Here is a 113,075-nt window from a genome sequence, read left to right as displayed (position 1 = left end):
CGTCGAGACCCCAGGCGAACCCGCCGAGGGTGCCATCCGATCGCAGCACACGGTGGCACGGCACGAACAGCGCGGGGGCGTTGCGGGCGCAGATCGATGCCGCGGCGCGCACCGCACGGGGGTTGCCGAGCCGCGCTGCGAACGAGGTGTAGGTCAGCGGCTCCCCCGGCTCGATCGACCTCAGCGCCGACCATCCGGTGAGCTGGAGCGCCGTGCCCGTCTGCTTCACGGCGACCGCGTCGATCGCCGAGAGGTCCCCGGCATAGAACGAGAGCGCAGCGGCAGCCGCATCCGTCTCGCCCTCGCGCACCTCCGTCGGCCGCACCGGGACGGCGAGCCGTGCGAGGATCGTCGCCTGGTCGGCCGTCCATCCAGAGGCGAGCACCCGCTGACGGTCGTCGGCGAGGATGGTGAACGGTCCGTCGAGCGTCTCGACGGTCTGGATGATGGCGTTCATGAGGTCTCCTTCACAAGGGCGGTGGTCTGTCTCGCGCTCGGCCGTCGAACCGGACGTGCGGGCGCTGCTCGCCAGAGGTGAGCACTGAGATAACTGCGCCACGGGGCAGCCCGCTCGGCCCACGCGACCAGCGGCAGCGGATCCGCCGGCAGTCCGGACGCGGCGGCCCCCGCACGAAGTGCTACGTCGCCGGGGAGCAGCACGTCGGGGTCGCCCAGCACCCGCATCCGCACGTAGTCGGCCGTCCAGGGGCCGATGCCGGGCATCGCGAGCAGGGCAGCGCGCTGCTCGACTCCGTCGTCGCCGACCGTGAGAGCGAGGCTGCCGTCGGCGAGGGCCGTGGCTGCGCCGACGATCGCCCTGATGCGGGCGGCCGGTCCGCGCAGCACCGAGGCCCCGTGCTCGGCGATCGCCGCCATCGTCGGGAAGAGCAGCCCCTGCTCCGTGCGCTCCCCCAGCGCGTCGGCGAGCGCGGTGAGGGCAGTGCGCGCGGCGACGACGGTGATCTGCTGACCGACCATGGCACGGATCAGCATCTCGTGCGGATCCGCCGAGCCCGGCACGCGGATGCCCGGAGTGCGCGCGACCAGCGGAGCGATCTCGGGGTGGGCGCTCAGCGCCTCGTCGACCGCGAGAGGGTCGGCGTCGAGGTCGAAGATCCGTCGCACGGTCGACACCAGCGGAGCGAGGTCGCCGAGCTGAGCGACGCGCGCCCGAAGGTGCAGTCGCTGCGTCGAGTCCTGATGCACTTCGAACCACGCGGGCCCGCCCGCCATACGCAGGTGCCGAGAGAAAGATGTCGTCGCGGCCTCTTCGACCCCCGATACCGCACGCGCAGCCATCCACTGGAAGATTCCGGACGCATCGAGCGGCCCGCGGTACGGGAGGACGAGGTCGATCGCACCGGGAGCCGCGGACGCCGGGGTCTTCCGTCGAGCCCGGAGCTCGCCCGGAGTCAGAGTGAACACCTCGCGGATCGTGTCGTTGCACTGCCGAATGCTCGCGAAACCGGCCGAGAAAGCCACATCCGAGATCTGCATGTCCGTGCCCACCAACAGCATGCGCGCCGTGTGCGCGCGATGCGCCCGCGCGAGGGCGAGCGGACCTGCCCCCAGCTCGGTCGAGAGCAGTCGGGTCAGGTGCCGTGTCGAATAGCCGAGACGCACGGCGAGGCCCGACACTCCCTCGCGCTCGACGACGCCCGAGGCGATGAGACGCATCGCCCGCGCCGCGACGTCACTGCGCAGGTCCCACGCAGGCGAGCCCGGGGCAGCTTCGGGCAGACAGCGCTTGCACGCCCGGAAGCCCGCCTCGTGCGCCGCTGCGCTGGTGGGATAGAAGGTGACGTTCTGCGGCTTGGGCGTGCGCGCGGGGCAGCTCGGACGGCAGTAGATCCCGGTAGAGCGCACGGCGGTCACGAACTGCCCGTCGAAGCGGGTGTCGCGCGCGCTGATCGCACGGTATCGCTCATCGAAGTCGGTCACGGGGAAGCTCATGCCTCCACTCTGCCACCGCCCTCCGACATCGACTGGCGGAAATCGGACATCACGGTGGACATCGGGATCGGCCGCATCATCCGACGACGAGACCCCTCGCACCTGCATCGGCGCGAGGGGTCTCGGATGTGCCTGGGCCTCAGGGCCGCCGCACTCAGTGGAAGAAGTGACGCTCCCCGGTGAAGAACATCGTGACGCCGGCCTTGCGTGCGGCGTCGACGACCTCTTCATCGCGCACCGAGCCACCGGGCTGCACGATCGCGGTGACGCCCGCGTCGATGAGCACCTGTGCACCGTCGGCGAACGGGAAGAAGGCATCGGAGGCAGCGACAGAACCGGCTGCACGATCACCGGCTCGCTCGACCGCGAGGCGGCACGAGTCGACACGGTTGACCTGACCCATGCCGACGCCGACCGTGGCGTTGTCCTTCGCGAGCACGATCGCGTTCGACTTGACGGCGCGGCACGCCTTCCACGCGAAGATGAGGTTCTCCATCTCCTCGTCGCTGGGGCGCTCGCCCGAGACGAGCTCCCAGTTCTTGGCGACCGAGACGATGTCGTCGGGGAAGCGATCGGCATCCTGCAGCAGAAGTCCGCCCGAGACGAGGCGCACATCCATGCGCTCCTGCTGCCAGTCCTCCGGCAGCTGCAGCAGACGCAGGTTCTTCTTCGCCTTGAACACCTCGAGGGCTGCGGGTTCGAACGACGGCGCGACGATGACCTCGGTGAAGATGTCCTTCAGATTCTCGGCCATCTTGAGGGTGACGGTGCCGTTCGCGGCGATCACTCCCCCGTACGCCGACACCGGATCGCACTCGTGGGCGCGGATGTGCGCGCTCGCGATCGGGTCGAGGGCGTTCGGGGCGGTCGTGGCGATGCCGCACGGGTTCGCGTGCTTGATGATCGCGACGGCCGGCTTCACCATGTCGTAGGCGGCGCGCAGCGCGGCATCCGCGTCGACGTAGTTGTTGTACGACATCTCCTTGCCCTGCAGCTGCGTCGCCTGGGCGATGCCGTGGCCGCCGACACGGGTGTAGATCGCGCCGCGCTGGTGCGAGTTCTCGCCGTAGCGCAGCGTCGCCAGCAGCTCGGCCTGGATCGTGAGGTGCGTCGGCAGGTCCTCGCCCTCGCCGAGCGTGCCCTCCGCGAACCATGAGGCCACCGCGGTGTCGTAGGCGGCGGTGTGGGCGAAGGCGCGGGCCGCGAGCTCGCGGCGCTGGGTCAGCGTGGTGCCGCCGTTCTCGATGGCGCTGATGATGCCCGGGTACGACTGCGGCGAGACGACGATCGCGACGTTCGCGTGGTTCTTGGCCGCGGCGCGCACCATGGCGGGGCCGCCGATGTCGATCTGCTCGACCACGTCGTCGCCCTCAGCACCGGAGGCGACCGTCTCGACGAAGGGATACAGGTTCACGACGACGAGCTCGAACGGCGCGATGTCGAGATCCGCGAGCTGACGTTCGTGATCCTCGAGGCGCAGGTCCGCGAGCAGACCGCCGTGGATCTTCGGGTGCAGCGTCTTCACGCGGCCGTCGAGCATCTCGGCGACTCCCGTGACGGCGGCGACGTCGGTGACCTCGAAGCCCGCCTCGCGGATCGTGGAGGCCGTCGAGCCGGTCGAGACGATCTGCACGCCCGCGCCGGCGAGAGCGGCGGCGAGATCGAGCAGACCGGACTTGTCGCTCACCGAGACGAGTGCGCGGCGAACCGGGACGGTGTCGCGATCGCGGTACAGCGAGTGGTCGTGGCGGGGGCCGGCCATGATGGGCTCCTTCGTGCGAGGGGGGCGTGCGTGGATCGGTTCAGGATGCTGAGGTCAGCGAGAGCTCACCGGTCGCGATGCGGCGCACCACGTCGATGAGAAGTCGGCGCTCGACGGGCTTGATGCGCTCGTGGAGGCTGTGCTCGGTGTCACCGGCGACGACCGGCACGCGCTCCTGCGCGAGGATCGGGCCGGTGTCGACGCCGTCGTCGACGACGATCACGCTCGCGCCGGTCTCCGAGACGCCCGCGGCGAGCGCGTCGCGCACTCCGTGTGCGCCGGGGAACTCGGGCAGGTATGCGGGATGCGTGTTGATCAGTCGTGGCGAGAGGTCGGCGACGAGGGCGGCAGGAAGCAGACGCATCAGGCCGCTGAGCACGACGAGATCTGCGTTCCAGACGGCGAGCTGGCGGCCGAGCTCCTCGCCCCAGGCTTCGCGCGATTCGTGCTCGTGCCACGGAACCGTGAAGCTCGGGATGCCGAACTCCTCGGCGTGGGCCAGGCCATCGGCTTCGCGGTCGGCGCCGACGACCACCACCCGCGCAGGGAAATCGGGGTGGCGAGCAGCCTCGAGGAGGGCGCGAAGGTTCGAGCCGGTGCCCGAGATGAGAACGGCGACCGTGAGCACGCGCCCAGTCTACCGGGGCCGATGGGAGGCCCCGAGCCGCATGTCAGCCGACGGGATCGCGCGGATCGCGCCGCGGGAGCCGGAATCCGCCCGCGTCATCCAGCGGCGCCGTGTCATAGGTCGACGGTCCGTCCGGCCAGCCGACCGTTCCGTCGCTGGGATCCGTGCGTGCGTTCGACACCGCATCGGATGCCGTCATCTCGGCGACCCAGCGGTCGGTGCGCTCTTCCGCGAGCTCATCGCGATTGCGGGGCGACAGGAGCAGGATCGCTGCGCCGAGCAGGACCTCTCCTCCCAGCGCGAGAGCGAACGGCAGCGGGGCAGGGCCGGCTTCGGAGAGCCGCCCCGGCCCCATCGACCCTCCGGCGAACAGGGCGGCGATCGCGGCGACAGCGGCGGTCAGCACGCCGATCCCGATGGCGATCGTCGCACGGGGGGCGAGGCCGAGCGGCGTGCCCTCCCAGACGAGGCGGGACCGGACCGCCCAGCCGGCGAAGGCACCGGCGCCGATCGGGAGGATGATGACGATGAGCATCCAGATCGACGTGCTCTCGGGAAGCAGCCCCAGCACGGGGATTCCGGGGACCACGCCGAGCTGGGTGCCCGCCGGGGACACCGCTGTGCCGACCCCCACGGCGAATCCGGGTCCGGCGAGCCAAGACGCCGCCCAGACGAGGATGGTGGGCAGATAGGCGAGATGCCCGAGAGTGATGACTCCGGCGCCGAGCGCATCGACCCGCGCCGCCTGGAAGAGAGCCACCATCTCGCCGCCTCGTGCCGCCGTGAGCACGGCGACAGCCACTGCGGAGACCGCGGTGGTCCCCACGACGGCGAAGGCCGCTCCGCGCACGGCCGCACTCGGAACCGGCCCCCAATCGCCCCACGAGTCGACGACGTCGTGGATCCGGTCGAGGAAGCCGCCGTCACCGTCCTCCCAGGCGATGCGGACGGCACCGCACACGGCGCCCACGAGATAGACGGCTGTCGGAAGCAGGATCGCCTCGACGACGGGCGTCTCGACGGCTCCGAGATGGGCGGTCAGTGCGACTCCGGTCGCGATCGCCGCGAACGTGAGGGAGCCGGAGAGCGAGCCGAGGAGCCAGGCCCCCGCGCGCGCGGCGCGGGTGCCGGAGCGGGCTGCGAAGAGCAGCGTGAAGATCAGGAACGCGAGCGGTGTCACCGAGAGCGTGAAGGCGGCGGCCGCCGGTGCGATGCCCGTCGTGCGGAGCACCTCGGTCGATACGTCGATGCTCAGCGGCACGCCGTGGCCGAACTGCCACAGGGTGCCGGTGAGCGGCCAGAGCGCTCCCCAGTCGGCCGTGACGCCGAACGAGAGCGTCCAGAGCAGGGTGAGCGGCGCCAGCAGGACCACGAGACCGACCGCCGCAGCGATTGCGGCATCGAAGGCGGCGAGGAGCGCGACGAGGAGGCGTTGCATATCGAATCGAGACTACGACGAGAACCCTGTCGTCGCCTGTGGGCGCGCGCGACTCGGGCGACACGATATCGTCTCCAGCGGAGGTTTCCCGATGACAACTGCCCCGTCCCCCACCCGCTCAGAGGCCCAACCCAAGAACGCCCTCGACCGCTTCTTCGAGATCAGCAAGCGCGGATCCACGATCGGCACCGAGATCCGAGGGGGCCTGGTGACCTTCGTCACGATGGCCTACATCGTGATCCTCAACCCGATCATCCTGTCCGGCTCGGCCGACGTCGCCGGCGACACGCTCGATTTCAGCGCCGTCGGCGCCGCCACCGCGTTGACCGCCGGCATCATGACGATCCTGTTCGGTCTCATCACCCGCCTGCCGTTCGGCTTCGCCGCCGGCCTCGGCATCAACGCCTTCGTGGCGTTCTCGGTCGTCGGTCAGGTCACCTGGCCCGAGGCGATGGCTCTCGTGATGATCAACGGTCTCGTCATCGTGCTTCTCGCGGCGACCGGCCTGCGCAAGATGATCTTCGACGCGGTCCCGTTCCAGCTGAAGATCGCGATCACGGTCGGAATCGGCCTGTTCATCGCCTTCATCGGGTTCGTGAACTCCGGCTTCGTCACCGCGACCGGCAGCGCATCTCCGCCGGTCGGTCTCGGCGTCGGCGGATCGGTCGCGACCGTGCCCACCGTGCTGTTCATCGTCACGCTCATCGTCACCGGCATCCTGGTCGCGCGCAAGGTCAAGGGCGGGCTGCTCATCGGCCTCGTCACCGGCACCGTCCTCGCGGTGATCGTCGAGGCGATCTGGCATCTCGGAGCCGCATCCGACGACAACGCGGGCGGCTGGGGGCTCACGGTTCCGACTCTCACGGGATCGCCGTTCGGTCTGCCCGACCTGAGCCTGGTCGGCGCGGTCGACTTCAGCTTCGACTTCAGCAAGGTGAGCCTCGTCGCGATCGTGATGATCGTCTTCACCCTCGTCTTCTCGAACTTCTTCGACGCCATGGGCACCATGACCGGTCTCGCCAAGGAGGCCGACCTCGCGAACGAGAACGGCGACTTCCCGCGCATCAAGTCGGCGCTGGTCGTCGAAGGTGTCGGCGCGATCGTCGGTGGTGGTACGTCCTCGTCGTCGAGCACCGTGTTCATCGAGTCCGGAGCGGGTATCGGCGAGGGTGCGCGCACCGGATTCGCCAACCTGATCACGGGTGGCATGTTCCTGCTCGCGATGTTCCTCACGCCGCTCACCTCGATCGTCCCGACCGAGATCGCGGCCGCCGCGCTCGTGATCGTCGGCGCGATGATGATGGCGCAGATCAAGTACATCGACCTCACGGAGTTCGACGTGCTGCTGCCCGTGTTCCTGACCGTGACCGTGATGCCGCTGACCTACTCGATCGCCAACGGAATCGGCGCCGGCTTCGTCAGTTGGGTGCTCATCCAGGCGTTCTCCGGCAAGGCCCGCAAGATCAGCCCGCTGCTGTGGATCGTCGCCGTCGGCTTCGTGATCTTCTTCGCCCGAGGTCCCATCGAGGCGCTCTTCGGCGTCGCCTGAGCGACGACGAACAACACGAAGGGCGGATGCTGCGGCATCCGCCCTTCGTCGTCCCTACGCACCTGGCGTGTCGAAAGCGTCCGGGCATAGAAGAAGGCCCCGGAGTGGAGTCCAGGGCCTTCTCCTACAGTCTAGCGCTTAGAGCGACTCGACGATCTCACGCATGAGTGCGGCCGTCTCGGACGGCGTCTTGCCGACCTTGACCCCGGCGGCCTCGAGGGCCTCCTTCTTCGCCTGGGCGGTACCCGCGGAGCCCGACACGATCGCGCCGGCGTGGCCCATGGTCTTGCCCTCGGGAGCCGTGAAGCCCGCGACGTAGCCGACGACCGGCTTGGTGACGTGCGCCTTGATGTAGTCGGCCGCGCGCTCTTCGGCGTCGCCGCCGATCTCGCCGATCATCACGATCGCCTTGGTCTCGGGGTCGGCCTCGAACGCGGCGAGCGCGTCGATGTGCGTCGTGCCGATGACGGGGTCGCCGCCGATGCCGATGGCCGTCGAGAAGCCCAGGTCGCGCAGCTCGAACATCATCTGGTACGTCAGGGTGCCCGACTTCGACACGAGCCCGATCGGTCCCTTTCCGGTGATGTTCGCCGGCGTGATGCCGACGAGCGCCTCACCGGGGGTGATGATCCCGGGGCAGTTCGGTCCGATGATGCGAGTCGTGTTGCCCTTGCTCTGGGCGTACGCCCAGGCCTCTGCCGAGTCGCCGACGGGGACACCCTCGGTGATCACGACGAGCAGCGGGATCTCGGCATCGATGGCCTCGATCATCGCGTCCTTGGTGAAGGCGCCGGGCACGAAGGCGATCGACACATCTGCGCCGGTCTCCTTCATGGCCTCGGCGACCGAGCCGAAGACGGGGAGCTCGACGGCGTTGCCGTCCTTGTCGGTGTGCGCGACCGTGGTGCCGGCCTTGCGTGCGTTCACGCCGCCGACGACCTGGGTGCCGGCCTTCAGCATGAGCGCCGTGTGCTTGGTGCCCTCGCCGCCGGTGATGCCCTGGACGATGACCTTGGAATCCTTGTTGAGGTAGATCGACATTTCTCTAGTCCTTGTGTCTCTCTGCGATCAGGCGTTGGCGAGTTCGGCGGCCTTGTCGGCGCCTTCGTCCATGGTGCTGGCGAGCGTGACGAGCGGGTGCGCGTACTCGGCGAGGATCGCACGACCCTCGTCGACGCGGTTGCCGTCGAGGCGCACGACCAGCGGCTTGGACGCCGTGGAGCCGAGCGTCTCGAGTGCGCCCTTGATGCCGTTGGCGACGGCGTCGCACGCCGTGATGCCGCCGAAGACATTGACGAACACGCTCTTGACCTGCGGGTCGCCCAGGATGACGTCGAGGCCTGCGGCCATGACCTCTGCCGAGGCGCCGCCGCCGATGTCGAGGAAGTTCGCGGGCTTGACGCCGTTGTGGTTCTCGCCGGCGTAGGCGACCACGTCGAGCGTCGACATGACGAGACCTGCGCCGTTGCCGATGATGCCGACCTCGCCGTCGAGCTTGACGTAGTTCAGACCGCTCTTCTTGGCCTTCGCCTCGAGCGGGTCCGCTGCGTCCTTGTCCTCGAGCGCCTCGTGCTCGGGGTGGCGGATCTCGGAGGCGTTGTCGTCGAGCGTGACCTTGCCGTCGAGGGCGATGATGTCGCCCTCTTCGGTGCGGACCAGCGGGTTGACCTCGACGAGAGTCGCGTCCTCGCCCTTGTAGACGTCGAAGAGCTTGACGAACACGTCGGAGACCTTCTCGATGAGGTCCTCCGGGAAGTTGGCGGCGCGAGCGATCTCGACGGCCTTCTCCTTGTCGATGCCGGTCAGCGGGTTGACCTCGACGCGCGCGAGCGCCTCGGGACGCTCGACCGCGAGCTCCTCGATCTCCATGCCGCCCTCGACCGAGCAGAGGCTCAGGTACGAGCGGTTGGCACGGTCGAGCAGCACGGAGAAGTAGAACTCCTCAGCGATGCGGGCACCCTGCGCGACCATGACGCGCTTGACGATGTGGCCCTTGATGTCGAGACCGAGGATGGCCTTGGCCGCCTCGTACGCCTCGTCGGGGGTCTTGGCGACCTTGACGCCGCCGGCCTTGCCACGACCACCGGTCTTGACCTGGGCCTTGACGACGACGACGCCGCCGATCTTCTCAGCGGCTGCCTTCACCTCCTCAGGGGTGTCGGCGACGATGCCGGCGAGGACCGGCACTCCGTACTTCTCGAAAACGTCTCGTGCCTGGTACTCGTACAGATCCACTGTGCTTCCTTCACTGGGCTGCGGCCTGGAATTCTCTCGATGTCGAGACATCGATCAATCCCCCAGCCTACTACCGCCGCCTGAGCGCCCCTACGTCCGCAGAGCGCGGGCGACGAGCCGATGTCGTCCGGTAGCATTCTTGTGCGTTGAATCAGGGGGAGACAATGACGGACACGTTCGACTGGTCGGATCCGATCGCCACACGGGCCCGCATCGAGCAGCAGGTCAGAGACGCAGAGCGCCGCGCGGCACAGGCCGAGCAGGTGCGCGACGACATCGCTGCCGTGCGTGAGCGGGCGACGTCGCCTGGCCGTGATGTCGCGGTCACGGTGGATTCCTCCGGTCGGCTCGCCGAGGTCACGCTCACGGATGCCGCATACGACCGATCCCCCGCAGCCCTGGGCGCTCTGATCGTCTCCCTCGCCGGAGATGCGCAGCGTGCGGCCGGCGCGAAGGCCGTCGAGATCGCCGCCGAGGCGTTCGGCGCGGACGACGCAGCCGTCGAGCACCTGCGTGAAGAGATCGCTCAGCTCCCCGACCCGAGTCAGGACGGCCAGCCACGGATCGAGTACCGCTGATGGCGGAGCTGATCGCGGTAGACACCGAGACGGTGCGCAGGCACGCGCAGCGCGTCGGCCAGATCGCGTCGGATGTCAGGCTCGCCGAGAACGCCGCCGGGTCGATGAACGTCGGCGGCGGGGCGTTCGGGGTGATGTGCGCATTCCTGGTTCCGCCTGCGCAACTCGTCTCGTCGATCGCCATCGGCGCGATCTCCGCCGCGGCGACCATGCTCGAGCAGTCCGAGGAACAGCTCAAAGGTCTCGCCGATGACTTCGATGAGGGCGAGCAGCGACAGCTCGACACGATCAGCGGTCTGATGGCATCGGTCGAGGGCGGCGTCCGATGACGCCGCCGAACCCGCTGGTGGCCGGACCGATCGATCCGACGACGCCGTTCAGCGGCGCAGGGCTGCTCGAGGACGGCTATGAGCTCGTCAACGCCATCGAGAGCGGAGACTGGGTGGCCGGAGGCCTCGCATCGTTCTCCGCCCTGGCGAACACCGTCGCGACGGCGATGGATCCGCTCGGATCGCTGATCGCGGCGGGTCTGGGCTGGCTCATGGACCATCTCGAGCCGCTCAAAGGCTGGCTCAACGACCTGACCGGCGACGCAGGTGAAGTCGCCGGATTCGCCGCGACGTGGGGCAACATCGCCCAGCATCTGCAGCAGGCGGGCGAGACCCTCGATTCCCGACTCGCCGACGTGAGCTCGATGTCGGGCGAGGCGATCGCCGCGTACCTCCGACTCCAGGCGGACGTCGCCGCTCATATCTCCGCCGCGGGCGCGTGGGCGGGCGGCATGAAGACCGGCATGGAAGCGGCATCCATGCTCGTCCAGGTCGTCCATGAGCTCGTGCGCGACACGCTCTCGCAGCTCGTGGGCTCGCTGATCTCCTATGCGAGCACGCTGGTGATCTCACTCGGCACTGCAACCCCGTACGTCATCGCGCAGGCGACGAGCCGGGTCTCGGCGATGACCGCCCGGATCTCCGGCACGGTGCTCAAGCTCGTCGACGCCGTCACGGCTCTCGCCAAGCACCTGGACGAACTCAAGGCGCTCTTCCAGCGCCTCGGAGACCTCTTCTCGCGCGGACCGGGCGGCGGAAACGCTCCCTCCGGCCCCGGAGCACCGCACAGCCCGAACGGCACGCCTCCCCACACCCCGCCCGACGGCACGACGCCGGACGGGCCCACCTCGCCCGGTCCCAGCGTGCGCGACCAGAGCATGCTCACCGACGAGCAGCTCCAGACATATCTCGAGCGCAACTACCCGCAGTACGCCGACGACTTCGCGGACACCGGCACGCTCCCCCCCGACGTGCAGATCCCCAAGGGGCCTGAGGTCCTTCAGCCGGATGGGAGCATCGACTGGAGCCAGGTGCCCGGCGGCGGGTACGTCCTGGATGCCAACGACAATCCGATCCGACAGCCGCACACGCCGCAGCCCGGTGACGTGCTCGACCGCTACGGTCCCCCCGACGGTCGATACACCTCACCGGTGCCGGATGACGGGCCGTACACGTACGACCAGCGTTCCCTGCCCTACGTCGAGAATCCCGCGCATTACCACCGCTACGAGGTCGTCGGCGATCTGTCCGATCTGCGTGGTGCGTTCGACAGCGCCCCTCAGCACGTCAAGGACGAACTCCTGGCGGGCGGTCTCAAGCCCGAATACCTCGGTTCACAGGGGTACCAGGGAGACATCGCGCCCGGATTCGGCTCGCCGGGTGGCGGCTCCCAGGTGCAGCTTCCGCTCACCGCCGAGCAGCTCATCGCGCTGGGCCTGCTTAAGGAGATCCCATGACGAACCTCACCGCCGCCGACGCACAGCGCATCATCCAGGACGAACAGCTCACCGCCACCGCGAACTGGTTCGGGCGAACCGGCCGTCGCGAACGGTCGGCATGGATCGATCGCGACGGCGATGAGTGGATCGTGTGGGACACCGACGAGCGCGGCGACCGGTTCTTCGGCCCGTCGCGCTTCTCCTCCGAAGCCGAGGCGCTCGACCAGTTCCTGCGGATGGCACGGTCGCACAAGGCAGCGGATTCCACCGCTGTGCGCCGGATCGGGGACTCCGCATGACCGAGCTCTGGATCGGCCCCGACGGCCGCGCCCTCACTCGCGAGCCCGTGCCGGCCGGCGCGGAGGTCTGGGACATGTACGGCCCCGTGAACACCCGCTACGTCTACCTCGTCGAGAACGGGCAGCCCGCTGCGTATCCTGAGCGCTCGCTCCCCTGGGTCGAGAATCCGTCGGCGTACCACCAGTTCATCGTCATCGGCGATTGCGTACACGTCCGTGCCGCATACGAGCGATCCGGCGATGCCGCGCTTCGCCGCGACCTGGATGATCTCGTGGACATCGGCTACTACCGCTGGGACGAGCCCATCTACAGCGGCAGGGTGGCTCCCGCATTCGGCGAACCCGGCGGCGCCACCCAGCTCGTGCTGCCCCTGCCGCTCTCGTTCTATCTGCGACTCGGACTCGTGCGCGAACTGAGCGTCCCTGGAGGACTGGCATGAACCGTGACACCGTGCTCGCCGACCTCCGCGCACGCGGCCATGCCGGGTACTCGCTCTTCGAGGACCCGCGCGGCAAGCCGAACGTCATCGTCCTGACCTTCGGCAGGAACGGTTTCCAGACCTGGATCCAAGACGAACGCGCACAACCCATCGCCGGTTCGCTCCGCGCCTTCGACGAGGAATCCGAAGCCCTCGCCGACTTCACCCACCGGGTGGAGATCTGGAACCGCGTCAGCGGCGTCCGTCCGACGGCATAGACGGCCACGCCTCCGTCCGGTCGCCACGGCCTCACGCCCTGTGGCGACCCCCATGATCGTCGACGACATCGACAGGTCTAGGCTCGTTCCATGCACGAATCCGCAGAACTGCGCACCGGCGTCGTGGCCGCTGCACTCGAGCTCTTCGCGTCACAGGGCTTCGACCAGACCTCCGTCGAGCAGATCGCGAAGGCCGCAGGCGTCTCACGCTCGACCTTCTTCCGCCAGTTCGGCGGCAAAGAGGATGTGGTCTTCGCGGACCATGAGGTGCTGCTCGACCAGTTGCGGGCCTTCCTCGCGGAAGGGCATGACGACCCCTGGCGTGCGGTCTGTGCGGCATCCGAGTCGGTCTTCGCCCACTTCGCGCACGATCCCGAACTCGCGCGTCGCCGCTATCAGATCGTCCGCCAGGTGCCGGTGCTCCGTGAGCGCGAGATCATCACGGTGTTCCGCTACGAGCGGCTGTTCGACGACTATCTGCGCAGCTCGCTCCCCGGGATCGATCCTCTCGATGCCGTCGGGTTCTCCGCCCTCGTCACCGCCGTGCACAACCATGTGCTGCGGCAGCTGCTGCGCGGCAAGAAGAAGGTGCCGCTCTCGACGCTGCAGACGGCGCTCGCCGACGTCCGCCGCCGCTACGGGGTGCCTTCCGACGCGGTCTCCGAGGCTCCGGATGACGTGGTCGTCGCCGTGTTCCCTCGCTCGATGCCGATCGCCGAGGTCACCCGGCGCCTGCGCTCTCAACTCGACTGAACCGAGACTCACTCCACCGGAGTCGTGAAACCGAGTTTCAGAGCGTACGATACTTGGTGTCACGAAGGAGTCACCATGAGCACCGCAGCCTCTCCCCTGCCCGGCGAGCGCGTCTCGTCGTACGACATCACCGGGCGACAGGACAGCGATTACTACGCCGTCTTCGCCGACATCCCCGACGCCGACCGGTCGGCCTGGGATCGCGCCAAGGCCTACATCGACGAGGTCGGGCCTCAGATGGCGGACGCCTGGGATCGCGCGGAGTATCCACTCGAGGCCGCGCGCCGAATGGGCGAGATGGATCTCGTCGTCGATGGCATCGAGCATCCTGCCCTCACCCGGCTCTCTCCCCTCGCTGCCGGGCTCGTGAACATGGAGATCTCGCGCGGCGACGGGTCGCTCGGCACCGTGCTCGCCGTCCAAGGCGGGCTCGCGCTGCGCACCCTGGCGCTCTTCGGATCCCCCGCTCAGCAGGAGAAGTGGCTCACGGCTCTGGCCGACGGCTCGGTCTTCGGATCCTTCGCCCTCACCGAGCCCGACCACGGGTCTGATTCGGTATCGCTGGAGACCGTGGCCCGCCGCGACGGCGACGAGTGGGTCATCCGCGGCGCGAAGAAGTGGATCGGCAACGGCGCCTCGGGCGGCATCACTTTCGTCTGGGCCCGCGTCGACGACGAGACGGCGCCCGAACACGGTGCGGTCCGGTGCTTCCTCGTCGAACAGGACACCCCCGGATACTCAGGGACGCCGATCCGCGGCAAGGCCTCGCTTCGGGCGATCCACCAGGCTCACATCGTGCTCGACGACGTCCGGGTGCCGCTCGACTCCGTGCTCCCTGGCACCAAGAGCTTCAAGGACGCGTCGGTCGTCCTCTACGCCACCCGCTCAGGGGTCGCGTGGTCGGCCCTCGGCCACGCGACGGCCTGCTACGAGGCGGCGCTGGCCTACTCGACCCAGCGCATCCAGTTCGGCAAGCCGCTCGCCAAGTTCCAGATGGTGCAGGAGCGCCTCACGCACATGCTCGAGGACCTCACGGCCATGCAGCTGTACTGCCGTCGCCTCGCAGACCTCGAGACCGCGGGTGAGCTTCGCCCCACGCAGGCCTCGCTGGCGAAGTTCCACAACACGCGAGCAGCTCGACGCGTGGCATCCGTCGCCCGTGACCTCCTCGGCGGCAACGGCATCCTGCTCGAGAACGGTGTGATGCAGCACATGGCCGACATCGAGGCGATCCACACCTATGAGGGCACCGAGAGCGTGCAGGCGCTGCTGCTCGGGCGCGACATCACGGGGATGAGCGCCTTCACCTGAGCGCTCACCACCGCGGTGCCGACGAGGACGTCAGTCGCAGCCGCAGCCGCCGGCCGGCGTCTTCACCATGAAGCAGACGTCGCACACGCCGTAGTCGCGCTCGTCCGTCTTGGTCGCGCGCTCGGCCTTCGGCGCAGCCGCGACACGAGGGGTCGTCGATCTCTTCGCCTTGACAGGCGCGATCGGGCGGAACTCGCTCGGGTGCGTCACGTAGAAGTACGGTGCGCGTCCCTCGCTCGGCTGCAGTCGCAGGGGCGTCGAGCCGATGACGATCGTCTCGTCCTCGGTGAAGCCGTTGGTGTAGGTCTTGCCGATGTGCAGCGGGGCGCCGTCGCCGCGGCGGATCGCCTCGATGTAGCGACCGCGGTCGATATAGGAGGAGATGCCGACGGCGTCGGTGATCGCGGAGATGAACTCGTGGTTCTCCTCGGCGATGCGATGCGCGCGGAGCGCCTCCGCGAGGGTTCGGTACGGACGGGAGTTGCCTGTGGGGGTCGGGCCCTGAACTTCATTCATTTCCTCAAGGATCTCACGCCCGGGCATGGAAGACTGGCCGAATGGCACGCGCGACGATCATCGGCTCCGGACCGAACGGCCTGGCGGCGGCTGTGTCCCTCGCGCGCGCCGGCTACGAGGTGCACGTGCTCGAAGCTGCCGACACGATCGGCGGCGGAGTCCGCACGACGGAATCGACCCTCTCGGGATTCCGGCACGACGTCTGCGCCGCCGTGCACCCGGCCGCGCTCTCCTCGTCGTTCTTCCAGGCGTTCGGCCTCGCCGAACGGGTGGACTGGATCCTCCCCGACATCTCGTACGCGCACCCGCTAGACGGCGGCAGAGCCGGAATCGCATGGCGCGACATCGAACGCACCGCGGCAGGGCTCGGCGTCGACGAGCGGGCCTGGCTGTCGCTCCTGCGCCCGCTCAGCACTCACGTCGAGGGTGTCGTCGACTTCACCGGCAATCAGATGCTCAGGGTGCCTCGCGAGCCGATCACGGCTCTCCGGTTCGCGCTGCGGATGCTCGACCAGGGCACGCCGCTCGCCCGGCGCAGCTTCCGCACCGAAGAGGCCGCCGCGCTGATGGCCGGTGTCCTGGCGCACGCGAACACCCCGCTCCCCTCGCTCGCCGGTGCCGCAGCCGGGCTGCTGCTCGCCGCGCAGGCGCACGCCGGCGGATGGATGTACCCGCGAGGCGGCGCGCAGCGCATCGCCGACAGCATGGTCGCCGATATCGAGGCTCATGGCGGATCCGTCGAATCGGGCATCCACGTCACCGACCTGGGATCGCTCGACTGGGGCGAACCCGCCCGTGGTGATCTGCTGATGCTGAACACATCGCCCCGCCTCACCCTCACCCATCCGGACATCCCCGCGGCCTACGCGCGGGCGATCCGCAACTACCGATACGGCCCCGCCGCTGCGAAGGTGGATTTCGCTCTCGACGGGCCGATTCCCTGGGCGAATCCTGACGTCGCCCAGTCGCCCACCGTCCACATCGGTGGATCGGCCGCGGAGACGTGGGCGAGTGAGAACGCTGTCGCCGGGGGACGGATCAGCGACCGACCGTACGTCCTGACGGTGCAGCCCTCGGTCTTCGACCCCAGCAGGGCGCCGGAGGGCAAGGCGGTGCTGTGGGCGTACATCCATGTTCCCCAGGACTCCGATCTCGACGCCACCGAACTCATCACGCGCCAGGTCGAGCGATTCGCACCGGGATTCCGGGACCTCATCCTCGCGCACCACTCGGTGCCGGCGTCGTCGCGCGAGGCGGTCAACCCGTCGGAGATCGGCGGCGACATCCTCGGCGGGGCGTTCACGATCCCGCAGGCGCTGCGGCGCCCGGTCCTCGGCATCGCGCCCTGGCGCACTCCGATGCACGGGGTGTACCTCGCGTCGGCGTCGACACCGCCCGGCCCGGGCGTCAACGGCATGGCGGGATGGCATGCCGCCCGCACGGCGCTCAAGGATGCCGGCATGCGCGTCTCCCTCGACGACCTCTTCTCCTGACGGGCGAAATCACCCTTCTGCCACGACGCGACCGACGCCAGGATGGATCCATGCGCTACGAGATCCCGTCCCCGATGCTGGCGAAGGCGGCAGCATCCGTCCCCGATCCCGCGAAGACCGCCGGAGGGCTGCTGTTCGAGCCCAAGTGGGACGGATTCCGCGGGCTGATCGCCTGGGACGGCGAGACCGTCGAGATCGGCTCCCGCGGCGCGAAACCGCTGACGAGATACTTCCCCGAGCTCGTCGAGGCGATCCCGCGACTGCTTCCGAGGCCGTGCCTGCTCGACGGAGAGATCGTCGTGGCCACGGGACACGAGGGGGCGCAGCGACTCGATTGGGAGGCGCTGAGTCAGCGCATCCATCCCGCGGCCTCACGAGTGGCGAAGCTCGCCGCGGAGACGCCTGCGATGTTCATCGCCTTCGATCTGCTGGCCGTCGACGACGAAGACCTCCTGAGCACTCCGTTCGCCGAACGCCGCGCGCGCCTGGAGACCCTGATGGAAGGGGTCGAGCATCCCCTGCACATCACGCGCACCACCCGCGATCGGGACGCCGCCGTGCGCTGGCTCGCCGAGTTCGAGGGCGCAGGGCTCGACGGGGTCGTCGCCAAGCCACTCGATCAGCCGTACGCGCCCGGAAAGCGCACCCTCATCAAGATCAAGCATGCCCGCACCGCTGACGTGGTCGCGCTCGGCTACCGCGTGCACAAGTCCGGGTCGGGCGTCGGGTCTCTGCTCGTCGGCCTCTACGACTCCGACGGCACCCTGCGGCAGGTCGGCGGCGTGGCCGCATGGAGTGATGTGCGCCGCCGGGAGCTCGTCGAGGAGCTCGCCCCGCTCGTGCAGCGCGACGACTCCGGCGAGGCCCTCACCGGCGAGGGTGAGCGTTCGCGCTTCAGCGGGTCCAAGGATGTCTCGTTCGTCCGGCTGCGCCCCGAGCTCGTGCTCGAGGTGCGCTACGACCAGCTCGAGGGTTCGCGGTTCCGCCATACGGTGCAGTTCGACCGCTGGCGTCCGGACCGGGATGCGCGGTCGTGCACCTACGACCAGCTCGACACCGTGGCCGGGTACGACCTGGCCGAGGTCATCGGCTGAGGCTCACTCCTCGACGGGATCACCGTTCGCATCCCAGTGGGCGTCGACCTTCTTGCTGGGCTGCACGCGTGGGGGCTCTCCGGGCATCTTGGGAAACTCGGGCGGGAACGACAACTCGCCGAGGCCCGCCGCCTTGTCCCGCTCCCACCACTCGAGAAGCGTGTCGATGCGCCCCGGCTCGTCCTGCTTGCCCGCCCAGGGATCACCGACCTCGGCGAGTCTCTTCGGGATGCTGCGGACGGTGAAGACCGCGGGGTCGAGACCGTCCAGCTCGTCCCAGTACACGGGCGTCGAGACCGTGGCCCCGGGAAGCGCGCGGGGGCTGTAGGCACCGGCCATCGTGCGGTCGCGGTTCGCCTGGTTGAAGTCGATGAAGACCCGCTGACCACGCTCCTCCTTCCACCAGCTCATCGTGACCTGCTCCGGCATCCGTCGCTCCAGCTCGCGGCCGGCTGCGATCACGGCGTGCCGCACATCGAGGAACTCATGAGTCGGTTCGATGGGCGCGAACACGTGCAGTCCACGGTTGCCGCTGGTCTTCACGAACGCGGTGAGACCGACCTCCTCGAGCACCTCTCTCAGCGCGTGCGCGGCGGGGATGGCATCCGCGAAACCCGTGCCGGGCTGCGGGTCGAGGTCGATCCGCAACTCGACGGGATTGTCCGGGTCGGTGGCGAGGGACGCCCAGGGGTGGAAGACGATCGTGTTCATCTGCGCCGCCCAGACGATCGCGCTCGGGCGATTCAGGACGATCTGCGGATGCCGACGCGCACTGTTGTAGGTCACGGTGACCGCGTCGACATAGTCGGGCGTTCCCTTGGGCGGGTTCTTCGAGAAGAACCCATCGCTTCCCACGCCGTCGCGGAAGCGCTCGAGCGAGACGGGACGATTCCCGTTCGCCTCGAGGAACGGCACGCTGACGAGCTGGAAGTACTCCGCGAGCTCGACCTTCGTGATGCCGTCCTTCGGCCAGACGACCCTGTTCGGGCTCGAGAGCGCGACCTCGCGCTCTCCATCGGGATCGATGACTTTCAGGGTCACGCGTTCTGAGGCCATGCTCCGACCCTAGAGGGCCGGTGCGACGCGGGGGAAGCCCGTCAGTCGTCGATGTCGATCGCGAGGATCAGCACCGAGGTGAGAGCGTCGCGCTCGACCACGATGCTGGGGCCGGCCGGATCGATGATGACCCCGGCCATATCGATGTGGCTGGAGAGGATCTTGGCCAGCTGCAGCGGCTCGAACGGCAGCGGTCGATCGCCCCGACCGAGCGCGAGCACCTCGAGCGGGTGCGAGAAGAGCTGGAGGAACCGCTTGCCGTCGGGAGTCTGCGCTTCGGCGATCCCGACCTGTCCGCCGGGATTTCCCTCGTTGACGGCGACCCACATGCGCTTCGTCGCGAGCGCCTCACCGACCTTCGATGCGGTGTCCTGCTCTCGCGGCGCGGCGATCAGCGACTTGACCGTCATGTCGACGTCTGCCTGCTCGAGCGCCTTCTGCAGGAGCTCGGACGGGAACACCACGCGGTGCGGTGCAGAGGCGTTGTCGACGATGAGGCCTGCGAAGTCACCCGAGACGACCTGCTGCAGAACGGACGTGACAGGCTGGGCGACGGCAGATGTCGCCGTCGGGTCCTTCTCGAGCTGCACGGAGTCTCGGACAGCGGCGGCCGAACTGAACGCGAGCATGAACTGACGATCGCCATCACGCACGACCGCGACAGCGAGAGGCTTGCCCTCACTGATCTGCGCGCGTGCATCACCGTTGACGCGGATGTACATGTGCCCCTGCAGCGCCTGGCGGAGCACTCCGAGCAGCTGCTCGTTCGTGGCGCCCTGCTCGACCTCTTTCAGGGATTCACGCAGCAGGACGTTGTCCTTCATGCCCGGGACGGTCTCGGTCTGCTCGGGCGGCATCGCGGGCGCCAGCGGCAGTCGACGCTCGGGCTCGGCCACGGGGGCGGGTGCCGGCGCAGCGGGAGCAGGGGCGGGTGCTGCCGCAGGCGCCGATGCTGCCGGCGCGTCAGGACCGGGCAGCTCGACCTCCGGTCCGGCTTGAGCACCGACCCCACGGAACGCCTGGACGGAGATACCGATGGTGGGCGTGGCCTCGGCGGCGTCCGCCGGCGCCTCCGCACCGTCCGGAGTCTCGTCGGCGGACTCCTCGGTCTCGGTGTCGAACTGGTCGGCGACGACGTCGTCGGCGGACTTCTTGCGGCGGGAGAACAGGGCCATATCAGCCAGCCTAACCCGCCAGAGGGCTAGATCTTCTCGATCGGCGCGACCTTGATCAGGAGCTTCTTCTGGCCGGCGGAATCGAAGCGCACGTGCGCGATGCGCTTGGCACCCTCGCCCGTCACCGCGTCGACCCGTCCGTCGCCGAAGTCCGTGTGGCGGATGCGATCCCCGGCGGCGAGTTCGAGGTCGCCGTTGTCACGCATCTTCGCCGTCACGCGGTTGGGGAACTTGTCCATCGCGGTCGAGAGCGGCTTGAGAGAGTCGCGCCCCGGCAGCTGCTTCACCGCGAAACGGTCGCCGGAACCGGAGCCGCCGGAGCCGCCGAATCCGCCTGCCCGGCGCGCATTGAGCGCACGGGACTGCATGCCTCCCCGGGAGTTGACGTCGCCGGGCGACTGGCGCCAGTCGATGAGTCCGGCGGGGATCTCCTGCAGGAAGCGGCTGGGCATCGCGACCGAGACCTCGCCGAACTGGGCCCTGGTCATCGCGAGCGACAGGTGCAGGCGCTTCCGCGCGCGCGTGATGCCGACGTAGAAGAGCCTCCGCTCTTCCTGAGGACCGCCCGGCTCCCCCGCCGAGATGCGGTGCGGGATCAGATCCTCTTCGACGCCGGTCACGAAGACCGCGTCGTACTCGAGCCCCTTCGCGGTGTGCATCGTCATCATCGACACCGACCCTGATTCGTCATCGAGGTCATCGGCATCCGAGACCAGGGCGACCTCTGTGAGGAAGTCCACGATCGTCCCGTCAGGATTGTTGCGCGCGAAGTCCCGCGCGACGGCGACGAACTCGTCGAGGTTCTCGACGCGCGCCTCATCCTGTGGGTCGCGGCTCGCCCGCAGGGCGTCGAGGTAGCCGCTCTTCGACAGCAGCACGCTGAGCCCGTCGGCGACGGTGGTCGGAGCGGGAACCTCGCCGGAGGCGGGGAGCATGATCTCCGTCGCCTCGGCCAGCACGGCATCGAGCTGGGCGATGCCGGCCTGGATCTTCGGACCGAAGCCCAGCTGCTCGGGCACGGACAGGGCCTGCCGGAACGTGATGTCGTGGTCTTCGGCGAACCGGGCGATCGCCGTCTCGGTCACATCGCCGATGCCGCGCCTGGGCTTGTTCAGGATGCGGCGGACAGCCATCTCGTCGGCCGGGTTCGCGACGGCGACCAGGTAGGCGAGGGCGTCCTTGATCTCGGCACGCTCGTAGAACTTCGTGCCGCCCATGATCTTGTAGGGCACGGCGGAGCGGATGAAGATCTCCTCCAGCGCACGCGATTGCGAGTTCGTGCGGTAGAAGACGGCCATCTCGGAGTACGGCATGCCGGCGCGGTGCAGCGCCTCGACCTCGTCGGCGACGAATTGGGCCTCATCGTGCTGGGAGTACCCGGTGAAGCCGACGATCATGTCGCCGTCGCCCTTGTCGCTCCAGAGCTTTTTGTCCTTGCGATCGAAGTTGTTGCCGATCACCGCGTTCGCCGCCGAGAGGATGTTCTGCGTCGAACGGTAGTTCTGCTCGAGCAGCACGACGCGAGCGCCGGGGAAGTCGCGCTCGAACTCGCTGATGTTGCGGATGTCGGCGCCGCGGAAGGCGTAGATCGACTGGTCGGAATCACCCACCACGGTGAGTGACGCGCCTTCGAGCTCCGGTGTGGTCTCCGGCTCGAAGATCATCATGCCGTCGGAGGCATACGGATCGGGCGAATCGCCCGAGACCGGACGCGTCAGCTCGTGGATGAGGGCGTACTGAGCGTGGTTCGTGTCCTGGTACTCGTCGACCAGCACATGACGGAACCTGCGCCGATAGGTGTCGGCGACCTGCGGGAAGGCGCGGAACAGATAGACGGTCTGGCCGATCAGGTCGTCGAAGTCGAACGCGTTCGCCTTCTGCAGCTGCCGCTGGTAGTCGGCGAAAAGCTCGACGAAGATCCGCTCGGCCGGGTCGTTCATGTTCGCCTGTCGCGCATACGCGTCGGCATCCGACAGCTCGTTCTTGAGCTTGGAGATGCGCGACTGCACGGCCCCGGGCGTGAGACCGTAGGCATCGGCCTCGTGCTGCTTGACCAGCCGCTTGATGAGCGCCCGCGAATCACCGGAGTCGTAGATCGTGAACGACTTGGTGAACCCGAACTGCTGAGCCTCACGCCGGAGGATCCGCACGCAGGCGGAGTGGAACGTCGAGATCCACATGCCCCGCGCCGCGTCGCCCACGATCGCCTCGACGCGCTCGCGCATCTCACCGGCGGCCTTGTTGGTGAAGGTGATCGCGAGGATCTGGCTGGGCCATGCCTCGCGTGACCTCAGCAGAGAGGCGATGCGCCGTGTCAGCACGCTGGTCTTGCCGGAGCCTGCACCCGCGACGATCAGCAGCGCGGGTCCGCGGTAGGTCACCGCTTCGAGCTGCTGCGGGTTGAGGCCGGCGAGGAGGTCGTCCTGTCCCTGCGCTCCGGTGGAGCGAGGGCCGACGGATCCGGGGACGATGAGGGGGGCTTCGGTCATGGCTCTACGAGTCTAGGCCGCGCCACCGACACTGCCGGCGGATGGGGCGGATGCACGGGATCCCGTGCATCCGCCCCATCCTCGTCGCGTCGCTCGTGTCAGCTGACGCGTCGGCGCCGACCGGCGACGAGCGCACCGCCGACGACGAGCATCAGGGCCAGAGCGATCAGGGCCACGGGCACCTCCGCGCCGGTCGCAGCGAGGTCGGCGGCACCGTCACGGTCGTCACCGGAAGGCGCGCCGCCGGGCTGGCTCGAGACCGGGCCTTCGCCAGGAGTCTGCCCCGGGTTCTCCCCGGGCCCTTCGCCGGGCGTCTCTCCGGTCACTCCGGGAAGGGTGCCGACTCGCAGCGCCTCGGCGGCGAAACCGTCGGCGAACCACCAGACCGGACGCTCACCGTCGACCGACAGCGAGGCCGGGGCGGTCGCGAATCCCTCGTTGTTGATGTCGGGCATGCCGGCAGGGCGGGCGAAGTGCGCGATGCCGGGCTGTTCGGTGCCGTTCAGTGTGATCTGGGCCGACTGCCCCTGGCAGCCGTCGTCGCAGACCGCCCACAGCACGTCGAGCACGCTGTCGTAGTCGAGCGCCATGACGCCGGGCAGACCGGGTGCGATCTCCGACACCAGCGTGGCCCGGCCGTCGGCGCCGAGCGCGAACGCGTAGACGTGACCGTTGTCCTCGACCGCGACGAAGAACAGGCCGCCGCCGTGTCCGGCGTAGTCTGCCGAGTCGTACGGGGCCGCGGTGTTGACGTCGAAGAGTGCGCCGTCAAGAGCGCTGTCCGGCACCCACTGCACCGCCTCCATGCCGAGGTTCGCTCCCACGGCGGGGAGCGACGAGGTCAGATCCCACTCCTGCTCGGAGACGAGGTCGTCGGCGGAGGCTTCAGGGTCGACCTTCAGGATGGTGTTCTGGTTCACGCCCTTGGCGCTGTTGTCACGCTCGGAGGCGACGTAGACCGATCCCTCGCCGTCGACGGTGATGCCCTCGGTGTCGGGGCCTGCGGCGTTCGGGTCGCCGGCATCCTTCTGGAATCGCACGCGCTTGCCCGACTCCCACCCGGCGATCTGCGAGAACGAGCCGTCGGCGTGGGCCTCGAGCTTCCAGATGCGCCCCTCGCCGTTGTCCACGGCCCAGAGGAACGATCCGTCCGACGTCTCCTGCACGTCGAGACCCGAGCTGTCCTCGAGGAACGTCGGCGCGGTGTCGAGCACCCGGACGTCGGCCGAACCCGGCCATGGCGAGACGGGGATCTCGCCGGCGCAGATGTTCGCCGCACCCTTCGTGCTCTCCGCGGTCGCCGCGAAGGTGCCGGCGATGTCCGGGCAGCGCCCCCACGTGGTGGCCGCGTGCCCTGCGCCCCACGTGGTGGAGTCGATGAGCAGATCTCCGTCGAAGACGCGAACGGAGTCGCCGTCACCCAGACCGAAGCCGAGGTCCGTGCCCTCGATGACGAGGTATCCGCCCGCGGCGATGGTGGTCGCGGCCGGAATGACGTAGGAGTGGGTGTCGTCGTCGTCCTTCACGACGACGCCGGCGACGTCGAGGGCGGATGCGGTCGGGTTGACGAGTTCGATCCAGTCACCGGGCGATCCGCCGTCGGACTCGACCTCGTTGATCCGCACCGGGTTGCCGCACGCGTTGCGCTGGCCCTTGGTCGAGACCGCGATGTCGGCGAACTCTCCAGCTCCGTCCGCGCATCGCGCGAGGACGCCCGCCGCATGCGCCGCGTAGACGTGCTCGTCGACGATGTTGAGGTTCGCGTCGCGCAGCGTGACGGTGTCGCCGTTGCCCAGACCGAACACGAAGTCCTTCGGCTGGTCGAAGACGAGGTACGCGCCGGGTTCGAGCACGGTGCCCGCGGGCAGCGGCGTCGTCTCCGCCGCGTGGCCGACCGGGTCGCCGTCCATGACGGTCCAGCCGGAGAGGTCGACCGGTGTGCTGCCCGAGTTGACGACCTCGGCCCAGTCGGTCGCGTCGCCGTCGGACTCGATCTCGTTGATCACGACGTCCGGCATGACGCACGTGTTCGTCGCCCCCGGGGTCGCATATGCGAGCACGAAGGCGCCCTCTCCGTCGGGGCAGCGAGCGAGGGTCGCGGCGATGGCGTCGCCGTCGATGGCGGCATGGCCGCTCCATGCCTGCGTGTCGTCGACCAGCACGCCAGCCGTGTCGAACAGGCGGATGCGGTCGGCGCTGCCGATTCCGATCGGATCGCGGAAGGCCGTCTCGACGCCACCGACGAGACCGATGGTCCCCTCCTCGACGACGAGGAACTCGCCCGCGGCGATCTCCGTGCCCGGCAGGAACTGCCAGCGGTGGTCGTCGGAGTTGTCGCGGATCTCGTAGCCCGAGATGTCGAGAGGGGCATCGCCCGCGTTGTGGAACTCCACCCAGTCCGCCGGCTGCGAGTCGACCTCATTGATCGCGATGGTGCCGCCCAGAGGTTCGTCGGATGCGAAGACGTTCGCCGCGCCCTTCGTGGACTCGGACGTCTCCGCCCATTCGACGATGCCGTCGACCTCCCGCGCTCCCCAGGACACTGCAGCGTGAGCCGCCCACGATGTCTCGTCCACGAGCACGGCGCTCGGGTCGAACAGTCGCACCTGGTCTTCTTTGCCGAGGCCGAAGGCGAAGTCGCCCGCTCCGGCATCGGCCTGGTCGAGAACGAGATGCGCGCCGGGCTCGATCACCGATCCGTCCGGGAACGTGTACGCCTCATCTTCGCCGTCGTCCTTGACGACGAAACCGCTCAGGTCGACCGCGACGGCCGACGTGTTGACGAACTCGATCCAGTCGCCGGGTGCTCCCCCGCTCGACTCGACTTCGTTGATGCGGACACCGGGTTCGGCTCCGGTGGCGGCGAGCGGCACGGCGAGCAGGGCGGCAGCGCTGAGTGCGCAGACCGTCGTGACCGCAGCCGCAGAGTGCAGGCGGGACATAGGGCTCCTGAGGGAATCAGTCGGGTAGGACTCCACATCAGCGATTCCGCATGGCCGAACGACGGCGTGCAGGTGCACGGATGGTGAACGACCGGTGGCGGTTCGCCATCGGCCCGGGAGGCCGCGAACAGGCGGATGCTCAGACGTCGATGCGAGAATCGGCCCGTGCGCACGATCCTCAACATCATCTGGCTGGTCTTCGCCGGACTCGCTCTCTTCCTCGGCTACATGCTGGCCGGCATCCTGCTGTGCATTCCGATCGTGACGATCCCCTGGGCCATCGCCTCGTTCCGCATCGCCCGCTACGCGATCTGGCCGTTCGGGCGTGAGATCGTCAGCAAGCCGACCTCCGGAGTCGGCTCGTTCCTCGGCAACGTGCTCTGGGTCATCCTCGCCGGCTGGTGGTTGGCGATCGGACACATCGTCTCCGGCCTCGCGCTCTGCATCACGATCATCGGCATCCCGATGGGCATCGCCGACTTCAAGATGGTGCCCGTCTCGCTGATGCCTCTCGGCAAGGAGATCGTGTCGCGCCGCGGCGCCTTCGACCGCACGCTCTGACCGCGGATGCCGGCTCTAGAATTGCCGGGATGGATGCCGATCGCCTGATCGCCTGGGACGCAGAGCTGCGCCGGGCGCACACGAGACTCCGCGCCGCCCTCGAGGCCACGAGGGAGGCGGTGCAGGACGGTTCGGATGCTCCGGATGCCGCGCGCGAGCTCGCGCTGTTCTGCATCGGCTTCTGCTCGGCCCTCGATGGGCATCATCTGAGCGAGGACCGCGCCCTGTTCCCCGCGCTGCGCGACCAGCACCCGGAACTCGGCGACGTGATCGCCAAGCTGATGCAGGATCACTCGATGCTGGCCCACCTGCTCGGAGGACTCCGCACGGCCGTCGAGAGCGGAGAGGGCAGCGAGACGCTGAAGCGCCACCTCGACGGCATCGGCGCGATCATGGAGTCGCACTTCCGCTTCGAGGAGCGCGAGATCCTCGAGCCGCTGCGAGCGCTCCACCTCGATCGCCCCGTTCCGGACGTGCTCGGCCCGTTCTGATCGAGGTCAGCCGCGAAAGAATCCGACCCCGAGGTCGGGGTGATCGACGAAGACCCCGTCGACTCCCGTGCGAGCGATGACGCCCCATTCGGCCTCGTAGTCCCCGTAGGCGCTCTTGCCTCCGTGGCCGCGGAACTCCGCCGAGAGGAAGGCGTTCTCCGGCCGACAGGTCCATGTGAAGACCGTGAGTCCGCGCGCGTGCGCATCGGGGACGATCGAGTTGCCTGCGGCGAGCAGCATGCGCTTGTCGACGCTGATTCCGTCGACCCGGCCGACGAGCGCATCGAGTCCCTGCGAGGTGACGGTGGCCGCATACGTGGGCGCCTGCGTGCCCTGAGCGACGACCAGATCGTACGCGCGTCCCGACGCCTCGATCAGATAGACGTACGACGCCGCGATGCCTCGGGCCCTCAGCTGTCCGAGGATCGTCGACTCGAAGGACTCCACGATCAGCGGCAGCTCGCCCTCGGCCCACCCCGCCGCACGCAGGTCGCGTTCGATCAGCGGCGCGAGGTCGAGGCCGATGCTCGCGAAGTATGTGGCGTGCTTGACCTCGAGCACCACGCCGATCTCGCGTCCGTACTCGACCGAGCCGGCCCGGACGATGTCGAGCACGTCGGTCAACCGCAGGATCGTCTGCGAACCGTCGAAGCTCGCGCTCGACACGCGCACCTTCGGAAGGCGCTCCCGGCTGCGCAACGTCGTGAGCTCATCCCAGGTGAAGTCCTCGGTGAACCAGCCGGTGAGGGCCTCGCCGTCGACGCGCTTGGTCGTCTTCCGGTCGGCGAACTCCCGGTGCTCGGCCACATCCGTGGTGCCGGAGATCTCGTTCTCGTGCCGCACGATGAGCACGCCGTCCTTCGTGGCGACGACGTCGGGTTCGACCGCATCGACTCCCATCGCGAGGGCGAGCTCGTATGACGAGCGACTGTGTTCCGGACGATAGCCGGGCGCACCGCGATGCCCGATCACGAGAGGCGATTTCCTGGGCACGCTCTCAGCGTAGAACACCCTGATGACCTGCCCTTCCGGGTATCGTGGAGGAAAGCGACCTACAACCCACTTTGGAGTGAGGCCCACATGAGCAACTTCGCCTTCAACAACCCGGCGTTCCAGCAGCAGGATCCGCGCAACGTCGCGACCTACCCGGGTGCCCCGCAGGGAGCGCAGGGGGCGCAAGCCGCGTCGTTCCAGCACGGCACCATGGACGCCGCGGCGAACGCACAGCTGGAGGGCATGTACGCGGCTCCCCCGGCCGGCGCGATCGAGACCGACCGCATGTCCGTCGAGGACACCGTCTGGAAGACCGCCGGACTCTTCGCCATCCTGCTCGTCACCGCCGCCGTCGGCTGGTTCCTGACTCTGGGCGGCGTCGCCGCTCCCGAGCTGAACCCTTACAACCGCTTCGAGCCGAACCTCATGCCGTGGATCGTCGGCGCGCTCGGCGGCTTCGTGCTCGCGATGGTCATCACGTTCACCTCGCGCAAGAAGGTCCGCCCCGCGCTGATCTTCGCCTACGCCGCATTCGAGGGCCTCTTCATCGGCGGCATCTCGGCGTTCTTCGAGGTCCTGTGGCCCGGCATCGTCATGCAGGCGACCCTGGCCACGGTCTCGGTCGTCGGCGTGACCCTCGCTCTCTTCGCCAGCGGCAAGGTCCGCGCGTCGAAGAAGGCCACCAAGATCTTCATGATCGCCATGGTCGGCTACCTCGTGTTCTCGCTGCTGAACCTCGTGCTCATGTGGACCGGCGTCCTCCCCCAGGGACAGGCGTTCGGCCTCTACAGCGCTGAGATCTTCGGCATCCCGCTCGGTCTGATCATCGGCGTCCTGGTCGTCATCATGGCGGCCTACTCGCTGGTCCTCGACTTCGACCAGATCCAGCAGGGCGTGCGCAACGGCGCTCCCCGCAAGTACGGCTGGCTCGGCGCCTTCGGCATCATGGTCACGGTCGTCTGGCTCTACGTCGAGATCCTGCGCATCATCGCGATCGTCCGCGGCAACAACTGACCGCGAACCGCCTCACTCAGAGGCCCGTCCCTTCGGGGGCGGGCCTCTTGGCATATCCGAGGCCTCCAGCGCAAGGGGTTGGCTGATAATCAGCTGAGAGGGCACAGTGGATCACACGAGCCCTGGCACCCCAGGGCTCACGAAACAAAGGAGCTGAACATGAGCTTTCTCGGATTCCTTCTTCTCGGCCTCATCGCCGGAGCCATCGCGAAGCTGATCCTTCCCGGCAAGCAGGGTGGCGGATGGTTCATCACCCTCCTGCTCGGCGTCGTCGGCGCCCTCCTCGGCGGCTGGCTCGGAAGCCTGATCCTGAACCGTCCTCTCACGGAGTTCTGGGACCTGGGCACGTGGCTCCTCGCCATCGGCGGCTCGATCATCGTGCTGCTGATCTACGGCCTGATCGTCAACCGCGGCAGCAAGGCCCGCAGCTGACCTCATAGCAACACAGAGAAACCGCCCTCTTCCCCAGCGACGCTGGTGAAGAGGGCGGTTTCTCTGTGTGCCGTCTGCGCTCAGCGCGCGTCGGCCTTGGCCTGCAGCAGCGCCCGCTCCCTGTCATTGCCTGCGAGCGCTGCGGCGACGGCGAACTCGCTGCGCGCCTCCTCCGCGCGACCGAGTCGCAGCAGCAGTTCCCCCCGCGTCGCGGGCAGCAGGTGGTAACCGGCCAGCGCACCCGAGGCGCCGAGCCGGTCGATGATCTGCAGAGCGGATGCCGGGCCCGTCGCCATCGCGACGGCAGCCGCCCGGTTGAGCTCCACGACCGGCGAGGGAGCGATCCGACCGAGCGCCTCGTACAGGAGCACGATCCGCTCCCAGTCGGTGTCGTCGACGGACGCGGCTGTCGCATGGCATTCCGCGATCCCCGCCTGAAGGCCGTAGGGGCCTCGACCCGAGCCGAGTGCGTCAGCGGCCGCAAGCGCAGCACGTCCCCGCGCGATGCGGCTGCGATCCCAGCGACGACGGTCCTGGTCGGACAGGAGCACCGGTTCGCCGTGGGCATCGATCCGGGCGGGGAACCGCGCGGCGGTGAGCTCCATCAGGGCCAGCAGGCTGTGCACGTCGCGCTCGCGCGGCATCAGCGCGGCCAGCACCCGCGTGAGTCTCATCGCCTCGATACTCAGCTCGGGGCGCATCCAGTCGGGACCGCTGCTCGCGGCGTGCCCCTCGTTGAAGATCAGGTAGAGCACGCCCAGGATCGCTCCCAGGCGCTCTGCGTGCTCCTCCCGTGGTGGCATCTCGAACGGGACCTGCGCCGCACCGAGAGTCTTCTTGGCCCGCACGATGCGCTGCTGCACGGTCGCCGTCGGCACGAGGAACGCCCGGGCGATCTCCTCGCTCGACAGGCCGCCCACCACGCGGAGGGTGAGCGCCACCTGCGCCTCGCGCGAGAGCACCGGGTGGCACGAGATGAAGATCAGCCTCAGCACGTCGTCGTCGACCGCATCCGGGTCCCAGGGCGGCGCGTCTGCGGCATCCGCCTGCTCTCGCTCGAGGTCGTGGGCGAGCACGGCCATCCGGTCGTCGAGACGTTCGCGGCGCCGCCAGCCGTCGATCGCCTTGCGCTTCGCGACCGCCGTGAGCCAGGCGGCGCCGTTGCGCGGCACGCCCTCGACCGGCCACTGCCGCAGGGCATCGAGCAGCGCCTCCTGCGCGAGGTCCTCGGCGAGGCCGAAGTCGCCGACCACACGCGTCAGGGTCGCGACGATCTTCGCCGACTCGATGCGCCACACGGCGGCGACGGCCCGCCGCACGCCCTCGTCGGGTGCGTGGCGGACCGTCTCGGGTCCGTGCACGTCCTTCATGCGTGGAAAGGTTCTAGGTGCACTAGACACCCGGCAATAGCTCAGGGCTCACATGAGCCTCCTTCTCGATTGCTGCACCAGACTGGTTGCGCACATCGCGATCTGTAGGCGCGAGACCCGTGCCCTACAGAACGACGGGAACCGGGGAGCGAAAGTTGACTTCCGCCGCGACAACATCGCCAGCTGCCTCAAGTGGCGTCGGCTTGACCGTGGAGGCGGGACCAACTCGCCAAACAGCCGGTCGGTGTTCCCGCTGTGAAGCGGCGACCAGCAGACAGACAAGCGTGAAAATCTTCGGCCCCGACGGAGCCAACACCAGCCGCCGACGTGGAGCCGCGGCAAACACGAGCGAATCGACTGCGAGGTAGGTTTCAGCCACTGAACGGATGTCATACATCAGCGTCCTCGTATGCGGATCGTCTAGTGTCAGCTGATTGACGCGGCGGGCGTCCTGCTGAAACCGCGTATCGTCGCTTGATGCAACGAAAGCCCAGACTTCATCAGGCTCAAGCAACTCCGTCAAACCCATGATCCGATGAGGTTCGAGCCCTAGACCGGCGACTAAACCGACCGGAACCGACGATGGTCGAAGATCTCCACGGAAAGCGTCGGATACCGGCCCCGCACTTAGCGTCAAATGGTCTGCGACGGCGCTTGCACTCGCCTCGTACGCCGCCGGAGAGTATACAAACTGGATGTCGCGCTCTCCCTGCGCGGACTGAAGCGCATCGACGACTGCGGCGATTGTAGACCTTCGCATGCTGCTGATGTCTACGCGTATTCGAGAGCCATCTGTCACGGCCAGCTGAATTAGCTCGAGTGCGTGTTCTTCCTCGTGCAGCTCCGCTTCGGTCGACTCGAGTACCGAACGGTTGTCGTCGTATGCCCCAATCCCAGCGGAACAGTAGTCGATAGCGACGTGTCGCGTTGCCTCGGCGCTTACCCTGGACACGTACTGCGACCGCTCTTCGTAGCCACAAACTGTGACCAAGAGGTCGAACGTTTCGGATCTCGAGAAAACAACGTCACGCACCTTCATAGTCGCTCCATTCCAGGGGAAGAGCTGTTCCCTGTTCATGAGGGCGAGAACGTAGTCGCGATCGCGGTACCTCAAGGACGCTAGTCAAGCGCACGTCCTTTCCGAGCCGCAACGGAAGTTCCTTCCCGTCTCTGACAGATAGCAGGTACGTCAGCCGAAATCGTTCATTCGTGAAGGACGATAGGACCGCCGGGCTGTTGCGACTGCGCAGATGCACGATCGCGCCTGCGTACAAGCACAGCAAGAGTGCTCGCCGTACTTCATCGGGGGTCCCGTGGTCTACGACGAAGCTGTTCGGAGCATCTGCTGTGAACGGCCCAAGGTTTCGATCCCGCAAATAGCGAGCAATGGTGTCTACCAATTGAAGCGGTGCCATAGCCTCGCCGTCGCCCTGCCTCGTGGGTAGGACTCTCAGCAATGCCTCGAAGCGGTCGGCCACGCTGGTCAGAGAGTCAAGTTGAAACCCGGCCGAAATACTTTGCGTCCTTGCGTCATACCTTTCAAGCATTTGCGCGAAGGCGCTCTTGATCCACCGGGGATTTCCTTCGAGGATCGTCGCGATAGCATTCGCACCGGTAAATGGCTCGAACGACTTCTTGCGGCTTCTCTTGACCGGCTGTCCGTCCCGGAAGTTTAGAAGGGCGTCGCGGTAAACAAGCAACGGCGTGATCTTCCGAATCGTTGCGGAGCGCTCGGAGTATGACATCGAACTCGCGTCACTCAGGTTCACCTGACGGCGTCGTAGCCACTGACGTAGTTCGGGGTCGCGGTTCGCCATCGACCGAACAAATCCCACTCCGCTGCGGTCGGCCGCGGGCCGGTCTCGGGGGGTCGGCGCCCGGTCGTCGAGAGCAGCTGAGAGTTCACGATGTTGAAGGCCTCGAGCTTTGAGGGCAGATCGCCACAGCCCGTTAGTGAAGGCCCTCAGCTCACGTACGGGGCGTCCGGACAGATAGATAGTGTCGAAATCGTTGCCCGGCGCTGGCAGCGCCTCCTCTCCATAGATCTGCATGAACCTATCGAAAGGACTCATCGAGATCTTGAGCGTCAGAATCGGAGGGCCGCCGCGGACGAATCTTGTCACCATCGCGTGAACCGCGGGCGGCGCGAGCTCCATCTCATCGAGCAGTAGCGCCCACCGGTGCCCACGCTGTTCCACCTCTCGGTTGAATGCCTCAAGTGCAGGCACCAGAAGTCTCAACGAGTCTGGCGCGGCGAGCGCGTGATCGCCGAGGTCCTGCCGAGGCAGCTCGAGAAGCAACAGCTCAAGACCAGCTTGCAAGCCCTTGAAGCCACCGAGCACCTCTCCAAGCCCCCACAGCCGGGCGAAGTGATTCGTCAGCGCGATCTCCGACGAGAGCGATAACGATGCGGGCAGATGCACACCCAAGTTTCCGGAGACCCGATAGGTCATGGCGTCAATCGCAGCCAGCAGAAGCTGGCCTGCGAATGCGACACGAATGTTACCCGATGAAGCTTGGCTTGCCCATAGTTCATCAGCAGGCACAAAGATCGAGGTGTAGTCGATCCGACGTCGTGCTGCTTCCGCTTCTGATCCCTCCCAGGCCCTGAGGGTCTCACCAGTGAGCATCCGCAACAAGGTCGTCTTGCCACTGCCGCGAGGACCGATCACGTAAACATGATCGTTGCCGCTCAGCCGATCGAACTCAGCTGGCACCACGAAACTGCCTGCGACTTGGTCTGCAGTCATTCGCTTGGCGTTGAATGCGTCAAGCCCGTTAGACATGGGGTTCCGCCTTCCGCCCGACTAGTTCCACTTGGTTGTCCGCTCCTCGCAGTGCTCGCAGCCCTCGCCCCGCAAGATGAAACTCAAGCGCTTCCTCGTCGGCGGGCATCAAATATGGGAGGTCCTCAAGCTCGCCAACGAGGTCGCAGTATGGCAAGAATGCGCCGGGCGAGTCTGGCACCAGAGCATCGACTCGCGCCGCAAGATGTGCAGGGTCCGCGTTGCTACCAAAACCTGCACGAGCAGGGAGGCCCGATCCTTTCCGCTCCGCACGGTACCAACCGACGCCTACTCCCCAGCTGAAGCTCTCGACCGCACCAATCAGAGTGGAACCGTGCTCAGGCGCTCGGTCTTCGAGTTCCAAGACGTGGAACTGGTTGCGCGCGACCGTGTCGACGGGATCCCAGATCTTCGCCCCTAGACTTCCAGCACAGAGGACTATCGGGCCGTTGGATGAGACTGACGTCGCTCGCACAAGTTGCGGAATGTGCTTGTGTCCGTGCAGAACGAGCCACCTCCCAGACGAGTGAGCGTTCGTGAACAGCTCAATCAACTCCCCGCCCCGCCGCATGGGGCCATAGCTGTCCTGCAGGTGTGAAGCCAATTGATGCTCGAGCGGGTGGTGGTGAATCATAGCCACGTTGATTTTCGGTTGAGCGCTGGCAAGAAAGGCTCGCACCTCGTCCTCCACGGTGGGGAGAAGGCCTCCCCTTTCGATGTAGCCGAAGTACTCGACACCTTCCGGGGAGAGCGGATCGGCGGGGTACGGTGGGAAGTCCGCGGTTGAGTTTAGAACCAGGATGCGATGGTCTGCTTGCTCAAGCACGCACCACCCGCGTGCCCAGTACTGCCGATCAAGTGCCGCGTCGCCGGTAGGGAATCCCGGAAGCAGGTCGCGTAGCATCTGCCAGCGATCCGTGGAGGGTGCATGCGTGATGACGTCGTGATTGCCAGCTGTTGCGATCAGCCGAGCACCAAGCAGCGACGCGATGCCGTGTGACTTCCGCCACCCGTACTGAAGGCCGTCAGCGTTAGCCTTGTTCGCCGTATCGCCCGGCAAAAGTAGATAGTCGGCCGTCAAGGACAGTTCTTGAATCAGGTGGTGGAGGTCCGCCATCGGATACTGCCCACGATGCGCATGGGCCGGTTCGAGATAGATCCGAGTATCGCTGTTCTCTTGCTCGTCAGCATGAATATCAGACATGATCGCGAATCGTAGCTTGGGCACAGTCACTCTCAATGATCGGGCCACGGTCACGGCCTCTCTGATGAGAACATAGTGGATAGCGATGGTTCTCGCCCGGAACCGAGGGCCATCGATGCCCAGCCGTAGTTCGACGAGAGGAGGCTCCTTGCCGGTTCGGTACATGGGCACCAAGCGCCACATGGTCGACGCTGTGCGCGAGACGGTCCTTTCCCTGCACCCCGAAGGGGCGGTCGTCGATCTCTTCGCTGGCATGGGTACCGTTGCGGCGAGTCTCGCCGCGGATGTTCCGATCGTTGCCAATGACGCTCTCGGATTCGTAGCGTGCATCGCGCGAGCCCGGTTCCTTGGCGCGGATCGGATGACGCCGTCGGACGCTGCTGCAAAGAGGTTATTGCCGGCGTTCGAGGCGCACGCGAGGTGGCTGTGCGAGTTCGATGCGGAGCGTCTCGACGCAGAACGAATAGCGCTCGACGCATCCGACCCCGAGCTCGCCACGCACATGAGACGGGCAGCACACGTTGCGAGTTCCGCTACAGCGCGACGAGCGGCTCAAGCAGCAAGCAGGTCCAGTAGTCGAGACTTCTACCGCATGTCCAGTCTTTATTTTTCGACCGGGTACTTCACTCACTCACAGGCCATCGCCCTCGACGCGTTGCGCGCCGCCATTGATGCTGACACCGTCGTAGACGAACGCGACTGGCTCTTAAGCGCATGGCTCGGGGCGGCTTCAGCGGTGATGAACGCACCGGGGCACACGGCTCAGTACTTGTTCCCCCGGTCCCATGCCGCGGCGGAGCGGGTTCGGCGCGCGGCGAGGCTCGATGTATGGGAATTGTTCGTCAGAGCGCTTTCTGAGAACGTACAAGTTGGCACCGGCAGCTGGAGAGCTCAAAACAAAGTAACCTCATCCGACGCTCTCACCCTGCTCAACTCGAATGCCGTAGCCGATGCCTCCGTGCTGTACGCGGATCCGCCATACACCCGCGATCAGTACTCCCGCTTTTACCACGTATACGAGACCCTGTACCGGTATGACTACCCGGATTCGCGGGGGCAGGGTCGGAATCGATCGGATGGCTTCATGACCGACTTCTCGAAAAAGTCCGGAGTAGAAGCCGCGTTTCGCGCGTTGCTTCGCGGGGCAAGGCGGATGCAGCTTCCTCTGGTTATCAGCTACCCGGAGAACGGGCTGCTCACCACTGCAGGGGCAACAGTTCTTGGCGTTGCGAACGAGTTCTACGCAAATGTGGAGGTTTTCACGGTCGCCGCTTCGCATTCGACGATGGGCGGATCGAAGGGCAGCCAACGAAAGTCTGCTTCTGAGCAACTGTTCGTCTTGACCAACTAGAGTCGCCGACCACACGCGTCAGGGTCGCGACGATCTTCGCCGACTCGATGCGCCACACGGCGGCGACGGCCCGCCGCACGCCCTCGTCGGGTGCGTGGCGGACCGTCTCGCGGTGTGCGGAGTCGGTCATCTCACTGCTGGGCGCGACGCGCCTCTTCCTCTTCGCGCCAGCCCTTCTCCTTCTCGATCCACTCGTTGTCGGCCGGGAAGTCGGACTCGTCGGTCACGCGCCGCACCTCGAGGAACGACCCCTTGCCGAGGGGAGCCCTGCTCGCCCACTCCGCCGCCTCTTCACGACTGGAGACCTCGAGGATCCAGAAGCCGTTGAACAGCTCCTTCGTCTCTCCGTAGGGGCCGTCGGTGATGAGAGGCTTCTCGGCGCTGAAGTCGACGACGAATCCCTCCGCCGCGTCGCTGAGGCCCTCGCCCGCAGCCAGCACGCCGGCCTTGATCATCGACTCGTTGTACTTGCCCATCGCCTCGATGACCTGCTCGAACGGCATCTCCTTGTACGCCTCGACCGCTTCGTCGTTCGAGCGCATGATCAGCATGTACTTCATGGTGTTCTCCTCGGTGGTGGGGCCGCCTGTCGACCCTCTCATTGAAGACGTCGAACGAAGATGCCGCAGATCGACATCTCCGCGAAAAACTCCGGGAATCTCCGGCCGCCGATCAGCCGAGCTCGTCGACCGCAGCCCGGATCGCGTCGGCCGAGGCCCGCATCAGTGCGAGTTCGTGCTCGCTCATGGGCGTCTCGGCCAACGGCACGGCCCCGGCAGCGCCCACCACCGAGGGCACCGACAGCGCGACACCGCGAAGCCCGTATTCGCCGTCGAGCACCGTCGCGACCGGAAGCACCGCCCGCTCGTCGTGCAGCACTGCCTCGGCGATGCGGGCGCAGCTGACGCCGATCGCGAGATTCGTGGCTCCCTTGCCGCGGATGACGGCATAGGCCGCATCGCGCACCTCGACGGCGATGCGGTCGAGCTCGTCGACGGTGAACGGCTCATCGGCGGGCCAGTCGAGAATCGGCACCGAGCCGATGGTCGCGTTCGACCAGAGCGGGAACTCCGTGTCGCCGTGCTCGCCCACGATGTCGGCGTGCACGCTCGCGGTGCTCACATTCGCGCGATGCGCGAGCCGCCAGCGCAGACGCGACGTGTCGAGCACGGTTCCGGATCCGAAGACGCGATGCGGCGGCAGGCCCGAGACACGCTGGGCGACGACCGTCATCACATCGGCCGGATTCGTGACGATGATGAAGACGGCGTTCGGCGCGCGCTCGACGAGCTGAGGCATGAGCTTCTCGAGCAGACGAGCGTTGATGCCCGAGAGCTCCATGCGGGTCTGTCCCGGCTGCTGCTTCGCTCCGGCGGTGACGACGATCACGTCGCTGCCCTCGACGACGGCGAGGTCGGAGCCGCCGCTCACGGCCGCGGAGGTGAACTGCGTCCCGTGCGCGAGATCGAGCACCTCGGCATCCACCTTGTCGGTGGCGATGTCGTAGAGCGCGACCTCGGCCGCACTCCCCCGGATCAGCGCCGCATACGCGACGCTGACGCCCACACTGCCTGCACCGATCACCGTGATCTTCGTCCGCGCCTTGGTCATACGCTCATCCTGCCCGAAATAACGCGAACGGGCACGGACCGTGATGGTCCGTGCCCGTTCGAGATCAGGTGAGCGAGACGCTCACTCCCATTCGATGGTCCCCGGCGGCTTCGACGTCACGTCGAGCACGACGCGGTTGACGTCGCGCACGCCGTTGGTGATCCGGTTGGAGATCTTGGCCAGCACGTCATAGGGCAGGCGTGTCCAGTCGGCGGTCATGGCGTCTTCACTCGACACCGGACGCAGCACGATCGGGTGGCCGTAGGTGCGTCCGTCGCCCTGCACGCCGACCGAGCGGACGTCGGCGAGGAGAACGACCGGGCACTGCCAGATGTCCTGGTCGAGTCCGGCCTTGGTGAGCTCCTCGCGAGCGATGGCATCGGCCTCGCGGAGGATCTCGAGGCGGTCCTGCGTGACCTCGCCGATGATACGGATTCCGAGGCCGGGGCCGGGGAAGGGCTGGCGCCCGACGATGGCCTCGGGGATGCCGAGCTCGCGGCCGATCGCACGGACCTCGTCCTTGAACAGCGCGCGCAGCGGCTCGATGAGCTCGAAGTCGAGGTCATCGGGCAGCCCGCCGACGTTGTGGTGCGACTTGATGTTCGCGGTGCCTGCACCGCCGCCCGACTCGACGACGTCGGGGTAGAGCGTGCCCTGCACGAGGAACTTGACCGGGGCGCCGCCCGAGGCCTTCGCCTCGGCGACGAGGTCGAGCTGCACCTTCTCGAAAGCGCGGATGAACTCGCGCCCGATGATCTTGCGCTTCTCCTCGGGGTCGGTGACGCCCTTGAGGTGACCGAGGAAGACATCAGCCGCGTCGACCGTGATCAGACGCACGCCGGTCGACTCGACGTAGTCCTTCTCGACCTGCTCGCGCTCGCCCTTGCGGAGAAGGCCGTGGTCGACGAACACCGCAGTCAGCTGGTCGCCGATCGCCTTGTGCACGAGCGCGGTCGAGACCGCCGAGTCGACACCGCCGGAGAGGGCGGAGATGACGCGGGCGTCACCGACCTGCTCGCGGATGCGCTCGACCTGCTCGGCGATCACGTTGTCGCTGTTCCAGTCGGAGGCGAGCCCGGCTCCCTTGTGCAGGAAGTTCTCGAGCACCTGCTGTCCGTGGTCGGAGTGCTTGACCTCGGGATGCCACTGCACACCGTAGAAGCCGCGCTCCTCGTTCGCGAACGCCGCGACCTTCGTCGCGTCGGTCGTGGCGAGCACGTCGAACCCCTCGGGCGCCTTGGCGACCTGGTCGCCGTGGCTCATCCAGACGTTCTGCGCTGCCGGCTGGCCACCGAGCAGCGTGCCGCCGTCGCCGGAGATGACGGCATCCGTCGCGCCGTACTCGCGAAGCCCGGTGTTCGCGACCTCGCCGCCGAGCGTCTGCGCCATGTACTGGAAGCCGTAGCAGATGCCCAGCGTGGGCACTCCGAGGTCGAACACGGCCGGGTCGAGGCGCGGTGCGCCCTCTTCGTAGACCGACGACGGACCACCCGAGAGGATGATGGCGACGGGGTTCTTCTCGGCGATCTCGGCGGCCGTGGCGGTGTGCGGCACGATCTCGCTGTAGACACCCGCCTCACGCACTCGGCGGGCGATCAGCTGCGCGTACTGCGCGCCGAAGTCGACGACGAGCGCGGGGCGCTGCTGGGTCTCGGACTGTTCGGTCACCGGACACCTTCCGTGGCAGGGGCGGGGGCCGCGGCGGCCTCCCGGGAAGCGAGGTAGGCCTTGACGTCGCGGGCGACGATGGCCTCCATGAAGAACGACAGCAGCGGGATGACGCCGCCGAGCGCGAGCAGGATGAAGCGCAGGAACGGCCAGCGCATCAGGCTCCACATCCGGAAGCACGCGAAGAGGTAGACGACGTAGAACCAGCCGTGCGCGACGAGGATCGACAGCGAGATGTTGAGTCCGTCGCCGGTCGATTCGAGGCCCTCGGGTCCCTCGACCACGGGTGCGAACCACAGCAGACCGCCGGATCCCCCTGCGAAGAGCTCGAGTCGGATCGGCGTGTACTTCAGCACCATCTCGGCGACCAGCAGGAGCAGCATGACTCCGGTGATGATCGACGCGATCTGGTAGAACTTCAGCGCACCACGGATCGCCGGAAAGCTGGCGACTTTCGGTTCGGGCATGGCTCCAGTCTAGCCGGGGAGAGTCCGCGTCGATTCCGAGTCAGGGCGCGGGCGGGCGGGCGACGAGAAGCTCGCCCGCGCCCGTCGCCTCGAGCACCCCGGCCGCGTCCGGCACGAGCAGCGAGGAACCGATGCGGAGTCTCCGTCCGTCGATCTCGATGTCACCGCCGCTCACGATCACGATCGAGAAGCCGCGACCGACGACGGTCGAGCCGTCGACGGGGATCCGCTCGAGTCGGAAGTACTCGTCCGCGGCGGCTGGGAAGACGGAACCGGAATCGGGGGCGGTTCCGATCAGCGCGTCCAGGTCTGCCGCCGAGCGCCCACGGGTGTTCACCGCGGCGAGCGCCAGCTCGAAGCCGAGACCGAGATGCCCGGCCTCCGCACCGTCGATCGCGAAGCCGTCCCACTCGAGAAGGATCGACAGATCCTCGGGCTGCTGGAGTTCGAGCAGCAGGATGCTGGCGCCGATCGCGTGCAGTTCGCCCGGCGGCACCCAGACGACGTCGCCCGCAACGACCTCCACCTCGTGCAGCAGACCGAGCAGTGCGTCCACGTCCTGCCGATCCACGAGGTCGGCGAGCGCCGCGGCATCGACGTCCTCCCGAAGTCCGACATGCACCGTGCCGCCCTGCAGCATGTACCACGCCTCTGCCTTGCCGTGTGCTCGACCGAGATGCGTCGCTGCGAAGTCGTCGTGCGGGTGCGCATGCACCGGCAGTCGCTGCCCCGCGTCCAACAGCTTCACGAGCAGTCGTGTGTCCGCACCCCACCGTGCGACGTGGGCATCGCCCAGCCAGGCCGTCGGATCGTGCTCGATCACGTCACGCAGCACGCGGCCGTCCGGGAGCGTGGTGAGCCCGAGCAGGGGCTCGCCGTTCACCGTGGTCGTCGAGCCGATCCAGTCCTCCGGCTCGCGGGGAGCGTCACTGGCTTCGCCGCGGAAGGCGCTGATGCGCGCACCGCCGCGGTAGAAGCGCTCGGCGGGCCGGTTGGACGACAGCAGGATCGGGTTCACACGTTCTCCTTCGATCGCACGGCTCCGGCGAGGAAGCCGCCGACGAACGTGTCGCCGAGTCCGACGGTCGTCGGTGTGGCGACGTCGAGCGAGAATGCGGCGACCCCGACGGAACCGGGCAGACCGGCCTCGACAGCGGCGACGAGCGCCTCCCCTCCCCCGTGGCGGGGCATCGCATCGGTGTCGTCGACGTCCGCGGCGGTCAGGCCGTCACCCACGCGGTAGCGGGTGGCGGCGACGCGGACGGCGGAGTCGAGGGCGGCACCGTGCCGAGCGGCATCCGGTCCGATGGCGATCGCCCAGTAGCGGGTGTGCACGACGAGTACCCGCGCGGGGATGATCGCGTGCACCGCGCGGAGGGCGCGGATGACGTCGTCGGTGTCGAGGAGGTTCACCGCGCGTCCGAGGTACTCCTGCAGCTCATCCTCGTTCATGCCGTAGACATGGATCTGCGGCAGCAGATGGCGGCGCACGGTGTCGGCGAAATCGCGCGTGTAGAAGCCCGCGTCCTCGTAGTAGACGAGCGCGTCGTCGGGGAGGCTGCGCATCGCGCCCTGCACCTCGGCGAGCCGGAGCTCCAGCAGGTCGTGATCCTGCATCGTGTTGAATCCCGAGACGAGGAAGACGCCCGCGTCGGCCAGCGTCGTCGGCAGATCGGTGGCGAGCAGCATCCTCCGGTTCGGCGGATCGTTCGCGAAGATCAGCCGATTGGGCGCGGGCGACAGGACGTCGCCGTCCGCGAGGCGCACGTGCGCGCCGACCGGATACTGCACGATCAGATGCGGGTCGAGGGTGTCCTCGGTCGCCGAGCAGATGTAGGAGATCGTGTCCGGCAGCAGACGACGGACGTTGTCGTCGATGCTGACGAGGTGCTGCACGCTCGGGATGCCGAGGGCGTCGAGCACGAGCCCCGCTCGCACACCGGTGCCCCCGAGCGTGATCGCGTGCTCGAAGTGCGACACGAAGTCCTCGATCACCTCGGACGAGGCGACGAAACGCTCCGCCCCTGTCCCCGAGGCGACGAACGCGAGCACCGCCACCAGCAACGACCGTTCGTCGGTGATCGGCGCCGCGGTGGTGAGCTCGTGCCGCCGCACTCCGTGCGCGTGCGCCAGCCTGTCGAACACCGACGAATCCCACTTCAGCTCGTAGTCGACGGTGCCGCCGAGTCCGAGTACGAGAGTTCTGCCCACGTCGCCGATCATCCTTCCGAGATCCGGGGTTCAGTACAGCGACGCCTTGCCGTCCGCACCGAACAGCTCGATCTTCTCAGCAGCGGTGGCTTTCATGGCCTCGAGCGCCGCCGGCTGGATCGCGTTCGGCTCGCGCAGACGCTGATCGGTGCCGAGGATCTCGCGCATGCGGTTGTGGTACGAGACCTTGATGTCGCTCGAGATGTTGATCTTGTTCACACCCAGCTCGACGGCGCGGCGGAGTTCCGCATCCGGGTTCGAGGATCCGCCATGCAGCACGAGCGGGATGCCGACCGCGGCCTTGATCTGCTCGAGCAGGTCGTGACGCAGCTCGGGGTTCTTGTCGCTCGGGTACAGGCCGTGCGACGTGCCGATCGCGATGGCGAGACTGTCGACGCCTGTCTCCTCGACGAAGCGCACCGCGTCTTCCGGGTTCGTGTAGATGATCTCGGCCGCTCCCGACTCGCCGTAGCTGTCGTTGGCGCCGATCGTGCCGAGTTCGCCCTCGACCTGGATGCCGACGGCATGCGCCGCATCGACCACCTTGCGCGTGAGCGCGACGTTCTCATCGAACGGCAGCAGCGATGCGTCGATCATGACCGAGGTGAAGCCGGCCTTGATGGCCGAGATGATCTCCTCGTAGCTTCCGCCGTGGTCCCAGTGGATCGCGACGGGAACGCTCGACCGGTGGGCGCGGGCGTGCATCGCGGGGATGAGGTCGGTGGTGATGTGCGACACCTCGTCGGGGTGGATCGCGATGATGACCGGAGCGGCCTTCTCCTCGCTGATGTCCATGATCCCGTTGAACATCGCCCAGTCGCTGATGTTGAACGCCGGAATGGCGAAGTTATTGGCATTGGCGACATCGAGGATGGATTTGCCGGTGTAGAGCACGTGATTTCTCCTGTTTCGTGGTGGTCGTGGATCCGTCGGGACGACGTCAGCTCTTCACGGACCCCGCCGTGAGACCGCTGATGAAGTACCGCTGGAAGATGAGGAAGAGGATGAGGACCGGGATCGAGCCGAGCACGCTCATCGCCATGATCTGGTTCCACTCGTACGAGTGCTGCCCCATGAGCAGCTGGATGCCGATGGGCACCGTGCGCATGTCGATCGTGCGGGTGAGGGTGAGAGCGAAGAGGTACTCGTTCCACGCGATCATGAACGTGTAGATGCCGACCGACACGATCCCGGGGATCGAGATCGGCACGAGGATGCGCCACAAGGCGGTCATGGATCCGGCGCCGTCGACGCGGACGGCCTCGTCGAGCTCCTTGGGGAGGGTGTTGAAGTAGCCGGTCATCATGATGATCGCGTAGGGCAGCGTGAACACCATGTAGGTGAGGATCAGCCCGAGGTACGAGTTGTACAGCCCGAGCGCCACCATCAGACCGAAGTACGGGATCAGCAGGGTGATGGGTGGCACGGCCTGCACGCTGACGATGACCACGTTGAGGATGCGCTTGCCCCGGAAGTCGAACCGGCTGAACGCGTACGCCGCCTGGATCGCGACGAGGAGGGTGAGGATCGTGACGGAGCCCGCGACGACGTAGCTGTTGAAGAAGAACCGCATCGTCTCGGGGTTCGTGAAGATCGCGATGTAGGCGTCGAACGAGAACGTGTCGGTGACCAGACGAGGAGGCAGTTCGAAGATCTGCGTGTTCGACTTGAACGAGCTCGACAGCATCCACAGCACGGGCCCTGCGGCGAACACTGCTCCGAGGATGAGGCCGATCATGACCCCGGTCTTGGCGACGCGGCGCTGGTTCTGCACGGTGAGAGCCATGGTCAGTCCCTCGCTTTCTGGTGACGGACGTAGAAGACGGCGAGCACCATCGACATGAGCAGGACCAGCACGGCGGAGGTCGCCGCGAGCGAGAAGTCGTACTTCGCGAAGGCGAGCTTGTAGGTGAAGGTGCTGAGCACCTCGGTCACGTCGATCGGTCCGCCACCCGTGGTCATCCAGATGAGCGCGAACTGCTGCGACGTCCAGATCAGGTCGAGCAGCACGAGGCTGACGATGATGGGACGCAGCTGCGGGATGGTGACGTTCCAGAAGCGCTGCACGGCACCCGCGCCATCGACGGTGGCAGCCTCGTTCAGCTCATTCGGGATGCCCTGGAGGCCGGCCAGCAGGCTCACCATGAAGAAGGGGTATCCCGCCCAGATGTTGATGAAGATGATGGTGCCGAGCGCGAGCTGCGGCGATGCGAGCCATTCGATGTCGGTGTTGAGCAGGAAGTTCACCACACCGTTCGGGGCGAGGAGCATCCGCCACAGCACGGCGATCACGGCGACCGTGAACAGCCACGGCAGCACGTACAGGGCCCGGAAGAAGGACCGTGAGAACCGACCGAGCAGCGGGCTGTTGAGCATCATCGCGAAGGCGAGACCGAGCACCAGGTGCGCCACCACGCTCGTCACCGTGAAGAGGATGGTGTTGCCCGTCGCCTTCCAGAAGCGCGGATCCGACAGGATCTCGACGTAGTTGCCGATGCCGACGAACTCGGGCGACTTGTTCAGGATCACGTTGTCCTGGAACGAATAGCCGATCACCATGACGATCGGCACGATCATCAGCACGAACAGCAGGATGATGGTCGGCGAGAGGAAGGCGTACGACTCGGTCGTCTTGCGCAGCTGCCGTCGGCGACGCGACAGCGCGACTCCGGTGACGATCACCTCGGTGTCGTCGGACGTTCTCAGGCTCATGGGAAGCGTGGCTCCTTGGTTGGTCGGGTGCCGCATCGCATCGGGAGCGATGCGGCACCCCGTTCAATGCGGGTCGTGGGAGATCAGAACTCCGCGACCCACGCGTCCTGCGCCTTCTTGAGCGCGTCGTCGATCGACTGCTGACCGTCGAAGGCCGACTGCAGCTGCTCGCCGAGCTGACGCATCAGCTCCTCCGCCACGGGGAGCCCGGTGAACTCGTTCGCCGGGTAGCCCGCCTGGTAGATCTCGAACGCCGTCTTGAACAGCTCATCGTCCTCGACGAATCCGGGGACCGACTTCGAGTTGCCGGGGAACGCGTTCGCCATCGTCGAGAGCTCCGAGTTGGTCTGCTCGCTCATGAGGAACTCGACCAGCTTGAATGCCGCCTCCTTGTGCTCCGAGTTCTCGGCGACGCCGATGCCCCAGGATGCGTAGGGGATGCCGCGCTCGCCGTCGTATCCGTCCTCGGCCGGCAGCGCCGAGATCGAGAACTTCAGATCGGGGTTCGTCTCGCGGATCAGGTTGATGTGCGCGAGCGAGTCGATCATCATGCCGACACGACCGTTGGTGAACTCCTCGACCTTGTCCTGCTCCTTCATCGTGAAGGAACCGGAGGCGATCGAGCCGTCATCCCACATGCCGCCGATGAAGTCGACCGCCGACGTCACGTCGTCGTTCGTCAGATCGGGCTGACCGTCTTCGAGCATCGAGCCTCCGGAGGCCCACACCCACGACATGACGTCGTTCTGCACGCCGTTCGGCGCTTCCAGGGAGAGCGGGAGCACCCAGCCCGACACGTCGCCGCCGAGCGCCGAGACTTTCGATGCCGCGTCGGCGAACTCCGTGCGCGTGGCCGGCGGGGCGGTGACGCCCGCATCTGCCAGCAGCGTGTCGTTGGTGAACATCGGGTAGACGAAGTTCACCACCGGGATCATGTATGTGCTGTCGTCGACCTGGATCTGGCTCGCCAGCTCGCTGTCGTCGTAGTCGTACTCCTCCATGAGTGCGGTGAGGTCCGCGATCACTCCCTGAGAGGCGAAGTCGTTGACCCACGCGCCGTCGAGGCCGACGACGTCCGGCATGGTGCCGGAGGCCGCTCCCGCGAACAGCTGCTCCTTGGTCGATGCGTACGGTCCGCTCACGAGCTTGACCGTGACGCCCGGGTTGGCGTCCTCGAATTCGTCGATGAGCGCCCGGAACTCACCGTCGGGGAGCTCGGGCTCCCACCACTGGGCGAACTCGATGGTGACGTCTCCGCCATCCCCTCCATCGGTTCCGCTGTCGCCTGCCGCGCACCCTGCCACGGCCAGGACTGTCACGGCTGCTGTCGCTGCGCCGGCGAGCTTCAGAATGCGTCGCCCTCGCCCCACTGTGATCATCACTTCTCCTCTTCGAGATCGTGCCGCATTCGCGCTTCAATGCTTGTTCATGCGGTTTTGAGCAATGTTATGCCGTAGTTTGCGAGATCGTCAAGCATTCTCTGCATCTATTTCGACTTGTAACTACAGATTTCACGACTGTACCCGCATTGTCACGGCGAAAACCAAGTTGGTCGCGTGGATACGTCGGATGCCGATCTCTGCCGAAGTCTGCGGGTTTATCTGCGCACCTGTGCTAGAGATGTCTGCATGGAAGCAACTCCGTCGCCCAAGCGTCGACTCCCCGCCGGCCGCAAAGCCGACCTCGCCGCCTACGTCGAACAGGTCGGCGAAGTGACCGTCGGAGGTCTCGCAGAGCACTTCCACGTCTCGATCGACACGATCCGTCGGGACCTCGATCAGCTCGACCGAGAGGGCGTCGTCATCCGCACCCACGGCGGAGCGGTCAGCGCCGAGGGGCAGCTCAAGGACCGGGCGCTCGACGTCCGTCTCCGGCTGCAGACGGAGGAGAAGGAGACGATTGCGCGTCTCGCGGCGGGACTCATCGACGACGGAGCGGTCGTGATGCTCAACGCCGGAACGACGACGCTGGCTCTCGCTCGGGCGCTTCGCAACCATCGCGACCTGACGATCGCCACGAACAACCTGCGGATCCCCGCGGAGATCTCGCCCTCCGCCTTCCGCGACCTCTACGTGTTCGGCGGGGCCGTGCGGGCGATCACCCAGGCCACCACCGGACCCGTCGCGTTCATGATGACCCCGGGCGGCCCGGAAGTGGACATCCGCTGCGATCTGGCACTGATCGCCGTGGGCGCCATCGACGAGGCCGGGTTCTCGACGTCGAACATGGGGGACGCGAACATGATGGCCGAGATGATCCAGCGGGCCGAGCGCACCGCGATCCTTGCCGACTCGTCGAAGTTCGGCCGACGACTGTTCGCTCAGGTCACCACGCTCGACCGAGCCGACTACCTGGTGACGGATTCGTCCCCGGCGCCGGCGTTCGCCGCCGCTCTCGCGCAGGCAGAGGTCGAGGTCATCAGCCCCTCAGCCTGACCGCTCTCGTCATCGGGAGGCGACCGGGCCACCGGGGGTGGGGGGAACAGCCACGATCAGGCGCGACCCGGTGATCGCGGCGGCGACGATCGCCGCCGTGCCGGCGACCGGCAGCAGGGCGAGCGCGAACGCCGCGCTCGGACCGAAGGCGAACGCGAAGACCAGGAACGCCGCCCAGGCGACCACGCCGACTCCGACCCACGTCCACTGCATCCTGGTCGTCGCTGTGCGAAGTGCCGTGGCCGTGATCGGTCGCCCGTGATGGATGACGTTCTCCGTCCATTGGCGACCGTCCCACCACCTCTGGGTGCGTCGATGGACGTCGTACCAGCCCGGTGCAACGGGTCCGCCGCCGCTCATGAGGCGAACGAGGGCTGGGGCCACGAGGGCAGGGCGGTGCACGAGAGAACCCCCGAGAGCACGGATGCGCGAGACTCCGAGTCGCCTCGTCCGATGACAGCGTCGATGCGGGCGGTCAGGTCGTCTGAGGGAGTCATGCGTCGAGACTGTAGGCATGGTCCGCTTGCCACTGGTCGTGCCGACTCTCGTAGGCGTCTGCGGCTTCGCCGTCCCAACCTGCGAGCATCACCTGCGAAGCGCTGTCGAGAGCGGCACCCTCGGCCCGCAGATCGGAAAGCGACCCGAGCAGGACATCGATCATGGTCTGGATCTGGTCGAAATCGACCTCGACTGCTACCCCCATGCCAGCACCATGACATCCCTCCTCCGCTCTGCAACGCGGCACCCTGACGAACCACGGGAACGACGAAGGCCGCCGGGATCACTCCCGACGGCCTTCGTGCGTGTCAGGCGGGCGTGCCGCCTGTCGAGGTCAGAACCAGCCGGAGATGAGATCCCACAGCCAGTCGATGATGCCGCCGATGATGCCGCCCGCGCGGTTGACGGTGACGGTGGCCGTCGCCTCATCGCCGTCGGCCTGAGCGACCGCGACCGTGTACTTGCCCGGCTGCGTGCTCTTCGGCACCGTGACGGTGGTCGAGAACGTGCCGTCGGCGGTGACCTGAACGGTGCCGACGTCGAGGGCCGCGCCCTTCTTCGGTCGCAGCTGCACGGTCACCGTCTCACCCGGCTGGTAGCCCTCGCCGGTGATCGTGAGCTTCTTGCCCGCTGCCACCTTCGACGAGCCGAGGTCGATCGATCCTGCGAACTCGACCGGCTCCTCCCCCGCGATCGAGAACGGCACCTGCACGGTGGTCCCGGTACCGGCGACGGCGACGGTGAGCAGCTGCTCACCGAAGACACCCGCCGGAACCGTGAAGCCGAGCGACGCGCGCCCTGCCTCATCGGTCGTGTCGACGATCGTGGGATCGACGGCGCTCGCAGCGAGCTGGGTGCCGCCGAGCGACAGGGTCACCTCGCCGGGCGCCTGCTCCCCCGCACTGAACGCCAGCGACGAGAGAGCGACCGTCACCTGGTCGCCGGCGCTGTAGCCGTCGGCATCCGGTGCACTGACCGAGACTCCCACCGCGCGCTGCGCGAGGTCGGGGGTCGCCGTCTTGTTCGCATCGAACCAGTCGACCATCGACTGCAGGTCGATCTTGCCGGTGTCACGCTTGCTCGAGCCCTCCTTGAAGGTGAAGAAGTTGTCTCCACCCCCGGCGAGGAACGAGTTCGCTGCGACCGTGTAGTTCGCCGCAGGGTCGATCGGCGTGCCGTTGAGCGTGATCGACGTGATCCTCGATCCCTGAGCCGCGGCCGGATCGTAGGTGTAGACGAGACCCTCCGATACGCCGAGCTTCAGGAACGGACGGGCCGAGCCTGCCGGCTGCCACTGCTCTTCGAGCACGCCCTTGAGCTGCACGCCGCTCAGCGACAGGGTCATCAGCGTGTTGGCGAACGGCTGCACCGTGGCCGCCTCGCGGTAGGTGACATTGCCGTTCGGGTCGTTGGCGTTCGACGAGGCGTACGTCAGGTTGGCGCGGATGCCTCCCGGGTTCATCAGCGCGATGTCCGCACCGGTGGACCACTTCTGCACGTCGGCGACGAAGTTGCCGATGGTGGACTCCCCACCGCGGTTCTCCGAGCCGTTCGTCTGACGAGCGCGGTTGAAGTCGGCGGTGATGTCTCCGACCTTGACCGCGCCGAGCACGTCGGCCTCAGCCTTCGCCTTCGCGACGATGTCGGCGACCTCCGGGACGGCCGGGTAGAGCGCCTTCCCTGCCGAGGTGAGGGGCTTGATCTCGTTGGTGATCGAGATCAGGTCCTTCGTCTTCGGGTCGACCTGGATGTTCATCAGTCCGAGGTTCTCGCCGTACTGCCCGGCCGAGATGACCGGACGCCCGTCGATCACGTGGTTGTAGGCGAGGTGCGTGTGTGCCGAGACGATCGCGTTCACGTCATCGTCCACGCCGTAGACGATCTCGTCCAGGGGCGAATCCGGCGTGATGCTCGACAGCTCGACGCTCGATGCTCCCTCGTGAACGAGAAGGATGACGACATCCGCTTCGCCGTTGGACGCGTCTCCGTCACGCAGGTCGTCGGCCACGGCGTTCACCGAATCGACGATGCTGCGCACCTCGAGATCCGCGATGCCCTCAGGCGACACGAGCGAGTCGAGGTCCTCGGTGACGGCGCCGACGAAGCCGACGCGCACGCCGTCGAGCTCCTTCACCCAGGCCGGTGCGAGCGCGGGCTCGCCCGTCTCGGTGACGAACACGTTCGACGAGATGTACTCCCAGTCCGCGCGGTCCTGCACGCGGTCGCGCAGGTCCTCCCAGCCCTGGTCGAACTCGTGGTTGCCCGCGGCACTGACGTCGAGGCCGGCGGCGTTGAGCGCGTCGATCGTCGGGTTGTCATCGTTGATGAAGGAGGTGAACGTCGATGCGCCGATCAGATCGCCGACACCGGCGAAGATCGTGTTCGGGTTCTCGGAACGGAACTGCTGCACGGCTCCGGCGACGACCGCCGCGCCTGCGGCAGCGCCGTCGGCCTCGATGCGACCGTGGAAGTCGTTCATGGTGACGACGTCGATGCTCACCGGCGGGACCTCGGAGGAGACGCCGACGATGATCGGGTCGTGGTCGCTGGAGCGGAACGGTGTTCCCGCCTCGGTGGCGCCGAACGCGTAGCCGCGGTCGCTCCACTCCGGAGAGTTGATGCTCCACACACCCGCGCCCGTGATGGATGCGGCGAGCGACGGCGACGCGAGCACGTGGTCGAGCGAGCCGAGCTCGCCGTCGAACGTGTACGTGTGCTGTTCCGGAGCCTTCTCGCGTGCGACGTCGCTCCACCCCTCGCTCGTGAAGACCTCGATCGGGTCCTCCTTCGCGTAGGCGTTGAAGTCACCGATCAGCAGGATGTCGCTGCTGCCTGTCGTCTCCTCGATCTCGGTGGTGAAGGTCTTGAGCGAGTTCGCCTGCTTCACGCGGTCGGCGTTGAAGAAGCCCTGGCCGTCTGCCGGCTCGGCGCCGCCGCCCTCGGGTGCCGACTTCGACTTGAAGTGGTTCGCCACCACCGTGACGACGCGTCCGTCGATGTCGAACGCCTGCGCGATCGGCTCGCGGGCGTTGCCCCAGACGCTCTCGTCCGTCACGGTCAGGCTGTCGCCGACCGTCTCGACCGCGTCCTTCTTGTAGATGATCGCGCTCGTGATGAAGTCGGTCGTCGCCGAGTCGTTCAGCTCATCGGGAGTGCGGACGTAGTCCCACTCCGCGCTGCCGAGTGCGTCGTTGAGCCCGTCCACCAGATCGGCCAGCGCCGCGTCGAGCGAGCCGCCGAGCTTGATCGAGTTCTCGATCTCCATCAGCGACACGATCTCGGCGTCGAGGCCGTTGATCGCCGCGACGATCTTCGACTTCTGGATCTCGAACTGGGCAGCATTCGCCGCGCCCCGTGCGTTCGAGTTCTCGCTCTTCAGCGTGGTGAAGTAGTTGAAGACGTTGAACGACGCCACCTGCACGTCGCCGCCGACCGTCGGGGCGGTGTCCGTGCGAGGGTTCGTGGGCTGGAAGCCGACCTTCAGGTCGGCGGACGACGTGCTGTCGATCGGCACGACCGGCTGAAGACGCCAGTCGTCGAAGCCGTACTGGAGCACGTACCCGTTCTCGCTGAAGTCGACCGTGTCGCCGTTGCGGACGACGAGGTCCTTCGTGAAGTACGGCTGGTCGTTGGGGTGCCCGCTGTTCGAGACCTGGATCGACCACCCGTCGTCGAGCAGGATCCGGTTGGCGCGGTTCGCCGCGGTGATCGCCGCCGCCTCGGCTCCCGGACGCACGAGCTCCGTGCTCTTGACGTTGAGATCCGCCCCGGCGTTCAGCCAGAGGGTTCCGAAGTTGAAGAGCTGGTGGCTGGAAGCCAGGCGATAGGTGCCCGCCGGGGCCACGTACATGTTCTCGTACTGCTCACGGTCGCCGCCGACGGCGGCGTCGGGAAGCGGGGTGACCTCGGGAACGCCCACCCCTGCCTGCAGGACCGAGATGCCGGTCAGCGCTGCCGGGTTGATCTGCGTCTGGCCGAAGTACTCGCTGACCGAGCCGGTGACCGAGACGCGATCGCCGATCGCGAGCGTGGGAGCGAGCGCGTTGAGGAAGACGAAGACGCCGTCCGATGCGCCGGGGGTCGCGTCGACCGCGCCGCCGGAGCCCTCCGTCTGGATCACGATGCCCTTGTAGCCGCCGGTCCGATAGTCGGCGGTGACGATGCCCTCGACCGTGACCGTCTGGCCGTTCAGCGGCGAGACATCGGTCGTTCCCTGGACGTCGGCGATCGACACGTCGGTCGGCTCGGGCTCAGGCTCAGGCTCGGGGTCGGGAACCGTGCCCGCATTCTGCGGCGTGATGGTGGCCGACAGGCTGAAGTCCGCCTTGTTGTCGTCGGTGTCCTTGCCGCCCGTGCGGTTGAGCGATTTGACGTCGGTGTTGCCCGTGGGAGGAGTCGCGGCGGCAGTCTCGAATGTGTTCGAGGTGCCGTAGCCGAGCACGTCGATGACGCCGTCGACACCCGTGACCGAGCCGGGGGTCAGTGTGACCGCCGCGGTGCCCTCGACCAGCGCGAGAGTGCCGTTCGTTCCGCTCGGGTTGAGGGTGCTGACGACGTCGGCCGTCGGCAGTGCTGCGCCGTTGGCTCCGTTGCTGCCCGCCTGCACGAGATAGTGGCCGCCGGCGGGGATGACGCCGGTCAGCGGCGCGACGCCGTTCGAACCGCCCGTTCCTGTCGCGGATCGATACTGCAGCGAGAGCCCGTCGAGGGTGACGGGTGCCGCCGTGGGGTTGTAGAGCTCGACGAACTTGTTGGTGAACGCCGCCCCGGCACTGCCCCCGGAGAGGTAGGCCTCGTTGATCACCACCCCCGTTCCCGAGACGTCTGCGGAGGCTGGCGCGGCGATCAGGGCGCTGGCGCCCAGTGCGGCGACGCAGGTGGCGGCGAGAACGCCGAGACGCCCCCGACTTCTGCGGTCTGACCCGGGAACCTGATGGTTCGCGGCGTCGGGAGCGGACATCATCTGTGTTGTCTCCTCGGGTGTGTTCTGGCGACGGCTCTCGTGAAACCGGGCGGTGCGGGCTCTCAGCCGACGCACATGTGAGCGAGCATACGGAGGCCCTCCGACAACCTCAACGGAGTTTTCCGATTGGTAACCAAGCCCTCACCGAACGTCCGGACCCGCCCCTGACGAAGGTGGAATATCGGACCGCGAACCGCTCACATGCGCGCGCAGCGCCGCGCGGATGCGGGTCGAGTCAGGCGGAATCAGACGGAGTCGCCGGCGGCGGTCGCTGCGTCCTCGAACTCCTCGACCTCACGCTCCCAGGCGTCCTTGGCGAGTCGATACCAGAGGTAGAAGGCGAACCCGGCGAAGATCGCCCACTCCGCGGCATAGAAGATGTTGAGCCAGTTCACCGGCGACTGCTCCTCGGGTGCAGGCGAGGAGATGTCCGTGAGACCTGCCGTCGCCGTGATCGAGGCGAGGTACGGCCGATACACGTCGAGCTCGTCGACGTCGTGCCAGTGGCTGAGCAGCGCAGCGGTCGACATGCGGTCCATGCGCTGGGGATCGTCCTTCGGCGGCACCGATGGCCCCTCGTCCGAGATCACCCGACCGACGAGGGATACGTCCTCTGCGCTCTCGTCGAGCTTCTCGACGGCCGCCTCGGCGACGGCACGGTCGGCGGTCCAGCCGATCGCGACCGCGATCGATGTGCGCTCCGCGACCCGCAGCTGACCGGTCACCCAGTAGCCCTCGACGCCGTCGTTGAACCGACTCGACACGATGAGGAAGTCATCGCGGATCCAGGTCCCCGACGTCTCGACCTTCTGCCCGACCAGCGGCTCGGGGAGGTACGCACCCGGCTCGACCACATCGGTCAGCGGTCGCACCTGCTCGGTCGCTCCTGCGGGCGGCGGATCGGTCTCGATCGCGCGCTCGAGCTGCCACTGCCCCAGCCACGCGAACACGCCGGCCACCACGAGGCACAGCACGAGCATCCCGATCCAGCGTCCCCGGAGCATGACCTCGCGGAGAGTCGGGGGGAACAGAGCAGCAGAAGTCACGGCGTGGTGCGGGCCTCAGGCCTCGTACGGTGCGAGGACGACCTCGACCCGCTGGAATTCCTTGAGGTCGGAGTATCCGGTGGTGGCCATCGACTTGCGCAGCGCCCCGATGAGGTTCGCCGTGCCGTCGACGACGGGCGCCGGACCGTAGAGGATCTCCTCGAGCGTGCCGATGCCGCCGACCTCGACGCGACGACCGCGCGGGAGCTTGGGGTGATGCGCCTCGGGACCCCAGTGGAAGCCACGACCCGGTGCATCGGTGGCGCGTGCGAGGGCGACGCCGAGCATGACCGCGTCAGCACCCATCGCGAGTGCCTTGACGATGTCACCGGACGTGCCGACGCCACCGTCTGCGATGACGTGCACGTAGCGTCCGCCGGACTCGTCGAGGTAGTCACGGCGGGCCGCGGCCACGTCCGAGACGGCCGTGGCCATCGGAGCGTGGATGCCGAGGGTCGCACGAGTGGTCGACGCCGCTCCCCCGCCGAAGCCGACGAGGACACCGGCCGCACCCGTGCGCATCAGATGCAGGGCCGCGGTGTAGGTGGCTGCGCCTCCGACGATGACGGGCACGTCGAGGTCGTAGATGAACTTCTTGAGATTCAGTGGCTCGTCGACGCTCGAGACGTGCTCGGCCGACACGGTGGTGCCGCGGATGACGAACAGGTCGACCCCTGCGGCGGCGACCGTGTCGTAGAACTCCTGCGTGCGCTGCGGCGTCAGCGATCCGGCGACGGTCACTCCGGCTTCACGGATCTCGGCGAGACGCTGCGTGATGAGCGCGGGCTTGATCGGCTCGGAGTAGAGCTGCTGCATGCGCGCGGTCGCCTCTCCCTCACCGAGGGATGCGATCTCCGCAAGAAGGGGCTCGGGGTTCTCGTAACGGGTCCACAGTCCTTCGAGGTCGAGGACGCCGAGTCCGCCGAGCTGCCCGAGCATGATCGCCGTCTGAGGGCTCACGACGGAGTCCATCGGTGCGCCGAGCACCGGGATCCCGAAGCCGAAGGCGTCGATCGTCCAGGCGGTCGACACGTCCTCCGGGTTGCGGGTGCGCCGCGAGGGCACCACCGCGATGTCGTCGAACGTGTACGCGCGACGCGCACGCTTGCCTCGGCCGAGCTCGATCTCCATGGTCACCACCCCAGACTACCGGGCGTACGCGATGACACCGACGGCTGGGAGACTGAGAGAGAGGTCGGGAGGCAATATGTCGGATTCGGTGGAGGTCGCCGTCGTCGGTGGCGGCGTGATGGGCCTTGCGACCGCGTGGGAGCTCACCCGACGGGGGATGAAGCCCGTCGTCTTCGAGCGCTTCGCCCGTGGCCACCACCAGGGCGCCTCGCACGGCGCCACGCGCAACTTCAACAACGCCTACGACGAGGACCACTATCTCGACCTGCTCGTCCGCGCACGCGCCGGATGGGACGCCCTCGGGCAGGTGGGCGGCGAGCCGCTGCTGCGTCTGCACGGCCTGGTCACCCACGGAGATGTCGACGTCGCCGCGATCGAACGGCGGCTGACCGAGCGCGGCATCCACGCCGAGATGCTGACGGCGCACGAGGCATCGTCGCGATGGTCGGGCATGCGCTTCGGCGACGATGTGCTCTTCTCCCGCGACGCGGGCGTCGCCCGCGCATCCGCCGCGCTGGGCGAGTTCGAGCGACGGATCGTCGCCGCGGGAGGCGAGGTGCGCTGGGAGACCCCCGTGACGCGGATCGACGAGACCGACGAGGGCGTCGACATCGTGCTGCCTGACGCCCGCGTGCGGGCAGACGTCGTCGTCGTCGCGGCCGGCGCCTGGACCGAGCGGATGCTTCCCGGCATCCCGCTGCCGCGCCTGGAGGTCACCGAGGAGTTCCCCGCGCACTTCCGCCCCGCCGCCGACTCGGTATGGCCCTCGTTCAATCACTACGTCGATCCCGGCCGCTACCCGGCGACGGTCTACGGGATGCCGACGCCCGGCGAGGGCGTCAAGGTCGGGTTCCATCGCGTGGGCGACGTCGTCGACCCGGATGCCCGCCCGCACGCGGTGACGCACGCGCAGGCTCTCGCCGACTATGTGGGCGAGTGGATGCCGGGCCTCGACCCGGCATCCGCGGAGCCGATCAGCTGCACCTACACCTCGACCTATGACAGCGCCTTCGTGCTCGACCGATCGGGGCGGATCGTCGTCGGCGCCGGCTTCTCCGGCCACGGCTTCAAGTTCGCCCCTGGCGTGGGCGCGACCCTCGCCGATCTGGCCCTCGATCCCTCCGCTCTCGCGGCGGAGCCGTTCCGACTGCGCTGAACTCAGCGGGCTCGCACCACGCGGCGCTCGTCCCACACGGGGGCATCGGCTTCGTACACCTCGCCGTCGGAGCCGAACACGAGGAACCGGTCGAACGAGCGGGCGAACCAGCGATCATGCGTGACCGCGAGCACGGTCCCCTCGAAACGACGCAGAGCGTCTTCGAGCGCCTCGGCCGACTCGATGTCCAGGTTGTCCGTCGGCTCGTCGAGCAGCAGCAGCGTCGCACCGGAGAGCTCGAGCAGCAGCACCTGGAACCGGGCCTGCTGGCCGCCCGACAGCGATTCGAAGGTCTGCTGCGCCTGCCGCACGAGTCCGTACCGGTCGAGCGCCGAGCTCGCGGCATCCCGCGGCATGCCGGCCCGTCGTTCGTCTCCCCTGTGGAGGATCTCGAGCAGCGTTCGGCCGACGAACTCGGGATGCGCATGCGTCTGCGCGAACAGCCCCGGCACGACGCGCGCTCCCAGCACGGCCTGCCCACGGTGATCGACCGTCGCGAGCTGCTCCCCGGTGGACGTCACGTGACCCAGCGTCGGGTCCGGATCGCTGCCCCCGCGTGCGAGGAGGCGGAGGAAGTGCGACTTCCCCGATCCGTTCGACCCGAGCACGGCGACCCGATCGCCGTACCAGACCTCGGCGTCGAACGGCCTCATCAGCCCGGAGAGCTCGAGCCCGTGTGCGACCACCGCGCGTTTGCCCGTGCGTGACCCTCGCAGCCTCATGTCGAAATCCTGAGCCGGGGGTCGCTCCTCCGGCGGTCCGGCCTCCTCGAATTTGCGCAGTCGCGTCTGCGCCGCCTGGTACCGCGACGCGAATCCGTCGTTCGCCGACGCCTTCACCTTGAGGTTCGCGACGAGGGTCCGCAGCTTCTCGTGCTGCTCGTCCCACCGGCGGCGCAGCTCGTCGAGTCTGTCCATGCGGTCGCTGCGCGCCTGGTGGTAGGTCGCGAATCCGCCGCCGTGCACCCACGCCGAGGCCCCCGCGCCGCCGGGCTCGAGGGTGATCAGCCGATCGACCGCACGGGCCAGCAGCTCCCGGTCGTGCGACACCAGCAGCACGGTCTTCGGCGTCTGCCGGAGCTGCTCCTCGAGCCAGCGCTTGGTGGGAACGTCCAGATAGTTGTCCGGCTCGTCGAGCAGCAGCACCTCGTCGGGTCCGCGCAGCAGCGCCTCCAGAGCGAGTCGCTTCTGCTCGCCACCCGACAGCGTCGTGAGATCGCGGAAGCGGGCACGCTCGAAGGGCACTCCCAACGCGGCGACCGTGCACTGGTCCCAGACCGTCTCGTGCTCGTAGCCGCCGGCATCCGCGTACTCCGCGATCGCCGTCGCATATGCCATCTGCGTGTCGTGCTCATCGCGCTCGATCAGCGCGTCCTCCGCAGCCTCGAGAGCCTGCGCCGCCTGCCGGATGCGATGGGGTGCGACCCGCACCAGCAGCTCGTGAACGGTCTGACCGGACTCGCCGTGGCCGACGAACTGGTCCATCACGCCGAGGCCGCCGTCGATCGTCACGACGCCGTCATCGGCGGGCTGGTCGCCTCGGATGATGCGGAGCAGCGTCGTCTTGCCGGCCCCGTTGGGCCCGATGAGGGCACTCGTCGACCCGGCTCCGACGCGAAAGCTCGTCTCGTCCAACAGCGGTCTGCCGTCGGGAAGGGTCAGCGAGACCCCCGCAACATCTATGTATCCCACCGTGCGTGGCCGTCCTTCCGCCCGCGTGGCGAGCCGACCAGGCTATCAGCAATCGGGCCGACCGGTCAGCGAGTGCGGCCGACCACCTGGATCGCCTCGGTGCGCGGCGCCGCCGGGAGCAGCATCCGGAACTCGGTGCCGACGCCCTCTCTGCTCGTCACGTCCATCGTGCCGCCGTGGGCGAGCACGATCGCCCGGGTGATCGTGAGGCCCAGGCCGACGCCGGGCACGGCGTTGCGGGTCGCTGTCGACGCGCGGAAGAATCGGGTGAACAGCATGCCCTGCTCGTCTTCGGGGATGCCCACACCGGTGTCGCGCACGGAGAGCTCGACGCCTCCGTCGACGAGACGCACGCCCGCGGTGACCCGCCCGCCCGCAGCGGTGAACTTGATCGCATTCGAGAGCAGGTTGTCGAGGGCCTGGCCGATACGTCCCGAGTCGAGCGAGAGCACGACGGGAGTCGGCGGGATCTCGGCCACGATCTCGATGCCCTCGCGCTGTGCGTGCGGGCCGGACGATGCGACGGCGCTGCGCACCAGCTCGGTGACGTCGGCGTCTCGGCGCTCGAGCGGGAAGCGGCCCGATTCCACCTGGGCGGTGAACAGCAGGTCCCCGACGAGGTTGAGCAGGCGCTGGGCGTTGCGCTCGATGATGTCGACGAACTCCTGCTGGTCGGTCGTCAGAGGCTGCGCGGGATCGTTCTGCAGCAGGTCGAGGAAGCCGATGATGGCGCTGAGCGGTGTCCGCAGCTCGTGCGAGATCATGCCGACGAACTCGTCCTTCATGCGCGCGACCTCCACCGCCCTGGTCTCGTCGGTGATCACCAGCAGGTAACCGTGTCGGGAGCCGTCGGAGTCCTGGTACGGAGTGACGGTGACGCGCGCGGGAACCGTCGATCCGCCGACGGTCGCCACGTCGATGTGCGAGTCCACCGGCAGACCGGCGTCGGCATCGTCGAACAGCGCACGCAGGCCGGGGTGGAGCCCGTCGTCAGCGTGGGCGGCGGCCTCGGTCGCGAACGGGGCGAGAGCGTGCGGGGGGAAGAACCGGTCGACCGGAACGCCGGCGAGCGCGTCCGGCACCGCCATGCCGAGCAGGCGCACCGCACCCGGATTCCATGCCGTGATCACCCCGCAGTTGTCGGTGGCGATGACCGCCTGGCCGGTGATGGAGTTCCACAGGCTCGTGAAGGACTCGGAGAGCGCGCGGTACTGCTGCTCGCTCGACTTCAGCTGCTCGAGCATCGCCTCGTTGGCGGCGAGAGCGGCCGTGCGCTCGACGACATGCGCCTCGGCCTGGGCCGTGCGCAGTCTCTGCAGTCGGGAGAGCTCGTTCACGATCGCGCCGACGGTGGCGAACACCAGCGGGCCGATGACACCGCGAAGCCAGGCCACGGGGTCTTCCGGCGGATCGATGATGTTCGGCATGAGCAGCGCGATCGATGAGAACACACCGACGATCACGACCTGGCGCCGCCCGGGGGCTGCGGCGATCCAGATGACCGGGAGGAGCACGAACGAGGAGAAGAGGGATGCCGGCCCGCCGGTACCCGCCCTGATCGCACCCAATCCGAGGATGTCGATCATCGGAATGAGCATCACGACCCAGCCGTCGTACACCCCGCGTACCGAGAGCACGGCCGCGAGTGCCGTCACCACCGCGATGGTGGCGAGGCCGAAGATCGCGACGCCGCTGTCGGTCACCGGGATGCCGGGGATCGTGAACATGAGGACGGAGGCGACCGCGACGGCGATCGCCGTGGGACCCTGCTTCATCAGCGGCGTCGGATTGTCGAAGTACCGGCGCCAGCTGCGCTCCATCGTCTGCTGGACGGTGCTGGTCGGAGTCATCGTGCCACTTCTCTGAGGAGTGCCCGCAGTTCGGCCCCGATGATCGGCTTGGGCAGTGCCGCGTCGGCGTCGGGGTAGTCGGCGACGTCGAGCACGGAACTCACGATCAGGAAGCACTCCGGGAAGCGGGTCTTGATGAGTCTCGCCAGCTCCGAGCCGCTGATGCCGGGCAGCAGCAGGTCGAGCACGGCGACGACCGGTGAGATCGTCGAGAATGCGGCGATCGCCGATTCGGCGTCCACCGCGGCGAACACGTCGAAGCCCTCGCGGTCGAGATAGCGCTTCAGGAGCGCCGTCTGGTCTGCGCTGTCCTCGACCACGAGGGCCAGCGGCCGCGCGGTCATCGCAGGAACAGCTCTCGCACGATCACGATGACGACGACGACGCCCAGGGCGAGGAGGGCCTGCGGGATCAGGAGCTTCTCCCGACGGGCGTCGGCGGCGATCTCCTCCTCCTCGGCGCTTCTCGAAGGTGCTTCGGTCATGAGTCGACCCGTCCGATCTTCTCGGTCTTGATCCATGCGGCGTCGGCGTGGCGCCACTCTTTGATGTAGGAGTCCACCGTGATGGCGCAGAGCAGCGAGCCGTACCCGCAGACGTAGAGCAGCAGCCCGGCGAAGAACCGTCCTGCCGGCAGCGGCTCGACGACACGGGCGAGCCAGATCCCGAGCATCGAGATCGGTCCCCAGAGGTAGAAGACGACAGCCCACATCAACCGCGTCTCGTCGGTGAGCGCGAGCCCGAGGTCGTTCAGGCCCGATTCGAACAGCCAGGGGAACAGGGCGATCGCCATCAGGATGAGGGCGCCGAGCCCGGGGAACATCAGCGCCTCACGCCACGACTGTCGGCCGATCCGCCCATCGAGCTGCACGGCGTAGAGCATCGAGAACAGATAGATGCACGCGGCGGCGATCCACATGAATCGGAACACGAACTCGGCGATGTCGCTGTGCAGGACGAGCAGCACGAGCAGCGCGGTGGCTGCGAGGATCATGAAGGCCGGCAGCAGCAGGATGGTGAACCACGCGAGCCCGAAGGCGAAGCTGCCGAGGTTGTGCACTCGGCTCGGGCGGAACCACAGATGCCGGTAGATCGACGTCAGCTGCACATTGCCGCGGGCCCACCGGAGGCGCTGCTTCCACAGACTGTCGATCGTGCGCGGCTCTTCGGCCAGCACGACCGCGTGCGGCTCGAACACCATCCTGCGCCCTGCCAGCTGCCCTTCGAAGGTCGTCATGGTGTCCTCGGCGAGCGTTCCCGTCGGGATCCGGCCGCCGATCGCCTCGAGATTCGCGCGTGAATGCAGCTGCGCACCTCCGGCGAGGCACGCGATCGCTCCCCCGACGTTCTGCGTCCGCCGGGCCGAGAGCTGCCCGATGACGTACTCGATCGCGATGAACCGGGTGAGGTAGTTGCGGTCGCGACTGCCCTCGGCGATATACGCGGTGACGGCGCCGACCTTCTCATCGGCGAGATGCCGGCTCATCTTGCGCAGCGAATCCCGGGCGAAGATCACATCGGCGTCCATGATCAGCACCGCTTCGGTCCACTCGTCCGCGAGCACGATGTCGAGTCCGTGGTTGAGCGTGTGCGCCTTGCCCTCGCCACCCTTGTCCCGGCGCAGATGCACGACCCGTCCGGGGAATGCCGCCGCCTTCGCAGCGACCACCTCGGGGGTGTCATCGGTCGATGCATCGTCGATGACGAAGATGCGCAGGCGGTCGGCCGGGTACTCGAGCTGCATCAGGCGTTCGATCGCCTGGCCGAGCACGAGGCCCTCGTTCCACGCCGGGATCAGCACCGCGACGCGGGGATGGTACGGTGCCGCCTTGCCGTAGTGGTTGCGGAACGCGTGCACGGGCAGGGCGAGGAACTGCAGCCCGGTGTTGATCACCGGCAGGGTGCCGACCAGCACGCAGAGCAGAAGGATGACGACGACGACGGTCTCGACCCAGTTCAGTTCGGCCATCAGCTCGCCCTCCATCGGTCGAGGATCTCTGTCACGCGCGCGTAGCGTCCGACGTCGGACGCGATGTGGCTGTCCGTGGACGCGACGATCTCGGCGCCGGCGCTGCGCAGCGCGTCGAGCAGGGGGATGCCGGGGCAGCCCCACTTCTCGTTCACCTCGACCTGCGTGTCGGTCTCGGCCGCCGTCGTCGCCCACGCGGTGACGCGATCGGCACCGAGTTCCGCTTCGGAGAGACCGATCTTGGGCAGGATCGAGAAGCAGTGGGCGAGCTGATTGCCGGGGTGACGTCGCATCGCCGCGATCAGTGCCGACACGAGCTGATCGAGCGCGTCCTCGGCGGCCCAGCCGGCGTCGAGCCGTTCGCGGACGGCGCTCGGACCGAGGGGTCCGTCGATTCCGGGGAACTGGTGGTCGGCGATCAGGATGCGATCGATCCCGCTCGGCAGCTCGGGGATGTCCAGTTCTCCCGAGGCATCGAGGATCTTCGCCTCGACTCCCGTCAGTACCGTCAGACCCTCGGGCACGCGCAGCGCCCTCACTGCCGCGAGGTACTCGGGCACCCAGGGCGTCGACTGCCGCACGTGGTCGACCAGGCGCACGGTCGTGAGACCGGCAGCGGATGCCGCGGCGACGTTCTCGGCGAGAGTGGAGACCGCGTCATCCGAGAACGTCGAATGCACGTGGTGGTCGCCTCGCAGCAGCGCGTGACTCACAGTTCCTCCTGATGTCCCGCGTGCGCGGAGACGAGGATCTCGTCGACCTCGACGATCACGTCCTCGAGGAAGCGCACCGACGCGATCTCGCGGAAGGCGACCGTCGACGGGATCCCGCGGCCCAGGAACAGGTCGGCGACGAGCGAGGGGATGTCTACTCCCGCGGCGATCGTGAGCGGAAGCGCGCCAGGGAATCGGGGATTCACCTCGAGGAGCACCGCTCGGCCGTCGCGGTCGCGCCGGAGCTGGACGTTGGCGACGCCGACGAGTCCGATCGCCCGGGCGATGGATGCCGCCGCGTTCTCGAGTTCGTCGTCGTGCACCGTGCGCCCCGCGATGGCCACACCGGAGTCGACCCTGGCTCGGGTCCGCGGCACCGCCGCGACGACCGAGCCGGAGGCATCTGCGATCACATCGACCGAGTACTCCTCGCCCGGGAGGAAGTCCTGCACGATGAGTCCTTCGTCCTGCGGCAGCGCTTCGAGCGCCGCCCGGTCGGGGACGAGCCGTACGCCGCGGCTGCCGGCTCCCTGACGAGGCTTGGCGAAGACGGGGAACTCCCAATCGACCGCCAGCGCATCGGGGCCCGCGAGGACAGTACGCGGCGTGAGACCGGTCGACTCGCACCGCTCGGCGAGCAGCAGCTTGTCGAGGGCGACGGCGAGCGTGTCCTGCGAGGGCGCGGCGAGCACAGCCGGAGCCAGCTCCTCGCGCCTGCCGGCGAGCGCGATCAGCTCGACATCGACGGTGGAGATCACGAGATCGAGCCGGTCATCCTCGACCATGCGGGCTATCGCCGAGACGAAGTCGACATCGCGCCCCGGCGGCACGAGACGGCGGTGCGTCGGCGGCACGAGGTAGATGCCGCTCGCCCAGCCGTCCATGTCCGCGGCGAAGACCTCGAGGTCTTCACGACGAAGCAGCGAGCGGATGACGGCGACGCCCGCCGGGCCACCGGCGCCCGTCACCAGTACGCGCGCGCTCATCAGCTCTCCCGTCGTGTGAGTTCGTGGGCGCCGATGAACTCGGCGGTCTCACGGACGACCTCGAGCGGCTCGACCGCCGATCCTCCGCCGAAGCGCGACCAGTAGCGAGCGGTGGCCGTCACGAACTCGGGTTCGAGGTAGTCCCGGGTCGCCGTCTGCGAGCCGAAGCATTCGAGCAGCCGCAGCTTCTGACCGATGTACTGGTCGATGCGGACGAAACGCGTCGGGCGGAAGTCGATCGTCGCCGAGGGGCTCTGGTAGCAGGCGACCGTTCCGACCCGCCGGGTCGCGGCGATCGTCGCCTCGCTCACCGCTCGGTGATCCTGGTGCCGATCGTTCGACGAGTGCGTGTAGACGATCGTCGGCTGGACCTCCTGCACGACCTCCTCGATCAACCGGACCGTGGCTCCGCCGCCGGAGATCTCGGTGTCGATGAGGTCTTTGACGAACAGTCGCGCACCGAGCATCTCCGCCGAGGCGAGCGATTCGTGCTGCCTGCTGTCAGCGTCTCCCCCGCGCGCACCGCGCGAGAGGGTGAGGATCGTGATCGAGTCGCCCGCCTGGGAGTGCGCGGCGAGGAGTCCTCCGACGCCGATCTCGACATCGTCGGGGTGCGCGCCGATGGCGAGCACCACCTCTTTGGTGCGGTTGGCCTCGCGGCGCGTGCGGCCCTCCGTCACGAGCCGGGTGACCGCCTCGACGAGCTTCACGTTGTCGAGCGGCTTGGTGAGGAACTCGTCGGCCTGCGCGCGCAGAGCCGAGACGGCGTACTCGACCGAGACGTGCGCGGTCATGACGACCACCGGCAGGAGCGGGTCGTTCCGACGCAGCTGCGCGAGCAGCTCCAGCCCGTCGAGTCCGGGCATCTCGATGTCCGTGACGACCACGTCCGGCGTGAAGGTCTCGAGCCGCGCGACGGCGGACTCGCCATCGTGAGCGACCACGACCTCGCAGCCGGCCCGCCTCTCGAGCACGGTCTTGACGAGCAGGGCGACGTCTGGGTCGTCGTCGACGACGAGGACGCGGGGAGCATCCTGGGGCATATCTGCAGCTCTCAGTGGGGAAGTCCCCTGCCGGTCAGCGGCCGGCGTAGCACTCCCTGCGCCCTTCGCGCCGGGAGCTCGAGGGGAAGTCGAGCGGGTGTCTCTAAATACTGGCATATCAACAGACCGCCGCGATGGCGGCCACGGCTGCTCCCTCAGTACTCTCGAGGATGAAAGCGGTCTGCGGACGGCCGCCCCTCTCGAAACGGAGCGACCATGACCGACTCGACGCGGCCCGAAGACCCGCAGTACAGCCCTCCCGCGTGGGACGGAGCGCGACCGGCGGATGCCGCCGTGGATCCTGCCGCCTACCCGGTGGCCGGCCCGGGACAGCCCACGCCGTACACCTCCCCCGCCGGGCAGGGGCTGGCGGTCGCGGGACTCGTCCTGGCCTTCGTCATCGCTCCGCTCGGACTGATCCTGAGCATCGTCGCCGCCGTCAGGCTCGGCAGGGCCGGGGCACCGCGCGGCCTCGCCATCGCGGGAATCGCGGTCGGCGCCGTCATCACCGTGATCTGGATCATCGGCATCATCGTGCTCGTGAGCGTCTTCGCGAACCTGTTCGCGATGTGCGCCGACCTCGGTCCGGGCGTGTGGCAGGTCGGCGGAGTCACCTACACCTGCAGCTGAGTTCGCGGCCGAACGAGAAAGGGGCCGGATGCGATCGCATCCGGCCCCTTCTCGATTCGTCTCAGCGCTTGTAGTTCGGCGCCTCGACCACGATCTGCACGTCGTGCGGGTGCGACTCCTTGAGACCCGCCGCGGTGATGCGCACGAACTTGCCGCGCTGCTTGAGCTCTTCGATGGTGCGGGCTCCGACGTAGAACATCGACTGCCGCAGTCCGCCGACCAGCTGATACGCGACGGCCGACACGGGGCCGCGATACGGCACCTGGCCCTCGATGCCCTCGGGGATCAGCTTGTCGTCGCTGGGCACGTCGGCCTGGAAGTAGCGGTCCTTCGAGTACGAGGTCTGCTTGCCGCGGGTCTGCATGGCCCCGAGGGAGCCCATGCCGCGGTACTGCTTGAACTGCTTGCCCGACTGGAAGACGATCTCGCCCGGCGACTCGTCGGTGCCGGCGAGCAGCGAGCCGAGCATCACGGCGTCAGCACCCGCGACGAGCGCCTTGGCGATGTCGCCGGAGTACTGCAGACCGCCGTCGGCGATCACAGGGACGCCGGCCGGACGTGCGGCGAGCGACGCCTCGTAGACGGCCGTGACCTGGGGCACGCCGACGCCGGCGACGACGCGCGTCGTGCAGATGGAGCCTGGCCCCACACCCACCTTGACCGCGTCGACACCTGCGTCGATGAGCGCCTGAGCGCCCTCGCGGGTGGCGACGTTGCCGCCGATGACGTCGATGTGCGCGAAGCTCTCGTCCGCCTTGAGCCGCGTGACGAGGTCGATCACGCCCTGTGACTGGCCGTTGGCCGTGTCGACGACGAGGACGTCGACTCCGGCGTCGCGCAGCGCCTCTGCGCGCTCCCAGGCATCGCCGAAGAAGCCGATGGCCGCGCCGACACGCAGACGACCCTGGTCGTCCTTCGTGGCGAGCGGGTACTTCTCGCTCTTGTCGAAGTCCTTGATGGTGATGAGACCGGCCAGCTTGCCGTCCTCATCGATGAGCGGCAGCTTCTCGACACGGTGATGCGCGAACAGGGCGATGACCTCGCCGGCGGCGACGCCCACCGGTGCGGTGACGAGACCCTCCGACGTCATGACGTCCTTCACGAAGGTGGTCTGACGCTCGAAGCCCGAGACGAAGCGCATGTCGCGGTTGGTGATGATGCCGACGAGGCGGCCGTCGGGGTCGACGACCGGCAGACCGGAGATGCGGTACTTGGCGCAGAGCGCGTCGACCTCTTCGACGGTCGCGTCGGGCGACGTCGTGATCGGGTCGGTGATCATGCCCGACTCGCTGCGCTTGACGCGGTCGACGTGGGCCGCCTGATCGGCGATGGAGAGGTTGCGGTGCAGGATGCCGATGCCGCCCTCTCGCGCCATCGCGATGGCCATGCGGGATTCGGTGACCGTGTCCATGGCGCTGGAGAGCAGCGGAGTCGCGACCGAGATACGGCGAGTGATCCGCGACGAGGTGTCTGCCTCGCTGGGGATGACGTCGGTGTGCCCGGGAAGGAGCAGCACATCGTCGTACGTGAGTCCGACGAAGCCGAAGGGGTCGTGCTGGTCCATGGATAGTCCTCCTGCGGGCGCGATCTGGGGCGAGGGTGTACCAATTCTAAGTGCGGAGCGGCTGAGGAAATTCCCTGCGCCCGCTGACATCGCGCGCAGGACGCCCCGGGTGACCTATCGGTATTTCGCAACTTCGTGATGGGATCGTTCTCACCGTGAGCAGATCGTGCCTTGGTCGAAACAGAGCCGACACATTACGCTCATACCGTCGTACATCAGGGCCGATGAACAACTCCGTCATGGCCTGTGTACTGGGCTGGAGGTTCTGTGCGTCCGACGATCTCGGCGAATCGAAGCGGAATGCGGTGGGTCATCATCCTGCTCGCGTCGCTCCTCGCCATCGCTTTCCTGTGGTTGCAGCCTCCGGCTGCGGCTTCCGCCGAAGAAACGGACGACGGCCAGGAGATCACAGACTTCTACTTCGCCGGTGTCATCACCTTCGATGACGACCCCGTCGAAGGCGTCGTGATGACGATCGAGGGCGGCGGCTTCGAAGGCGAGACCGAGACCGACGCCGAGGGCAAGTGGCGCCTGTACGTGCCCGAGAAGGACACGTACACGCTCACCGTCGACGAGGAGACCCTCCCCGACGGCGTGATCGTCGATGCGGCGCAGCTGCCCGAGGGCACTCAGCCCATCGCCGGCACGACGGCGTCGTTCGAGGTCGAGTTCGGCCTGACCGGCACGAAGATCCTCAACCTCTTCCTCGGTGAGGGCGAGAGGATGACGACGTCCTTCATCGACCAGCTCCTCTCACGTCTCGTGGGCGGCCTGAACTTCGGTCTGCTGCTGGCGCTCGCCTCCATGGGCGCGGCGCTCATCTACGGCACGACGCGGCTGTCGAACTTCGCTCACGCCGAGATGGTCACCTGGGGCGGCCTGGTCGCCCTCGTGACGACGAGCTTCTGGCATCTGCCGCTGTGGCTCGGCATCATCGCCGCCGTGATCGGGGGCGGTCTCTTCGGCTGGGCCCTGGATGCCGGCATCTGGCGTCCGCTGCGACGACGAGGCCTCGGTGTCGTGCAGCTGATGATCGTCAGCATCGGTCTGTCTCTCGCCCTGCGCTATGCGTTCCAGTACATGATCGGTGGTGGCACTCGCCAGCTCCCCGGGGCCAGCCCCGAGCCGTTCCGGTTCGGTCCGATCTCGCTGTCCTACATCGACCTGATCGGCATCGTGGTCAGCATCGTCGTGATCGTGGGCGTCGCGTTCTTCCTCACCCGCACCCGCATCGGCAAGGCGACCCGCGCCATCTCCGACAACCCGCAGCTCGCCGCAGCATCCGGCATCGACGTCGACAAGGTCGTGCGCTACGTCTGGATCCTGTCCGGCACGCTCGCCGCCATCTCCGGCATCCTCTGGGCCTACTTCCGCCCCGGCGTGAAGTGGGACATGGGCATGCAGATGCTGTTGCTCATCTTCGCCGCCATCACCCTCGGCGGGCTCGGCACGGCGTTCGGTGCGCTCGTCGGCTCCCTCATCGTCGGCATCGCGGTCGAGGTCTCCACCCTCTGGATCCCCTCGGATCTGAAGTATGCGAGCGCCCTGGTCGTGCTCATCGTGATCCTCCTCGTCAGACCTCAGGGCCTGCTGGGACGCAGGGAAAGGTTGGGCTGATCGCCATGGACTTCGGAAGCATCTTCTCGAACACAGCCGTCTATCTGTTCAGCCCCGTCACCCTCGCCTACGCGCTGGCGGCGACCGGTCTGGCCGTGCACTTCGGCTATGCGGGCCTGCTCAACTTCGGCATGGCCGCCTTCATGGCGGTCGGCGGATACGGCTACGCGATCTCCGTGCTGACCTTCGGGCTCCCCTGGTGGGTCGGCATGCTCATCGGTCTCCTGGGGGGCGCGTTCTTCGCAGTCCTCCTCGGCATCCCGACGCTGCGGCTCCGCGCCGACTACCTCGCCATCGCGACGATCGCCGCGGGTGAGATCGTACGACTGCTCTTCACCACCCAGATCTTCGACGAGTACACCAACTCGGCCGACGGTCTCGCGCAGTTCAACGGCGGGTTCCGCGACGCCAATCCATTCCCGCCGGGCACCTACGGCTTCGGACCGTGGACCTACAGCGCGAACGACCTGTGGAACCGGGTGTTCGGACTCATCGTGCTGCTCGTCGCCATCCTGCTGGTCTGGTCGCTCATGCGCAGCCCGTGGGGGCGCGTCCTCAAGGGAATCCGCGAGGATGAGGATGCCGTGCGCTCGCTCGGCAAGAACGTCTTCGCCTACAAGATGCAGGCGCTCGTCGTCGGTGGCGTGATCGGCGCAGCCGGAGGAATCGTCTTCGTCCTCCCCTCGGCTGTCGTGCCGGGCAGCTACACGACCTCGCTCACGTTCTTCCTGTGGACGATCCTGCTGCTGGGCGGCGCGGCCACCGTGTTCGGCCCGACACTCGGGGCCATCCTCTTCTGGGTCGTCTTCGCTTTCATGGCGAACCTGCTCCCGGCGATGGCGCGGTCCGGAATCCTGCCCATGTCCGACAGCCAGGCCTCGACCCTGGTGTTCATCTTCGTCGGCATCGCCCTGATGCTGCTCGTGATCTTCCGACCTCAGGGCATCCTCGGAGACAAGAGGGAGATGACCTTTGTCAAATGAACTGACCCCCGACGAGAGCGCCCAGACGGCGCCCGCGACCGGGAGCATCCGCCGACCGAAGACCACCGGACTCGCCAAGGGCCCTGCGGCCCCCGGCGTGCCGAAGGTCGATCCCATCCTGATCGCGGATGCCGTGCAGCGGCGCTTCGGCGGTCTGACGGCCGTCGACGTCGACCACGTCGAGATCCCTCGCGGCGCCATCACCGCTCTGATCGGCCCGAACGGAGCAGGGAAGACGACCCTGTTCAACCTGCTCTGCGGTTTCGACAAGCCGAACAGCGGGACCTGGTCGTTCGACGGCACGAGCCTCTCGGGCGTCCCCTCCTTCAAGGTGGCGCGCATGGGACAGGTGCGCACGTTCCAGCTGACCAAGTCGCTGTCGCTGCTCACCGTGCTCGAGAACATGAAGCTCGGTGCTCCGGGACAGCGCGGCGAGGGCTTCTGGTCGAGCCTGTTCCCGTTCCTGTGGCGCAAGCAGGATCAGGAAATCGAGGTCAAGGCCCGCGAGCTGCTGGCCCGCTTCAAGCTCGACGCCAAGGAGAAGGACTTCGCCGCGGCGCTCTCGGGCGGCCAGCGCAAGCTCCTCGAGATGGCGCGAGCGCTCATGAGCGATCCGACCCTGGTGATGCTCGACGAGCCGATGGCCGGCGTCAATCCGGCGCTGACCCAGTCGCTCCTCGATCACATCCTCGACCTCAAGGGCCTGGGCATGACGGTGCTGTTCGTCGAGCACGACATGCACATGGTCCGCCACATCGCCGACTGGGTCGTGGTCATGGCCGAGGGCAAGGTCGTCGCCGAGGGCCCGCCCGACGAGGTCATGGAGGACCCGGCCGTGGTCGACGCCTATCTCGGCGCCCACCAGGACCTCGATCTCGGTGCCGTGACCGGTCGCATCCCCGTGATCGAGAACGCCACCGCCGCCAAGCTCCGCGAGCAGATCGAAGCAGAAGCCGAGGCGGAGCTCGAAGCGACGAGCACGCCGGATCACGACCAGAAGGACAACGCATGAGCGCCGAGACCTCCGCTGCGGCACCGCGAACGGACGACATCGTCGTCGAGCTGAAGGACGTGCACGCGGGCTACCTGCCCGGTGTGAACATCCTCAACGGCGCCAACCTCGTCGCCCGACAGGGCGAGCTGATCGGCATCATCGGCCCCAACGGCGCCGGCAAGTCGACCCTGCTGAAGGCGATCTTCGGGATGGTGAACGTCCGCAGCGGCGAGATCACCGTGAACGGAGAGAGCATCATCGGGTTGAAGGCCGACAAGCTCGTCAAGCGGGGCGTCGCCTTCGTGCCGCAGACGAACAATGTGTTCCCCTCGCTCTCCATCGAGGAGAACCTGCAGATGGGGCTGTATCAGAACCCCAAGATCTACGCCGAGCGACTCGAGTTCGTCACCGGCATCTTCGCCGAGCTCGGCAAGCGCCTCAAGCAGCGCGCCGGTTCGCTCTCGGGCGGCGAGCGGCAGATGGTGGCGATGTCGAGGGCACTCATGATGGATCCGTCGGTGCTGCTTCTCGACGAGCCCTCCGCCGGCCTCTCCCCCGTGCGTCAGGACGATGCGTTCATCCGCGTCTCCGACATCAACAAGGCGGGCGTGACGACGATCATGGTCGAGCAGAACGCGCGGCGCTGCCTGCAGATCTGCGACCGCGGCTACGTGCTCGACCAGGGCAAGGACGCGTACGAGGGCACCGGACGCGACCTGCTGAACGATCCGAAGGTCATCGGTCTCTACCTCGGAACTCTCGGCACCGACGCCGCCTGAGGGCTCCCACGACAGAGGGGCGGATGCGACTCGCATCCGCCCCTCTTCTGTCCCCCCGCGCAGCGGGCACGCACACGACGAAGGCCCCGGATCGAGGATCCGGGGCCTTCGCTCGTGATCAGTTGGTGCGGGAGATCAGGTTGTCGGCGCCGTACTCGTACGTGCCGATCGACGCACCCTGCGGGTCGCCGTTCTCATCGAACGTGATCTCGCCGGAGTAGCCGTCGTAGTCGGCGGTTCCACCGTCGTTGATGATCGCCGCGCAGTCCTCGAAGCTGGTGCACTTCTCACCGTCTCCGCTGCCGCCCGAGACCTCGGCCATCTTCGCAGCGATGTCCGCGCCCTCGGTCGAACCGGCGGCGAGAGACGCGAGTGCGACGAGCACGACCGCGTCGTAGGCCTCGGCTGCGTAGGTGAAGTCGTTGACCTCGGGGTTGCCCTCACCGGTCCAGAACGTCTGCAGACGGTCGGTGAAGTCGTCCTCGAGCGCCGGTCCCGGCTTCGTGCCCTGTGCGCCCTCGAGCGAGAACGGGAAGTTCGTGTCGGGCGAGGAGCCGTAGTCCGACAGGTTTCCGTCGACGAGGTAGAACTTGTCGGGCGAGATGCCGGCGTTGACCAGCAGCGGGGCGATGGTCTTGAACTGGTCGAACGACACGATCGCGACGGCGTCGGGGTTCTGAGCCTTGATCGTCTCGACCTGTGCGTCGAACTGACCGTCACCGACGTTGTACGACGCGTCAGCGACGACCTCGCCACCCGCGTTCTCGAACGTCGACTTGATGTTGTCGAACAGTCCGGTTCCGTAGGCGTCGTTCTGGTAGATCACGCCGAGGGTCTTGTGTCCGTCTTCGGCGATCAGGTTGCCGAGGACCTCACCCTGCAGAAGGTCGCTGGGCGCGGTGCGGAAGTAGAGACCGTTGTCGTCCCAGTCGGTGAAGTCCGGGCCGGTGTTCGAGGCCGAGATCTGCAGGATGCCGGCGCTGACGTTTCCGTCGAGGATCAGGCGGGAGACGCCCGACGCCGCGGCACCGACGATGGCGGTGACGCCCGCGCCCTGGAGCTTGCTGATCGACGTCTCGTAGGCCTTGGTGTCGGTGTCGCCTTCGTCTTCAGCCGTCAGGTTGATCGTGACGCCGGCAGCAGCATCGTTGACCTCCTTGACCGCGAGGCCGACGCCGGATTCCATGGGCGGGCCGAGGAACGACAGCGAACCGGTCTGCGGCAGCAGCGAGCCGAGCTCGAGCGTGAGGTCGGCCGACGATCCGCCGCCGCCGCCACCGTCGGACGGCTCCTCAGAGGGCGTGCCGCTGCAGCCTGCGACGACGATCGCCGAGACGCTCAGCAGCGCGACTCCGGCGAGAATCTTGGCGCTGCGCGAGCGCGTGAATGAGGTCATGATGCTCCCTTGCGTGACTGGCCGTGGATTGTGACCACGGTCGGGTGCTCTAACACTAGGACTGAAAGGCTTCCCGTAGGGGTCGCCGATGTTTCGGTGCGTTAACGATCCGACACCGAGTTTCCGGACGGATGAACCGGGAGTTCAGACGAGTGTCGGCTGATCGATCCGGCGTCCGCGACGCGCGGCGAGCAGCAGGTCGATCAGGAACACGAGGATCGCGACCCAGACGATGATGAAGCCCGCCCACCGCTCGGCCGGCATCGGCTCGCCGAGCACGACCGCGCCGATGATGAACTGCATGACGGGGGTGATGAACTGGATCATCCCGATGACGGTGAGGTTGATGCGCCGGGTGCCCGCGGCGAAGAGCAGCAGGGGCACTGCCGTGGCCACACCGGCGAACGCGAGAAGCACCGCATGCCACGCACCGTGCGAGCCCATCGTGATCCCGGCGGGGGTGGCGGCGACGAGGATCAGCTGCACGACGGCGATCGGGATCAGCCAGAACGACTCGAGCGTGAGTCCGCTGACCGCATCGACCGCGGGGCCGATCTTCTTCTTGATGAGTCCGTAGACGCCGAACGAGGCGGTCAGCGAGAGGGCGATCCACGGGAACTCGCCGTAGAAGAGGACGATCACGATCACGGCGACCGCCGCGATGCCGATCGCCGCCCACTGGAGCCTGCGAATGCGCTCCTTGAGCACGAACACCCCGAGCAGCACGGTGGTGATCGGGTTGATGAAGTAGCCGAGGCTGGTCTCCACGATGTTCCCGGAGAGGGTTCCGATGAGGAACACCTGCCAGTTGACGTAGATCAGGACACCCGCCAGAGCCGTCCATCCCAGCAGCCTCGGCTGTCGGACGATGACGCCGAAGGCGGCCCAGCCGCGCATCACGGTGAGGAGGAGCAGGCAGAAGACGAACGACAGCAGCACGCGCCACGCGACGACTTCCCACGGACCGGTGGGCACGAGCAGCAGGAAGTAGAGGGGCAGCACGCCCCAGAGCAGATACGCTCCCCCCGCGTACGCGACTCCCGCCGTCTGAGTGGCTCGGGAGGCGGCGTTCGTCGGGGTCACCGCACAACCCTATGCCCGTCGCCGCGCCGCCTCCGCCCCACGAGACCCGCCATCCGGACATTGGCAGGAATCGATGCACCGGTGGCCGAACACGCAGGAAGGCCCGGATGCGTGATGCATCCGGGCCTTCCGAAGACGTTGTCTCAGCGGACGACGACTGCGAGCACGTCGCGAGCCGACAGGACGAGGTACTCGTCTGCGCCGAACTTCACCTCGGTGCCGCCGTACTTGCTGTAGAGCACACGGTCGCCCACGGCGACGTCGAGCGGAACGCGGTTGCCGTTGTCATCGATGCGGCCGGGGCCCACGGCCACGACCTCGCCCTCCTGGGGCTTCTCCTTGGCGGTGTCGGGGATGACCAGGCCACTCGCGGTGGTCTGCTCGGCCTCGACCTGCTTGATGACGATGCGGTCCTCGAGCGGCTTGATGGAAACCGACACGGTCTACCTCTTCTTTCTTGACGCTGACAGGAAGACTTTTCGCACTCTCAACCCGAGAGTGCTAATCCAGTCTAGGCGTTCCGCTGGCACTCACGCAATGCGAGTGCCAATGCGGCGAACAGCCCGCCGCCTAAGCTGGGGCAGTGGAGATCTCCGAGCTGCGCGCACTGCTCACCCCCGAGGGCCTGAAGGCGCTGGATGAACTCGGCCCCGTCGACGAGGTCGCCGACGTCGCTCGGATCGTATCCCGGCTGCGTGCGGCCGGCCACTCGCCCGAGCTCGTTTCGGCCGTGGTCGGACAGGCACGACTTCGCACCAAGGCGAAAGGCAAGTTCGGCGACTTCGCGGCCCGGATGCTGTTCACCCGGGCCGGACTCGAGCAGGCGACACGGCTGGGCGTGGCCGCCCGGCATGCCCAGCGGATGCGCCGCGCCGGCATCACTCGGGTCGCGGATCTCGGCTGCGGCATCGGCGGGGATTCTCTTGCCTTCGCCGGTGCAGGGCTCGACGTCGTCGCCGTCGACGCCGACGAGGTGACCTCGGCGATCGCGGCGTACAACCTGGCGCCTCTCGGAGACAGCGCGAGGGTGATCCACGGCACGGCCGAGGCGCACGTGCCCGTCGAGGGCCACGAGAACCAGGCGATCTGGATGGATCCGGCCCGCCGCACCGCCGGGCACAGCGAGACGCGCCGGGTCTCGTCCGATGACTACTCTCCGCCGCTGGACTGGGCCTTCGATGTGGCCTCGCGCACATCGACGGGCATCAAGCTCGGTCCCGGTCACGACCGCGATTCGCTTCCCGTCGACGCCGAGGCGCAGTGGGTGAGCGCAGACGGCAGCGTGGTCGAGCTCGTGCTCTGGACGCGCGCACTCGCCCGCGACGGCATCCGCCGTTCCGCCCTCGTGATCCGCGGCGAGCGCTCACATGAACTCACCGCAGGCGCCGACGCCGTCGACGAGCCCGTGCGGGAACTCGGCGCGTTCCTGCACGAGCCGGACGGGGCGGTGATCCGGGCGCGTCTGATCGGCGATGTCGCGCGCAGCCTCGACGCGGGAATGCTCGACGAGCGCATCGCGTACCTCACCTCTGACGCCGCGGTCACCAGTCCGTTCGTGCAGTCGTTCCGGGTGCGCGAGACGATGCCGGCGAACCCGAAGGCGATCAGCGCAGTCCTCAAGGCGAACGACATCGGATCCCTCGAGATCAAGAAGCGCGGCATGGACATCGACCCCGCGGCCTTCCGCAAGAAGCTGGCGCTGCGGGGCGAGCAGACCGCGACGCTGATCCTCACTCGCGTGGGTGATCAGCGACGAGCGATCCTCGCCGATCGGGTGCCGGCAGCGGGCTGACGTCTCCCCGGCGCCTAGCCCTCGGAGTCGTCGGACGGGATGTCGACCTGGATCGGATCCTGGTATTCGCCGCCGAGCTCGAGTGTCTCACCGGGCCTCACCGTCTGCTCAGCCGTCGCCGTCGTGCTGTCTCCGGACACCACGAGGTAGGGCATGCCGTTCAACGTGTACGCGAGACGCACGCTCCAGTCGGAGATCATCCCTCCGGCCTCGTCCACGACGGTTCCGGCGACCTCGATGACGTCCGCCGACGATTGTCCCTCGCTCGCCGGGCGGCATTCGACGGCCTGGACGGCATCGACGATGAGGCAGTCCTGGATGTCGTCGCTCTCGACGCGCTGTGCGCGCCAGACCGGGGCATCGCGGAAGTACCCGACGACCGAGAAGGAGAACTCTTCGAAACCCTCCTGGACCAGCTGCTCGGCGCGTTCCCGCTCGTCGCCCTGGAACTGCGACAGCCAGGAGTTCTCGTCCGAACGCCATCGCTGGATGATGCCGACGACCTCCCCGTTCATCGCTCGCGCGGCGGACGCCCAGATCTCCTCGAGGCCCTCGTCCCCCTCCCCTGGCACCGCGACGCTCGCGTTCAGGCCGATGCCGTTCCCGTTGTCGAGATCGGCCGCGGGCTGGCACTGATCCGACGACTTGTCGGCGGCGTCGAGCGTCAGGCACACCGTCTCGCCGTCGTCCTTCGTCGCGTACCAGACGAGGGCGTCCTCGTCCTGTCCGATCGCGCGCAGACTGCCCGGGTCGAACCCGCCCTCGGCCTGCAATTCCGCGCGCCGCTCCTGCTGCGCGGAAGTCAACGCGACGGCATCGCCGGAACGCCCGAAGAGCGCCCAGCCGGTGCCGAGACCGATCACGAGCAGAAGTGCAGATGCCGCGGCGACCGCCTTCCAGTGCTGACGGAATGCCGCGCGGAGGCCTCCGGTCTCGGTGGACTGACTTCCGTCGTCCGCGTGTTCGCCGGGCGCGCTGGGGGAAGCGTCGGCGACGGGTGCCTGACCGTCACGGAACGGCTTCTCCGACGTCGGCAGCTCGTGGGCCGGTCCCTGCCCGACCGGCGCGTCGACCCGGTCACGCGGGCCAGGGTCGACCCGGTCAGGCCTGCCAGGCTCGCCGCGCAGCGATTCGAGCTCTCTCAGCCTCGCCGCCTCGGCCTCGGTCAGGCCACCGTCGCGGCCGTACGCTTTGACCTGCAGTGCGCGCAGCTCGGCAGAGTCACTCTCCTGCAGCATCCTCGCCCTCCCAGCCCTTCGTCACGGTCAGGTACTGCTGACCGTAGCCGAACCGGTACTCGTAGCGGGTCGTCTTCCCCTCACCCACGACGTCGAGCACGAGCGTCCTGTCCGCGTCGGCGAGCATGATGCTGTCATCGCAGGCCATCGGAGGGTCGGGCATCGACCCGTCGTAGACGAGACAGTACCTCTGCGTGGACATGTCGATCCCCGTCCAGATCGGCACGTCGTCGTCGTAGCCGGCGACCAGGATCGTCCGCCGGTCCAGTCCCGTCCGCTCGGCGAGGGCGGTCGCCGCCTCCGCCTCGTCGGGGCTGGCGAACATCGCCGTGGACTGCGGCGAGGTAATGTAGCTGCGGGTGACGACCGCCGGCTGGCCGGCCGGCGTGAGGAACATCTGCGCCTCGACGTCATAAGTCTGACTCTGGCTCACGGGTTTCGTGAGAGTGGCATTCACGCCCTGGACCACGGCCTGCTCCCGCGTCGTGCACGCGGGAGCCGTCGCGTCCTCGTGTCCGAGCACCAGGCACACGTCAGCGCTCTCGTTCTTCGTCGCGAACCAGATCACGACGCCTTCTTCCTCCGCCATGGCCCGCACCGACCCCGGGTCGAAGTCCCCCGATGCGACGATCGCGCTCTGCCACTCCTCCTGCTGGGCGCTGAGCTGCATCGGCGCGGGACCCCGGTCGGTGAAGAGAAGCCAGCCCAGCGCGAGGCCGATGACCGCGAAGGCCGTGGCGACCGCGACCGCGAGACGCCGATGGTGTCGCAGCGCGATGCGCGGGGACCCGCCCTGGGCCTCGATGTCCACGGCCGGGTCGGGAGGTGACGCGCTCCCCTCCTCCTCGGCAACGCCCCGCGGAGCCTGCGCAGGGTCCGGCGCACGCGTCTCCGGACTTCTCGTCGCCGGCGGCCCCGCCAGACGCGTCTTCGCGGATTCCAGCTCGCGCAGCCGCGCTGCATCCGCCGCGCTCAACGACCCCGCACGGCCGTACGCCCGCGCCTGGAGCGCGCGCAGCTCGACGGATCGGTCCGCGTCGAGCATCGGCTATCCGAGTCTCTCGAACTGCATCCCGGCCCAGACGAGCCAGCCGAGGCTGTAGACGGTCGCACACAGACCGAGAACGAGCGCCCAACGAGCGATGGCGCGGCTCTCGACCGGTCGGCGCAGCGACATGATCGACGCGATCACGGCGACGATGGCGATCGGGATGCCCCAACCGACGAAGAACGACGCGGCCAAGGCGACGACCGCCGCCATCAGCGCCCAGGGAGCGAGGCGGGTGTCGTCCACGGCGGACGTGCCCGTCGCCGGCTCCCAGTCGCCCTCCCGACCGATGTCCTCGGCGACTGGCCCCGTGACGACCACCGGCTCGACTCCGACCGGGCCGGTGGGGAGCTTCGTGTATCCCTCGCGGCGCGACCCGGGTATGCGTGCCGACCCCGCCGGATGCTCGACCTCGCCGCTCGGGCGCTCGATCCTGGTCGGCGGCACCGCGGCACTCGAGGCGGGCCCCGGTTCTGCACCCGCCCTATCCGGAGTGCGAGGCACGTCGCTCATCACATCACCGCGACGCGCTCGTCGACCTGGATCTCGGTGACGGGAAGCGTCGAGTCGGCTCCGAACGCCAGCGTCGACGGGCGACGGCCGGACGCGATGAGCTCCGCGGCGAGCGCCGCGATCATCGCGCCGTTGTCGGTGCACAGCGACAACGGCGGGATGCGCACCGTCACGCCGGCCTTCTCCGCCCTCGCGAGGGCGACCTCGCGGAGTCGTCGGTTGGCGATCACTCCTCCACCGAGCAGCAGGCGGGGCACGCCGAGGTCTGCGCACGCGGCGAGCGCCTTCGTCACGAGCACATCGACGACCGCCTCACGGAAGCTCGCGGCGACGTCGGCGACGGGCACGGGAACGCCGTCTGCCTCGCAGCGCTCGACCCAGCGCGCGACAGCGGTCTTGAGCCCGGAGAAGGAGAAGTCGTAACGGTGCTTCGCGAGGTCGGAGGCGCGCGAAAGCCCTCGAGGGAAGCGGATCGCGTTCGGATCTCCGTCGAGTGCCGCTCGATCGATCTCGGGTCCGCCGGGGTACGGCAGCGACAGCAGTCGGGCGACCTTGTCGAACGCCTCCCCCGCGGCATCGTCCATGGTCTCGCCCAGCATCTCGACGTCGGTCGTGAGATCGCGCACGTGCAGCAGCGAGGTGTGCCCGCCCGATACCAGCAGCGCGATCGTCGGGTACTCCAGCGGCTCGGAGTCGGGAGTCAGGATGTCGGCGGCGATGTGTCCGACCAGGTGATTGACCGCGTACAGCGGCTTGTCGAGCGACACCGCCAGCCCCTTGGCGGCGCCGACGCCGACCATGAGCGCTCCCGCGAGGCCGGGTCCGCTCGTGACGGCCACCGCGTCGAGGTCGCCGAGCCGCACGCCGGCCTCGGCCAGGGCGGCGTCGATCGAGGGTTGCAGCGCCTCGAGATGGGCGCGGGCGGCGACCTCGGGAACCACTCCGCCGTAGCGGGCGTGCTCGTCCATGCTCGACGCGATCGTGTTCGAGAGCAGCGTGCGTCCGCGGACGATCCCGATGCCGGTCTCGTCGCAGCTCGTCTCGATGCCCAGCACCAGCGGCTCGGTCATGAGGTCGCCTCCTTCGCGGCATCCGACGCCGTCTCATCTCGATGCTCGGAGCGCGGTTGCTGCAGGGCGAGGCGCATCACGATCGCGTCGACGTCGTCGGGCTGGTAGTAGCGGGGGCGACGTCCGATCTCCTCGAACCCCTCCGAGCGGTACAGCCCCTCGGCACCGGGGTTGTCTGCCCGCACCTCGAGGAAGACCTCTCTGGCTCCGCGTTCCACCGCGGCATCGAGAAGGGACCGCAGAAGCGCCCGGCCGCGACCGCGACCGCGGTGCTCGACGTCGAACGCGATGGTCTGGATGTCGGCGTCACTCGACCCCTGCAGTGCACGGACTCCGCCGTAGCCGATGATCGCGCCGTCCTGCTCGTCGACCAGATAGCGTCCGTGCGGGCTCGCGAGCTCCAGGGCCATCGCCTCCGAGCTCCACGCGTCGGTGGGGAACGAGCGGTGCTCTATCGCCATGATGGCGTCGAGATCGTCTGGCGTCGCGTCGCGCAGCGTCATGACCCCACCTTCTTGGGCGCTCCCGGCACGGTGACGTCGGGCTGACGCAGATAGATCGGCTCGGTGCCCGCGAGTGTGCGCCCGGCAGCCAACGCCCTCGCGCCCACGCGAGCCAGATCGACGCCCGACAGCGTCTCCACATCGATACGGCGGATCCCCTGGAGGTGCTCGTCGGCGTCGACGCGTGCGACCAGCACGGTGTCCGTGATGACGTGCGGGATGCCGTCGGCATCCGTTCCGTCGAAGACGGTGATGGCGACCTCTCGGCGGCGGGCGTCGGTGACGATGGCGAACGGCCCGGTCACGGCGTGATGGTCGACGGCCGTGAGCGCTGCGGCGAAGTGGCTCGGCACGGGGACGACGGGGATGCCACGCCCCAGCGCGAACGTGCGTGCCGTCGCGATGCCGATGCGGAGTCCGGTGAACGGCCCCGGGCCCATACCGGCCACCACATGATCGATCGGGCCTGATCCGGACGCGTCGAGGGCCCGCACGAGCAGCTCGCCGATGACCTCCGCGTGACGGAGCGGATCGGCGGCCGAGGCGTCTGACAGACGCGTGCCGTCATCGTCGATGAGGGCGACGGCGGTGCCCAGGGAGGTGTCGACGGCGAGGATCACCTCTCCAGGGTAGTCGTCGTTCAGCCGGTGATCGCTGAGCGTCCGCCACGCGTGATCGACACGTGCCGCGGTGCGTCGGCGTCGAGCTCCGAGGGGTCGAGCTCGTCGTCACCGCCGACGGGACGCTCCAGCTCGATGTCCCACCAGGTCTCGGCCAGGTCCTCGGCCATCCCGCGTCCCCACTCGATCACCACGACCGATCGTGCGAGGTCGAGGTCGAGATCGTCGAGCTCTGCCCCTGAGCCGAGCCGGTAGGCGTCGACGTGCACGAGCGGCGCGCGTCCGACGAGCGAGGGGTGCGTGCGGGCGATCACGAAGGTGGGGCTCTGCACGGGGCCGCGTACGCCCAGACCCTCCGCGAGTCCGCGGGTGAACGTCGTCTTGCCTGCGCCGAGCGGGCCGGTGAGGATCAGCAGGTCGCCCGCTTCGAGCTGCTCGCCGATGCGGAAGCCGAGCTGCTCCATCGCGTCCGAGGTCTCGATCTCGCGGCGCCCCAGGAAGGACGGGTCGACGCTCATGCCGACCGCCGGGGAACACGGGCGCCGATGCGCGTCACGATCTCGTAGTCGATGGTCGATGCGGCGTTCGCCCACTCCGATGCCGAGGGCACGCCGAGCGTCGGGTCGCCGAACAGCACGACCTCGTCGCCGATCGACACCGGGGCGTCCCCGACGTCCACGACGAACTGGTCCATGGCGATGCGGCCGACGTTCGTGTATCGGCGCCCGGCGATCGATACGGGCAGGCGCCCGGATGCGTGGCGCGGCACGCCGTCGGCGTATCCCAGCGGGACGAGCACCAGCGTCGTGTCGCGGGAGGTGCGGTGGTCGTATCCGTACGACACCCCGGCGCCGGCCGGCACGCGGCGGACGGCGGCGATCGCCCCCCGCAGCGTCATGGCCGGGCGAAGCCCCAGCTCCGCAGAAGAGCGGTCGTCGAACGGCGAGAGGCCGTAGATGCCGATGCCGATGCGCACGGCGTCCAGACGCATCTCCGGCAGGTCGATCGCGGCCGCTGTCGCCGCGATGTGCCGGATCTCGGGATGGATGCCGAACGACGCCGCCGCCGTGACCGCCTCCTCGAACTTCGCGAGTGCCTCACGGTCGTCCTGGGGCGACGTGTTCGAGAGGTGGCTGAAGAGCCCGACGATGCGCAGCCGCCCGATGCGTTCGAGGCGCGCGGCTTCGGCGAGCACACGACGCCAGTCCGCCGGGGCGATGCCGTTGCGCGACAGCCCGGTCTCGAACTTGAGGTGCACGCCGACCGGGCGGTCGACCGAGGCGACCGCTCCCGCCGCTTCGAGCTGGTCGAACGACGAGATTCCCACCTCGATGTCGTGCGCCGCAGCCTGGTCGAAACGCTCGCCCGGCGCGTGCAGCCAGGCGACGATCGGAGCGGTGATGCCCTGACGACGAAGTTCGAGCGCCTCAGGGATCTCGGCGACCCCCAGACGAGTGGCACCCCCGGCGAGGGCGGCGACGGCAGTCGCGGCAGCCCCGTGGCCGTAGGCGTTCGCCTTCACGACGGCGATGACCTGCACGCCGGTGAGTCTGCGGAAATGGCGGACGTTGTCGCTGATGGCATCCAGCTCGATGCGGGCTTCGCGGAACGGAACGGTCACAGCGGCTCTCCTTCGGCGACCACGAACGCTGCGGCGAGCCCCGCGTCATGGGTGAGGGTCAGGTGCAGTCGGGTGATCCCGCGCTCTGCGACGACGTCGGCGGTGGAACCGGAGAGCACGAAATGCGGGCGGCCGGATGCCTCGGAGGCGATCTCGATCTCGATCCAGTGCACGCCGTCAGAGCCGCCGAGCGTCTTGATCAGGGCTTCCTTCGCGGCATAGCGCGCGGCGAGCGACGGCAGTCTGAGACCCCGCTCCCCCGGCGCGAACAGCCGCTCCAGAAGCCGCGGCGTGCGCTCCATCGTCCGCTCGAACCGCGGGATGTCCACGAGGTCGATGCCGGTCCCGATGATCACCAGTTCAGCCTAGTCGCGGCATCCCGAATCGGTCGGCCCAGCCTCTGCACGCCGCCCGTGCCCCGGATGGGTGACGTGTCTCGACGAGCCGCCTCCCGAGGCCGACGACGCTTACTCGACGGTGACGGACTTGGCGAGGTTGCGCGGCTGGTCGACGTCGAGCCCCTTGGCCGTGGCGAGCGCCATCGCGAAGATCTGCAGCGGGACGACAGCGAGCAGCGGCTCGAACATCGCGCCGGCGAGCGGGATGCGGATGACCTCGTCGGCGAACGGCAGCACGGCCGCATCGCCCTCTTCCGCCACCACGATCACCCGAGCTCCGCGAGCGCGGATCTCCTGGATGTTCGAGACGACCTTGGAGTGGACCACAGCCGAGTGCCGAGGCGACGGCACTAGCACGAAGACGGGCTGTCCGGGCTCGATCAGTGCGATCGGGCCGTGCTTCAGCTCGCCGGCGGCGAAGCCCTCCGCGTGGATGTACGAGATCTCCTTGAGCTTCAACGCGCCTTCGAGTGCGATCGGGAAGCCCACGTGACGACCGAGGAACAGCACCGAACGGGTGTCGGCCATCCAGCTCGCGAGCTGGGTGACATGCTCCTGCTCGCTCTCGAGGACCTTGGCGATCTTCTCGGGAAGGGCGGTGAGCTCGGCGACGTCGACCGACGCATCCTGGACGGAGCCGCGCACGCGCCCCACGTGCAGGCCGAGCAGCAGCAGAGCGGTGATCTGCGCCGAGAAGGCTTTCGTCGACGCCACTGCGACCTCGGGCCCGGCGTGGGTGTAGACCACCGCATCGGACTCGCGAGGGATCGTCGCACCCTGCGTGTTGCAGATGGAGAGGGTGCGCGCGCCGCGCTCCCTCGCGTACTTGACGGCCATCAACGTGTCCATCGTCTCACCGGACTGGCTGATCGAGATCACGAGGGTGTCGTCGCCGATCACCGGGTCGCGGTAGCGGAACTCATGCGCCAGCTCGACGTCGACGGGGACCCGCGCCCACTGCTCGATCGCGTACTTGCCGACGAGCGCCGAGTACGCGGCCGTACCGCAGGCGGTGATGATGATGCGGTTGATGCCGAGGAACAGGTCGTCGAGCCCGTCGAGCTCGGGGATCACGACCTGGTCGCCCTGGATGCGGCCACGGATCGTGTTAGCGACCGCCTCGGGCTGCTCGGCGACCTCCTTGGCCATGAAGCTCGACCAGCCGCCCTTCTCGGCGGCGGCGGCGTCCCACGAGACGTCGAACGGCTCGGCCTCGACAGGCGTGCCGGCGAAGTCGGTGACGGTGACGGCGTCCGGGGTGATCGAGACGATCTGGTCCTGGCCGATGGCCAGTGCCTTGCGGGTGTGCTCGATGAACGCGGCGACGTCGGAGCCGAGGAAGTTCTCACCCTCGCCGAGGCCGATCACCAGGGGCGAGTTGCGGCGAGCACCCACGACCAGGCCCGGGTGGTCCTGATGCATCGCGAGCAGGGTGAAAGCGCCCTCGAGGCGGTTGACGACGGCGCGGAACGCGCCCTGCAGGTCTCCGCCGTTGTTGCGGTACTCGCGGCCGAGCAGCGCGGCAGCGACCTCGGTGTCGGTCTCGCTGCGGAAGCTGACGCCATCGGCGAGCAGCTCGTCGCGGAGCGAGGCGAAGTTCTCGATGATGCCGTTGTGGATCACGGCGAGCTTGTCGTCATCGGCGAGATGCGGGTGCGCATTCTCGTCGGTGGGCCCACCGTGGGTGGCCCAGCGGGTGTGCCCGATGCCCGTGTTGCCGTCCGACAGCTCGGCATCCTTCAGCGAATCGCGCAGCATGGCGAGCTTTCCCGCCTTCTTGCGCATCCCGAGGGAACCGTCGCCGTCGATGACGGCGACACCCGCGGAGTCATACCCGCGGTACTCGAGACGGGCGAGGCCTGCGAGCAGGATGTCCTGGCTGGGCCGCGGGCCCACGTATCCGACGATTCCACACATGTCGTCAAGAGTAAGGCGGGCTTTTTGCGAAGGTTCCGAACGAAATAGCCGACCGGTCAGAGCTTCCGCAGGAGCACGCTCTCGACGCTGTGGTCGACGCCCTTGTTGAGCACGAGACGCGCGCGATGCTTGGTCGGCATCACGTTCTCGACCAGGTTCGGCATGTTGATCTCGTTCCAATAGCCGAGAGCCGTCGTGATCGCCTCGTCATCGGTCAAGTGGGCGAAGACGTTGAAGTAGGACGAGGGATTCGAGAACGCGCCCTGGCGCAGTGCGAGGAACCGATCGACGTACCACTTCTCGATGTGCGAGGTGTCGGCGTCGACGAAGATCGAGAAGTCGAAGAGGTCGCTGACGGCCACGTCATTGGGGGCGGGCGGCGGCTGGAGGACGTTCAGGCCCTCGACGATCACGACGTCGGGGCGACGGACGACCACATGGGCGTCGGGGACGATGTCGTAGCGCATGTGCGAGTAGAACGGCGCCCGCACCTCTGCCGCACCGCTCTTCACCTCGGTGAGGAACTCGAGCAGCGCCCTCCGGTCGTAGGACTCCGGAAAACCCTTGCGCTCCATCAGGCCCCTGCGCTCGAGCTCGGCATTCGAATGCAGGAACCCGTCCGTCGTCACGAGCTCGACGCGAGGGGTGCCCGGCCAGCGGCTCATCAGCTCGCGCAGCAGACGGGCGATCGTCGACTTGCCGACGGCGACCGAGCCGGCGACTCCGACCACGAACGGGGTCGTGGAATCGTCCTCCTGAAGGAACGAGCTGGTCGCGGCGCCCAGCCGCTTGGTGGCCGTCGCGTAGAGGCTCAGCAGTCGACTGAGCGGCAGATAGACCTCGCGCACCTCGGCAAGGTCGAGCCGGTCGCCGATGCCCCGGAGTTCGACGACCTCGGTCTCGGTGAGCGGCTGGTCGAGTCCCGCCGCCAATCGCGCCCATTCATCGCGCCCGATCTCGCGATACGGAGACAGCGGCAGCGTGGGGTCGGCGGTGGTCACGGATACATCGTAACGGCGCACGAGTAGTCTCTATCCGTGCGCCTGGGAGTACTCGACATCGGTTCCAACACCGTCCACATGCTCGCCGCCGACGTCCGCCCCGGCGGCAGGCCGCTGGCGACCACCAGCGACCGCACCGTCCTGCGCCTGATGCGCTACCTCACGGATGACGGATCAATCTCGGAAGAGGGGGTGCGCGCACTCGAAGCGGCCGTGGCCCAGGCGCGCGCGGTCGCGGAAGCCGAGCGGGTCGATGAGCTGCTCGCCACCGCGACGAGTGCGGTGCGCGACGCCCGGAACGGCGCCGACGTGATCGCCCGCATCGAAGCCGCCCTCGGCCAGCCTCTGCAGGTGCTCGATGGAGAGACCGAGGCCGAACTCACCTTCCTCGCCGTTCGGCGCTGGTTCGGCTGGTCGGCAGGCCAGCTCCTTCTCCTCGACATCGGCGGCGGATCGCTCGAGGTCGCGGCGGGCGGCGACGAGCTTCCCGACGCCGCGGCATCCGTCCCACTCGGAGCCGGTCGGATGACCGTGCAGTTCCTTCCGCAGGACCCGCCGGGCGAAGACGACGTCGAGCGGCTTCGCGAGCACGCGAGCGCCACCCTTGCCGAGGTGCTTCCCCGATTCACCGCGCTCCCGCGGCCCGATCACGTCGTCGGCTCCTCGAAGGCGATCCGATCTCTGGCTCGACTGGCCGGCTATCCGGTTCCCGGATGGTCGGGGATCCAGCGCATGGTGCTGCCGCGAGCAGCGCTGGGATCGTGGATCCCTCGACTCGCTCGCCTGCCCGCATCCGCGCGGCAGGAGCTGCCCGGGATCACGGCGGATCGCACGTTCCAGATCGTCGCCGCCGCCGTATCGCTGCACACGGCAATGACGGCGCTCGACGTCGACGAGCTCGAAGTATCGCCGTGGGCGCTGCGCGAGGGCGTGCTGCTGAGATACATCGAGCAGTTGAACTGGAGCGCGCCGCGCGACTGACCAGGGGTCGGTGCCGCACGGCGCGCTCGACGGTTCAGAGGGAGAGGCGCTCCCGCACCACATCGACGAGGCGGTCCGCGTACGACTGCGCGGATTCCGCATCCGGTGCCTCGACCATGACTCGGACGAGCGCCTCGGTGCCCGACTTGCGCAGGAGCACCCGGCCCGTCTCGCCGAGTTCGGCTGCGACCTCGCGAACGGCCTGCTGCACGACGGCATCGGACTCGAGCGCGTCCTTGTCGACGTCGCGGACGTTGATCAGCACCTGCGGGTAGACGGTCATCACGCTCGCGAGCTCGGCGATCGTCTTGTTCTGGCGCGCCATCTCGGCGACGAGGTGGAGCCCTGTGAGCAGACCGTCACCGGTGGTCGCGAACTCGCTCATGATGACGTGTCCGGACTGCTCTCCGCCCAGGGCGTAGCCGCCCCGGTTCATGTCCTCGAGGACGTAGCGGTCGCCCACCGCGGTCTGTCGAACCGTGATCCCCTGCTCGCGCATGGCGATGTGCAGACCGAGATTGCTCATCACGGTGGCGACGAGGGTGTCGTCGGTGAGGTGACCGCGTTCCTTCATCGCGACCGCGAGGATCGCCATGATCTGATCACCGTCGATGACGTTGCCCTGAGCGTCGACAGCCAGGCATCGATCGGCATCGCCGTCATGCGCGATCCCGATGTCGGCACCGAGACGGACGACAGCCTCGGCGAGCTGGTCGAGGTGCGTCGAACCGACGCCGTCGTTGATGTTCCAGCCGTCCGGATCGGCACCGATCACGGTGACATCGGCCCCGGCATCGCGGAAGGTCTCCGGCGAGACGCCGGATGCGGCGCCGTGGGCGCAGTCGAGCACGACCTTGATGCCGTTGAGTCGGTTCGGCAGCGAGCCGAGCAGGTGGACGACGTAGCGGTCTTCGGCGTCGGAGAATCGGATGATCCTGCCCACGCCGGCACCGGTCGGACGCAGCTTCTCGCCGGCCATGGCCTCTTCGATCCGCTGCTCGACGACATCGGGCAGCTTCACGCCGCCGCGGGCGAAGATCTTGATCCCGTTGTCGGGTGCCGCGTTGTGCGAGGCCGAGATCATCACACCGAAGTCGGCGTCGCGGTCGGCGACGAGGAACGCGAGAGCCGGCGTCGGGATCACTCCGGCCTCGAGCACGTCGACGCCGGAGGATGCGAGTCCTGCGGAGACGGCAGCGGTCAGGAAGTGACCGGAGACCCGGGGGTCGCGGGCCACGACTGCAGTGAGTCGCTTGCCTTCGGCTTTACGAGCCTCAGCAGTACGGCCCTGGCCCAGGACGACAGCAGTCGCCTGGGCCAGGGTGAGCGCGAGGTCGGCGGTGAGGATGCCATTGGCAAGCCCTCGCACGCCGTCCGTGCCAAAGATCGGCATCGGAGCGGTGGACCTTAACGCTTCGAGTACTGAGGCGCCTTGCGGGCCTTCTTGAGTCCAGCCTTCTTGCGCTCCTTGACGCGAGCGTCGCGCGACAGGAAGCCGGCCTTCTTCAGGGTCGGACGGTTGTTCTCCTCGTCGATGCCGTTGAGCGAACGAGCGATGCCGAGACGCAGTGCACCGGCCTGGCCCGAGGGGCCACCGCCCGAGATGCGCGCGATGACGTCGTAGCCGCCGGCGAGGTTGAGGATGGTGAACGGGTCGTTGATCAGCTGCTGGTGCAGCTTGTTCGGGAAGTAGTCCTCGAGCGTGCGGCCGTTGACCGTGATCGTTCCCGAGCCGGGGACGAGACGCACGCGGGCGATGGCCTGCTTGCGACGGCCGACAGCGGCACCCGGGACGCTCAGCACGGGGCGGGGAGCCGCCTCGACTGCGTCGGTCTCGGGAGTCGACGTCGAGAAGTTCTGGGGGTTTTCGGTGGTGTCCTGGATGTCAGCCACGAGTATGTCCTTAAGTCTTTACGGCGCTTACTGGGCGACCTGGTCGAGGGTGTACGTCTTCGGCTGCTGAGCGGCGTGCGGGTGCTCTCCACCGACGTAGACCTTGAGCTTCGACAGCTGCTGACGGCCGATGCTGTTCTTGGGAAGCATGCCACGGATGGCCTTCTCGACAGCACGGACCGGGTTCTTCTCCATGAGCTCGGCGTAGGTGACCGACTTCAGGCCGCCCGGGTAACCCGAGTGGCGGTAGGCCAGCTTCTTCTGGAGCTTCTGACCGGTGAGCGCGACCTTGTCGGCGTTCACGATGATGACGAAGTCACCCGAGTCGATGTGGTTGGCGAAGGTGGGCTTGTGCTTGCCACGCAGGAGCGTAGCGGCGTGCGAGGCCAGACGGCCGAGAACGACGTCAGTGGCGTCGATGACGACCCAGTCACGCTGGACCTCGCCGGCCTTAGGGGTGTAAGTGCGCGTCACGATAGTGCTGCTTTCTTGTTCGAACGGAGAAGTTCGTGAATCCCACTCCGGGGTGGTTCTTCCCTACAGGGAGGAACACGCCAGTGGAGGGCTCACGTTCGTGGCACTCGGCAGTCGAGTACCAAAGTGACAGCTTACGTCATTCCGAGCGTTCTCCCAAACCGGGCCGGTCGGCGGTCAGTCGAAGCGGGTGGTCACCAGGATCGGACGGTGGTCGCTCATCCCCTGCGGGAGCGTGGTGACCCGCTGGATCTCGAAGCCGACAGAGGTGGCGAAGTCGTAGTGGCCGCGGAACACGCGGTACCGGGTGTAGGTGTGATCGTCGCTCAGTGTCAGCGCGTATCCGTGTTCGCGGATCGTCTGACCGAGGTTCTCCTTGAACACGGGGTAGTTGTAGTCGCCGACCATCAGCTGCGGCAGTCCCTCGCCGAGCGTCGCCAGCTCGGTGAGCGCCGCCCGGATCTGATGCCGCCGCAGGGAGTTCAGGGCCGTGAGCGGCGCCGCATGGAACGACGCGGCGATGAACTCGCGCCCCGCGTCGATGTCCCGCAGCCGTGCGCCCAGGACCCGCTCGTGCGCGGGCTTGGCGATGCGGTCGTGCAGCGACTTCTTCAGCTCGATCGTGCGGATGCCCTGCAGGTGGAACTCGCTCGCGCGATAGAACATCGCGAGTCCCAGCCGGTTGCCCTGTGTCGCATCTGCGAGGGTGAGGTCTCCGATGGTCTCCGGCAGGTCCGCGACATCGCACTCCTGCAGGCACAGGATGTCAGGATCGTGCGTCGAGACCAGCGCCGCGAGCTCTCCTGCGGCGCGGTGCTTCTGCAAGTTGTACGAGATGACCTTCATCGCACTTCACGGTAGTGCGTCAGTCTTGGATTCCGGTGGCAATCGCCCGCCCTCGCGTCGTCGCGTCGCCGCGGCGTCCGACGTCGCCGGGGAACAGTGCATCCCGCGCGAGCTGGCGCTCTCTGCGACGTCGGCGCGAATCCGCCCAGCCGATGACGAAGCCCGAGGCGATCAGCACGACGGCGGCGACGAGGGGCCACCGTGCGTCCAACGCCGTCCAGTCCGCCCAGATCGCGCCGGTGCCCACGATGAGAGCACCCGCCCCGACCACGGACAGACCGATCTGCAGCCGGACCATCGACCGATTGCCCGCGAGCAGGGACTCGACCAGGCTCGTGTCGACGCGACGCGGCACGCCGTCCGAGACCCACCGCACCAGCGCGCGCTCGCGCGAGAACTGCAGGACGACTCCCCCGAGCCAGGCGACGATGCCGAGGGCGGCGCACATCGCGATCGCTGCGCCGCTGGTCAGGCTCAGCACATCGATGCCGTTCTCGATGGGCTCGTCCCAGTAGACCGGGTCGCAGGTGCGGCACTGCTGTCGCATGAACACCGACAGCATGAAGGCCGCGAGCGAGAGGAGCGTCGCCGTCAGCAGGATCTTCGCGATCCGGCCGACCGTCCGCGCGCTCGGCACCGCGAGCCAGCGGGGCACGACGGTGCGCATCGCCGCGTCCCTGCGGTCGGCGTCGCGCCTTTCCGCGAGCGGCACCAGCCGCTTCCACCGGCTCCACTGCGTGCTCATCCGCGGCCCAACGCGCTCGACGGCTCGTCGCCCGAGTCGTCGCACCGCCGCGGCGCCGGCGGCCAGCACGGCGATGACGAGGAGCGCGACCCAGCTCACCGCATCCTCACGGAGATCTTCCGTGAAGAGCACCCCCAGCGCCAAGAGGGCGCCGAGTCCCACCACGCACCAGAACATCACCGTGCCGGTCTTCTGCAGGAGTGCGGCCGGTGACGCCTGCAGCGTCTGGCGCAGGGAGTGCTGCGGCACGGCATCCGGGTTCTCGAGCGCAGCGGCTTCGACGGCGCGCAGTGCCGCGAAGCGTTCGGCGACCACGACGACGGGGACGAGGGCTGCCAGCAGCGCAGCCGCGAGCAGGAAGACGCCCATGCTCGCTCGGAACAGAGGGTCGAGGTCGATCTGCCAGTACAGGGACGACAGCGCCTCCTCCCCCACGATGCCGACCACGATGATGCCGACGAACGTGTAGAGCGTGCCGACGATCAGCCCGATGCAGGTGTCGACCAGCGCTCGCCAGAACGCCCAGCCCGGGGAGGTGACTTCGACGAACATCGCAGCCCGCCGACTCATGCGCTCGTGCCGTCACGACGGGCGCGCGTCTGCTCCGCCCTGGTCGACAGCAGATCGTCGGCGGGATAGCCGACCTCGGTGAGCGTGAGTCCCCGCGCCGCCAGGACCTTGAACTCGCTGGTGCGGGTGAGCGCGTCGCGCAGCACGACCAGATCGTCGATGTCGAGACGCCCTTCCCCCACGGCGACACACGCGCCCACGAGGGCCCGCACCATGCTGTGGCAGAACGCGTCGGCCTTCACCTCGGCGACCAGCACACCCTCGGCGTCCCTCGACCAGCGGTAGTCGAGGAGCGTCCGGATCGTCGTGGCCTCCTCGCGAGGTTTGCAGTAGGCCGCGAAATCGTGGAGTCCGATGAGCGTCCGCGCCGCGGCATCCATCGCCTGGTCGTTGAGAACGCCGCGGTGCGCGGTCGTGTCGTGGCGCCGAAGAGGGTCGTACCCCGCCGTCGAGTCGGCGAGACGGTAGCGGTAACGCCGCCAGACCGCAGAGAATCGGGCGTCGAATCCAGCGGGAGCGATGGACGAGCGCGTGACGGTCGCATCGGGGTAGGCGCCCAGCACTCCCCTCATCCGTCGCGCGATCGACGCCGCAGGGTCCTGCGGCGCACGACCCTGACGCGACTCGATGCGGGCCCACTGCTCCTCGTCGAGGTCGACGTGCGCGACCTGACCCAGGGCGTGGACCCCGGCATCCGTCCGTCCTGCGACGACGAACTGCACCTCGGAGCCGACGATGCGAGCAAGCGCGGCCTCGAGAGTCCCCTGCACTGTGCGCAGGGTGGGCTGCTTGGCCCACCCGCGGAAGTGGGTGCCGTCGTAGGCGATGTCGAGCCGGATGCGCACGGATAAAGCCTAGGGCGTACCCGCGCGCGATCCGGCTCGGACAGGATGCCGCAGCTCAGATGCCGCCGTCGATCGAGCGGATCAGGCCCGGCTCGTCGGGCACCATCACCTGGGTGTCGCGGTTGAGGCTCTCGCCGCGGAAGAACCTCTTCGACCGCGGGAACAGGTACCAGACGAACATGAGCACGAGGCCGAACGCGAGCGCTCCGATGCCGATCACGAAGGTGCCGCCGATGCCGAAGAGCACCGTGTAGCCGTAGTCCACGTCCCACATGTCGATCGCCGACTGCACGAAGGCCCAGGTGAGCATGGCCGCGCCGAGCACCGGGAACAGCCCCTTGAAGAGGAAGTCGCGCGCCGAGCGGGTGAGGTCCTTGCGGAAGTACCAGGCGCAGGCGAACCCGGTGATGGCGTAGTAGAACGCGATCGCCAGACCGAGCGACAGGATCGAGTCCTGGAGGATGTCGTCGCTGATCAGGGTCATGCCGATGTAGTACGCGATGGCCACGACCCCCATGACGATGGTCGAGAAGGACGGAGTCTTGTAGGTCGGGTGCACGTCCTTGAACTTCGCCGGCAGAGCGCGGTACACGCCCATCGCGAGGGTGCCGCGGGCGGTGGGGAGGATCGTGGTCTGCGTCGACGAGATGGCCGAGAGCACGACGGCGACCACGAGCACCCAGCCGAACGGGCCGAGCAGGCCGTCCTTGATCGCCAGGAAGAAGTCGTCGGCGTTGGCCTCGTTGCCGAGCCCGGTGCCCTCCGACCCGAGACCGGCGTACATCATCGCGGCGATCGTGACGCCGACGTAGGTGACGAGGAGGATGACGGTCGTCAGCAGCGCCGCGCGACCGGGGATCTTCTTGGGATCCTTCGTCTCCTCGTTGAGCGCGAGGCACGTGTCCCAGCCCCAGTAGATGAAGAGAGCGAGCAGGATCGACTCGGTGAATCCGGGCCAGCTGGTGAACGCGAACGGGTTCAGCCATTCCATCTCGAACGGCGTCGGGTTCGGGGCGGTACCCGCGAAGAACTGCCAGAGAGCGGCGACGACGAAGATCGCCAGGGCGAGGTACTGGATGCCCAGCAGAACGTTCTGGATGCGCTCACCGATCTCGACGCCGCGCCAGCTGACCCAGGTCATCGCTGCGATGAACAGCACAGCGACGAGGACGATCCGCCAGTCGTTGTTCTCGAGATCGAACCCGATCAGGGACCAGAAGTAGACCGATGCGATCTGGGCGAGGTTGGCGAGCACCACCATGCCGGCGACTGCGACACCCCAGCCGCCCATCCAGCCGACCCAGGGACCGAACGCCTTCGTCCCCCACGTGAACGTGGTGCCGCAGTCGGGGACGGCGTTGTTCAGCTCACGGTAGGCGAAGGCGATCAGCAGCATCGGCACGAACGCGATGATGAACGCGATCGGTGCCTGAGCTCCGACTGCCAGCACCACATAGCCGAGCGTCGCGACGAGTGAGTAGACGGGGGCCGTCGAGGCCAGGCCGATGACGGTCGAGCCCCACAGACCGAGGGTGCCGGCGGCCAGGCCCTTGCCGTCGGGGCGTTCGAGATGGATCGGCGTCGTAGCTGACATGCTCAGAACATACGGGTACCGCGTATATCGCGTCAATCCTTTTCTTATACCGACGGATTCCGTGGGCGTCTGCGCAACTGAGCGACGGAATCAGTCGAGTGAGTCACGAACGATCATTCCGTCGGCGTGGTCGGCGACCCACTCGACGAGCGGCAGCATCCGCCCCATGAGATCCCGCCCGAGAGGAGTCAGGCTGTACTCGACGTGCGGAGGCACCGTCGGGAAGGACTCCCGACGCACCAGCCCGTCGTCGGCGAGGGTTCGCAGGGTCGAGGCGAGCATCTTCTCGCTGATGCCGCCGACCTCGCGGCGCAGTTCGCCCCAGCGATGGGTGCCGTCGGAGAGGGACGAGAGCACGAGCACGCCCCACTTGCTCATCACGTGGTCGAGGATGACGCGGGTGCTGCATCCCGGCTCGAAGATCTGCGGAGTCGACTCACGGATCTGTGCATAACTAACCGTCATGTAGGTACCTTACTTCAAAGTGGGTACACGCAGTATGGAATGTTCCGACACGGTGGCCAGGTTATCGCCTCTGTCACCTACGAAAGGACACCCCATGACCATCCTCGTCACCGGTGCGACCGGCAACCTCGGACGCCTCGTCATCGCCAGCCTCCTCGAGCGCGGCGCCGACCCGCAGTCGATCATCGCCGGCGCCCGCGATGTCGCGAAGGCCGAGGATCTCGGCGTGCGGGTCGCGCGGCTCGACTACACCGACCCCTCCTCCGTCACCTCCGCCCTCGAGGGCGTGGACAGCGTCCTGCTGATCTCGGGTTCCGAGGTCGGGCAGCGCGTCGCGCAGCACCAGGCGGTCATCGACGCCGCCCGGTCCGCCGGTGTCACGAAGTTCGTCTACACCAGCGCTCCGAAGGCCACGACGAGCGATCTCGTGCTCGCCCCCGAACACAAGGCCACCGAGGAGCTCATCACGGCGTCCGGTCTCCCGGCAGTCATCCTGCGCAACAACTGGTACACCGAGAACTACGCCGCTGACCTCGCCCGTGCAGCCGAGACCGGAGTGCTCGCCTCCGGAGCCGGCGACGGCCGCGTCGCGTCGGCCAGCCGCAAGGACTTCGCCGAGGCCGCAGCCGTCGTGCTGCTCGAAGACGGTCACATCGGGCAGGTGTATGAACTCGGCGGCGACGTCGCGTGGGACTACACCCAGCTCGCAGCCGCGATCGCGGAGGTCTCCGGCCGCGACGTGACCTATCAGCCGCTCACGGCCGACGAGCAGCTCGCCGGACTCCAGGCGGCCGGTCTCGACGAGGGCACGGCGGGCTTCGTCGTCGCTCTGGATGCCGGCATCGCGTCGGGCGCGCTCTCCGAGTCGGACGGCACGCTCGCGCGCCTCATCGGCCGTCCCACGACGCCTCTCGTCGAGGGCCTGCGCGCCATCGCCTGATCCGCCGTTCGGCATCAGGCCGGCCGCCCCACCAGGAGGCGCCGATCCTCACCCAGGACCGGCGCCTCAGCGCGCTCACGCGGACTCAGTCCGACGATGCCTCCCGAGGATGGACATACGCGATCGTGAGCACGATCTCGACGGGCCCCAGCCCGTCCTCCGCCAGGACCTTCCCCAAGGCCGCGCGGACGTCCTGCAGCAGCTCGACGGCACTCGCCGAGTACTCGATGCCGAGCGATGCCTCGACCACGACGCCCTCGTCGGCGACGCGAACCGCCACGAGCGGCTCGTCGACCCGGCTGATGCCGATCGCGACCGCACCTTCTCCGACGAGATTCGACACCAGTGAGCCCGCCCGGTAGACGCTGCGCACACCCGGAGTGGCCAGCACGGCCGCCTCGAACCTCTCAGCGAGTCCCGTGGGATCGGTAACGCTCATGGTGTCTCCTCCGCCGCGCTGCTGATTCTCTGGATGTCCCGCACGGTGACGTCGATCGCGGTCACCGTGAGGGGCGTCTGCCGCCGCAGACGCTCGGCGACCTCTTCGCGGAGCCGGTCCACCGCCTGCGGGATCGACTCGCCGTAGACGGCGTTGACCTCGATCGCGATGCGGATCGGCTCGCCCACGGCGCTGACGTCGCCGTCGAGTGTCGACCGCCCGACCAGAATGCCGGGCACAGCGTTCTCCGCCGAGCGGATGAGGCCCCGGACGGCACCCTCGGTGATTCCGAAGTCGACCGCGGGGTCGGTCTCTGCGAACGGGATCCGACGCCCGGCGCGGGCGTCCAGGGCGATGCCCGAGAGGATGCGATCGACCCAGCTGTCATCGACCTCGGGCATGGCGGCGGCATCGGCGTCGATCAGCTGACCGCCGAGGCCGTGCAGCCGCTCGAGTGCGTCGAGAGCGAGCTGGCATCCCGGCGAGCCCTCGATCGACGGGTCGAGGGGAACCCTCCCTGCTTCGAGATAGTCGCTCAGCTCTTCGAGCGTGTGCCCGTCGAGATCGCCCGGTTCGAGACCGAGCTGACGGACGTCGGGGGTCGCCTGATCATCGCTCATCGCCAGGCCTCCATTCGCACGATCATGAATTTGCGGGCTCTGGCGAGAAGGCCACGCGCCGTCGACACCGATATGTCGAGCTCGGCGGCGATCTCGTCGTACGAGTACCCGCCCATCTCCCTGAGCACCCAGCACTCCCGCTGGGCGGCCGGCAGCTCCTGCAACGCCGCCCCCAGCGCCTCGATCCCCGCGCGGGCCTCGACGACGCGCGCCGGAGCACCCTGCGGCGGCGCGGCCTGCTCCACGTCGTCGACGTCGATCATCGGTCGCAGTGCGCGGATGCGATCCACCGCCTTGCGGCTCACGATGCGCATCAGCCAGCTCTTGACCTTCGCGGGGTCGTCCAGTTCGGAGAACCGCTGCCACGCGGTCACGAACGTCTCCTGGACGATGTCGTCGACATCGGCCGAGGCGTTCAGCATCCGCTGCGTGTACGCGCGCATCATCGGCGTGTACCTGCGCACCAGCACCGCGAATGCGGCGACGTCCCCATCCATCGCCCGACCGGCGACGATCCGGTCGTCGGCCTGCTCGAGTGCAGAGCGAAAGCGTTCCCCAGCCATGCGTCGACTCCCTTTTCCATTCCCCCGAATAGATTCGGAGCGGACCCGTGATCGGATCGGATCATCGATCCGATCACGAGGTCACGAGGTCACGAGATGCTGATCCGATCACTCGTTCGCATCTCGATGGATCACAGGACACGCGTCTCCACGGCGTCGTCGGCGGCGGCGCCGTCGTCGTCCGACGCGTCATCGGAGGGGATGTGGACGTCGTTGATGGTGACGTTGACCTCGACCGCCTGCTTGCCGACGAACTCGCTCATCGCGACGGAGATCGCCGCGCGGACATCGTCCGCGACCTTCTGCAACGACGCCGGGTACTCGGCGACGATCGTCACGTCGACCGCGACCTGCGTCTCGCCCACTTCGACGCTGACACCCTGGGTCAGGTCGGTGGAGTTGAGAGCATCACGGATGGCTCCGACGGCGCGAGCGGCTCCGCCACCGAGCGCGTACACACCGGGAACCTCGCGAGCCGCGATTCCCGCGATCTTCGCGACCACGCCGTTCTCGATGATCGTCGCACCCGTCGAGGCGACGGTCGAACCTGCCGGGGCGACCTGGACCTTGGGCTGCTGTGCGTTCGAGACGTTCGCCATCATGTGCTCCTTCGTCAGTGTGTTCCGATCCCCTGCGGGGAGGGCCGCAGTGCAGCGACACCACTAAGACGGATGCTACGAACGATTCGTCACAAATTGGTCGTCATTCATGACGGAGGCCGCTCCCCGACGGGGAGCGGCCTCCGCTGAGAGGGGACGTCAGCGAGCCGTGCGGGCGAATGCGACGGATGCCAGCGCCGCAGCCTGGTCGCCGAGCACCGCGTCGTCGAACAGCACCCTCGGCGAGTGGTTCCACTCGATCGTGCTCGGGTCCGCGTCGGGCGGCGAGGTCATCAGCGCGATGAACGTGCCGGGCACCTCGTCGAGGACGAAGGCGAAGTCCTCTGATCCCATCATCGGCGTCGGCATGATGACGACGCGCTGCTCGCCGAAGACACCCTGCAGCACGTCGACGGTCTCGGCCGTCTCTGCGGGGTCGTTCACGGTCACCGGATACATCGTGTCGAAGCGCACGTCGGCGGTGAGGCCGTGCGCGGCCGCCACCCCCTCGATCACCCGAGGCAGCCCCTCCTGGAGGGTCGCGAGCGACGCGGGCGACATGTTGCGGACGGTCGCAGCGAGCTCGACCTGCTCGGGGATGACGTTGACCGCTCCCTCACCCGTCGAGAGCCGGGTCACCGACAGCACCACGGGATCGAAGGCATCGAACCGCCGCGTCACGAAGCTCTGGAGCGCCAGCACGATCTCGGCCGCGGCGGGCACCGGATCGAGCGTCTGATGAGGCTGCGAACCGTGCCCTCCCCTGCCGTCGACCGTGACGAAGAGCTGGTTGGATCCTGCGGCCACCGCTCCGCTCCTCGTCGCGAAGAGGCCGCGCGGACCGGGTGCGACATGGATCGCATACGCGGCGACCGGACGTTCACCGTGGGCGTCGAGCAGCCCCTCCTCGATCATGACCTTCGCGCCCCCGTGTCCCTCCTCCCCCGGCTGGAACATGAAGATCACCGAGCCGTGCAGCTCGTCGCGTCTCTCCGAGAGAAGCCTCGCCGCGCCCACGAGGCCCGCGGTGTGCAGGTCGTGCCCGCACGCGTGCATGGTGCCGTTGGTGGAGGCGAACTCCAGACCGGTCGTCTCCTCGATCGGCAGGGCGTCCATGTCACCGCGCAGCAGCACCGCGGGCCCCGGCCGCCCTCCGCGCAGAACCGCCACGACCGAGGTGGTGCGCGTGCCGGTGGTGATCTCGAGGGGCAGTCCTTCGAGCGCATCGAGAACCTTCTGCTGCGTGCGCGGCAGGTCGAGTCCGAGCTCGGGGTCGGCGTGCAGAGCTCGTCGCAGGGCGACCAGGTCGGGCAGGATCGCGACGGCATCGGCCGCGAAATCGGGGGCGCTCACGAGTGGGCCTTTCGTGCGGAGGAGTCGGTGAGGCGCGGCATCCGCATGAATGCGAGCGCGAGGGCGGAGATGATGAACGCGCCGGCGCAGACGCTCCAGATGGTGATGTAACCGCCGATCGACGAGCTGAGGGATCCGGACGCGGTGAAGCCCGCGAGCAGCACGGCGAACACCGCGCCGGCAGCCGACCCTCCGAGGGTGCGCAGCGAGTTGTAGACCCCGGCCGCGATCCCGGTCGAATCGCTCGGGGCCAGTTCGGCGACGAGCGCGGGGAGAGCTCCGAGGAGGAAGCCCATACCGACAGGATCGGAGCACGGAGCTCACAGTGCACTCTTAGGTTCAGAGTGCAATATTGCACTTCATGAGCGAGAGTGCAGATTCATTGCGAGAGCAGCGCAAGAGGGAGACGTCCCGCGCACTCACCGACGAGGCTCGCCGACTGACGACCGAGCACGGTTTCGCCGGCTTCACCGTCGAGGAGCTCTGCTCTGCGGTCGGCGTCTCGCGGCGTACGTTCTTCAACTACTTCGAGAGCAAGGAGAACGCCGTCTTCGGGTTCGCCGCGATCGACTCGCGACAGGAAGCGCTCGAGGCCGCCTTCGTCGCGCAGGACGGCGAGCTGCTCGACGACTTCATCGGGTTGACGATCGCGCGATTCGAGCTCTTCAATCCCCTCGACGACGCACCGGCGCTGTTCGCGGTGATCGAGCAGGAGCCTCGACTGCTCAAGGCCGCATTCGAGCAGCTGGCGAAGAACGAGAGGCGCGACGGCGAGCTCGTCGTTCAGCGAAGCGGTGGAGGCGACGATGCCGCGCTGCGCGCCGAGGTCATGGTCCACACTGTCAGCGCCCTGGTGCGCCTGTGCATGGACCAGCTGCTGCACCACCACTCGACCGACTCCTTCAGCGACCTCGTCAGCCGACGCCTCGAGATCGCTCGCTCCGTGTTCGCACCATCACAGAAAGCCCACTGAATGTCCGCCACCGCCACCAAGGATGCGCCCTTCCTGCTCACGAAGCGCCGCATCTGGATCATCTTCAGCGCCCTGATAGCGGGCATGCTGCTCTCGAGCCTCGACCAGACGATCGTCTCGACCGCCATGCCGACCATCGTCGGACAGCTCGGCGGCGTCGACCACCAGGTCTGGATCACCACGGCCTATCTGCTCGCGACCACCATCGTCATGCCCATCTACGGCAAGTTCGGTGACGTCCTGGGCCGACGCAACCTCTTCCTCGTCGCGATCGCGCTGTTCACGCTCGCGTCCGTCGGCTGCGCCTTCGCCACCGACTTCTGGATGTTCGTGATCTTCCGCGCACTGCAGGGCCTCGGCGGCGGCGGTCTGATGATCCTGTCGCAGGCGATCATCGCCGACATCGTCCCCGCGAACGAGCGCGGCAAGTACATGGGTCCCCTGGGCGCCGTTTTCGGTCTGTCGGCCGTCGCCGGCCCCCTGCTCGGCGGGTTCTTCGTCGACCACCTCACCTGGCAGTGGGCGTTCTACATCAACATCCCGGTCGGAATCGCCGCCTTCATCATCGCCCTCGTCGCGTTGAAGCTGCCCAGCAAGAAGGCCCAGAAGCCGATCGACATCTTCGGCGTCATCTTCCTCTCGATGGCGACGACCTGTCTGATCTTCTTCACCGACTTCGGCGGCGACAAGGAGTTCGGCTGGGATTCGCTCGCCACATGGGCCTGGGGAGCCGGGCTCATCGTGGCCGCGACCGCATTCGTCATCACCGAGGCCAAGGTGCAGGACCCGATCATCCCGCTGAGCCTTTTCCGCAATCCGATCTTCGTCAACGCGACCGCGATCGGTCTCGTGCTCGGCATCGGGATGTTCGCGGCGATCGGGTTCGTCCCGACGTTCCTGCAGATGTCGTCGGGCACGTCGGCCGCCGCATCCGGTCTGCTGATGATCCCGATGATGGTGGGACTGATCGGAACGTCGATCTTCTCGGGCATCGCGATCTCGAAGACGGGGAAGTACAAGATCTACCCGATCGTCGGAACGATCCTGACGGGCATCGCGATGATCTCGATGACCACCCTCTCGGCCGAGACGCCGATCTGGCTGATCTGCGCCTTCCTCTTCGTGTTCGGCGCCGGTCTGGGCCTGATCATGCAGGTCGTCGTGCTGGTCGTGCAGAACGCCGTCCCCGCCGGCGAGATCGGCACAGCTACGAGCACGAACAACTACTTCCGCGAAGTGGGTGCATCACTCGGAACCGCCGTCTTCGGCACGATCTTCACGACCCGCCTGACCGAGAACCTGCTCGGCGTCTTCGCCGACGCCGGAGCATCACCGGATGCCGCCTCGCAGGCGGCCTCGACGATCGACCCCGCGACGTTGAACTCGCTGCCGGACGAGGTCAGGGACGGCATCGTCACGGCCTACGCGGATGCCCTCGCACCGGTCTTCTGGTACCTGGTGCCCTTCATCGCTCTCGCTCTGGTGCTCTCGCTGTTCCTCAAGCAGATCCCGCTGTCGGATCAGGCGGGACTCGTCGCTCGGGGCGAGGCCATCAGCGGCGAGGAGGCGGAGCGTCTCGAGGCGGAGCAGCGCGGCGGCTCCGGTCGAAGTGACGCCGCTCCCGGCGACGAGGACCGCATCGCAGCCGGTCGGCGCGACATCCCGCCCGCCGGTCGCTGACCTTTTCACGAACGACGGGCCCGCTCCTCAGATGAGGAGCGGGCCCGTCTTCGTGCGTGGTCAGGGGAGGTCGCCGACCTCGAGCTCGTCCGGGTGATCCGCATTGTCGCCGTCGGCCTTCTGGCTCTCACCCGGGGTGGCGGGGTCGACCTCGGGGTCCGGGTCGTTCGTCACGAAGTCGGCGTCCACGCCGGTCGCGTCGATCTCGGCGCCTTCGTCCGGTGCTGCCTGGGGGTCTGACATGAGTCGCTCCTATCGTCCGGGTACTGGACGACCAGTGTGACCGCCGCAGGCCTCGCCAGGGCATCCCCTTGACATCGCGCACGCCGGACCTCACCCGATCGGGTGGGCACCGTGCGAACATCGTGCCCGCAGTGCGTCTCGGTCGATCCTGAGCCCGGGTACGCAAAAACCCCCGGGAATCCCGGGGGTTTTCATCTGTAGCAGGAGCGGGGCTTGAACCCGCGACCTCACGATTATGAGTCGTGCGCTCTGACCAGCTGAGCTACCCTGCCACACCGCATCCGCATCGCAGATACGAACGCTGTGAGCCCCGAGTCAGGATTGAACTGACGACCCCTTCCTTACCATGGAAGTGCTCTGCCACTGAGCTATCGGGGCGTGCTGCCCCTCGCGGGGCAACCACACGAGAATACCATCACTGTGGCGTCCTCATGAAATCGAGGTGTCAGTACGAGGTACGACCCGCGTTCTCGCGCAACCACGGCAGCGGATCGATCGTGCCGCCGTTGATGATGATCTCGAAGTGCAGGTGCGCTCCGTAGGAACGACCGGTGTTTCCGGTGTGGCCGACGACGTCGCCGACCTTCACGGTCTGCCCGGGCTTGACCTGCAGCGAGCCGTACTGCATGTGCGAGTAGTGGCTCGTGACGATCTGTCCGTCGATCACGTGGTCGATGTACACGGTGACACCGTAGGCGCCGCCCTGCTCGGTGGCGATTCGCACCACGCCGTCGGCGATCGCCTGGATGGGCGCTCCCTCACCGGGGACGAAGTCGATTCCCTCGTGCAGACGACCCCAGCGCATGCCGTATCCCGAGCTCATACCCACGCCGACCTTGAACGGCCACTGGATGGCAGCCTCGGCGTCGTTGGTGAAGACCTCGTTCGAGTAGTTGATGCCCTCTTCCGATGCCACCTGGATGAGAGACACGCTCGAGAAGCTGTCGGAGCGCGCGAGCGGCTCGTTCTGCACGTCGGAAGACGTGACGAACGCCTGGATCTCGTCGTCGGATGCAGCCTTCGACGCCGTACCCGATGCAGCGACGAGGGACGTCGCCGCGAGCGACGGCGTTCCCTGCACTGCGGCGACGGCTTCGGCAGGAAGGGTCATGCCGACGGCGAGGAGACCGGCGAGGCTCATCACGCCGACGGTCGCGCCGACGGCGAGGAACTTGCGTGCAGACGGGCGACGGCGCACGACATGCTCGACCGGAGTCTCGTCAGCCTCGGCGGCCTCAGTCGGGTCGTCGGCGGGCTCGGCCGCGGCCTCGGGTGCCACGCGACGGAATGCACGGGCAGCCGTCTCGAAGGCATCCTCGTCGCTCGAACGGTGGCTTGCGTCGTCCGCGCGCTCCGAGTCGGGCTGATCGTGCTCGGCTGCTGCGGGCATCGCAATCGGCTCGGCGACGATCGGCTCGATGACGATCGGCTCGGCGACGTCCGCGGGAGCCTCATCGGTCTGGCTCACGACGACGTCGGCGGAGTCGGATGCTGCCGACGCCGCCGCGACCGCGGTCGCGGCGATGAAGACCTCTGCGGTGTTCAGTCGCTGGCGGGCGGCACGACGAGACAGGGGAGCCTCGGAGGGGACGGCCGTGGCTTCGGAGACGGGCGCGGCTTCGGAGACGGCTTCCGTCACTCCTGCCGCGGAGGCCTCGAAGGCCGCAGTGCGGGGACGGCTGGAGCGGCGCGTGGGCGCAGAGGCAGCCTGGGGATTCTCGAAGGGCAAATCAGATTCTCTCGGGTTCAAACGTCAAGCTCGGGGGCGCTTACGACCTTCACCGATTCGGGCCGATGAAAGTAACGATCGGATAAACCCTAGCCTGATCCACCTGTGAATGCCATGAATCGTTCACGTTTCATCTCGAAGAATATCGAGGACGCGCTGATGGACCTCAGTGCCACCCGCGATGAGCATGGGTCTCGCGGAGGCACGGTCGATCAGCGAGACATCGCCCCCCGCCTCGGTGACCAGCAGCGCGCCTGCCGCGTGATCCCACGGCTTCAGGCCGCGCTCGAAGTAGCCGTCCAGCCGCCCGGAGGCCACGAAAGCGAGGTCGAGGGCGGCAGAGCCTGCGCGGCGGAGGTCTCTCGCGATCGGCATGATCCTGCGCACGGTCGCGAGGTCGCCGTCATGCGTCGCGGGGTCGTAGCCGAATCCGGTGGCGAGCAGCGCTCCCGCCGGCGTCTCCGTCGTGACCGACAGCCGCACCTCGCCCAGGAAGGCGCCATGACCTCGAGCGGCGGTGAACATCTCGGCGGTTGCGGGCGCGTAGACGGCAGCGGCGAGCGCCTCCCACTCCCCCGCGACTGCGCTGCCCCTCACTGCCGCGATGCTCACGGCATAGGAGGGGATTCCGTAGGCGTAGTTCACCGTGCCGTCGATCGGATCGACGACCCAGGTGATGCCGGTCACGCCGGGTTCAGCCTCCGACTCTTCGCCCAGGAAGCCGTCGCCGGGTCGAGCGACCCTCAGCCGGTCGCGGACGAGCGCTTCGACTTCGCGATCTGCATCGGTGACGATGTCCGCCAGCGTCGACTTCGTGGCGGCGAGGTGCACGCCCTCGTCGCGACGGCGCCGCGCCAGGTCGCCCGCCTCGCGTGCGATCCGGCGGGCGAGGTCAGCCAGTTCGAGTTCGATGCTCACTGGGGAGGCAGCGGCGGAGCCGGCGGGTAGGCGTCGTGAGCAGTGGGAGCCGGCGGGTAGGCGTCGTGAGCCGCGGGCGCGGGCGGAGCCGGAGGCGTCGCCGGGCCCTGCGAGTACGGCTCAGGCGCGGTCGGGAACGGCGCGACGGGGAACCCCTGCGGCGCGGGAGCGACAGGGAGCGCCTGCTGCGGCTGCGGCGACGGGTGGCCGGTGTAGTAGGCATTCCAGTCCGGCGAGCCGTCGGGCAGCACCGGCAGGGGCGTCACACCGTCTGCGTAGGTCGGCCATGCCGGAGCGGCTGCGACACTCTGCGCCGCGGCGGCGGCACGAGCGCCGGCCGGCTTGCGAGGAGCGAACAGGGCGTTGAGCAGCGGGATCAGCGTGGTTCCGACCGCGGCCAGGATCGTGAGTGCGACGACGATTCGCCAGTACAGCTCGCCGTAGTCGAAGGTGTGCGGGAAGGTGAGGAAGAAGATCAGCATGGCCACGAGGCCGCCGAGGAACACGATCGTCGCGATGTAGATGATGCGGGTGAACGTCGTCACGTGACGCTGCGCGGCCGGAGTGAACAGCCTCACATGCAGCAGGGCGAGCTGCAGGATTCCCACCACGAGCAGCAGCTGGAAGAAGCGCTCTGCACCGGTGAAGAACGCGTCGTCCTCGGGCAGCCAGATCTTGACCGCTCCGACCAGCAGAGCCACGATCCAGCTGACCATGCTCGACAGCGCGAGCCAGTCGGGACGGTTGGGGGCGAGTCCCGCCTCGAGGATCGCGATCCCCGCGAACGCGGCGAGCAGGAGGATCGTGAGGAATGCCCGCCCGATCAGCCCGTCCTGATCACCGATCAGAACCCACACGACGCAGACGAGCGCCGCGGCGATGAGTGCGCCGATGGCGATCCAGATCGCCCCTCTGATGAGAAGGGACATGTTCTTCTTCTCGACCAGCGCGGGGGGCTGCTGGGTGATCTCCGGCTGCGACATCGCGTTCCTCTCGTTGAGCGGCGTTGCGTTCATCCTTGCATGCGCCGGCGCGGAGGCAGGAGCCTCGACATGATCCGTGGATACATCGGGGCGAACCGGCTCCCGCGGGAATCAGCCCTTGCGTGCGGATGCCGCGGCGAACGCGGCGATCCGGGCCTGAGCGTCCGGGGTCGCCAGGGAGGCACCGATCGAGCGCGCCTCCTCGCTCAGCTGCTCGGCGAACGTCCGCTCGGGCTGAGAGCGGACGAGGCGCTTCGCGTGACCGTACGCTTCAGCCGCACCGGCGAGCCAGAAGCGGGCGATCTCCTCCGCACGCGCCCTCACCCGGCCGGCTTCGTCCGCAGAGTCGGCCCCGTCGACGGCCTCTGCGACGAGGCCCCATTCCACGGCTTCCGCGGCCGTCAGGAGGCGGTCCTGCAGCACCAGCTGCAGCGCGCGGCGCTGTCCGACCGCTCGAGCGAGCTGAGCCGAGACCGACAGGTCGGGTGTCAGCCCGATGTTCGCATAGAGGCTGCCCAGCCGAGAGCGTGAGCCGACCACGGCGTAGTCGCTGCTGAGCAGGATGCCGAGCCCGCCGCCGGCGGTCGTCCCGTGGGCTGCGGCGACGACCGGCACCGCAGACTCGGTCAGCGACCGGATCCCGGCGTTGATGACTTCGGCCAGGGCCGTGATCTCGTCACCCGATCCCATCGTCGTCGCCATCTCGATGACATCACCGCCGGCGCAGAACGCGGGGCCCGCCGCATCGATCAGGATCGCCTTCACATCCGTGCGCGACGTCGCCTCGGCCGTCGCGTCGCGCCACGCGTGCGCCAGATCGGAGTTGAAGGCATTGAGCCGTGCCGGACGGTTCAGTGTGAGCCGGGCCAGCCCCTCATCGACGGTGAACAGGATGGCATCGTTCATGGCTTCTCCTTCGAGCGCAGACGTATGCGACCAGGCTAACCGTGATCAGGCCTGCTGCCTCACGCGGCCCACGAAGGCCTCCATTCGCCGCCTCGTGCCGTCGAGACGGACGTCCACCTGTCCGGGGGCGAGGATCTCGTTCGGGGCGAGCGGGTGGGCGAGTCTCACGTTCTCGTGACAGGAGAGATCGGCGCACATGTAGGTGCCGACGGAGTCGCCCCGCTCACCGGCCTCACCTGCGAGCCGTGCTGAGAACAGCGCCACCTGGTTTCCCGGCTGCATGGTGTGGCAGATGTTGCACATGCCCGAACGACCTCGGCCGGGGTCCGAGACTCGCAGCACGAACCCCGAGACCCCACCGTCGTGCTGAGTGAGCACGTAGCCGCGCCGACCCGCACTCGGGTCTCGCCACGCGAAGAAGTCCAGGTAGTCCCAGTCGATCAGGACGAAGTCGTGGGGCATCTCCATGACCCGCAGCTCGTCGGCATCCGCATTGACGAACGAGGCACGGACGTCTGCTTCGGTGAGCGCTCGCATCGCTCCAGTCTATGAACACCGGTGCGCATGGGGTCGCGACCAGGCGTCCGAGAGCGCGCCGAGGCGCGGCCAGGGTGAGTTCCAGGGCGAAATACCGCGTGCTCGATGCGCTCCCTCACGACCCCGACGCGCCCGCACCTATCGTGAACACAGGTCGACGAGAGCACGAACCCCCAGGTTCACCCCTCCCACGCTCCCGACTCTGAGGCGCACCACGCGTCACCCGAACTCGGGGTGCGCCTCGATCGACCGGTCAGTCGCTCATTCCTCGAGCAGCCCCAGCTCTGCGGCGCGCAGAAGAGCCTGCTCCCTGTTCGACGCACCGAGCTTGCGGTACGCGCTGCGACGTTGGACCTTCACCGTGTTCGGTGAGACGAAGAGTGCCGCGGCGAGCGCGTCGGTGGACGACGTCCTCCGCAGCTCTCGCATCACCGCGATTTCTCTCGACGTGAGCCTGACCGGGGGCGGCAGCGCCGGGAACGGGCATCCGTCCGAGGCGCGCGCGAGATAGGAGTCGAGGAATTCCTGCTCGGTCGGCGCGCACAGTTCGCGCACCTCGCTCAGCACGTCACCGGCGAAGAGCGCGAGCGGAGCCTGAGAGCGCTGCTCTCGCATCACGGCGACGGCGCGAGACATCGCGCGGGCAGACGCCTCACGCCTGCCCAACCGTGCTGCCGCGGCTGAGGACGTGATGGCTGCGAGGCAGAGCCGGTCGAGGTCCGGGTCGCGTTCGGCTTGGGCGACCTCGGCCGCGGCGTAGGAACGCGCGTCGTCACCGGTGAGGAGCGCGACGAACGCCTCGACGGCGAGCCGAGCCGGATCATCGCCCGGGAGCCCTGCGGCAGTCCGTCGGGCCGCCGTCTGGTCGCCGAGCGCCAGCGACGCCATCGCCTGCGCGACAGTCAGCCGGGACGATCCGTAGTCGGAGACCGCCGAGTTCACGCCCCGCCCGAGCGAATGGGCGATGGCCAGCGATGCCTCGGCCGCGCGCCCCTCGCGCACCTCGATCTCGCTCTGAACGCAGACGAGGTAGGGCCAGAGCTCCGTCGTTCCCAGGTGGTGTGCGATCGAATCCGTACGGCGTCTGGCCTCGTCGAGATCGAGCGCCGCGATGGCGATGACGGCGTGGGCGATCTGCTCCAGTATCCCGAACTGCTCCGATCGCCAGGCGGGCGGCGGATCGGCGCCGTCGATCTCGTCGAGGACCCGCCGCGCATCGGACAGCCGTCCCCGCAGGGCGTATACGCCGGCGAGAGTCGCAGCGCAGTGATACCAGCCGCCGTCGTCATCGGGCATCCGCAGACCGACACCGTCTTCGAGGATCATGACGGTATGCGCGACCTGAATCGTCATGCCGAGCTCCAGGACCTCGATGGCATCCGAGATCCGACCCAGCTGAAAGAAGCTGAGCCCGCAGTTGCTGAGCAGCAGCGCCGCGAATCCGGTGCACTCCGCACGCTGCTCGGCATCCATCGTGTGGAAGACCTGAACAACCAGATCGGCGGACATCCCGGATCGCCGGAACTGCCCGGCGAACCGCTCGGCCAGCGCCTTCGCGCTGAGCATCCAGAACCGCTCGACGGGGTCATCGTCGACGCCCCGGCGGCCGAGTGACAGCGCGGCGCCCTGGAAATAGGCGAACGCGCGCAGCCGTTGACCGAGACGCAGCAGGACCAAAGCCAGCAGCATGCCGAGCAGCGGATGACGCGCGAGCACGAGAGGATTCTCGCGACGCAGCAGCGTCTCGACTTCGCGCGGACTCGACCGCGAGAGGATGAACCAGGACTTGCGCCCGAGGCGCACCGCGAGGACGTAGTCCCTCGCTCTCATCGCGTTGGTCAGCGCCTCGAGATGGCGGCCGTGCTCGGAAGCCCACAGCGCGACTGTTCGGCGGATCGGTGCCACGGCGTCGAGTGGCCGCTGATCGAGTCGGCGCGCGAGCGCTTCGCGCAGCAGCGGGGTGTAGACGAACCCGAGACCGTCATCCGCCGGTTCCCACATGCCCAGTCCGTAGAGCTCGGCCCGATCGAGGTGCTCGTCCCCGCCATCCGGCCAGCCGAGACGCCGGACGATCTCGCGCGTCACTCTCCCCGGCACCGAAGTCCGAAGCAGGAACTCCTGGAAGTCGGCCGGAGCATCCGGACCGATCAGGCTGGCCATCAGAGCATCAGCGAGCCCTTGCACCTCGACGGCGGCGATCTCGACCGGGTCCCGATGGGTCGCGAGAGCAAGGCCCAACGCCCGGGCTGCGAGGGGCAGTGCGCTCTCCTCACCGAGCGGATGCGGCGGGAGCGCCTGACCGGATACGCGTTCCACCACCGCCCGAGCCTCGTCACACGTGAAGAAGAGATGCGCGGGTCCGACGACGCACACGTCCGCGGACGCGAGCATCTGCAGCGTCCGCGTCACCGTCGAGCGGCGCGTCGCCACGACGATCCGCAGGAGCGGTGCGGCGTCGAGAAGATCGAGAGCCCGCCCGAGAAGCGACCGCTCATCGGCCCGCTCCGCATTGTCGATCAGTAGGACGCACGGTCGACTCAGGTCGCCGAGCAGGCGCCCGAGTTCGCCGCCCGGATCCCGGACGCTGTCGAACCCACGCAGCGCCGAGCGAGCGGTGCTCCGATCAGCGATCAAGTCCTGGACGATGACCTTGGTCAGGATCTCGCGAAGCATGAGGTGCTCGTTCGTGACGCTCTCGTCGAACCCGAGTCGCACCGCAGCAGCCGCTCGTTCTTCCTGCATCGTCGCCCACTGGCTCAGCAGAACCGACTTCCCACCTCCGGCGGGGCCGCTGATGACCGTCAGGGCATGCCCTCGATCGAAGATCTCCGTCAGCCGCGGACGATCGAGCATGTGCAGGGGAAGACGCGCGCCGCGCGCACGTCCGCCTGTCCCCTGCTCCATCGCCGGCCTCCCCCGAGAACGCGAAACTCTCCGCGATCCGATCGTAGGTCTGCGAATGATTCCGGAATACTGCGAAAGCCGACGTATACCGAGATATCGGCTGAGTATGCCGCTCTTCGGCTATTCGGCAGCGCGCTGCATCGCCTCGTCGGCCTCCATGACGATGCTCCGCATCGCTGACGCGGCGGCATCGGCATCTCCGCCCGCAACCGCGAACGCGACATCCCGATGCCACTGCACAGCGCTCTGATTGGCCACGTGCGGCATGAGGTCATGCGCCGTGCGCCCCCTGAGCACCGCCTCGACCATGCCGCCCAGAGCGGCGAGCATCCGATTGCCGGACGAATCCAGCAGAAGACGGTGAAGCCTGATGTCCGCGGCGAGGTAGCGCTCTCGGTCGGCCTCGTGGTCCTCCTCGCTCATCGCGACGACGAGTGAGACGAGCTCGACCTTCTGTTCCGACGTCGCGTTCACCGCAGCGAGTCGCGCAGCGAGCGGTTCGATCACGGAACGGAGCTGGCTGAGCTCGCGAAGCTGCTCATCGCGACCGGGGCCCGCGAGTCGCCACGCGATCACCTCGGGCGCGTAGACGTTCCAATCGGCCCGCGGCCGCACCTCGACACCCGATTTCCGCCGCACCCAGACAAGACCGAAGGACTCGAGGACCCGCACCGCCTCACGGGCGGCGGAGCGGGACACTCCCCGCTCCTGAGCGAGCTCCACCGTCAGCATCCGCGAGCCCGGGGGGTGCTCGCCGTCGACGATCGCGCGACCGAGCTCGGCGACGAGCGAGTCGTGGACAGGGCTTGCAGGGCCGGCGACGGTCATATGTCGAGTATGCCCGCCACAGGGTCGTTGACGTGGGACGTCTCAGGCGATTGTTTCGGTTATGTTGCGCATGACGTGGTATGCGTGCTTATTATGTACGGCATAAGGTCGTAAACCACGCCCGGATCAAGGAAGCTCATGGCACTCTTCACCCCCGCCGCCGACGCGCTCATGACGGCAGTCGCCGACACGGCAGCCCCTGACCGCCCCGCCGGTCAGCTGATCACCGCCGCAGTGCTCGGGATCGCGATCATCATCGTCCTCATCACGTGGGTGAAGCTGCATCCCTTCCTGTCGCTCACCATCGGCGCGCTCGCCACCGGCGCGATCGCCGGCATGGACATCGCGGCATCGGTCACCAGCTTCTCGACCGGATTCGGCACCACGATGGGCGGGGTGGGAATCCTGATCGCCCTCGGTGCCATCTACGGAAAGCTCCTCGCCGACTCGGGTGGTGCCGACCGCATCGTCGATACGCTCGTCAGCCGTGCCAGCGCACGGTCGCTGCCGTGGGTCATGGGACTCATCGGTGCGGTCATCGGTCTCCCGATGTTCTTCGAGGTCGGCCTCGTGCTCCTCGTGCCGGTCATCATCCTCGTCGCACGGCGCTCCGGGGCGCCACTCATGCGCATCGCGATCCCGACGCTCGCCGGCCTCTCGGCCATGCACGGCCTCGTGCCGCCGCACCCGGGCCCGCTCGCCGCGATCGACGCGCTCGGAGCCAACCTCGGCCTCACCCTCGCCTTCGGTGTGATCGTCGCGATCCCCGCCGTGATCATCTCTGGGCCGCTGTTCGCCCGCTTCGCCGAGCGCTGGGTCGACGTCCCCGTCCCCGAGCTGTTCGTGACGGACGAGGACGAGGGCATCGAGCAGCGTCGCCGCCCGTCGTTCGGTGCGACGCTCTTCAGCATCCTGCTCCCCGTGTTCCTCATGCTCGCCAAGGCTGTCGCCGACATCTCGGCCGCAGGCTCCGACGCCCCGTGGAAGGTCGCGCTCGACTTCCTCGGCACGCCGGTCATCGCCCTGCTCATCGCCGTGCTCGCCGGATTCTTCATCCTCGGCCGCGGCGCCGGATTCGACCGCACGAAGATCAACGACATCGTCGGCTCGTCGCTCGGTCCCATCGCCGGCATCCTGCTGATCGTCGGCGCGGGTGGCGGATTCAAGCAGGTGCTGGTCGACACCGGCATCGGCAACGTGATCGCCCAGTTCGTCTCCGGGTCGTCCGTCTCCGTGCTGATCCTCGCGTGGCTGGTCGCCGTCGTCATCCGCATCGCCACGGGATCCGCGACCGTCGCGACGATCACCGCCGCCGGCATCCTGCAGCCGCTCACCGAGACCCTCGACTCCCCCATGGTCGCGCTGCTGGTGCTCGCGATCGGCTCGGGCTCGGTGTTCCTGTCGCATGTCAATGATGCGGGTTTCTGGCTCATCAAGGAGTACTTCGGCCTCAGCATCCCGCAGACTCTGAAGTCATGGACAGTACTCGAATGCCTCATCTCCGTCACCGGTCTCGCCGGCGTCCTCGTCCTGAGCATGTTCGTCTGAGCGCGCCATGATGTCCGTCAACGCACCTGTCCTCGTCTTCATGGGCGTCGCCAGCACCGGAAAGTCGACCGTGGCAGCGATGCTCGCCGGCCGTCTCGGATGGGCGTTCGAAGAGGGCGACGACCTGCATCCCGAGGCGAACGTCGCCAAGATGGCTGCCGGCCACGCTCTGAACGACGAGGACCGCTGGCCCTGGCTCGACCGCATCGCCGAGTGGATCGATGAGCGCATCGACGCCGGCGAGCCCGGCATCGTGACCTGCTCCGCCCTGCGACGCAGCTACCGCGACGTGCTTCGCCGGGATGCGGTCACGTTCGTGCACTTCGCCGGCGAGCGCGAGCTGATCCTCGAGCGGATGCTGCGCCGCCAGGGGCACTTCATGCCCGCCACACTGCTCGACTCGCAGTTCGCGACGCTCGAGCCCCTGGAGGCGGACGAGCGGGCCATCGAGATCGACATCGCTCTGACGCCGGCTGCGCAGGCCGCTCAGATCGCGTCACGGCTGCGGTTGCACCCGGACTACTGAGACGATGCCTCGGCCCGCGACACTCTGAGTCATGAAGAACTCGATGCGGCGCGCTGTGCGGATCCTGGTCGCGGCGACGACGCTCAGCGTCGGGCTGACCGGCTGCTCGTCCTCCTCCGGCGGAACTCAGCCTGCGAACGATGCGTCGACTGCTGAGACGCCCCTTGGCGCCGGTTCGGTCAGCGACGCCCCTCGTGCGAGCCCTCTCAGCTGCGATGGCGTGGCTGTGATGTTGACGGTCGATCCGCTGTCAGCCACCGCCGGGCAGACGGTCTCCGTGTCAGTGCATCCCCCCGAGTGCCTCGACGAGCTCTGGGCCGGCGAGGTGATCATCCGCTCCCCCGAGGGCGATCTGCGCACCGGTTCACGTCTCGAGGTCGGAGCGACCTCGGTGTCGGTCGAGGTGCCGCCCGATCTCACGGGGACGCCGATGCTGATGCTCGTACCCGATCTCGATTGCGAGCGATCAGGTGCGACCGGCGACTGCCACTATCCATACGCGGAGATCGAGATCCGCGCCGCTACTCCGTGAGCAGACCCAGCCCTGCGATCCCCTCGACGACCAGGTCGTGGTCGTCCGATGACGGAAGTCCCGACACCGTCGCGACCGCGACGACACCCACACCGTCGACGCGGATCGGCACCGACCCACCCGCGACCGCGTAGACGACCGGATCGAGCCATCCCGGCTCGTACATGTCCCGGCCGCCATTCTCGATGCGCGCTTCGAGCAGAGCCGTGCTGGTCTCGAACCTGAGAGCGGTCGCCGCCTTCTTCGCCGCCCATGCGTCGTTGTCGGCCGTCGCGCCCGGCAGAGATGCGTGGAAGAGGACCCCTGACGGGGTGCGCACGTCCACGGCGACCGGGTGGCCCTCGGCCAATGCCCGTTCTGCGATCGAGCGACCCAGCTCCCATGCGTCCCTGCGGTCGAAGCGGCGCAGGACGAGTTCGACGTGCTCCTTCTCGAGCTGCGCGATCCGTGTCTGGTCACTCATGTCCGGTACCTCTCGTGTGCGTCTGTTCAGCCGAGTTCCCCCGATCCGTACGGTCGAATCGGCTGCTGCCTCTGGAAGGCGTACTCGCCACCCTGACGCCCTCCGAAGGGGCGTCCGTGATCGGCGAACTCCTCACGATAGAACGCCAGCCTCCAGGATCCGATCTCGATCCGCGATCCGGTGCGCAGAATCCGGGCATCCTCCGAGCTGTGCGGCAGATTGGGCCGCCCGCCGCCGGTGGGGGCGTACGAATACAGGACGTACTCGTCGTCCTCGTTGTGGCGGACTTCGGCGTGCAGCGCCTCCACTCCCTCGAGCCGCAGGTCGGCGTCCTTGCCCGAGCCGATGGTCGTCCGTCCGGGAAGGAGATCGAACTCACGCGGCCTGGTGCTGTTCCAGTCGCCGTTCCCGACCGCGAAGATCAGCCGTGGTCGACCGGATCCGGGAAGGTAGTGGGTGGTCGTCACCCGCCGCGGCACCCGACGTGCCAACGTGGGAACGAGGGGGAAGAGAGTGGGCGGCGG

General features: G+C 67.8%; 111 protein-coding genes and 2 tRNA genes (1 of these 113 running past the window's edge). 31 read left to right on the top strand and 82 right to left on the bottom strand.

What is annotated here, in order from left to right:
• The 5 genes from LQZ85_RS13870 to LQZ85_RS13850 all read right to left on the bottom strand — a co-directional run.
• A protein-coding gene (locus tag LQZ85_RS13870) for a methylated-DNA--[protein]-cysteine S-methyltransferase (protein WP_056277359.1) crosses the window boundary here: on the bottom strand, positions 1-457 show its 5' portion. The gene continues 41 nt to the left of window position 1, outside the view; the window shows 457 of its 498 coding nt (coding positions 1-457); it begins with the start codon at positions 455-457; its stop codon lies off the left edge, out of view.
• Positions 454-1,953, bottom strand: coding sequence for an AlkA N-terminal domain-containing protein (locus LQZ85_RS13865; RefSeq protein WP_056277357.1), 1,500 nt, complete (start codon positions 1,951-1,953; stop codon positions 454-456). Before LQZ85_RS13865 ends, LQZ85_RS13870 begins: the two co-directional genes overlap by 4 nt.
• Positions 1,954-2,107: 154 nt before the next feature.
• The gene (gene purH, locus LQZ85_RS13860) at positions 2,108-3,715 is read right to left on the bottom strand and encodes a bifunctional phosphoribosylaminoimidazolecarboxamide formyltransferase/IMP cyclohydrolase (RefSeq protein WP_053099011.1); all 1,608 of its coding nucleotides are present in this window, start codon (positions 3,713-3,715) and stop codon (positions 2,108-2,110) included.
• A 40-nt stretch (positions 3,716-3,755) separates the two neighbouring features.
• Entirely contained in the window at positions 3,756-4,343 is a 588-nt protein-coding gene (purN, locus tag LQZ85_RS13855; RefSeq protein ID WP_056277354.1) for a phosphoribosylglycinamide formyltransferase, read from the bottom strand.
• 43 nt (positions 4,344-4,386) lie between these two features.
• Complete coding sequence (locus LQZ85_RS13850) at positions 4,387-5,781, bottom strand: DUF6350 family protein (protein WP_053099009.1); 1,395 nt, start codon at positions 5,779-5,781, stop codon at positions 4,387-4,389.
• Between the two features lie 91 nt (positions 5,782-5,872).
• Between LQZ85_RS13850 and LQZ85_RS13845 the strand changes: the two genes are divergently transcribed.
• Positions 5,873-7,330 (top strand): NCS2 family permease, encoded by a 1,458-nt coding sequence (locus LQZ85_RS13845; protein ID WP_053099008.1) that lies wholly within the window; start codon positions 5,873-5,875, stop codon positions 7,328-7,330.
• A gap of 138 nt (positions 7,331-7,468) precedes the next feature.
• Here LQZ85_RS13845 and sucD read toward each other — a convergent pair whose 3' ends face one another.
• Together sucD and sucC are read right to left on the bottom strand one after the other, a co-directional pair.
• Positions 7,469-8,371, bottom strand: a complete 903-nt coding sequence (gene sucD / locus LQZ85_RS13840; protein ID WP_056277351.1) for a succinate--CoA ligase subunit alpha — start codon at positions 8,369-8,371, stop codon at positions 7,469-7,471.
• Between the two features lie 27 nt (positions 8,372-8,398).
• Complete coding sequence (gene sucC, locus LQZ85_RS13835; protein WP_053099006.1) at positions 8,399-9,565, bottom strand: ADP-forming succinate--CoA ligase subunit beta; 1,167 nt, start codon at positions 9,563-9,565, stop codon at positions 8,399-8,401.
• A gap of 164 nt (positions 9,566-9,729) precedes the next feature.
• On the opposite strand from sucC, the gene LQZ85_RS13830 reads away from it, so the two are divergent.
• From LQZ85_RS13830 to LQZ85_RS13795, 8 genes are all read left to right on the top strand, one after another.
• Positions 9,730-10,143 carry a YbaB/EbfC family nucleoid-associated protein gene (locus LQZ85_RS13830; protein WP_056277348.1) on the top strand — a complete coding sequence of 138 codons (414 nt, stop codon included), beginning with the start codon at positions 9,730-9,732 and terminating at the stop codon, positions 10,141-10,143.
• Complete coding sequence (locus LQZ85_RS13825; RefSeq protein WP_053099004.1) at positions 10,143-10,472, top strand: type VII secretion target; 330 nt, start codon at positions 10,143-10,145, stop codon at positions 10,470-10,472. Before LQZ85_RS13830 ends, LQZ85_RS13825 begins: the two co-directional genes overlap by 1 nt.
• Complete coding sequence (locus LQZ85_RS13820) at positions 10,469-11,929, top strand: glycohydrolase toxin TNT-related protein (RefSeq protein ID WP_056277346.1); 1,461 nt, start codon at positions 10,469-10,471, stop codon at positions 11,927-11,929. Before LQZ85_RS13825 ends, LQZ85_RS13820 begins: the two co-directional genes overlap by 4 nt.
• Positions 11,926-12,210 (top strand): hypothetical protein, encoded by a 285-nt coding sequence (locus tag LQZ85_RS13815; RefSeq protein ID WP_056277343.1) that lies wholly within the window; start codon positions 11,926-11,928, stop codon positions 12,208-12,210. The genes LQZ85_RS13820 and LQZ85_RS13815 overlap by 4 nt, the downstream gene beginning before the upstream one ends.
• Positions 12,207-12,650: a glycohydrolase toxin TNT-related protein gene (locus LQZ85_RS13810; RefSeq protein WP_056277340.1), complete on the top strand. Its 444-nt coding sequence runs from the start codon at positions 12,207-12,209 to the stop codon at positions 12,648-12,650. Before LQZ85_RS13815 ends, LQZ85_RS13810 begins: the two co-directional genes overlap by 4 nt.
• Positions 12,647-12,907 carry a hypothetical protein gene (locus LQZ85_RS13805; RefSeq protein ID WP_056277336.1) on the top strand — a complete coding sequence of 87 codons (261 nt, stop codon included), beginning with the start codon at positions 12,647-12,649 and terminating at the stop codon, positions 12,905-12,907. The genes LQZ85_RS13810 and LQZ85_RS13805 overlap by 4 nt, the downstream gene beginning before the upstream one ends.
• Positions 12,908-12,997: 90 nt before the next feature.
• Positions 12,998-13,660: a TetR family transcriptional regulator gene (locus LQZ85_RS13800; protein WP_056277333.1), complete on the top strand. Its 663-nt coding sequence runs from the start codon at positions 12,998-13,000 to the stop codon at positions 13,658-13,660.
• Positions 13,661-13,735: 75 nt separating this feature from the next.
• Positions 13,736-14,971, top strand: coding sequence for an acyl-CoA dehydrogenase family protein (locus LQZ85_RS13795; RefSeq protein ID WP_053098998.1), 1,236 nt, complete (start codon positions 13,736-13,738; stop codon positions 14,969-14,971).
• Positions 14,972-15,001: 30 nt separating this feature from the next.
• On the opposite strand, the gene LQZ85_RS13790 is transcribed toward LQZ85_RS13795, so the two are convergent.
• Positions 15,002-15,487 carry a hypothetical protein gene (locus tag LQZ85_RS13790; RefSeq protein ID WP_056277330.1) on the bottom strand — a complete coding sequence of 162 codons (486 nt, stop codon included), beginning with the start codon at positions 15,485-15,487 and terminating at the stop codon, positions 15,002-15,004.
• A gap of 41 nt (positions 15,488-15,528) precedes the next feature.
• Between LQZ85_RS13790 and LQZ85_RS13785 the strand changes: the two genes are divergently transcribed.
• Both LQZ85_RS13785 and LQZ85_RS13780 read left to right on the top strand, forming a co-directional pair.
• Positions 15,529-16,980 carry an NAD(P)/FAD-dependent oxidoreductase gene (locus LQZ85_RS13785; RefSeq protein WP_056277327.1) on the top strand — a complete coding sequence of 484 codons (1,452 nt, stop codon included), beginning with the start codon at positions 15,529-15,531 and terminating at the stop codon, positions 16,978-16,980.
• Positions 16,981-17,030: 50 nt separating this feature from the next.
• Complete coding sequence (locus LQZ85_RS13780) at positions 17,031-18,074, top strand: ATP-dependent DNA ligase (protein ID WP_056277324.1); 1,044 nt, start codon at positions 17,031-17,033, stop codon at positions 18,072-18,074.
• Between the two features lie 3 nt (positions 18,075-18,077).
• Here the strand turns inward: LQZ85_RS13780 and ligD are convergent, their stop codons facing one another.
• The 4 genes from ligD to LQZ85_RS13760 form a co-directional block, all read right to left on the bottom strand.
• The gene (ligD, locus tag LQZ85_RS13775; RefSeq protein ID WP_230101030.1) at positions 18,078-19,130 is read right to left on the bottom strand and encodes a non-homologous end-joining DNA ligase; all 1,053 of its coding nucleotides are present in this window, start codon (positions 19,128-19,130) and stop codon (positions 18,078-18,080) included.
• Positions 19,131-19,171: 41 nt separating this feature from the next.
• A complete protein-coding gene (locus tag LQZ85_RS13770; RefSeq protein ID WP_230101029.1) occupies positions 19,172-20,305 on the bottom strand; it encodes an SseB family protein in 1,134 nt (377 codons plus the stop codon).
• 26 nt (positions 20,306-20,331) lie between these two features.
• Entirely contained in the window at positions 20,332-22,794 is a 2,463-nt protein-coding gene (locus LQZ85_RS13765) for a UvrD-helicase domain-containing protein (RefSeq protein WP_053098992.1), read from the bottom strand.
• A gap of 98 nt (positions 22,795-22,892) precedes the next feature.
• Positions 22,893-25,736, bottom strand: a complete 2,844-nt coding sequence (locus tag LQZ85_RS13760; protein ID WP_230101028.1) for a lamin tail domain-containing protein — start codon at positions 25,734-25,736, stop codon at positions 22,893-22,895.
• 165 nt (positions 25,737-25,901) lie between these two features.
• Here LQZ85_RS13760 and LQZ85_RS13755 point away from each other — a divergent pair, with 165 nt between their 5' ends.
• Together LQZ85_RS13755 and LQZ85_RS13750 are read left to right on the top strand one after the other, a co-directional pair.
• Entirely contained in the window at positions 25,902-26,297 is a 396-nt protein-coding gene (locus tag LQZ85_RS13755) for a YccF domain-containing protein (RefSeq protein WP_053098990.1), read from the top strand.
• Positions 26,298-26,326: 29 nt separating this feature from the next.
• Positions 26,327-26,788 carry a hemerythrin domain-containing protein gene (locus LQZ85_RS13750; protein WP_187250070.1) on the top strand — a complete coding sequence of 154 codons (462 nt, stop codon included), beginning with the start codon at positions 26,327-26,329 and terminating at the stop codon, positions 26,786-26,788.
• A gap of 6 nt (positions 26,789-26,794) precedes the next feature.
• Here LQZ85_RS13750 and LQZ85_RS13745 read toward each other — a convergent pair whose 3' ends face one another.
• Positions 26,795-27,781, bottom strand: coding sequence for a glycerophosphodiester phosphodiesterase family protein (locus LQZ85_RS13745; RefSeq protein WP_230101027.1), 987 nt, complete (start codon positions 27,779-27,781; stop codon positions 26,795-26,797).
• A gap of 87 nt (positions 27,782-27,868) precedes the next feature.
• On the opposite strand from LQZ85_RS13745, the gene LQZ85_RS13740 reads away from it, so the two are divergent.
• Positions 27,869-28,795, top strand: a complete 927-nt coding sequence (locus LQZ85_RS13740) for a Bax inhibitor-1/YccA family protein (protein ID WP_056277311.1) — start codon at positions 27,869-27,871, stop codon at positions 28,793-28,795.
• Positions 28,796-28,954: 159 nt separating this feature from the next.
• Positions 28,955-29,227, top strand: coding sequence for a GlsB/YeaQ/YmgE family stress response membrane protein (locus tag LQZ85_RS13735; RefSeq protein WP_053098987.1), 273 nt, complete (start codon positions 28,955-28,957; stop codon positions 29,225-29,227).
• Positions 29,228-29,307: 80 nt separating this feature from the next.
• Here the strand turns inward: LQZ85_RS13735 and LQZ85_RS13730 are convergent, their stop codons facing one another.
• The 4 genes from LQZ85_RS13730 to LQZ85_RS13715 all read right to left on the bottom strand — a co-directional run bounded on the left by LQZ85_RS13730 (position 29,308) and on the right by LQZ85_RS13715 (position 34,752).
• Positions 29,308-30,597, bottom strand: a complete 1,290-nt coding sequence (locus LQZ85_RS13730; RefSeq protein ID WP_230101026.1) for an RNA polymerase sigma factor — start codon at positions 30,595-30,597, stop codon at positions 29,308-29,310.
• Between the two features lie 124 nt (positions 30,598-30,721).
• Positions 30,722-31,636 carry a hypothetical protein gene (locus LQZ85_RS13725; RefSeq protein WP_230101025.1) on the bottom strand — a complete coding sequence of 305 codons (915 nt, stop codon included), beginning with the start codon at positions 31,634-31,636 and terminating at the stop codon, positions 30,722-30,724.
• Positions 31,623-33,383, bottom strand: a complete 1,761-nt coding sequence (locus LQZ85_RS13720) for an ABC transporter ATP-binding protein (protein ID WP_230101024.1) — start codon at positions 33,381-33,383, stop codon at positions 31,623-31,625. The genes LQZ85_RS13725 and LQZ85_RS13720 overlap by 14 nt, the downstream gene beginning before the upstream one ends.
• A complete protein-coding gene (locus LQZ85_RS13715; protein ID WP_290368296.1) occupies positions 33,376-34,752 on the bottom strand; it encodes a metallophosphoesterase in 1,377 nt (458 codons plus the stop codon). Before LQZ85_RS13715 ends, LQZ85_RS13720 begins: the two co-directional genes overlap by 8 nt.
• On the opposite strand from LQZ85_RS13715, the gene LQZ85_RS13710 reads away from it, so the two are divergent.
• Positions 34,751-35,938: a DNA adenine methylase gene (locus tag LQZ85_RS13710; protein WP_230101022.1), complete on the top strand. Its 1,188-nt coding sequence runs from the start codon at positions 34,751-34,753 to the stop codon at positions 35,936-35,938. The genes LQZ85_RS13715 and LQZ85_RS13710 overlap by 2 nt on opposite strands.
• 131 nt (positions 35,939-36,069) lie before the next feature.
• On the opposite strand, the gene LQZ85_RS13705 is transcribed toward LQZ85_RS13710, so the two are convergent.
• The 10 genes from LQZ85_RS13705 to LQZ85_RS13660 all read right to left on the bottom strand — a co-directional run bounded on the left by LQZ85_RS13705 (position 36,070) and on the right by LQZ85_RS13660 (position 45,986).
• On the bottom strand, positions 36,070-36,498 hold the full coding sequence (locus tag LQZ85_RS13705) for a YciI family protein (RefSeq protein WP_053098985.1): 429 nt from the start codon (positions 36,496-36,498) through the stop codon (positions 36,070-36,072).
• A 112-nt stretch (positions 36,499-36,610) separates the two neighbouring features.
• On the bottom strand, positions 36,611-37,549 hold the full coding sequence (locus tag LQZ85_RS13700) for an L-lactate dehydrogenase (RefSeq protein WP_230101021.1): 939 nt from the start codon (positions 37,547-37,549) through the stop codon (positions 36,611-36,613).
• Positions 37,550-37,630: 81 nt separating this feature from the next.
• Complete coding sequence (guaA, locus tag LQZ85_RS13695) at positions 37,631-39,217, bottom strand: glutamine-hydrolyzing GMP synthase (RefSeq protein ID WP_072590861.1); 1,587 nt, start codon at positions 39,215-39,217, stop codon at positions 37,631-37,633.
• Positions 39,214-39,684, bottom strand: coding sequence for a DUF3817 domain-containing protein (locus LQZ85_RS13690; protein WP_053098982.1), 471 nt, complete (start codon positions 39,682-39,684; stop codon positions 39,214-39,216). The genes guaA and LQZ85_RS13690 overlap by 4 nt, the downstream gene beginning before the upstream one ends.
• Positions 39,685-39,724: 40 nt before the next feature.
• Complete coding sequence (locus tag LQZ85_RS13685; protein ID WP_230101020.1) at positions 39,725-40,702, bottom strand: carbohydrate kinase; 978 nt, start codon at positions 40,700-40,702, stop codon at positions 39,725-39,727.
• Positions 40,699-41,895: an ADP-dependent glucokinase/phosphofructokinase gene (locus LQZ85_RS13680; protein WP_230101019.1), complete on the bottom strand. Its 1,197-nt coding sequence runs from the start codon at positions 41,893-41,895 to the stop codon at positions 40,699-40,701. Before LQZ85_RS13680 ends, LQZ85_RS13685 begins: the two co-directional genes overlap by 4 nt.
• 30 nt (positions 41,896-41,925) lie before the next feature.
• Positions 41,926-42,789 carry a ketose-bisphosphate aldolase gene (locus LQZ85_RS13675; protein ID WP_053098979.1) on the bottom strand — a complete coding sequence of 288 codons (864 nt, stop codon included), beginning with the start codon at positions 42,787-42,789 and terminating at the stop codon, positions 41,926-41,928.
• 46 nt (positions 42,790-42,835) lie between these two features.
• Positions 42,836-43,681 carry a carbohydrate ABC transporter permease gene (locus tag LQZ85_RS13670; RefSeq protein ID WP_053098978.1) on the bottom strand — a complete coding sequence of 282 codons (846 nt, stop codon included), beginning with the start codon at positions 43,679-43,681 and terminating at the stop codon, positions 42,836-42,838.
• 2 nt (positions 43,682-43,683) lie between these two features.
• Complete coding sequence (locus LQZ85_RS13665; RefSeq protein WP_053098977.1) at positions 43,684-44,607, bottom strand: sugar ABC transporter permease; 924 nt, start codon at positions 44,605-44,607, stop codon at positions 43,684-43,686.
• An 83-nt stretch (positions 44,608-44,690) separates the two neighbouring features.
• Positions 44,691-45,986, bottom strand: coding sequence for a sugar ABC transporter substrate-binding protein (locus LQZ85_RS13660; RefSeq protein ID WP_056277298.1), 1,296 nt, complete (start codon positions 45,984-45,986; stop codon positions 44,691-44,693).
• A gap of 249 nt (positions 45,987-46,235) precedes the next feature.
• Here LQZ85_RS13660 and LQZ85_RS13655 point away from each other — a divergent pair, with 249 nt between their 5' ends.
• Positions 46,236-47,042, top strand: coding sequence for a DeoR/GlpR family DNA-binding transcription regulator (locus tag LQZ85_RS13655; protein ID WP_053098975.1), 807 nt, complete (start codon positions 46,236-46,238; stop codon positions 47,040-47,042).
• 9 nt (positions 47,043-47,051) lie between these two features.
• On the opposite strand, the gene LQZ85_RS13650 is transcribed toward LQZ85_RS13655, so the two are convergent.
• From LQZ85_RS13650 to LQZ85_RS13625, 6 genes are all read right to left on the bottom strand, one after another.
• On the bottom strand, positions 47,052-47,402 hold the full coding sequence (locus LQZ85_RS13650; protein ID WP_230101018.1) for a DUF2510 domain-containing protein: 351 nt from the start codon (positions 47,400-47,402) through the stop codon (positions 47,052-47,054).
• Positions 47,399-47,539 (bottom strand): hypothetical protein, encoded by a 141-nt coding sequence (locus LQZ85_RS13645; protein ID WP_162253849.1) that lies wholly within the window; start codon positions 47,537-47,539, stop codon positions 47,399-47,401. Before LQZ85_RS13645 ends, LQZ85_RS13650 begins: the two co-directional genes overlap by 4 nt.
• Entirely contained in the window at positions 47,536-47,745 is a 210-nt protein-coding gene (locus LQZ85_RS13640) for a WXG100 family type VII secretion target (RefSeq protein WP_056277292.1), read from the bottom strand. Before LQZ85_RS13640 ends, LQZ85_RS13645 begins: the two co-directional genes overlap by 4 nt.
• A 129-nt stretch (positions 47,746-47,874) precedes the next feature.
• Complete coding sequence (locus tag LQZ85_RS13635) at positions 47,875-52,503, bottom strand: ExeM/NucH family extracellular endonuclease (protein WP_230101017.1); 4,629 nt, start codon at positions 52,501-52,503, stop codon at positions 47,875-47,877.
• A 245-nt stretch (positions 52,504-52,748) separates the two neighbouring features.
• Positions 52,749-53,507: an SURF1 family cytochrome oxidase biogenesis protein gene (locus tag LQZ85_RS13630; protein WP_082298004.1), complete on the bottom strand. Its 759-nt coding sequence runs from the start codon at positions 53,505-53,507 to the stop codon at positions 52,749-52,751.
• A 57-nt stretch (positions 53,508-53,564) separates the two neighbouring features.
• A complete protein-coding gene (locus LQZ85_RS13625) occupies positions 53,565-54,680 on the bottom strand; it encodes a GuaB3 family IMP dehydrogenase-related protein (RefSeq protein WP_053098967.1) in 1,116 nt (371 codons plus the stop codon).
• 76 nt (positions 54,681-54,756) lie between these two features.
• Here LQZ85_RS13625 and LQZ85_RS13620 point away from each other — a divergent pair, with 76 nt between their 5' ends.
• Positions 54,757-55,836, top strand: a complete 1,080-nt coding sequence (locus LQZ85_RS13620; RefSeq protein WP_230101016.1) for an FAD-dependent oxidoreductase — start codon at positions 54,757-54,759, stop codon at positions 55,834-55,836.
• A gap of 2 nt (positions 55,837-55,838) precedes the next feature.
• Here LQZ85_RS13620 and LQZ85_RS13615 read toward each other — a convergent pair whose 3' ends face one another.
• From LQZ85_RS13615 to LQZ85_RS13580, 8 genes are all read right to left on the bottom strand, one after another.
• A complete protein-coding gene (locus LQZ85_RS13615; RefSeq protein ID WP_053098965.1) occupies positions 55,839-57,527 on the bottom strand; it encodes an ATP-binding cassette domain-containing protein in 1,689 nt (562 codons plus the stop codon).
• A gap of 65 nt (positions 57,528-57,592) precedes the next feature.
• The gene (locus LQZ85_RS13610) at positions 57,593-59,377 is read right to left on the bottom strand and encodes a PAS domain-containing sensor histidine kinase (RefSeq protein ID WP_230101015.1); all 1,785 of its coding nucleotides are present in this window, start codon (positions 59,375-59,377) and stop codon (positions 57,593-57,595) included.
• A complete protein-coding gene (locus LQZ85_RS13605) occupies positions 59,374-59,721 on the bottom strand; it encodes a response regulator (protein WP_053098963.1) in 348 nt (115 codons plus the stop codon). Before LQZ85_RS13605 ends, LQZ85_RS13610 begins: the two co-directional genes overlap by 4 nt.
• On the bottom strand, positions 59,718-59,861 hold the full coding sequence (locus LQZ85_RS13600) for a hypothetical protein (protein ID WP_200955156.1): 144 nt from the start codon (positions 59,859-59,861) through the stop codon (positions 59,718-59,720). Before LQZ85_RS13600 ends, LQZ85_RS13605 begins: the two co-directional genes overlap by 4 nt.
• Positions 59,858-61,345 (bottom strand): glycosyltransferase family 2 protein, encoded by a 1,488-nt coding sequence (locus LQZ85_RS13595; protein WP_230101014.1) that lies wholly within the window; start codon positions 61,343-61,345, stop codon positions 59,858-59,860. The genes LQZ85_RS13600 and LQZ85_RS13595 overlap by 4 nt, the downstream gene beginning before the upstream one ends.
• Positions 61,345-62,058: a PHP domain-containing protein gene (locus LQZ85_RS13590; RefSeq protein WP_230101013.1), complete on the bottom strand. Its 714-nt coding sequence runs from the start codon at positions 62,056-62,058 to the stop codon at positions 61,345-61,347. The genes LQZ85_RS13595 and LQZ85_RS13590 overlap by 1 nt, the downstream gene beginning before the upstream one ends.
• The gene (locus tag LQZ85_RS13585) at positions 62,055-63,044 is read right to left on the bottom strand and encodes an ATP-grasp domain-containing protein (RefSeq protein ID WP_230101012.1); all 990 of its coding nucleotides are present in this window, start codon (positions 63,042-63,044) and stop codon (positions 62,055-62,057) included. The genes LQZ85_RS13590 and LQZ85_RS13585 overlap by 4 nt, the downstream gene beginning before the upstream one ends.
• Positions 63,044-64,087: a response regulator gene (locus LQZ85_RS13580; protein ID WP_053098960.1), complete on the bottom strand. Its 1,044-nt coding sequence runs from the start codon at positions 64,085-64,087 to the stop codon at positions 63,044-63,046. The genes LQZ85_RS13585 and LQZ85_RS13580 overlap by 1 nt, the downstream gene beginning before the upstream one ends.
• Before the next feature lie 216 nt (positions 64,088-64,303).
• On the opposite strand from LQZ85_RS13580, the gene LQZ85_RS13575 reads away from it, so the two are divergent.
• Positions 64,304-64,717 (top strand): hypothetical protein, encoded by a 414-nt coding sequence (locus LQZ85_RS13575; RefSeq protein ID WP_230101011.1) that lies wholly within the window; start codon positions 64,304-64,306, stop codon positions 64,715-64,717.
• 61 nt (positions 64,718-64,778) lie between these two features.
• Here the strand turns inward: LQZ85_RS13575 and guaB are convergent, their stop codons facing one another.
• Complete coding sequence (guaB, locus tag LQZ85_RS13570) at positions 64,779-66,281, bottom strand: IMP dehydrogenase (RefSeq protein WP_053098958.1); 1,503 nt, start codon at positions 66,279-66,281, stop codon at positions 64,779-64,781.
• A 300-nt stretch (positions 66,282-66,581) separates the two neighbouring features.
• On the opposite strand from guaB, the gene LQZ85_RS13565 reads away from it, so the two are divergent.
• The 4 genes from LQZ85_RS13565 to LQZ85_RS13550 are packed head-to-tail and all read left to right on the top strand — an operon-like array spanning position 66,582 to position 70,654.
• The gene (locus tag LQZ85_RS13565) at positions 66,582-67,898 is read left to right on the top strand and encodes a branched-chain amino acid ABC transporter permease (protein ID WP_042539449.1); all 1,317 of its coding nucleotides are present in this window, start codon (positions 66,582-66,584) and stop codon (positions 67,896-67,898) included.
• Between the two features lie 5 nt (positions 67,899-67,903).
• A complete protein-coding gene (locus LQZ85_RS13560; RefSeq protein WP_053098957.1) occupies positions 67,904-68,881 on the top strand; it encodes a branched-chain amino acid ABC transporter permease in 978 nt (325 codons plus the stop codon).
• Positions 68,882-68,927: 46 nt separating this feature from the next.
• Positions 68,928-69,893 carry an ABC transporter ATP-binding protein gene (locus LQZ85_RS13555; protein WP_053099395.1) on the top strand — a complete coding sequence of 322 codons (966 nt, stop codon included), beginning with the start codon at positions 68,928-68,930 and terminating at the stop codon, positions 69,891-69,893.
• Positions 69,890-70,654, top strand: coding sequence for an ABC transporter ATP-binding protein (locus tag LQZ85_RS13550; RefSeq protein ID WP_053098956.1), 765 nt, complete (start codon positions 69,890-69,892; stop codon positions 70,652-70,654). The genes LQZ85_RS13555 and LQZ85_RS13550 overlap by 4 nt, the downstream gene beginning before the upstream one ends.
• 118 nt (positions 70,655-70,772) lie before the next feature.
• Here LQZ85_RS13550 and LQZ85_RS13545 read toward each other — a convergent pair whose 3' ends face one another.
• From LQZ85_RS13545 to groES, 3 genes are all read right to left on the bottom strand, one after another.
• Entirely contained in the window at positions 70,773-72,050 is a 1,278-nt protein-coding gene (locus tag LQZ85_RS13545; protein WP_053098955.1) for an ABC transporter substrate-binding protein, read from the bottom strand.
• A 144-nt stretch (positions 72,051-72,194) separates the two neighbouring features.
• On the bottom strand, positions 72,195-73,133 hold the full coding sequence (gene rarD, locus LQZ85_RS13540; RefSeq protein WP_230101010.1) for an EamA family transporter RarD: 939 nt from the start codon (positions 73,131-73,133) through the stop codon (positions 72,195-72,197).
• A 143-nt stretch (positions 73,134-73,276) separates the two neighbouring features.
• Positions 73,277-73,573, bottom strand: coding sequence for a co-chaperone GroES (groES, locus tag LQZ85_RS13535; protein ID WP_039394204.1), 297 nt, complete (start codon positions 73,571-73,573; stop codon positions 73,277-73,279).
• A 143-nt stretch (positions 73,574-73,716) separates the two neighbouring features.
• Here groES and LQZ85_RS13530 point away from each other — a divergent pair, with 143 nt between their 5' ends.
• On the top strand, positions 73,717-74,925 hold the full coding sequence (locus LQZ85_RS13530) for a class I SAM-dependent methyltransferase (RefSeq protein WP_230101009.1): 1,209 nt from the start codon (positions 73,717-73,719) through the stop codon (positions 74,923-74,925).
• Positions 74,926-74,939: 14 nt separating this feature from the next.
• Here the strand turns inward: LQZ85_RS13530 and LQZ85_RS13525 are convergent, their stop codons facing one another.
• From LQZ85_RS13525 to coaA, 11 genes are all read right to left on the bottom strand, one after another.
• Positions 74,940-76,163 carry a hypothetical protein gene (locus LQZ85_RS13525; protein ID WP_056277266.1) on the bottom strand — a complete coding sequence of 408 codons (1,224 nt, stop codon included), beginning with the start codon at positions 76,161-76,163 and terminating at the stop codon, positions 74,940-74,942.
• On the bottom strand, positions 76,147-77,208 hold the full coding sequence (locus LQZ85_RS13520; protein WP_056277263.1) for a hypothetical protein: 1,062 nt from the start codon (positions 77,206-77,208) through the stop codon (positions 76,147-76,149). Before LQZ85_RS13520 ends, LQZ85_RS13525 begins: the two co-directional genes overlap by 17 nt.
• A 3-nt stretch (positions 77,209-77,211) precedes the next feature.
• Complete coding sequence (locus tag LQZ85_RS13515; protein WP_056277261.1) at positions 77,212-77,724, bottom strand: hypothetical protein; 513 nt, start codon at positions 77,722-77,724, stop codon at positions 77,212-77,214.
• Positions 77,724-78,794, bottom strand: coding sequence for a tRNA (adenosine(37)-N6)-threonylcarbamoyltransferase complex transferase subunit TsaD (gene tsaD, locus LQZ85_RS13510; protein ID WP_056277258.1), 1,071 nt, complete (start codon positions 78,792-78,794; stop codon positions 77,724-77,726). The genes LQZ85_RS13515 and tsaD overlap by 1 nt, the downstream gene beginning before the upstream one ends.
• Positions 78,791-79,297, bottom strand: a complete 507-nt coding sequence (rimI, locus tag LQZ85_RS13505; RefSeq protein WP_056277256.1) for a ribosomal protein S18-alanine N-acetyltransferase — start codon at positions 79,295-79,297, stop codon at positions 78,791-78,793. The genes tsaD and rimI overlap by 4 nt, the downstream gene beginning before the upstream one ends.
• Complete coding sequence (gene tsaB / locus LQZ85_RS13500) at positions 79,294-79,917, bottom strand: tRNA (adenosine(37)-N6)-threonylcarbamoyltransferase complex dimerization subunit type 1 TsaB (protein ID WP_056277254.1); 624 nt, start codon at positions 79,915-79,917, stop codon at positions 79,294-79,296. The genes rimI and tsaB overlap by 4 nt, the downstream gene beginning before the upstream one ends.
• 20 nt (positions 79,918-79,937) lie before the next feature.
• Entirely contained in the window at positions 79,938-80,435 is a 498-nt protein-coding gene (tsaE, locus tag LQZ85_RS13495; RefSeq protein WP_053098946.1) for a tRNA (adenosine(37)-N6)-threonylcarbamoyltransferase complex ATPase subunit type 1 TsaE, read from the bottom strand.
• Positions 80,432-81,538, bottom strand: a complete 1,107-nt coding sequence (gene alr / locus LQZ85_RS13490; protein ID WP_056277250.1) for an alanine racemase — start codon at positions 81,536-81,538, stop codon at positions 80,432-80,434. The genes tsaE and alr overlap by 4 nt, the downstream gene beginning before the upstream one ends.
• The gene (locus tag LQZ85_RS13485; RefSeq protein ID WP_056277247.1) at positions 81,535-81,894 is read right to left on the bottom strand and encodes a holo-ACP synthase; all 360 of its coding nucleotides are present in this window, start codon (positions 81,892-81,894) and stop codon (positions 81,535-81,537) included. Before LQZ85_RS13485 ends, alr begins: the two co-directional genes overlap by 4 nt.
• A gap of 111 nt (positions 81,895-82,005) precedes the next feature.
• Positions 82,006-83,853 (bottom strand): glutamine--fructose-6-phosphate transaminase (isomerizing), encoded by a 1,848-nt coding sequence (glmS, locus tag LQZ85_RS13480; protein ID WP_053098943.1) that lies wholly within the window; start codon positions 83,851-83,853, stop codon positions 82,006-82,008.
• 56 nt (positions 83,854-83,909) lie between these two features.
• The gene (coaA, locus tag LQZ85_RS13475; RefSeq protein ID WP_056277244.1) at positions 83,910-84,854 is read right to left on the bottom strand and encodes a type I pantothenate kinase; all 945 of its coding nucleotides are present in this window, start codon (positions 84,852-84,854) and stop codon (positions 83,910-83,912) included.
• 36 nt (positions 84,855-84,890) lie between these two features.
• Between coaA and LQZ85_RS13470 the strand changes: the two genes are divergently transcribed.
• Positions 84,891-85,835, top strand: coding sequence for an exopolyphosphatase (locus LQZ85_RS13470; RefSeq protein ID WP_053098941.1), 945 nt, complete (start codon positions 84,891-84,893; stop codon positions 85,833-85,835).
• A 34-nt stretch (positions 85,836-85,869) separates the two neighbouring features.
• On the opposite strand, the gene glmM is transcribed toward LQZ85_RS13470, so the two are convergent.
• The 8 genes from glmM to LQZ85_RS13430 all read right to left on the bottom strand — a co-directional run bounded on the left by glmM (position 85,870) and on the right by LQZ85_RS13430 (position 93,267).
• Complete coding sequence (gene glmM / locus LQZ85_RS13465) at positions 85,870-87,228, bottom strand: phosphoglucosamine mutase (RefSeq protein ID WP_053098940.1); 1,359 nt, start codon at positions 87,226-87,228, stop codon at positions 85,870-85,872.
• Between the two features lie 14 nt (positions 87,229-87,242).
• On the bottom strand, positions 87,243-87,728 hold the full coding sequence (gene rpsI / locus LQZ85_RS13460) for a 30S ribosomal protein S9 (protein WP_042539158.1): 486 nt from the start codon (positions 87,726-87,728) through the stop codon (positions 87,243-87,245).
• 27 nt (positions 87,729-87,755) lie between these two features.
• Positions 87,756-88,202, bottom strand: a complete 447-nt coding sequence (gene rplM / locus LQZ85_RS13455) for a 50S ribosomal protein L13 (protein ID WP_045253410.1) — start codon at positions 88,200-88,202, stop codon at positions 87,756-87,758.
• A 177-nt stretch (positions 88,203-88,379) separates the two neighbouring features.
• Positions 88,380-89,048 (bottom strand): endonuclease/exonuclease/phosphatase family protein, encoded by a 669-nt coding sequence (locus tag LQZ85_RS13450; RefSeq protein WP_056277241.1) that lies wholly within the window; start codon positions 89,046-89,048, stop codon positions 88,380-88,382.
• A 19-nt stretch (positions 89,049-89,067) separates the two neighbouring features.
• Positions 89,068-90,363 (bottom strand): hypothetical protein, encoded by a 1,296-nt coding sequence (locus LQZ85_RS13445; RefSeq protein WP_230101008.1) that lies wholly within the window; start codon positions 90,361-90,363, stop codon positions 89,068-89,070.
• The gene (truA, locus tag LQZ85_RS13440; protein ID WP_056277236.1) at positions 90,360-91,208 is read right to left on the bottom strand and encodes a tRNA pseudouridine(38-40) synthase TruA; all 849 of its coding nucleotides are present in this window, start codon (positions 91,206-91,208) and stop codon (positions 90,360-90,362) included. Before truA ends, LQZ85_RS13445 begins: the two co-directional genes overlap by 4 nt.
• 55 nt (positions 91,209-91,263) lie before the next feature.
• Positions 91,264-92,802: an APC family permease gene (locus LQZ85_RS13435; RefSeq protein ID WP_053098936.1), complete on the bottom strand. Its 1,539-nt coding sequence runs from the start codon at positions 92,800-92,802 to the stop codon at positions 91,264-91,266.
• 90 nt (positions 92,803-92,892) lie between these two features.
• On the bottom strand, positions 92,893-93,267 hold the full coding sequence (locus tag LQZ85_RS13430) for a helix-turn-helix domain-containing protein (RefSeq protein WP_053098935.1): 375 nt from the start codon (positions 93,265-93,267) through the stop codon (positions 92,893-92,895).
• A gap of 94 nt (positions 93,268-93,361) precedes the next feature.
• On the opposite strand from LQZ85_RS13430, the gene LQZ85_RS13425 reads away from it, so the two are divergent.
• Positions 93,362-94,207 (top strand): SDR family oxidoreductase, encoded by an 846-nt coding sequence (locus LQZ85_RS13425; RefSeq protein ID WP_056277233.1) that lies wholly within the window; start codon positions 93,362-93,364, stop codon positions 94,205-94,207.
• An 85-nt stretch (positions 94,208-94,292) separates the two neighbouring features.
• Here the strand turns inward: LQZ85_RS13425 and LQZ85_RS13420 are convergent, their stop codons facing one another.
• From LQZ85_RS13420 to LQZ85_RS13395, 6 genes are all read right to left on the bottom strand, one after another.
• Positions 94,293-94,646 carry a hypothetical protein gene (locus LQZ85_RS13420; protein WP_056277230.1) on the bottom strand — a complete coding sequence of 118 codons (354 nt, stop codon included), beginning with the start codon at positions 94,644-94,646 and terminating at the stop codon, positions 94,293-94,295.
• Positions 94,643-95,266, bottom strand: a complete 624-nt coding sequence (locus LQZ85_RS13415; RefSeq protein WP_056277225.1) for an Asp23/Gls24 family envelope stress response protein — start codon at positions 95,264-95,266, stop codon at positions 94,643-94,645. The genes LQZ85_RS13420 and LQZ85_RS13415 overlap by 4 nt, the downstream gene beginning before the upstream one ends.
• Positions 95,263-95,829 carry a sigma-70 family RNA polymerase sigma factor gene (locus tag LQZ85_RS13410; RefSeq protein WP_056277222.1) on the bottom strand — a complete coding sequence of 189 codons (567 nt, stop codon included), beginning with the start codon at positions 95,827-95,829 and terminating at the stop codon, positions 95,263-95,265. The genes LQZ85_RS13415 and LQZ85_RS13410 overlap by 4 nt, the downstream gene beginning before the upstream one ends.
• A 131-nt stretch (positions 95,830-95,960) precedes the next feature.
• Complete coding sequence (locus tag LQZ85_RS13405; RefSeq protein WP_082586538.1) at positions 95,961-96,428, bottom strand: Asp23/Gls24 family envelope stress response protein; 468 nt, start codon at positions 96,426-96,428, stop codon at positions 95,961-95,963.
• A 159-nt stretch (positions 96,429-96,587) separates the two neighbouring features.
• On the bottom strand, positions 96,588-97,781 hold the full coding sequence (locus LQZ85_RS13400) for a M20 family metallopeptidase (protein WP_056277219.1): 1,194 nt from the start codon (positions 97,779-97,781) through the stop codon (positions 96,588-96,590).
• A complete protein-coding gene (locus LQZ85_RS13395) occupies positions 97,778-98,077 on the bottom strand; it encodes a hypothetical protein (protein ID WP_056277217.1) in 300 nt (99 codons plus the stop codon). The genes LQZ85_RS13400 and LQZ85_RS13395 overlap by 4 nt, the downstream gene beginning before the upstream one ends.
• A 65-nt stretch (positions 98,078-98,142) precedes the next feature.
• On the opposite strand from LQZ85_RS13395, the gene LQZ85_RS13390 reads away from it, so the two are divergent.
• The gene (locus LQZ85_RS13390) at positions 98,143-98,754 is read left to right on the top strand and encodes a TetR/AcrR family transcriptional regulator (protein ID WP_230101007.1); all 612 of its coding nucleotides are present in this window, start codon (positions 98,143-98,145) and stop codon (positions 98,752-98,754) included.
• Positions 98,755-100,434 carry an MDR family MFS transporter gene (locus LQZ85_RS13385; RefSeq protein ID WP_056277215.1) on the top strand — a complete coding sequence of 560 codons (1,680 nt, stop codon included), beginning with the start codon at positions 98,755-98,757 and terminating at the stop codon, positions 100,432-100,434.
• Between the two features lie 60 nt (positions 100,435-100,494).
• Here the strand turns inward: LQZ85_RS13385 and LQZ85_RS13380 are convergent, their stop codons facing one another.
• The 10 genes from LQZ85_RS13380 to LQZ85_RS13335 form a co-directional block, all read right to left on the bottom strand.
• Entirely contained in the window at positions 100,495-100,677 is a 183-nt protein-coding gene (locus LQZ85_RS13380) for a hypothetical protein (RefSeq protein ID WP_053098926.1), read from the bottom strand.
• A 198-nt stretch (positions 100,678-100,875) separates the two neighbouring features.
• Positions 100,876-100,949: transfer RNA gene (locus LQZ85_RS13375), tRNA-Met, on the bottom strand.
• A 34-nt stretch (positions 100,950-100,983) separates the two neighbouring features.
• Positions 100,984-101,055, bottom strand: a tRNA-Thr gene (locus LQZ85_RS13370).
• A 67-nt stretch (positions 101,056-101,122) separates the two neighbouring features.
• On the bottom strand, positions 101,123-102,406 hold the full coding sequence (locus LQZ85_RS13365; protein ID WP_056277212.1) for a peptidoglycan DD-metalloendopeptidase family protein: 1,284 nt from the start codon (positions 102,404-102,406) through the stop codon (positions 101,123-101,125).
• Positions 102,407-102,529: 123 nt separating this feature from the next.
• On the bottom strand, positions 102,530-103,324 hold the full coding sequence (locus LQZ85_RS13360; RefSeq protein WP_056277210.1) for an inositol monophosphatase family protein: 795 nt from the start codon (positions 103,322-103,324) through the stop codon (positions 102,530-102,532).
• Entirely contained in the window at positions 103,321-104,340 is a 1,020-nt protein-coding gene (locus LQZ85_RS13355) for a hypothetical protein (RefSeq protein WP_157538099.1), read from the bottom strand. The genes LQZ85_RS13360 and LQZ85_RS13355 overlap by 4 nt, the downstream gene beginning before the upstream one ends.
• 78 nt (positions 104,341-104,418) lie before the next feature.
• Complete coding sequence (locus LQZ85_RS13350; RefSeq protein WP_056277204.1) at positions 104,419-105,213, bottom strand: enoyl-CoA hydratase/isomerase family protein; 795 nt, start codon at positions 105,211-105,213, stop codon at positions 104,419-104,421.
• 45 nt (positions 105,214-105,258) lie between these two features.
• On the bottom strand, positions 105,259-105,750 hold the full coding sequence (locus LQZ85_RS13345) for an FBP domain-containing protein (RefSeq protein ID WP_230101006.1): 492 nt from the start codon (positions 105,748-105,750) through the stop codon (positions 105,259-105,261).
• A gap of 261 nt (positions 105,751-106,011) precedes the next feature.
• A complete protein-coding gene (locus LQZ85_RS13340; protein WP_230101005.1) occupies positions 106,012-108,654 on the bottom strand; it encodes a LuxR C-terminal-related transcriptional regulator in 2,643 nt (880 codons plus the stop codon).
• A gap of 120 nt (positions 108,655-108,774) precedes the next feature.
• Positions 108,775-109,482 (bottom strand): FCD domain-containing protein, encoded by a 708-nt coding sequence (locus LQZ85_RS13335; RefSeq protein WP_056277198.1) that lies wholly within the window; start codon positions 109,480-109,482, stop codon positions 108,775-108,777.
• A 171-nt stretch (positions 109,483-109,653) separates the two neighbouring features.
• Here LQZ85_RS13335 and LQZ85_RS13330 point away from each other — a divergent pair, with 171 nt between their 5' ends.
• From LQZ85_RS13330 to LQZ85_RS13320, 3 genes are read left to right on the top strand one after another with little or no spacing between them, the layout of a single operon-like run.
• Entirely contained in the window at positions 109,654-111,030 is a 1,377-nt protein-coding gene (locus LQZ85_RS13330) for a gluconate:H+ symporter (RefSeq protein ID WP_053099393.1), read from the top strand.
• Between the two features lie 7 nt (positions 111,031-111,037).
• Positions 111,038-111,556, top strand: a complete 519-nt coding sequence (locus tag LQZ85_RS13325) for a gluconokinase (RefSeq protein WP_056277196.1) — start codon at positions 111,038-111,040, stop codon at positions 111,554-111,556.
• A gap of 31 nt (positions 111,557-111,587) precedes the next feature.
• Positions 111,588-112,088, top strand: a complete 501-nt coding sequence (locus LQZ85_RS13320) for a hypothetical protein (protein WP_056277193.1) — start codon at positions 111,588-111,590, stop codon at positions 112,086-112,088.
• Here the strand turns inward: LQZ85_RS13320 and LQZ85_RS13315 are convergent.
• Together LQZ85_RS13315 and LQZ85_RS13310 are read right to left on the bottom strand one after the other, a co-directional pair.
• Complete coding sequence (locus tag LQZ85_RS13315) at positions 112,078-112,551, bottom strand: heme-binding protein (RefSeq protein WP_053098916.1); 474 nt, start codon at positions 112,549-112,551, stop codon at positions 112,078-112,080. The two genes, LQZ85_RS13320 and LQZ85_RS13315, sit on opposite strands and share 11 nt — an antisense overlap.
• A 26-nt stretch (positions 112,552-112,577) precedes the next feature.
• Positions 112,578-113,075 (bottom strand): FHA domain-containing protein (locus LQZ85_RS13310; protein WP_230101004.1); only part of this gene is annotated, 498 nt, incomplete at its 5' end.

This window comes from Microbacterium sp. Bi98 (assembly GCF_918698045.1).
Classification (GTDB): Bacteria; Actinomycetota; Actinomycetes; order Actinomycetales; family Microbacteriaceae; genus Microbacterium.
The sequence above is the reverse complement of the archived record's forward strand: the minus strand, read 5'-3'. Positions and strand labels throughout refer to the sequence as shown.

Coding starts and splice junctions, on each gene's coding strand:
- LQZ85_RS13865 (WP_056277357.1), bottom strand. CDS start 1,953: ATGAGCTTCCCCGTGACCGACTTCGATGAGCGATACCGTGCGATCAGC.
- purH (WP_053099011.1), bottom strand. CDS start 3,715: ATGGCCGGCCCCCGCCACGACCACTCGCTGTACCGCGATCGCGACACC.
- LQZ85_RS13850 (WP_053099009.1), bottom strand. CDS start 5,781: ATGCAACGCCTCCTCGTCGCGCTCCTCGCCGCCTTCGATGCCGCAATC.
- LQZ85_RS13845 (WP_053099008.1), top strand. CDS start 5,873: ATGACAACTGCCCCGTCCCCCACCCGCTCAGAGGCCCAACCCAAGAAC.
- sucD (WP_056277351.1), bottom strand. CDS start 8,371: ATGTCGATCTACCTCAACAAGGATTCCAAGGTCATCGTCCAGGGCATC.
- LQZ85_RS13830 (WP_056277348.1), top strand. CDS start 9,730: ATGACGGACACGTTCGACTGGTCGGATCCGATCGCCACACGGGCCCGC.
- LQZ85_RS13825 (WP_053099004.1), top strand. CDS start 10,143: ATGGCGGAGCTGATCGCGGTAGACACCGAGACGGTGCGCAGGCACGCG.
- LQZ85_RS13820 (WP_056277346.1), top strand. CDS start 10,469: ATGACGCCGCCGAACCCGCTGGTGGCCGGACCGATCGATCCGACGACG.
- LQZ85_RS13815 (WP_056277343.1), top strand. CDS start 11,926: ATGACGAACCTCACCGCCGCCGACGCACAGCGCATCATCCAGGACGAA.
- LQZ85_RS13810 (WP_056277340.1), top strand. CDS start 12,207: ATGACCGAGCTCTGGATCGGCCCCGACGGCCGCGCCCTCACTCGCGAG.
- LQZ85_RS13805 (WP_056277336.1), top strand. CDS start 12,647: ATGAACCGTGACACCGTGCTCGCCGACCTCCGCGCACGCGGCCATGCC.
- LQZ85_RS13800 (WP_056277333.1), top strand. CDS start 12,998: ATGCACGAATCCGCAGAACTGCGCACCGGCGTCGTGGCCGCTGCACTC.
- LQZ85_RS13795 (WP_053098998.1), top strand. CDS start 13,736: ATGAGCACCGCAGCCTCTCCCCTGCCCGGCGAGCGCGTCTCGTCGTAC.
- LQZ85_RS13790 (WP_056277330.1), bottom strand. CDS start 15,487: ATGAATGAAGTTCAGGGCCCGACCCCCACAGGCAACTCCCGTCCGTAC.
- LQZ85_RS13785 (WP_056277327.1), top strand. CDS start 15,529: ATGGCACGCGCGACGATCATCGGCTCCGGACCGAACGGCCTGGCGGCG.
- LQZ85_RS13780 (WP_056277324.1), top strand. CDS start 17,031: ATGCGCTACGAGATCCCGTCCCCGATGCTGGCGAAGGCGGCAGCATCC.
- ligD (WP_230101030.1), bottom strand. CDS start 19,130: ATGGCCTCAGAACGCGTGACCCTGAAAGTCATCGATCCCGATGGAGAG.
- LQZ85_RS13770 (WP_230101029.1), bottom strand. CDS start 20,305: ATGGCCCTGTTCTCCCGCCGCAAGAAGTCCGCCGACGACGTCGTCGCC.
- LQZ85_RS13765 (WP_053098992.1), bottom strand. CDS start 22,794: ATGACCGAAGCCCCCCTCATCGTCCCCGGATCCGTCGGCCCTCGCTCC.
- LQZ85_RS13760 (WP_230101028.1), bottom strand. CDS start 25,736: ATGTCCCGCCTGCACTCTGCGGCTGCGGTCACGACGGTCTGCGCACTC.
- LQZ85_RS13750 (WP_187250070.1), top strand. CDS start 26,327: ATGGATGCCGATCGCCTGATCGCCTGGGACGCAGAGCTGCGCCGGGCG.
- LQZ85_RS13740 (WP_056277311.1), top strand. CDS start 27,869: ATGAGCAACTTCGCCTTCAACAACCCGGCGTTCCAGCAGCAGGATCCG.
- LQZ85_RS13735 (WP_053098987.1), top strand. CDS start 28,955: ATGAGCTTTCTCGGATTCCTTCTTCTCGGCCTCATCGCCGGAGCCATC.
- LQZ85_RS13730 (WP_230101026.1), bottom strand. CDS start 30,597: ATGAAGGACGTGCACGGACCCGAGACGGTCCGCCACGCACCCGACGAG.
- LQZ85_RS13725 (WP_230101025.1), bottom strand. CDS start 31,636: ATGAAGGTGCGTGACGTTGTTTTCTCGAGATCCGAAACGTTCGACCTC.
- LQZ85_RS13720 (WP_230101024.1), bottom strand. CDS start 33,383: ATGTCTAACGGGCTTGACGCATTCAACGCCAAGCGAATGACTGCAGAC.
- LQZ85_RS13710 (WP_230101022.1), top strand. CDS start 34,751: ATGGGCACCAAGCGCCACATGGTCGACGCTGTGCGCGAGACGGTCCTT.
- LQZ85_RS13715 (WP_290368296.1), bottom strand. CDS start 34,752: ATGTACCGAACCGGCAAGGAGCCTCCTCTCGTCGAACTACGGCTGGGC.
- LQZ85_RS13705 (WP_053098985.1), bottom strand. CDS start 36,498: ATGAAGTACATGCTGATCATGCGCTCGAACGACGAAGCGGTCGAGGCG.
- LQZ85_RS13700 (WP_230101021.1), bottom strand. CDS start 37,549: ATGACCAAGGCGCGGACGAAGATCACGGTGATCGGTGCAGGCAGTGTG.
- LQZ85_RS13690 (WP_053098982.1), bottom strand. CDS start 39,684: ATGCCCGAACCGAAAGTCGCCAGCTTTCCGGCGATCCGTGGTGCGCTG.
- LQZ85_RS13670 (WP_053098978.1), bottom strand. CDS start 43,681: ATGGCTCTCACCGTGCAGAACCAGCGCCGCGTCGCCAAGACCGGGGTC.
- LQZ85_RS13665 (WP_053098977.1), bottom strand. CDS start 44,607: ATGAGCCTGAGAACGTCCGACGACACCGAGGTGATCGTCACCGGAGTC.
- LQZ85_RS13660 (WP_056277298.1), bottom strand. CDS start 45,986: ATGATCACAGTGGGGCGAGGGCGACGCATTCTGAAGCTCGCCGGCGCA.
- LQZ85_RS13655 (WP_053098975.1), top strand. CDS start 46,236: ATGGAAGCAACTCCGTCGCCCAAGCGTCGACTCCCCGCCGGCCGCAAA.
- LQZ85_RS13650 (WP_230101018.1), bottom strand. CDS start 47,402: ATGAGCGGCGGCGGACCCGTTGCACCGGGCTGGTACGACGTCCATCGA.
- LQZ85_RS13645 (WP_162253849.1), bottom strand. CDS start 47,539: ATGACTCCCTCAGACGACCTGACCGCCCGCATCGACGCTGTCATCGGA.
- LQZ85_RS13640 (WP_056277292.1), bottom strand. CDS start 47,745: ATGGGGGTAGCAGTCGAGGTCGATTTCGACCAGATCCAGACCATGATC.
- LQZ85_RS13635 (WP_230101017.1), bottom strand. CDS start 52,503: ATGATGTCCGCTCCCGACGCCGCGAACCATCAGGTTCCCGGGTCAGAC.
- LQZ85_RS13630 (WP_082298004.1), bottom strand. CDS start 53,507: ATGCTCCGGGGACGCTGGATCGGGATGCTCGTGCTGTGCCTCGTGGTG.
- LQZ85_RS13625 (WP_053098967.1), bottom strand. CDS start 54,680: ATGGAGATCGAGCTCGGCCGAGGCAAGCGTGCGCGTCGCGCGTACACG.
- LQZ85_RS13620 (WP_230101016.1), top strand. CDS start 54,757: ATGTCGGATTCGGTGGAGGTCGCCGTCGTCGGTGGCGGCGTGATGGGC.
- LQZ85_RS13610 (WP_230101015.1), bottom strand. CDS start 59,377: ATGACTCCGACCAGCACCGTCCAGCAGACGATGGAGCGCAGCTGGCGC.
- LQZ85_RS13605 (WP_053098963.1), bottom strand. CDS start 59,721: ATGACCGCGCGGCCGCTGGCCCTCGTGGTCGAGGACAGCGCAGACCAG.
- LQZ85_RS13600 (WP_200955156.1), bottom strand. CDS start 59,861: ATGACCGAAGCACCTTCGAGAAGCGCCGAGGAGGAGGAGATCGCCGCC.
- LQZ85_RS13595 (WP_230101014.1), bottom strand. CDS start 61,345: ATGGCCGAACTGAACTGGGTCGAGACCGTCGTCGTCGTCATCCTTCTG.
- LQZ85_RS13585 (WP_230101012.1), bottom strand. CDS start 63,044: ATGAGCGCGCGCGTACTGGTGACGGGCGCCGGTGGCCCGGCGGGCGTC.
- LQZ85_RS13580 (WP_053098960.1), bottom strand. CDS start 64,087: ATGCCCCAGGATGCTCCCCGCGTCCTCGTCGTCGACGACGACCCAGAC.
- LQZ85_RS13575 (WP_230101011.1), top strand. CDS start 64,304: ATGACCGACTCGACGCGGCCCGAAGACCCGCAGTACAGCCCTCCCGCG.
- guaB (WP_053098958.1), bottom strand. CDS start 66,281: ATGGACCAGCACGACCCCTTCGGCTTCGTCGGACTCACGTACGACGAT.
- LQZ85_RS13565 (WP_042539449.1), top strand. CDS start 66,582: ATGCGGTGGGTCATCATCCTGCTCGCGTCGCTCCTCGCCATCGCTTTC.
- LQZ85_RS13560 (WP_053098957.1), top strand. CDS start 67,904: ATGGACTTCGGAAGCATCTTCTCGAACACAGCCGTCTATCTGTTCAGC.
- LQZ85_RS13550 (WP_053098956.1), top strand. CDS start 69,890: ATGAGCGCCGAGACCTCCGCTGCGGCACCGCGAACGGACGACATCGTC.
- LQZ85_RS13545 (WP_053098955.1), bottom strand. CDS start 72,050: ATGACCTCATTCACGCGCTCGCGCAGCGCCAAGATTCTCGCCGGAGTC.
- LQZ85_RS13525 (WP_056277266.1), bottom strand. CDS start 76,163: ATGCTGCAGGAGAGTGACTCTGCCGAGCTGCGCGCACTGCAGGTCAAA.
- LQZ85_RS13520 (WP_056277263.1), bottom strand. CDS start 77,208: ATGCTCGACGCGGACCGATCCGTCGAGCTGCGCGCGCTCCAGGCGCGG.
- LQZ85_RS13515 (WP_056277261.1), bottom strand. CDS start 77,724: ATGAGCGACGTGCCTCGCACTCCGGATAGGGCGGGTGCAGAACCGGGG.
- tsaD (WP_056277258.1), bottom strand. CDS start 78,794: ATGACCGAGCCGCTGGTGCTGGGCATCGAGACGAGCTGCGACGAGACC.
- rimI (WP_056277256.1), bottom strand. CDS start 79,297: ATGACGCTGCGCGACGCGACGCCAGACGATCTCGACGCCATCATGGCG.
- tsaE (WP_053098946.1), bottom strand. CDS start 80,435: ATGAGCGTCGACCCGTCCTTCCTGGGGCGCCGCGAGATCGAGACCTCG.
- glmS (WP_053098943.1), bottom strand. CDS start 83,853: ATGTGTGGAATCGTCGGATACGTGGGCCCGCGGCCCAGCCAGGACATC.
- glmM (WP_053098940.1), bottom strand. CDS start 87,228: ATGCCGATCTTTGGCACGGACGGCGTGCGAGGGCTTGCCAATGGCATC.
- LQZ85_RS13450 (WP_056277241.1), bottom strand. CDS start 89,048: ATGAAGGTCATCTCGTACAACTTGCAGAAGCACCGCGCCGCAGGAGAG.
- LQZ85_RS13445 (WP_230101008.1), bottom strand. CDS start 90,363: ATGAGTCGGCGGGCTGCGATGTTCGTCGAAGTCACCTCCCCGGGCTGG.
- LQZ85_RS13435 (WP_053098936.1), bottom strand. CDS start 92,802: ATGTCAGCTACGACGCCGATCCATCTCGAACGCCCCGACGGCAAGGGC.
- LQZ85_RS13430 (WP_053098935.1), bottom strand. CDS start 93,267: ATGACGGTTAGTTATGCACAGATCCGTGAGTCGACTCCGCAGATCTTC.
- LQZ85_RS13425 (WP_056277233.1), top strand. CDS start 93,362: ATGACCATCCTCGTCACCGGTGCGACCGGCAACCTCGGACGCCTCGTC.
- LQZ85_RS13420 (WP_056277230.1), bottom strand. CDS start 94,646: ATGAGCGTTACCGATCCCACGGGACTCGCTGAGAGGTTCGAGGCGGCC.
- LQZ85_RS13415 (WP_056277225.1), bottom strand. CDS start 95,266: ATGAGCGATGATCAGGCGACCCCCGACGTCCGTCAGCTCGGTCTCGAA.
- LQZ85_RS13410 (WP_056277222.1), bottom strand. CDS start 95,829: ATGGCTGGGGAACGCTTTCGCTCTGCACTCGAGCAGGCCGACGACCGG.
- LQZ85_RS13405 (WP_082586538.1), bottom strand. CDS start 96,428: ATGGCGAACGTCTCGAACGCACAGCAGCCCAAGGTCCAGGTCGCCCCG.
- LQZ85_RS13395 (WP_056277217.1), bottom strand. CDS start 98,077: ATGGGCTTCCTCCTCGGAGCTCTCCCCGCGCTCGTCGCCGAACTGGCC.
- LQZ85_RS13390 (WP_230101007.1), top strand. CDS start 98,143: ATGAGCGAGAGTGCAGATTCATTGCGAGAGCAGCGCAAGAGGGAGACG.
- LQZ85_RS13385 (WP_056277215.1), top strand. CDS start 98,755: ATGTCCGCCACCGCCACCAAGGATGCGCCCTTCCTGCTCACGAAGCGC.
- LQZ85_RS13380 (WP_053098926.1), bottom strand. CDS start 100,677: ATGTCAGACCCCCAGGCAGCACCGGACGAAGGCGCCGAGATCGACGCG.
- LQZ85_RS13355 (WP_157538099.1), bottom strand. CDS start 104,340: ATGAACGCAACGCCGCTCAACGAGAGGAACGCGATGTCGCAGCCGGAG.
- LQZ85_RS13350 (WP_056277204.1), bottom strand. CDS start 105,213: ATGAACGATGCCATCCTGTTCACCGTCGATGAGGGGCTGGCCCGGCTC.
- LQZ85_RS13345 (WP_230101006.1), bottom strand. CDS start 105,750: ATGCGAGCGCTCACCGAAGCAGACGTCCGTGCCTCGTTCGTCAATGCG.
- LQZ85_RS13340 (WP_230101005.1), bottom strand. CDS start 108,654: ATGGAGCAGGGGACAGGCGGACGTGCGCGCGGCGCGCGTCTTCCCCTG.
- LQZ85_RS13335 (WP_056277198.1), bottom strand. CDS start 109,482: ATGACCGTCGCCGGCCCTGCAAGCCCTGTCCACGACTCGCTCGTCGCC.
- LQZ85_RS13330 (WP_053099393.1), top strand. CDS start 109,654: ATGACGGCAGTCGCCGACACGGCAGCCCCTGACCGCCCCGCCGGTCAG.
- LQZ85_RS13325 (WP_056277196.1), top strand. CDS start 111,038: ATGATGTCCGTCAACGCACCTGTCCTCGTCTTCATGGGCGTCGCCAGC.
- LQZ85_RS13320 (WP_056277193.1), top strand. CDS start 111,588: ATGAAGAACTCGATGCGGCGCGCTGTGCGGATCCTGGTCGCGGCGACG.
- LQZ85_RS13315 (WP_053098916.1), bottom strand. CDS start 112,551: ATGAGTGACCAGACACGGATCGCGCAGCTCGAGAAGGAGCACGTCGAA.